The organism is Mesorhizobium sp. CNPSo 4671 (assembly GCF_057784245.1).
Genome location: NZ_JBWLUW010000001.1, coordinates 739,346 through 854,688 on the forward strand (window position 1 = coordinate 739,346; position 115,343 = coordinate 854,688).

General features: G+C 59.0%; 102 protein-coding genes and 4 pseudogenes (2 of these 106 running past the window's edge). 54 read left to right on the top strand and 52 right to left on the bottom strand.

Annotated features, from left to right (window positions below; translation table 11 throughout):
- On the top strand, nt 1-53 hold the 3' end of the coding sequence (locus AC04SF_RS03345; RefSeq protein ID WP_488476480.1) for a phytanoyl-CoA dioxygenase family protein. It extends 763 nt beyond the left edge of the window; only the last 53 of its 816 coding nucleotides appear in the window; its start codon lies beyond the left edge, outside the window; its stop codon occupies nt 51-53.
- A gap of 40 nt (nt 54-93) precedes the next feature.
- Here the strand turns inward: AC04SF_RS03345 and AC04SF_RS03350 are convergent, their stop codons facing one another.
- The gene (locus AC04SF_RS03350; RefSeq protein ID WP_488476481.1) at nt 94-2,178 is read right to left on the bottom strand and encodes a hypothetical protein; all 2,085 of its coding nucleotides are present in this window, start codon (nt 2,176-2,178) and stop codon (nt 94-96) included.
- A 323-nt stretch (nt 2,179-2,501) separates the two neighbouring features.
- Here AC04SF_RS03350 and AC04SF_RS03355 point away from each other — a divergent pair, with 323 nt between their 5' ends.
- On the top strand, nt 2,502-2,927 hold the full coding sequence (locus tag AC04SF_RS03355) for a DMT family transporter (protein WP_488476482.1): 426 nt from the start codon (nt 2,502-2,504) through the stop codon (nt 2,925-2,927).
- Nucleotides 2,928-2,970: 43 nt separating this feature from the next.
- On the opposite strand, the gene AC04SF_RS03360 is transcribed toward AC04SF_RS03355, so the two are convergent.
- From AC04SF_RS03360 to AC04SF_RS03380, 5 genes are all read right to left on the bottom strand, one after another.
- On the bottom strand, nt 2,971-3,837 hold the full coding sequence (locus AC04SF_RS03360) for a class I SAM-dependent methyltransferase (RefSeq protein ID WP_488476483.1): 867 nt from the start codon (nt 3,835-3,837) through the stop codon (nt 2,971-2,973).
- Between the two features lie 16 nt (nt 3,838-3,853).
- Nucleotides 3,854-4,684 (bottom strand): glycoside hydrolase family protein, encoded by an 831-nt coding sequence (locus AC04SF_RS03365; RefSeq protein WP_488476484.1) that lies wholly within the window; start codon nt 4,682-4,684, stop codon nt 3,854-3,856.
- 119 nt (nt 4,685-4,803) lie between these two features.
- Nucleotides 4,804-5,730: a glycoside hydrolase family protein gene (locus AC04SF_RS03370; protein ID WP_488476485.1), complete on the bottom strand. Its 927-nt coding sequence runs from the start codon at nt 5,728-5,730 to the stop codon at nt 4,804-4,806.
- The gene (locus tag AC04SF_RS03375) at nt 5,727-6,392 is read right to left on the bottom strand and encodes an acetyltransferase (protein ID WP_488476486.1); all 666 of its coding nucleotides are present in this window, start codon (nt 6,390-6,392) and stop codon (nt 5,727-5,729) included. The genes AC04SF_RS03370 and AC04SF_RS03375 overlap by 4 nt, the downstream gene beginning before the upstream one ends.
- Nucleotides 6,389-7,042, bottom strand: coding sequence for a class I SAM-dependent methyltransferase (locus tag AC04SF_RS03380; protein WP_488476487.1), 654 nt, complete (start codon nt 7,040-7,042; stop codon nt 6,389-6,391). Before AC04SF_RS03380 ends, AC04SF_RS03375 begins: the two co-directional genes overlap by 4 nt.
- 68 nt (nt 7,043-7,110) lie before the next feature.
- Between AC04SF_RS03380 and AC04SF_RS03385 the strand changes: the two genes are divergently transcribed.
- Nucleotides 7,111-8,136 (top strand): class I SAM-dependent methyltransferase, encoded by a 1,026-nt coding sequence (locus tag AC04SF_RS03385; protein WP_488476488.1) that lies wholly within the window; start codon nt 7,111-7,113, stop codon nt 8,134-8,136.
- On the opposite strand, the gene AC04SF_RS03390 is transcribed toward AC04SF_RS03385, so the two are convergent.
- Complete coding sequence (locus AC04SF_RS03390; protein WP_488476489.1) at nt 8,104-9,108, bottom strand: glycosyltransferase family 2 protein; 1,005 nt, start codon at nt 9,106-9,108, stop codon at nt 8,104-8,106. The genes AC04SF_RS03385 and AC04SF_RS03390 overlap by 33 nt on opposite strands.
- A gap of 249 nt (nt 9,109-9,357) precedes the next feature.
- Here AC04SF_RS03390 and rffA point away from each other — a divergent pair, with 249 nt between their 5' ends.
- The 8 genes and pseudogenes from rffA to AC04SF_RS03430 all read left to right on the top strand — a co-directional run bounded on the left by rffA (nt 9,358) and on the right by AC04SF_RS03430 (nt 16,343).
- Nucleotides 9,358-10,536 (top strand): dTDP-4-amino-4,6-dideoxygalactose transaminase, encoded by a 1,179-nt coding sequence (gene rffA / locus AC04SF_RS03395; protein WP_488476490.1) that lies wholly within the window; start codon nt 9,358-9,360, stop codon nt 10,534-10,536.
- A gap of 60 nt (nt 10,537-10,596) precedes the next feature.
- Entirely contained in the window at nt 10,597-11,298 is a 702-nt protein-coding gene (locus AC04SF_RS03400) for a WbqC family protein (protein WP_488476491.1), read from the top strand.
- A gap of 920 nt (nt 11,299-12,218) precedes the next feature.
- Nucleotides 12,219-12,749, top strand: coding sequence for a cupin domain-containing protein (locus AC04SF_RS03405; RefSeq protein ID WP_488476492.1), 531 nt, complete (start codon nt 12,219-12,221; stop codon nt 12,747-12,749).
- A gap of 32 nt (nt 12,750-12,781) precedes the next feature.
- The gene (locus AC04SF_RS03410) at nt 12,782-13,456 is read left to right on the top strand and encodes a DNA-3-methyladenine glycosylase I (RefSeq protein WP_488476493.1); all 675 of its coding nucleotides are present in this window, start codon (nt 12,782-12,784) and stop codon (nt 13,454-13,456) included.
- Between the two features lie 50 nt (nt 13,457-13,506).
- Nucleotides 13,507-13,893 (top strand): annotated as a pseudogene (locus AC04SF_RS03415) (RidA family protein); the annotation flags it as partial.
- A 66-nt stretch (nt 13,894-13,959) separates the two neighbouring features.
- Nucleotides 13,960-14,304, top strand: a pseudogene (locus tag AC04SF_RS03420) (RidA family protein); the annotation flags it as partial.
- A 209-nt stretch (nt 14,305-14,513) separates the two neighbouring features.
- Nucleotides 14,514-15,704 (top strand): MFS transporter, encoded by a 1,191-nt coding sequence (locus AC04SF_RS03425; protein ID WP_488476494.1) that lies wholly within the window; start codon nt 14,514-14,516, stop codon nt 15,702-15,704.
- 165 nt (nt 15,705-15,869) lie between these two features.
- On the top strand, nt 15,870-16,343 hold the full coding sequence (locus tag AC04SF_RS03430) for a MarR family winged helix-turn-helix transcriptional regulator (protein ID WP_488476495.1): 474 nt from the start codon (nt 15,870-15,872) through the stop codon (nt 16,341-16,343).
- Here the strand turns inward: AC04SF_RS03430 and AC04SF_RS03435 are convergent.
- From AC04SF_RS03435 to AC04SF_RS03445, 3 genes are all read right to left on the bottom strand, one after another.
- On the bottom strand, nt 16,276-17,460 hold the full coding sequence (locus AC04SF_RS03435; RefSeq protein ID WP_488476496.1) for a metallophosphoesterase: 1,185 nt from the start codon (nt 17,458-17,460) through the stop codon (nt 16,276-16,278). The two genes, AC04SF_RS03430 and AC04SF_RS03435, sit on opposite strands and share 68 nt — an antisense overlap.
- Before the next feature lie 251 nt (nt 17,461-17,711).
- A complete protein-coding gene (locus AC04SF_RS03440) occupies nt 17,712-18,065 on the bottom strand; it encodes a hypothetical protein (RefSeq protein ID WP_488476497.1) in 354 nt (117 codons plus the stop codon).
- A 38-nt stretch (nt 18,066-18,103) separates the two neighbouring features.
- Entirely contained in the window at nt 18,104-18,334 is a 231-nt protein-coding gene (locus AC04SF_RS03445) for a hypothetical protein (RefSeq protein ID WP_488476498.1), read from the bottom strand.
- A 479-nt stretch (nt 18,335-18,813) separates the two neighbouring features.
- Here AC04SF_RS03445 and AC04SF_RS03450 point away from each other — a divergent pair, with 479 nt between their 5' ends.
- A complete protein-coding gene (locus tag AC04SF_RS03450; protein ID WP_488476499.1) occupies nt 18,814-19,410 on the top strand; it encodes a TetR/AcrR family transcriptional regulator in 597 nt (198 codons plus the stop codon).
- A 70-nt stretch (nt 19,411-19,480) separates the two neighbouring features.
- Here the strand turns inward: AC04SF_RS03450 and AC04SF_RS03455 are convergent, their stop codons facing one another.
- From AC04SF_RS03455 to AC04SF_RS03480, 6 genes are all read right to left on the bottom strand, one after another.
- Complete coding sequence (locus AC04SF_RS03455) at nt 19,481-20,182, bottom strand: SDR family NAD(P)-dependent oxidoreductase (protein WP_488476676.1); 702 nt, start codon at nt 20,180-20,182, stop codon at nt 19,481-19,483.
- A gap of 173 nt (nt 20,183-20,355) precedes the next feature.
- Complete coding sequence (locus AC04SF_RS03460; protein ID WP_488476500.1) at nt 20,356-21,951, bottom strand: DHA2 family efflux MFS transporter permease subunit; 1,596 nt, start codon at nt 21,949-21,951, stop codon at nt 20,356-20,358.
- Nucleotides 21,952-21,955: 4 nt separating this feature from the next.
- Nucleotides 21,956-23,017 (bottom strand): HlyD family secretion protein, encoded by a 1,062-nt coding sequence (locus AC04SF_RS03465; protein ID WP_488476501.1) that lies wholly within the window; start codon nt 23,015-23,017, stop codon nt 21,956-21,958.
- A gap of 159 nt (nt 23,018-23,176) precedes the next feature.
- Complete coding sequence (locus tag AC04SF_RS03470; RefSeq protein ID WP_488476502.1) at nt 23,177-23,896, bottom strand: SDR family oxidoreductase; 720 nt, start codon at nt 23,894-23,896, stop codon at nt 23,177-23,179.
- A gap of 371 nt (nt 23,897-24,267) precedes the next feature.
- Nucleotides 24,268-25,014, bottom strand: coding sequence for an SDR family oxidoreductase (locus AC04SF_RS03475; RefSeq protein ID WP_488476503.1), 747 nt, complete (start codon nt 25,012-25,014; stop codon nt 24,268-24,270).
- Nucleotides 25,015-25,114: 100 nt separating this feature from the next.
- Nucleotides 25,115-26,101 carry an SDR family NAD(P)-dependent oxidoreductase gene (locus AC04SF_RS03480; RefSeq protein WP_488476504.1) on the bottom strand — a complete coding sequence of 329 codons (987 nt, stop codon included), beginning with the start codon at nt 26,099-26,101 and terminating at the stop codon, nt 25,115-25,117.
- A gap of 123 nt (nt 26,102-26,224) precedes the next feature.
- Here AC04SF_RS03480 and AC04SF_RS03485 point away from each other — a divergent pair, with 123 nt between their 5' ends.
- Nucleotides 26,225-26,836 carry a TetR/AcrR family transcriptional regulator gene (locus AC04SF_RS03485; RefSeq protein WP_488476505.1) on the top strand — a complete coding sequence of 204 codons (612 nt, stop codon included), beginning with the start codon at nt 26,225-26,227 and terminating at the stop codon, nt 26,834-26,836.
- A 14-nt stretch (nt 26,837-26,850) separates the two neighbouring features.
- Nucleotides 26,851-28,179, top strand: a complete 1,329-nt coding sequence (locus AC04SF_RS03490) for a glucoamylase family protein (RefSeq protein ID WP_488476506.1) — start codon at nt 26,851-26,853, stop codon at nt 28,177-28,179.
- A gap of 468 nt (nt 28,180-28,647) precedes the next feature.
- Here the strand turns inward: AC04SF_RS03490 and AC04SF_RS03495 are convergent, their stop codons facing one another.
- The 4 genes from AC04SF_RS03495 to AC04SF_RS03510 all read right to left on the bottom strand — a co-directional run bounded on the left by AC04SF_RS03495 (nt 28,648) and on the right by AC04SF_RS03510 (nt 35,940).
- The gene (locus AC04SF_RS03495; protein WP_488476507.1) at nt 28,648-29,877 is read right to left on the bottom strand and encodes an MFS transporter; all 1,230 of its coding nucleotides are present in this window, start codon (nt 29,875-29,877) and stop codon (nt 28,648-28,650) included.
- A gap of 288 nt (nt 29,878-30,165) precedes the next feature.
- Nucleotides 30,166-32,649 (bottom strand): CoA transferase, encoded by a 2,484-nt coding sequence (locus AC04SF_RS03500; protein WP_488476508.1) that lies wholly within the window; start codon nt 32,647-32,649, stop codon nt 30,166-30,168.
- Between the two features lie 260 nt (nt 32,650-32,909).
- The gene (locus AC04SF_RS03505; RefSeq protein WP_488476509.1) at nt 32,910-34,247 is read right to left on the bottom strand and encodes an aspartate aminotransferase family protein; all 1,338 of its coding nucleotides are present in this window, start codon (nt 34,245-34,247) and stop codon (nt 32,910-32,912) included.
- Nucleotides 34,248-34,284: 37 nt separating this feature from the next.
- Entirely contained in the window at nt 34,285-35,940 is a 1,656-nt protein-coding gene (locus AC04SF_RS03510) for a N,N-dimethylformamidase beta subunit family domain-containing protein (protein ID WP_488476510.1), read from the bottom strand.
- Nucleotides 35,941-36,194: 254 nt separating this feature from the next.
- On the opposite strand from AC04SF_RS03510, the gene AC04SF_RS03515 reads away from it, so the two are divergent.
- Nucleotides 36,195-37,847: a N,N-dimethylformamidase beta subunit family domain-containing protein gene (locus tag AC04SF_RS03515; RefSeq protein ID WP_488476511.1), complete on the top strand. Its 1,653-nt coding sequence runs from the start codon at nt 36,195-36,197 to the stop codon at nt 37,845-37,847.
- 546 nt (nt 37,848-38,393) lie between these two features.
- Here the strand turns inward: AC04SF_RS03515 and AC04SF_RS03520 are convergent.
- Together AC04SF_RS03520 and AC04SF_RS03525 are read right to left on the bottom strand one after the other, a co-directional pair.
- On the bottom strand, nt 38,394-39,338 hold the full coding sequence (locus AC04SF_RS03520) for a MaoC family dehydratase (protein ID WP_488476512.1): 945 nt from the start codon (nt 39,336-39,338) through the stop codon (nt 38,394-38,396).
- Entirely contained in the window at nt 39,335-41,437 is a 2,103-nt protein-coding gene (locus tag AC04SF_RS03525; protein WP_488476513.1) for an acetate--CoA ligase family protein, read from the bottom strand. The genes AC04SF_RS03520 and AC04SF_RS03525 overlap by 4 nt, the downstream gene beginning before the upstream one ends.
- A gap of 286 nt (nt 41,438-41,723) precedes the next feature.
- On the opposite strand from AC04SF_RS03525, the gene AC04SF_RS03530 reads away from it, so the two are divergent.
- Nucleotides 41,724-42,668 carry a LysR family transcriptional regulator gene (locus AC04SF_RS03530; protein ID WP_488476514.1) on the top strand — a complete coding sequence of 315 codons (945 nt, stop codon included), beginning with the start codon at nt 41,724-41,726 and terminating at the stop codon, nt 42,666-42,668.
- Between the two features lie 86 nt (nt 42,669-42,754).
- On the opposite strand, the gene AC04SF_RS03535 is transcribed toward AC04SF_RS03530, so the two are convergent.
- Entirely contained in the window at nt 42,755-43,486 is a 732-nt protein-coding gene (locus AC04SF_RS03535) for an ABC transporter ATP-binding protein (RefSeq protein ID WP_488476515.1), read from the bottom strand.
- Nucleotides 43,487-43,511: 25 nt separating this feature from the next.
- Entirely contained in the window at nt 43,512-44,144 is a 633-nt protein-coding gene (locus AC04SF_RS03540; protein WP_488476516.1) for an ATP-binding cassette domain-containing protein, read from the bottom strand.
- Nucleotides 44,145-44,574: 430 nt separating this feature from the next.
- On the opposite strand from AC04SF_RS03540, the gene AC04SF_RS03545 reads away from it, so the two are divergent.
- From AC04SF_RS03545 to AC04SF_RS03570, 6 genes are all read left to right on the top strand, one after another.
- Nucleotides 44,575-46,161, top strand: a complete 1,587-nt coding sequence (locus AC04SF_RS03545) for a gamma-glutamyltransferase family protein (protein ID WP_488476517.1) — start codon at nt 44,575-44,577, stop codon at nt 46,159-46,161.
- A 76-nt stretch (nt 46,162-46,237) separates the two neighbouring features.
- Nucleotides 46,238-47,185, top strand: coding sequence for an ABC transporter permease (locus AC04SF_RS03550; protein ID WP_488476518.1), 948 nt, complete (start codon nt 46,238-46,240; stop codon nt 47,183-47,185).
- 5 nt (nt 47,186-47,190) lie between these two features.
- Nucleotides 47,191-48,015 carry an ABC transporter permease gene (locus AC04SF_RS03555; protein ID WP_488476519.1) on the top strand — a complete coding sequence of 275 codons (825 nt, stop codon included), beginning with the start codon at nt 47,191-47,193 and terminating at the stop codon, nt 48,013-48,015.
- On the top strand, nt 48,015-49,667 hold the full coding sequence (locus tag AC04SF_RS03560; RefSeq protein ID WP_488476520.1) for an ABC transporter ATP-binding protein: 1,653 nt from the start codon (nt 48,015-48,017) through the stop codon (nt 49,665-49,667). The genes AC04SF_RS03555 and AC04SF_RS03560 overlap by 1 nt, the downstream gene beginning before the upstream one ends.
- A gap of 185 nt (nt 49,668-49,852) precedes the next feature.
- Nucleotides 49,853-51,343 carry a carnitine 3-dehydrogenase gene (locus tag AC04SF_RS03565; RefSeq protein ID WP_488476677.1) on the top strand — a complete coding sequence of 497 codons (1,491 nt, stop codon included), beginning with the start codon at nt 49,853-49,855 and terminating at the stop codon, nt 51,341-51,343.
- Between the two features lie 357 nt (nt 51,344-51,700).
- Nucleotides 51,701-51,835 carry an oxidoreductase C-terminal domain-containing protein gene (locus AC04SF_RS03570; protein ID WP_488476521.1) on the top strand — a complete coding sequence of 45 codons (135 nt, stop codon included), beginning with the start codon at nt 51,701-51,703 and terminating at the stop codon, nt 51,833-51,835.
- A gap of 323 nt (nt 51,836-52,158) precedes the next feature.
- Here AC04SF_RS03570 and AC04SF_RS03575 read toward each other — a convergent pair whose 3' ends face one another.
- On the bottom strand, nt 52,159-53,724 hold the full coding sequence (locus AC04SF_RS03575; protein ID WP_488476522.1) for an ABC transporter substrate-binding protein: 1,566 nt from the start codon (nt 53,722-53,724) through the stop codon (nt 52,159-52,161).
- Nucleotides 53,725-53,972: 248 nt separating this feature from the next.
- Here AC04SF_RS03575 and AC04SF_RS03580 point away from each other — a divergent pair, with 248 nt between their 5' ends.
- From AC04SF_RS03580 to AC04SF_RS03595, 4 genes are all read left to right on the top strand, one after another.
- Entirely contained in the window at nt 53,973-54,989 is a 1,017-nt protein-coding gene (locus AC04SF_RS03580; RefSeq protein ID WP_488476523.1) for a GlxA family transcriptional regulator, read from the top strand.
- A 164-nt stretch (nt 54,990-55,153) separates the two neighbouring features.
- Nucleotides 55,154-56,056 (top strand): 3-dehydrocarnitine:acetyl-CoA trimethylamine transferase BcoG, encoded by a 903-nt coding sequence (bcoG, locus tag AC04SF_RS03585; RefSeq protein WP_488476524.1) that lies wholly within the window; start codon nt 55,154-55,156, stop codon nt 56,054-56,056.
- Nucleotides 56,057-56,102: 46 nt separating this feature from the next.
- Nucleotides 56,103-58,088: an acetoacetate--CoA ligase gene (locus AC04SF_RS03590; RefSeq protein ID WP_488476525.1), complete on the top strand. Its 1,986-nt coding sequence runs from the start codon at nt 56,103-56,105 to the stop codon at nt 58,086-58,088.
- An 81-nt stretch (nt 58,089-58,169) separates the two neighbouring features.
- Entirely contained in the window at nt 58,170-58,304 is a 135-nt protein-coding gene (locus AC04SF_RS03595) for a hypothetical protein (protein WP_488476526.1), read from the top strand.
- 436 nt (nt 58,305-58,740) lie between these two features.
- Here the strand turns inward: AC04SF_RS03595 and AC04SF_RS03600 are convergent, their stop codons facing one another.
- Both AC04SF_RS03600 and AC04SF_RS03605 read right to left on the bottom strand, forming a co-directional pair.
- Complete coding sequence (locus AC04SF_RS03600; RefSeq protein WP_488476527.1) at nt 58,741-58,989, bottom strand: conjugal transfer protein TraD; 249 nt, start codon at nt 58,987-58,989, stop codon at nt 58,741-58,743.
- 1 nt (nt 58,990) lies between these two features.
- Nucleotides 58,991-59,317, bottom strand: a complete 327-nt coding sequence (locus AC04SF_RS03605) for a conjugal transfer protein TraD (protein WP_488476528.1) — start codon at nt 59,315-59,317, stop codon at nt 58,991-58,993.
- Nucleotides 59,318-59,489: 172 nt separating this feature from the next.
- Here AC04SF_RS03605 and traA point away from each other — a divergent pair, with 172 nt between their 5' ends.
- Nucleotides 59,490-62,537 (top strand): Ti-type conjugative transfer relaxase TraA, encoded by a 3,048-nt coding sequence (gene traA / locus AC04SF_RS03610; protein ID WP_488476529.1) that lies wholly within the window; start codon nt 59,490-59,492, stop codon nt 62,535-62,537.
- A gap of 131 nt (nt 62,538-62,668) precedes the next feature.
- Nucleotides 62,669-62,887 carry a helix-turn-helix transcriptional regulator gene (locus AC04SF_RS03615; protein WP_488476530.1) on the top strand — a complete coding sequence of 73 codons (219 nt, stop codon included), beginning with the start codon at nt 62,669-62,671 and terminating at the stop codon, nt 62,885-62,887.
- 473 nt (nt 62,888-63,360) lie between these two features.
- Here the strand turns inward: AC04SF_RS03615 and AC04SF_RS03620 are convergent, their stop codons facing one another.
- From AC04SF_RS03620 to AC04SF_RS03630, 3 genes are read right to left on the bottom strand one after another with little or no spacing between them, the layout of a single operon-like run.
- On the bottom strand, nt 63,361-63,960 hold the full coding sequence (locus AC04SF_RS03620) for an NADPH-dependent F420 reductase (protein ID WP_277704084.1): 600 nt from the start codon (nt 63,958-63,960) through the stop codon (nt 63,361-63,363).
- A gap of 2 nt (nt 63,961-63,962) precedes the next feature.
- Nucleotides 63,963-64,856: a pirin family protein gene (locus tag AC04SF_RS03625; protein ID WP_488476531.1), complete on the bottom strand. Its 894-nt coding sequence runs from the start codon at nt 64,854-64,856 to the stop codon at nt 63,963-63,965.
- 17 nt (nt 64,857-64,873) lie between these two features.
- Nucleotides 64,874-65,503 (bottom strand): FMN-dependent NADH-azoreductase, encoded by a 630-nt coding sequence (locus AC04SF_RS03630; RefSeq protein WP_488476532.1) that lies wholly within the window; start codon nt 65,501-65,503, stop codon nt 64,874-64,876.
- Between the two features lie 328 nt (nt 65,504-65,831).
- Between AC04SF_RS03630 and AC04SF_RS03635 the strand changes: the two genes are divergently transcribed.
- The 3 genes and pseudogenes from AC04SF_RS03635 to AC04SF_RS03645 form a co-directional block, all read left to right on the top strand.
- Nucleotides 65,832-66,755 carry a LysR family transcriptional regulator gene (locus AC04SF_RS03635; protein ID WP_322416016.1) on the top strand — a complete coding sequence of 308 codons (924 nt, stop codon included), beginning with the start codon at nt 65,832-65,834 and terminating at the stop codon, nt 66,753-66,755.
- Between the two features lie 694 nt (nt 66,756-67,449).
- The gene (locus tag AC04SF_RS03640; RefSeq protein ID WP_488476533.1) at nt 67,450-70,746 is read left to right on the top strand and encodes a DEAD/DEAH box helicase; all 3,297 of its coding nucleotides are present in this window, start codon (nt 67,450-67,452) and stop codon (nt 70,744-70,746) included.
- A gap of 305 nt (nt 70,747-71,051) precedes the next feature.
- Nucleotides 71,052-71,471 (top strand): annotated as a pseudogene (locus AC04SF_RS03645) (ATP-binding protein); the annotation flags it as partial.
- 178 nt (nt 71,472-71,649) lie between these two features.
- Here AC04SF_RS03645 and AC04SF_RS03650 read toward each other — a convergent pair.
- The 5 genes from AC04SF_RS03650 to AC04SF_RS03670 all read right to left on the bottom strand — a co-directional run bounded on the left by AC04SF_RS03650 (nt 71,650) and on the right by AC04SF_RS03670 (nt 76,717).
- Nucleotides 71,650-72,111 (bottom strand): FCD domain-containing protein, encoded by a 462-nt coding sequence (locus tag AC04SF_RS03650; protein ID WP_488476534.1) that lies wholly within the window; start codon nt 72,109-72,111, stop codon nt 71,650-71,652.
- Nucleotides 72,112-72,433: 322 nt separating this feature from the next.
- Nucleotides 72,434-73,864 (bottom strand): NAD-dependent succinate-semialdehyde dehydrogenase, encoded by a 1,431-nt coding sequence (locus AC04SF_RS03655; protein WP_488476535.1) that lies wholly within the window; start codon nt 73,862-73,864, stop codon nt 72,434-72,436.
- Nucleotides 73,865-73,903: 39 nt separating this feature from the next.
- On the bottom strand, nt 73,904-74,716 hold the full coding sequence (locus AC04SF_RS03660; RefSeq protein ID WP_488476536.1) for an NAD-dependent epimerase/dehydratase family protein: 813 nt from the start codon (nt 74,714-74,716) through the stop codon (nt 73,904-73,906).
- A 41-nt stretch (nt 74,717-74,757) separates the two neighbouring features.
- Entirely contained in the window at nt 74,758-75,648 is an 891-nt protein-coding gene (locus AC04SF_RS03665) for an SMP-30/gluconolactonase/LRE family protein (RefSeq protein WP_488476537.1), read from the bottom strand.
- A complete protein-coding gene (locus AC04SF_RS03670; RefSeq protein ID WP_488476538.1) occupies nt 75,632-76,717 on the bottom strand; it encodes a threonine aldolase family protein in 1,086 nt (361 codons plus the stop codon). The genes AC04SF_RS03665 and AC04SF_RS03670 overlap by 17 nt, the downstream gene beginning before the upstream one ends.
- A 148-nt stretch (nt 76,718-76,865) precedes the next feature.
- Here AC04SF_RS03670 and AC04SF_RS03675 point away from each other — a divergent pair, with 148 nt between their 5' ends.
- From AC04SF_RS03675 to AC04SF_RS03705, 7 genes are all read left to right on the top strand, one after another.
- Entirely contained in the window at nt 76,866-77,351 is a 486-nt protein-coding gene (locus AC04SF_RS03675; RefSeq protein ID WP_488476539.1) for an Lrp/AsnC family transcriptional regulator, read from the top strand.
- Nucleotides 77,352-77,835: 484 nt separating this feature from the next.
- Entirely contained in the window at nt 77,836-78,582 is a 747-nt protein-coding gene (locus AC04SF_RS03680; protein ID WP_488476540.1) for an amino acid ABC transporter ATP-binding protein, read from the top strand.
- Nucleotides 78,583-78,604: 22 nt separating this feature from the next.
- On the top strand, nt 78,605-79,411 hold the full coding sequence (locus AC04SF_RS03685) for an amino acid ABC transporter permease (RefSeq protein WP_488476541.1): 807 nt from the start codon (nt 78,605-78,607) through the stop codon (nt 79,409-79,411).
- A gap of 45 nt (nt 79,412-79,456) precedes the next feature.
- Nucleotides 79,457-80,302: a transporter substrate-binding domain-containing protein gene (locus tag AC04SF_RS03690; RefSeq protein WP_488476542.1), complete on the top strand. Its 846-nt coding sequence runs from the start codon at nt 79,457-79,459 to the stop codon at nt 80,300-80,302.
- A 97-nt stretch (nt 80,303-80,399) separates the two neighbouring features.
- Nucleotides 80,400-81,236, top strand: coding sequence for an amino acid ABC transporter permease (locus AC04SF_RS03695; RefSeq protein WP_488476543.1), 837 nt, complete (start codon nt 80,400-80,402; stop codon nt 81,234-81,236).
- A 59-nt stretch (nt 81,237-81,295) separates the two neighbouring features.
- Nucleotides 81,296-82,567, top strand: a complete 1,272-nt coding sequence (locus tag AC04SF_RS03700; protein WP_488476544.1) for a metal-dependent hydrolase family protein — start codon at nt 81,296-81,298, stop codon at nt 82,565-82,567.
- Between the two features lie 153 nt (nt 82,568-82,720).
- Nucleotides 82,721-84,118, top strand: coding sequence for an NAD(P)/FAD-dependent oxidoreductase (locus AC04SF_RS03705; protein ID WP_488476545.1), 1,398 nt, complete (start codon nt 82,721-82,723; stop codon nt 84,116-84,118).
- 58 nt (nt 84,119-84,176) lie between these two features.
- Here AC04SF_RS03705 and AC04SF_RS03710 read toward each other — a convergent pair.
- Nucleotides 84,177-85,123 (bottom strand): IS630 family transposase gene (locus AC04SF_RS03710; RefSeq protein WP_488476546.1). Its coding sequence is split into 2 segments (ribosomal slippage): nt 84,177-84,782 and nt 84,785-85,123, totalling 945 coding nucleotides; the frame shifts between segments, so codons are not numbered across the junction.
- Nucleotides 85,124-85,213: 90 nt separating this feature from the next.
- The gene (locus AC04SF_RS03715; protein ID WP_488476547.1) at nt 85,214-85,597 is read right to left on the bottom strand and encodes a nuclear transport factor 2 family protein; all 384 of its coding nucleotides are present in this window, start codon (nt 85,595-85,597) and stop codon (nt 85,214-85,216) included.
- 553 nt (nt 85,598-86,150) lie between these two features.
- Here AC04SF_RS03715 and AC04SF_RS03720 point away from each other — a divergent pair.
- The 5 genes from AC04SF_RS03720 (at nt 86,151) to AC04SF_RS03740 (ending at nt 92,630) form a co-directional block, all read left to right on the top strand.
- A complete protein-coding gene (locus AC04SF_RS03720; protein WP_488476548.1) occupies nt 86,151-87,734 on the top strand; it encodes an ABC transporter substrate-binding protein in 1,584 nt (527 codons plus the stop codon).
- On the top strand, nt 87,731-88,684 hold the full coding sequence (locus tag AC04SF_RS03725; RefSeq protein ID WP_488476549.1) for an ABC transporter permease: 954 nt from the start codon (nt 87,731-87,733) through the stop codon (nt 88,682-88,684). The genes AC04SF_RS03720 and AC04SF_RS03725 overlap by 4 nt, the downstream gene beginning before the upstream one ends.
- Nucleotides 88,685-88,695: 11 nt before the next feature.
- The gene (locus AC04SF_RS03730) at nt 88,696-89,493 is read left to right on the top strand and encodes an ABC transporter permease (RefSeq protein ID WP_488476550.1); all 798 of its coding nucleotides are present in this window, start codon (nt 88,696-88,698) and stop codon (nt 89,491-89,493) included.
- Nucleotides 89,490-91,316 carry an ABC transporter ATP-binding protein gene (locus tag AC04SF_RS03735; protein ID WP_488476551.1) on the top strand — a complete coding sequence of 609 codons (1,827 nt, stop codon included), beginning with the start codon at nt 89,490-89,492 and terminating at the stop codon, nt 91,314-91,316. Before AC04SF_RS03730 ends, AC04SF_RS03735 begins: the two co-directional genes overlap by 4 nt.
- Before the next feature lie 123 nt (nt 91,317-91,439).
- Nucleotides 91,440-92,630: a M20 metallopeptidase family protein gene (locus tag AC04SF_RS03740; RefSeq protein WP_488476552.1), complete on the top strand. Its 1,191-nt coding sequence runs from the start codon at nt 91,440-91,442 to the stop codon at nt 92,628-92,630.
- Between the two features lie 170 nt (nt 92,631-92,800).
- Here the strand turns inward: AC04SF_RS03740 and AC04SF_RS03745 are convergent, their stop codons facing one another.
- The 4 genes from AC04SF_RS03745 to AC04SF_RS03760 form a co-directional block, all read right to left on the bottom strand.
- Complete coding sequence (locus tag AC04SF_RS03745; RefSeq protein WP_488476678.1) at nt 92,801-93,286, bottom strand: Shedu immune nuclease family protein; 486 nt, start codon at nt 93,284-93,286, stop codon at nt 92,801-92,803.
- The gene (locus AC04SF_RS03750) at nt 93,204-93,935 is read right to left on the bottom strand and encodes a hypothetical protein (RefSeq protein WP_488476553.1); all 732 of its coding nucleotides are present in this window, start codon (nt 93,933-93,935) and stop codon (nt 93,204-93,206) included. Before AC04SF_RS03750 ends, AC04SF_RS03745 begins: the two co-directional genes overlap by 83 nt.
- Before the next feature lie 177 nt (nt 93,936-94,112).
- Nucleotides 94,113-94,277 carry a hypothetical protein gene (locus AC04SF_RS03755; protein WP_488476554.1) on the bottom strand — a complete coding sequence of 55 codons (165 nt, stop codon included), beginning with the start codon at nt 94,275-94,277 and terminating at the stop codon, nt 94,113-94,115.
- Between the two features lie 120 nt (nt 94,278-94,397).
- Nucleotides 94,398-94,643: a helix-turn-helix domain-containing protein gene (locus AC04SF_RS03760; RefSeq protein WP_488476555.1), complete on the bottom strand. Its 246-nt coding sequence runs from the start codon at nt 94,641-94,643 to the stop codon at nt 94,398-94,400.
- Between the two features lie 119 nt (nt 94,644-94,762).
- Here AC04SF_RS03760 and AC04SF_RS03765 point away from each other — a divergent pair, with 119 nt between their 5' ends.
- The 9 genes from AC04SF_RS03765 (at nt 94,763) to AC04SF_RS03805 (ending at nt 102,649) form a co-directional block, all read left to right on the top strand.
- Nucleotides 94,763-95,407, top strand: a complete 645-nt coding sequence (locus AC04SF_RS03765; RefSeq protein ID WP_488476556.1) for a hypothetical protein — start codon at nt 94,763-94,765, stop codon at nt 95,405-95,407.
- Between the two features lie 96 nt (nt 95,408-95,503).
- Nucleotides 95,504-96,031 carry a helix-turn-helix domain-containing protein gene (locus tag AC04SF_RS03770; RefSeq protein WP_488476557.1) on the top strand — a complete coding sequence of 176 codons (528 nt, stop codon included), beginning with the start codon at nt 95,504-95,506 and terminating at the stop codon, nt 96,029-96,031.
- A gap of 369 nt (nt 96,032-96,400) precedes the next feature.
- Complete coding sequence (locus tag AC04SF_RS03775) at nt 96,401-96,628, top strand: hypothetical protein (RefSeq protein WP_023683390.1); 228 nt, start codon at nt 96,401-96,403, stop codon at nt 96,626-96,628.
- Nucleotides 96,625-98,337, top strand: coding sequence for a recombinase family protein (locus AC04SF_RS03780; RefSeq protein ID WP_488476558.1), 1,713 nt, complete (start codon nt 96,625-96,627; stop codon nt 98,335-98,337). Before AC04SF_RS03775 ends, AC04SF_RS03780 begins: the two co-directional genes overlap by 4 nt.
- A gap of 529 nt (nt 98,338-98,866) precedes the next feature.
- The gene (locus AC04SF_RS03785) at nt 98,867-99,244 is read left to right on the top strand and encodes a hypothetical protein (RefSeq protein ID WP_488476559.1); all 378 of its coding nucleotides are present in this window, start codon (nt 98,867-98,869) and stop codon (nt 99,242-99,244) included.
- A gap of 20 nt (nt 99,245-99,264) precedes the next feature.
- Nucleotides 99,265-99,831, top strand: a complete 567-nt coding sequence (locus tag AC04SF_RS03790) for a MotA/TolQ/ExbB proton channel family protein (RefSeq protein WP_488476560.1) — start codon at nt 99,265-99,267, stop codon at nt 99,829-99,831.
- Nucleotides 99,824-100,414, top strand: coding sequence for a DUF2135 domain-containing protein (locus AC04SF_RS03795; protein WP_488476561.1), 591 nt, complete (start codon nt 99,824-99,826; stop codon nt 100,412-100,414). The genes AC04SF_RS03790 and AC04SF_RS03795 overlap by 8 nt, the downstream gene beginning before the upstream one ends.
- Nucleotides 100,411-100,908, top strand: a complete 498-nt coding sequence (locus AC04SF_RS03800; protein ID WP_488476562.1) for a hypothetical protein — start codon at nt 100,411-100,413, stop codon at nt 100,906-100,908. Before AC04SF_RS03795 ends, AC04SF_RS03800 begins: the two co-directional genes overlap by 4 nt.
- 688 nt (nt 100,909-101,596) lie before the next feature.
- Nucleotides 101,597-102,649: an alpha/beta fold hydrolase gene (locus AC04SF_RS03805; RefSeq protein WP_488476563.1), complete on the top strand. Its 1,053-nt coding sequence runs from the start codon at nt 101,597-101,599 to the stop codon at nt 102,647-102,649.
- A gap of 133 nt (nt 102,650-102,782) precedes the next feature.
- On the opposite strand, the gene AC04SF_RS03810 is transcribed toward AC04SF_RS03805, so the two are convergent.
- From AC04SF_RS03810 to AC04SF_RS03860, 11 genes and pseudogenes are all read right to left on the bottom strand, one after another.
- A complete protein-coding gene (locus tag AC04SF_RS03810; protein WP_488476564.1) occupies nt 102,783-103,214 on the bottom strand; it encodes a hypothetical protein in 432 nt (143 codons plus the stop codon).
- A gap of 59 nt (nt 103,215-103,273) precedes the next feature.
- Nucleotides 103,274-103,786: pseudogene (locus AC04SF_RS03815) on the bottom strand (nitrilase-related carbon-nitrogen hydrolase); the annotation flags it as partial.
- A 91-nt stretch (nt 103,787-103,877) separates the two neighbouring features.
- Nucleotides 103,878-104,993, bottom strand: coding sequence for a redoxin family protein (locus AC04SF_RS03820; RefSeq protein ID WP_488476565.1), 1,116 nt, complete (start codon nt 104,991-104,993; stop codon nt 103,878-103,880).
- A gap of 39 nt (nt 104,994-105,032) precedes the next feature.
- Nucleotides 105,033-105,251 carry a cupin domain-containing protein gene (locus tag AC04SF_RS03825; RefSeq protein WP_488476566.1) on the bottom strand — a complete coding sequence of 73 codons (219 nt, stop codon included), beginning with the start codon at nt 105,249-105,251 and terminating at the stop codon, nt 105,033-105,035.
- A gap of 262 nt (nt 105,252-105,513) precedes the next feature.
- A complete protein-coding gene (locus tag AC04SF_RS03830; RefSeq protein WP_488476567.1) occupies nt 105,514-106,839 on the bottom strand; it encodes an epoxide hydrolase family protein in 1,326 nt (441 codons plus the stop codon).
- A 553-nt stretch (nt 106,840-107,392) separates the two neighbouring features.
- Entirely contained in the window at nt 107,393-107,767 is a 375-nt protein-coding gene (locus AC04SF_RS03835) for a response regulator transcription factor (protein WP_488476568.1), read from the bottom strand.
- Nucleotides 107,764-110,145, bottom strand: coding sequence for a PAS domain-containing sensor histidine kinase (locus tag AC04SF_RS03840; RefSeq protein ID WP_488476569.1), 2,382 nt, complete (start codon nt 110,143-110,145; stop codon nt 107,764-107,766). The genes AC04SF_RS03835 and AC04SF_RS03840 overlap by 4 nt, the downstream gene beginning before the upstream one ends.
- A gap of 509 nt (nt 110,146-110,654) precedes the next feature.
- Nucleotides 110,655-111,332: a type 1 glutamine amidotransferase domain-containing protein gene (locus tag AC04SF_RS03845; RefSeq protein ID WP_488476570.1), complete on the bottom strand. Its 678-nt coding sequence runs from the start codon at nt 111,330-111,332 to the stop codon at nt 110,655-110,657.
- A gap of 308 nt (nt 111,333-111,640) precedes the next feature.
- On the bottom strand, nt 111,641-111,877 hold the full coding sequence (locus AC04SF_RS03850; RefSeq protein WP_488476571.1) for a tautomerase family protein: 237 nt from the start codon (nt 111,875-111,877) through the stop codon (nt 111,641-111,643).
- Between the two features lie 42 nt (nt 111,878-111,919).
- Nucleotides 111,920-112,630, bottom strand: a complete 711-nt coding sequence (locus AC04SF_RS03855) for an SDR family NAD(P)-dependent oxidoreductase (RefSeq protein ID WP_488476572.1) — start codon at nt 112,628-112,630, stop codon at nt 111,920-111,922.
- Between the two features lie 238 nt (nt 112,631-112,868).
- Nucleotides 112,869-113,765, bottom strand: a complete 897-nt coding sequence (locus AC04SF_RS03860; RefSeq protein WP_488476573.1) for a response regulator transcription factor — start codon at nt 113,763-113,765, stop codon at nt 112,869-112,871.
- Nucleotides 113,766-114,446: 681 nt separating this feature from the next.
- Between AC04SF_RS03860 and AC04SF_RS03865 the strand changes: the two genes are divergently transcribed.
- Together AC04SF_RS03865 and AC04SF_RS03870 are read left to right on the top strand one after the other, a co-directional pair.
- Complete coding sequence (locus tag AC04SF_RS03865) at nt 114,447-115,091, top strand: response regulator transcription factor (protein WP_488476574.1); 645 nt, start codon at nt 114,447-114,449, stop codon at nt 115,089-115,091.
- A gap of 88 nt (nt 115,092-115,179) precedes the next feature.
- Nucleotides 115,180-115,343: the 5' end (the start) of a response regulator transcription factor gene (locus AC04SF_RS03870; RefSeq protein ID WP_488476575.1), read on the top strand. It continues 205 nt past the right edge of the window; only the first 164 of its 369 coding nucleotides appear in the window; it begins with the start codon at nt 115,180-115,182; the stop codon falls past the right edge of the window.

A 115,343-nucleotide genomic window follows, 5' to 3' on the forward strand; every position in this document is an offset into this window, starting at 1 on the left:
TGGACGAGTATCGCTCGGTGGACGCGTGGTTAGGCGCGCGGGCGAAAAAGTAAATCCTGCAAAGGCGTCACCGTGCACGCGCTGCTTCCGCCGCTACGGGCTTGCGCGCTCGATGGTGACTGATTTGAACGCCACCGCGCCGTTTCCCAGAGCCCAGACTCGAAACTCCATAGCCGATGTGTGGTCGAGCGAGAAAAGCAGCTGTTGGGGTCCGTGACTTTCCGTCAGATCCTTCTGAACCAAAACGATCCCGCCCGGCGACGCAGCTGCGTCAAGGCGCAACGTGGCGGCAGGACTGCTGCTCGCTTCGACGTCAAAGGTAAGGCGATACCTTCCCGGGGCGACCGTCACATAGGGACCATAGTACAGCGCGCCGTTCGCTTCCGGCGGCGCCACCAGCGCCTTCCCGTCGCCGCGCTGTTGCAAGGAGCCCACTTGCGTAAGCGCTTGGGCGTCGGCATGAAATGTTACCGGCTGCATGAACCGAACATCCCAACCCGGCAGCTTCGCTGCAATGTTCTCTGCGAAGACAAAGATGCCAAGATCGCCGAATTGAAGTTTCCGCGAAACGGGCAGTCCGAGCGCTGCCAACCGCTTCCAGTCGATCTTGTTTGCGTCTTCCTGCGTCAGCAGAAGAAACGTCTCGCCCTTCCACGTATCGGCATTGTACCAGCGGTCCGCGGACAGGAAACGCATGGGCATCGGCAGGGCGTGGTCCAGGGTGATCTGCCGAACCAGGACATGCTCATCGGACAACACGCTGACCGAGCCGGCGTTCCAGTAGGTGGCGTAGCCATAGGTCAGCCCATTGGCCTGGAGGTAGCGAGCCAAGTCCGACAAATCGATGGCACGGGGTTTCCGTTGCACCAAGGCCAGATGCGACAGCGTATCCGACCTGACAAATGTCGGGTAGGCACTTGTCAGCAATCCGGCAAGGACCACCGCTACGCTGAGGAACTCGATGGGTCTCAGGCGCATGTCGAGAGGCGTGGCCAACGCCACTATGGCCATCGTGACCAGCGCCGGTACCAGGTAACGGGAACTTCCGATCGGATCGGCAAGGTTTGGAATGGTCGTTGCCACTTGCAGAAGGCAAACCGACAGAAGCCCCACCGATCCATAGATGGCGAGCGGCCTGACCGCGTCGCCCGGCCTTACCGATGTTGCCACCGACCGCACGATCAACGCCACCAATATGATTGCCACAATCAATCGCAGCGCGCCGTAGAGACCGATCACCGTCAGAAGTCCGCTGCCTCCCGGTGGAGATCCGCCGAAAACCGCCAGAACCTCCTTGCCCAGGACCAGAAGGTTGCCGACGATCGCGTCGTATGGCAGCCATTGGACGGAGGACGCGTCGCGCGCGGCATTGTTTACATGCGCGAAGGTCACTCCATAGAGGATGGTCCCGCCACCTATCGCTGCGCAGATCGAAGCGGTCGCGCCCACCAAGGATGCTCTTCCCACACCTGCGTTATGCACTCCCAGCCTGTGGATCGACCACAGAGCGGCGGCGACGAGCGGCATCCCTATGGTAACGATCGCGCGCTGAGGATTGCCCCAGAACTCGGCTGTAATCAGCAGGCAGAGCAAAACGCTCCATAGGACGACGTCCTTCGTCGACTTCTCTCTCATCAACCTGACGAGGCAGTAGATCGAGTACAGCGACATGTAGAGAATTGTGCCGTATGACGCCTGTCCGTAGAGATTTTCCGCCAGCACTCCGGACATTCCCGCCGCTACTGAAGCGGTTATCAGCGTCCGCCGCGTCTTGCCGATCGGCGCCAGGCCGGCAGCCAGCCAGACGCTGTGCAGCACGAGTATGGATGTGACGAGGCCCGAGATCGCATGAACTGTAAAGCCGGCAGGAAGAAAAGCCAGGGCCGGTATAATAAAGAGATGGCCGAATACAACGACAATGTCATTGTTTCCATAATACCAATCCGAGGGGAAGAAATTGTGGCTGCTCACAATTTCTCGCGCCAGCAAGACCTTCATTGCGCTGTCGGCGTGAAATAGTTTTTTGTATTCCACAAAAACGTAGAATACGAGGAAACAGAAATTGATCGCCAGAATTAATACTGCGGCAGGAAGCCAATAGGACCTGGCTTTGGGCAATCCCTCTGCCGGCAGATTCTGCTCAGCCGGGATTGTCCGGGACTGCTCCTGGATTGCCATGGTTCGGTTGGGCTCCCCCTAGAGCAGTTCACCGTTTCACGAAAACGGCGAGCCGCTCCAACTCTTTGTTTTGACGCAACTCCTATGGGAAAGCCGTTACACGCTTTTCCTGGAATTGCTCGAAGCCGTGCACGCCGCTCGAAACCAGGGCTAGGCACGACAACTGGCCTAGATGGACCGTTTGGCTTTGCCTTTGTCAACCTGCACGAGACAATCCAAGCCGGTATCAACGGTTCTTGCTGGACGGAGAGGCTGCCGGGCGGGTGCCCCGCGCCTGCAGCCGCAACACAGCCCAAAATGGACAGCTGGCATGCTACAGTTCAATGCCAAAGCGCCGGCCGATTCGAGCAAAATGGAGAAGCAAACTGGATAACCGTGCCACCGGCATTGCCCTCATTGTTGCGGCCGTATCTTTGCTCACCATGGCCCAAATCATCATCAAGTCCCGCCTGACCGAGCATGGGACGGTGCCGTTCAGCTTCGACGCGGGCTGGCCCTATCTGCTTGGTTTGCTCGCCGACTGGCAGGTTTGGATAGGAGGCCTTGGCCTCGTGGCTTCCAGTCTTTTCTGGTACGCAGGGATATCGAGAATTCCGCTATCGGTGGCCTTCCCGTTTGCAGCCCTGTCCTATCCCCTGATTTTCGCCGGCTCGATCGTGTTCCTGCACGAACGGTTCAGCTGGCAGTCCCTTGCGGGCAATGGCTTGATTGTCCTCGGTGTGGTGCTGGCGGCGACCCGCTTGCCTTAGGGCTGGGCGATCGCAAAGCTGCTTTCGCGACGAGCGCAACCTGTCATCGACGTTTCGCCACCACCAGCCGGGATCCGCCGACAGGAAGGGTGAGGCCCGTCGCCAGGATCAGGCTTTCGATCCCCATCACGGCCCGAAAAGAGGCGTTTGTGGCCCGTCCAAGGCGCAATTCGCTGCCGGCATCCAACTCCGGGCTCTCGCTCTTGCGCCGCCGTGACAGGAACATCAGCGGCAACAGAAGCGACACGAAGGACGTGCTGTAGACGATCTCGAGCCCCACGCCTTCGATCCTTTCATGCAGTTCCCGCTTTTCATAGCGCCGGAAGTGAAACGACTGCGTGTCGATGTCGCTCCAGAGCCATTTGTGCTGCGGCACGGAAATGATCACGCCGCCTCCAGGCTTCACCGCACGTTTCATATTCTCCAGCACGTCGACATCTTCCTCGATGTGCTCGATCACGTCGAACGCCCCCGCCACGTCGAATTCCGCGGCATAGGGCAATCGTCTTGCGTCCATCTGCGCAAAGCTTGCCGACGGCACGCGGGCGGCGGCAAAGGGCAGCCCTGCAATGAAGATTTCGGTCCCGACAAGCCGGACCTCGGGAAAGGCGCGGGCGATGCCGCGCAGCACAAAGCCCGTGCCACAGCCGATTTCGAGGAACGACCGCAATTTCGGAAAGAACCGCCGCAGCGTGCGAACGATGATGGCATTGCGGGCCTCGAACCAGAAATTTCCGGCCTCGAGCCTAGCAAGTTCGGCAAAGAAGCTCTCGTGGAATCCTCCGCCTTCGTTTGCCATTTCGGGTGCCCAGGCGGGGAAGCCGTCCTGGCTGGCTGGGACAAAGCCGCAGCCCGGGCAAATCGCGTCCTGGACCGCATGTTTTAGACTGCAGCGCGGGCAAACGATCATGTCGGCTCAAGCCTTGCTAGACGAGCACGGCCAGGCCGAAGCCGCTCTTCCCGTAGCCATTGCCGTTGTAAAGCATGTAGCGCTGTCCTCCATGATCGAACACGAACGGATACTCGATCATTTCCGAATCCCAGCCTGACTCCGAGCACACGATGCCCACAGCGTGGTCGAGCCGGGTCCAGTTCAGGCCGTCGGCGGACTCGGCATAGCCGACGCGATAGCTCTCGCCGCGATAAGCATACCACATACGCCACAGCTCGCCGTCTCGCTTAACCGCGGGGCGAGATATCGCATATTCCTGTTCGCTCGCGAAATCGATGGCGACCCGTCCGTCACGGCGCCAATGGATGCCATCGTCGGAACGCGCATATTTGATGTGGTAGCGGTGAATCGGGCCGTTCACCGATCGGCTCCAATAGACGCAGGATGTGTACCACATATGCCAGAGCCCGGCCTCATGCAGCACGCAGCAACTGCCGACAAAATGCGGCTCTGTCATCGAGCGATCAAGCAGCGGACCCGCGGCGAAACGTGAAAACGAACCGCCGGCCGGCGCCGTGGCGAGGCCGATGGCGTTGCGGAAGGGAACGGTCACGCCCAGATTCCAGCCGACATAGTAGAGATACCGCGTCGGACCCGCGACCGTGAGCCAACTCGCCAGGGCGCCGCTGTCATCGAATTCGCCGAGACTTCCCGGCACCAGAACGGGCGACCGGGCGACCTCGAGGATGCGCGCCGGCGACGACAGGTCAACGATGACATAGCCGGTATGTGAGCGTTGCGATGCATCCCGAGAGCCGAAATAGATTTTGAACAGATCGCCCGATACGTGCTCGGCGATCGGCATGGTGGCGTGCGAGCGCATCCACTCGATATCACCGGTCGGACAAAACAGCCGGCCGAGCTTCTCCCATCGCACCGGTCATATCCCTCTGAGCCGCGAACTCGGCGCTGCCGACCGCTCCGTCATGGTTCCAGGATGGCGGCGCCGACCCCATCCCTGCCATAACCATTGCCGTTGTAAAGCAGGAAGCTGGCCCCGGCAGTATGCAGCAGGCTGGCATAGCAGACCATCTCGCAATCCCATCCGCTGGCGCTGGTGTCGAGCAGTGGCACCCCGTCGCGCTCCCAGTGATTCCCGTCGACGGATGAGGCGCGGTACACGCGGTACGTTTCGCCCAGACGCCTTGCACAATAGAGCATTTCGTAGCCGGCATCTGTCCTCTGGACGACCGGTCGGGCGATCGCGTGCTCTCCCTCATGGAAAGGCAGGCAGACATGCTCGTTGGTCGTCCAATTCATGCCGTCGCGGCTCGTCGCGTGTTTGACGGTGTAATAGTGGATCGGAGCATTCTTCCCTTCCGGGTCGACCTCCCATCGCAGTCCCGACACATACCACATGCGGAAATTGCCATCTTCAACGAGCACCCAGGGCGCGCCGGCAAGCAGGGGATCGTAATGGTTTCTGCCGAGCACAGGCGCTTCGGAGAGGCGATCGAAATGCCGGCCTCCGTCACGTGATTCCGCGATCCCGATGGCGAAGGTGAAGGGCACCGTGCGGGTGAGTGACCAGCCGGTATAGTAGAGCAACAAGCGGCCTTCGTGATCGACGAGGCAGCCTGGCATGGCACCGGAATCATCGAATGTCCCCGGCTGGCCAATATCCAGCGATGGGCGCTCCGAGCGGGCGGTCTGGGTCAATCCGTCAGCGGTCGCGGTGACTTCGGCCCAGCCGCCTCGTGAGCGGTTGCTGTCATCTCGGCTTGCAAAATGAATGCGGTATTTTTCGTTGCCCAGCCTCTGGGCAAAGGGGTTCTGGCAATGCGACCGCTCCCAGGGCGAGCTGCCCGGCCGGCATACCAATCCGGCGCGCTTGAAACGTGATCGCGTCATATCTTTCTCAGCCGCGAACTCGGCACCTTCGACCGCTCCGTCGCGTTGCCGAGATAGACGCCGTCGGGCGCTGCATCCGCCAGAATTAGTGCTCCTGCGCCGATCACGCACCGCTCGCCCACACGGATATGGTCGCGCAGTGTCGCGTTGACGCCCAGGAAGCAGGCCTCGCCGATATCGACCCCGCCCGAGACCACGATATGCGAGGCGAGAAAGCAATGATCGGCAATGCGAGAGTGGTGCCCGATGTGATTGCCGCTCCACAGCGTCACATTGTTGCCGATCGATGCGAAAGGTTGAACGACATTGTGCTCGAGAATGAAGCAGTTTTCGCCGATCTTGCCGTCGTTGAGGATGGTGGCCTGGGAGCTGATATAGCTCACGAAATCGTAGCCCAGCGCTTTGAGCGCCAGATATTTTTCGCGGCGAAGCTCATTCAGCTTGCTGTAGCTGAGCGCCACGAACGCACTATGGCTGCCCGGCGGATAGTCCCGGGTCATCGCCTCGAAGGGCACGACAGGAAGGCCGGCCAGCCGATCCTGGGTCAGGAATGCACTGTCCACGGTGAAGGCGACGACATCGTAAGAGGAATCGCGCGTAAAATAATAGTGGGCGAGTTCAGCGATATCGCCTGCTCCGAATATGACGATGGGCCGCTTCATGACTTCCTGACCAGGACGGTGAATTCATAGAGACCGTAGTCGTGCAGCAGTGCCACGCGCTGCGAATATTTTTTCTTGCAGATGTCGAAAAGCTTCGTTGGATCGGCATAGAAAAGATCGGCTCTTCTCTTGTCCAGATCCGAATAGGAGGTGAGGCAATTGAAGGCGAAGCCGCGCCGGCTGGTGGCATGGAGGACATCCAGCGTTGCCTCCAGATAAGCCGCCCATTCATCGTCCGGACGTGTCAGCCTGACGTTGAAGATACCGCTCGCGAAGCCGAAATCGGCAATCTGCGCCGGCACTGATCCGACGGCAAACTGCGCTTGCGGACGATCACCAAAAAGTGTGGCCGCTGCTTCGATCATCTCTGCAGCCACATCGCAGCCATAGTATCGTACACCGGGAAAGCGATCTGCGAGGAACGGCAGCAAGGCACCGTAGCCGCACCCCAGATCGTTGACCGTGAAGTCACCCGGCAGGTCTATCAACGATGCCAATTGTCTGAAGCGAAGGATCTGGCCTTCTTCCGTATTCCAGTCGACACCTTTGGGGCTGGGGCCGTGCGCCTGCACCTTGTCGCCATAGTAGCGGGCGACTTCAAGCAGCATTGCCCCGCTTTTGTCCGTTGCCGGGGCGCCAATAGACGTCATGGGCATAACCATCGGTGGGTTTTCGCTCACAGAATCGTGTATCCAAGTCTAAATGGGCGGTTCCGCGAATGATACCGGAATTGAGTTTTGTTTCCCCGTGGACTCGTCAGCCCCTGACAAAGGCGGCGGACGGCTCCGCGTTGCTGGGCGGGCCAGATGAGCGCTATCCTCTGATCGACGGCATTCCGCAACTGCTCATCCGCTCCGGCCAGGTGCAGGCCTCCTCCGAGAGCCAGGCCTATTACCGCGACCGGGCAAGCGAATATGATCGCGGCATCGCGGCAATGTTCGCCACCCTGCTTGCGGACGAGGAGCAAACGCGCAGGGACATGTTTGCCCAACTCGAGCTTCGGCCGGACAGCAGATTGCTGGAGATCGGTTGCGGGACCTGCCGCGACACCATCCATCTGCTCGATATGCCCATCGACGTATTTGCCGGGGACCTGTCCCTTGAAATGCTGCTGACGGGGCAGCATCGCCTGCGCCGCACGGGGAAGGACACCTCACGCCTGCAGTTGTTCTGCGCCGATGTGATGCATTTGCCTTTCGCGGACGGGTTTTTCGATGCTGCCTTTCATTTCGGCGGCTTCAACCTGTTCCCCGACCACAGGCAAGCTTTGGCGGAAATCACCCGTGTCGTGAGGCCGAACGGGCGGGTCGTGGTCGGCGACGAAGGAATCGCGCCCTGGTTGGAAAACAGCGAATTCGCCAGAATCCTGGAAAACTCCAATCCCCTGTTTCGCCATCGCGCGCCGCTGGACTGTATTCCGGCCGCCGCGCGGCAGGTTGCCTGCCGATGGATCCTCGGCGGTTCCTTCTATTTGATCAGCTTCGTGAAGGGTCAGGGAGAGCCGCCGCTCGATCTCGACGTCACATTCCCCGGGCGACGGGGCGGATCGCACCGAACCCGCTATTTCGGTAAACTGGAGGGCGTTTCGCCTGAACTGCGCAATCAAGTGCTGGATGCGGCGGCGGTCGAGGGGATATCCGTGGTCGCCTGGCTGGAAAAAACGCTTGGCAGAGCCGTGCAGAATGCCCCGTGTGATGGCGCCGACGACCAGCTAGTCGCGAACTCTCTCCGACCCAAGGGATGACCGATCTCCCGCGGTGGCATCGCCATCGTTCTGTCCCTCGATGCCTGCCGCAGCACCACGATGAATAGCTCGAATTATCGTGTAGGGACGACGTTTGGTTTCGGACAGTATGTTGGCAATGTAGACACTGAGAAGACCAAGGACGAGCATCGTCATGCCGCCAAAGAACCATATGGAAATTATTATGGAGGTAAACCCGCTAACGCCAACACCGTAGACAACATATCTTGTGAGATAAAACGCCATCGTCAGTACCGACAACATCGAAATTGTGAGACCAAAATACAGTATCAGGTAAAGAATTTTGGTCGATGTCGTCATCAGATAGCGAACCGCCATTTGAATGCGGCGGTTGATCGAATAGGTCGTGGGCGACAAAGCGTGCTTGACGACGAGTTGTGAATCCTGCCGGAACCCGGTCAGCTGAAACAGATGAGCGATGATAAACTCATGATCCTGATGGCTGACGAGCGCGGCGACATAGGCGCGGGTCATGAGCCGCGCGATCACCAGATTGCGCGGCAGGTGGAAGTCGCTCAGCCAGTCATTGATCGAGAAGAATATCGCACCGGTCCATCGTTCAAAAGTGCCGCCACGGCGAGATTCCTGCACCCCATAGACCACATCGAGCTTGTGTTCCGACATCTGGTCGGCAAAGGACAGCAGCCACTCGGGCTCTTCCTCGAGATCGCTGTCGATGAGGAACACCCGATCGCCCTTGGCATGGGCCAGCCCGGTCATGATCGCCTTGTGGTGGCCGAAGTTACGTGACAGGTCGATAACGGTCACGTGCCGGTCAATCGCGCTGCGCGCGACGGCCAGATCCAGGCTGCCATCGGGAGAGCCGTCATTGACGAGGACGATCTCGAAGTCATCCCCGACCAGGCGGCGCGCGGCGGCAGAGACCCGGTCGCAAAACTCGGCGATATGGGGCTCTGACTTGTAGAGCGTGCTGACGACGGAAAGCTTCATGAGGGGAACAGGCCCGTTGCTGCGCCAGGCACTTCCGCCCAACGTCTCATTTCCGCTATCGTTGCCCCAGGAAAAGCAACACCGTCAACCTGGCTTCCTTCATTCTACCTCCTTGGTGCGAAAATCGGATGTTCTCGTGCCCAATTTCCCAAGTTGGCTTGCTCAAGCCGCCAATTAATGGAACTGTCCCGGTTGAAGTACAGGAGGTACTTTCTTTCGGCGATACCAGTACCGCCGTCTGACCGGGGGATGACAGTGTCCGATTCTTTGAACAAGCCTTTGCGGACGACCGGGTCGCTGCCTGTTGCATTCAATCGATTGCATTTGACCGGACGGGAGATGCTCTACATCGCGGAGGCGCGTGTAGCCCAGCACATGTCCGGTGACGGGGCTTTCACCAAACGCTGCCATGCCTGGCTCGAGGAGCATGTCGGCTGCGCAAAGGCGCTTCTGACCCATTCATGCACGGCGGCGCTGGAGATGTCAGCTCTCCTGCTGGATATTGTACCCGGCGACGAAATCATCATGCCGTCCTACACCTTCACATCGACGGCAAACGCGTTTGTGCTGCGGGGTGGCGTGCCCGTATTCGTCGACATAAGAGAGGATACACTCAATCTCGACGAGCGTCTGATAGAGGCCGCGATAACCCCAAGGACACGGGCGATCGTTGTGGTGCACTACGCAGGTGTGGGCTGCGAGATGGACGCCATACTTGATATCGCGCACCGGCACGGCTTAAAGGTCGTCGAAGATGCAGCCCAGGGCGCGATGGCGCGCTACAAGGGGCGGCCGCTCGGCAGCATTGGCGATTTGGGGACGCTAAGCTTCCATGAGACCAAGAACCTGATTTCCGGTGAGGGCGGGGCGCTGCTGATCAATGACCCCGCGCTCAGCCAACGGGCCGAGATCATCCGCGAAAAGGGAACAGACCGCGGCCGGTTCTTCCGCGGCGAGGTCGACAAATACACTTGGCAGGATATCGGCTCCTCCTATCTGCCCAGCGATTTGCTGGCGGCATTCCTCCTCGCCCAGCTCGAGGATGCGGAATCGATCACCGCGGAGCGCTTGCGGATTTGGAACCGCTATCACGAGCTGCTGGCGCCACTGGAGCAGGCCGGGCAGCTTCGTCGGCCAATTGTCCCGGCCGAGTGCGAACACAATGCGCATCTCTACTACGTGCTGCTGCCCGGAGGAGTCGACAGGCGTGGCGTGCTGGCCCGTCTTCGGGAAAATGGCATCGACGCCATTTTCCACTATGTTCCGCTGCACGAATCGCCGGCAGGCCGGCGCTATTGCCGGACCCACGGCGAACTGCGCGTCACCACCGATGCCGCCGCACGCCTGATCAGACTGCCGCTGTGGTTTGGCCTCAGTCTCGCTGCCCAGGAGGGCGTGGCCGCGGTGCTGAGCGCCGTTCACCGCTGAATAAACCGCAAGGACGTTGAGCTGCCCCCGGGGATTCTTGGTGCGTGAAGCTGTGACCAGATGACGAAGCGGGTGGCCATTCTCCAGTCCAACTATATCCCCTGGAAGGGATATTTCGACCTCATCGCTTCGGTCGACGAGTTCATCCTCTACGACGACATGCAATACACCCGGCGCGACTGGCGCAATCGCAACAAGATCAAGACGCCTGCCGGCGCCCAATGGCTGACCGTACCTGTCGTGACCAAGGGACGATACCTTCAGAAGATCCGCGAGACCGAGATAGACGGCGCCGATTGGGCTCAGTCGCACTGGCGGCAGCTACAGCTGAACTACCGTCGGGCAAGCTGCTTTTCGGAAATAGCCGAATGGCTGGAGCCGCTCTATTGCCGCCACTACACACACATATCGGAGCTGAACCGCTGCTTTATCGCGGCAATATGCGGGTATTTGGGGATCACCACGGCCATCACTTCGTCCAGCGCCTACCAGCTCAACGGTGCCAAAACCGAGCGGTTGGCCGACATTTGCGCCCAGGCGGGAGGTACGGTCTACGTTTCGGGGCCGTCCGCGAAGGACTACATCGTGCCCGAGGTCTTCGATCTCAAGGGCATCGATCTCGAATGGTTCGACTATGAGGGCTATCCTGTCTATCCCCAGCTCTGGACCGGATTCATACATCAGGTGTCGATCCTCGATCTGCTGTTCAATTGCGGAAAGCAGTCGCCTCAGTTCATGAGGTTCGTTGCCAAGCGGGCCTGATTCCAGCGCTCCGATCGAATGGTTTAGTAAGGTTTTAGTACACAATCATTGATTGGCTGGGGTTCCTGGAAGCTTTTCGAACTTTCTGTCTTGCGGCTCCCGTTGAGATTCGCGCGTTTCTGAAGGAGGTGAGGGTGCCTGAATTCGCTGTGTTGCAACCTTGATCCAAGCATCTATGGGGGTTCGAGTCGGGAGACCGCTACATCGCAACACCCACTATTGAGGAGGCGCTCTTTTGCTATCGTTGGCGTGCGGCCTGACGGCAAGTCGAAGCCTTTCGAATTTTTGCGTCGCGGCCCAGGCCGAACTACATGCGCTTACGGTAGAAATTCGAATATCGGATTCGGCCTTTGGAACAATTTGACGAGACATAGCGGCTTGGAATTGTCGGCATCGCCCCGTAAGGCCCACGCACGAATTCCGTCAGTGTGGAATTAACGGTCATGTGAGGTTTGGTTTGCGGAGCGTTATCCGCACAATAGAAGTTGGCACATGGTTTCCGTACACGGAACCATCCTCCGGACCGCGATTCGGGCTCCACCTAGGCGATGTGCGGAAATCGGTCGATTGCCGGACGTATCATGTCGCTTGGTGGCTAGCCATTCATGCACGGGATGAAATGCGTTTGAACGCCGGCGTTGCGCCTGATTGGCGGGGCAAACCCCTAGAGCTGTCGCCGCGGCTGAGGCATTGCGACTGACGAGTACGTGTAAGCGACAGCACCATATCCGGTCTTCGAGAGAGCCACGTTGGCATAGCGATCGCCACATTATTGATTGACGGGACCTGCCTCATTCTATAGCGTTCGCTATACTAACGCGAGGCGGTTGCGCCTCTCTTGATTTGTTTTTTTGCAAAAGTGGCGATCGGACCCACCGACACTTGAAACCAAGCCAATCATTTTCAGAGGAGAAGACGAGATGAACATGCGGCGAATCGTGAGCGCCGAAGGCAAGGCTGGTGTCGTCATGCAAGTGGACGATCTTCTCGACACCGAAACCGCCGATCGGGTCACGAATATCTGGGGTTTCGACAAGATTCCCGAGCTGCCCCTTACGCCTGAGCAAGTTCTCGGGGAATACAAGCGGCTTGGGATCTTCGGGCCAAAGGATTCGGTTCGCGTCGATCTCCAGGTCGTGCCCCCTGAGAAGGCGGGCGAGACGGATCTTGGGGCCTTGATGGCCAAGATCGATTTCGGCACCGGCGGGGGTATGACCCCTAGCGAGCTCGGCAGTGCGATGCACCGGACCGACACCATCGACCTCGCGGTGGTGCTGAAGGGCGAAGTCGATATCGCCTATCCGGGGGAAGATGGCCATGTGCAATCGGTCACGGCCAAGGAGGGCGACTTCTTCGTTCAGAACGGAGCCTTTCACGAATTCCGCAACCGGTCGGACGACCCATGCGTGATCCTCATGGTCGTCTTCGGGACCGAAAGGAAGGCGGCCTGAGAGCACCGAAGTTGATGAGAGAAGCGCTAAAAATGCGACGTTTCGACGAAATCATCAAACTGGCGGCCGAGCGGCACGGCGGCCGAGACGCGCTCGAGCGGATGCTCTCTGAAACCCGACCCTTGGCGCCGCAGGACATCGCCAAGATTCCTGACGATCGCATCCTCGCAGCAATGACGCGGCGCGTATTCAGCGCCGGCTTTTCCTCGAAGGTCATTGATGCGAAGTGGGAGGCCTTCGAATCCGCTTTCGAGCAGTTCAATCCAGCCCGCTGCGCATGGATGACCGAGGAGCGCTTCGACGAACTGCTCAAGGACAAGGATATCGTCAGGAACGGCGCGAAGATCAAATCGGTGCAGGAAAACGGGCGCTTCCTCACGGAGCTGACCGAGAAGCACGGCAGCGCCGCCCGGTTTCTGGCGGCATGGCCCGACGCTGACTATGTCGGACTCCTCGATTTCCTGAAGAAGAACGGGAGCCGGCTCGGCGGCGAAACAGGAATGCATTTCCTGCGCTCGATCGGCAAGCCGGCCTTCATCACGATGCCCGATGTCGTGAAAGCGCTCATTCGCGAACAGGTGCTCAGCAAAAGCCCGGCCGGGAAAGGCGATTTTGCGAAGATCCAGGCAGCCCTGAATCAATGGTCGGAACAATCCGGTTTTGATCTCACATTGATGAGCCGAACGCTCGCTATGGGCGTCGGATAACTAGCGAAGCTGGATCGGCAGGTTCGCCCCCACGTGAAAAGGACGACGATATGACCCAGCGCGAAGCCGTGTTTCCTGCCAGCCGACATGCGCTATACGAGCAACACGGTTATTCTGCTGCGGTGCGCTCAGACAATCTTTTGTTCGTGTCGGGTCAGGTCGGTAGCCGCGCCGACGGTTCGCCCGAACCCGATTTCGAAGCTCAGGTTCGCCTGGCCTTCGCCAATTTGGAAGCCACGCTCGCGGCAGGAGGATGCACATTCGACGACGTCATCGATGTGACATCGTTCCATACGGATCCGGAAAAGCAAATGGGCGCAGTCATGGCGGTGAAAAGCGAGAAGTTTCCGCAAGCTCCGTTTCCGACCTGGACCGCTGTAGGCGTCAACTGGCTCGCGGGCTTCGACTTCGAGATCAAGGTCACCGCGCGCGTTCCGTCGCGTACGTCGACGTCGGTGAGCCGCCGCAACCCTCCGACAATGTGGAATATGGCGTCAGGCAAGTTCTCGCAAATCAGCGTCGCGGAACAAGGTCGCCTCGCCTTCCTGTCCGGCCAGATCGCAGCGGCGCCTGGCAGTCAGGACACGCCCAAAGACATCGCTGGCCAGGCAAAGCTTGCGACCGCCAGCCTCGCCGCAGCACTTGAGGATCTGGAGGCGTCTGCGCAAGGCATTGTCATGATGCGCGTCTATGTCGTGAATGCGACCACGGAAGCGTTCCAGAAGGTCCTAACCGCCCTACGTGAATTGCTCGGGGACGCAACGCCCTGCATGACGACGATTGGCGTTCAGGCACTCTATACCCCCGAGATTCTGGTCGAGATTGAAATGGCGGTGCTTCTCCCCTGACGGGGCGAGTAGCGGTCACGGCATTTGCAACCGGCGCATGGTTTGTCGTGTCTCAAGGCACGCGGATCGGTAACTATCCGGGCCAACATGTCTTAAGGGTACCGGCCCGTTTGCCGCCACTGTTTCGCTTGCCCGGGTGCACATCCGCTTCGGCATCACCGATCTTGTGGGCCTAATGTGAATACAAATACCTAGTCTTTGGAGCTTCGATGTCCACGGCAACCGATCTCACGTTGACGAACAAGGTGGCAATGCGCTTTACCGCCGGATACGCTGTTTTGACGGCAATTACATTCTCGATGGTCGCCAGTGCCCCTACGCCGATCTATCGTCTCTACCAAGAGACACTCGGCCTGACGCCCCTGGCGATCACGCTGATCTTCGCAATCTATTCGCTGACCATGGTCGCGGCATTCCTGACGGTCGCGCGATTATCGGACTTTGTTGGCCGCAAGCCCATGATCCTCGCCGCGCTTCTGCTCAATGCGCTGGCGCTCGTCCTCTTCATCGAAGGGAACTCGAGCACGGTGCTGATGGCTGCGCGAGCCGTCCAAGGCATAGCGACCGGCATTGCGCTAGCGACACTCGGTGCATTGATCACTGATGCTGCGCCGAAGGCGGCGGCGACGCTCAATAGCGTCACGGCGTTCATCGGTCTGATGGTGGGATCACTCGCTGCGGGAAGTTTCGTCACTTACTTGCCTTGGCCCAGTCAACTTATCTTCGTACTTCTGCTCTGCGTGACGCTTGCTGAAATAATAGCCTTACACTTCGTCCGCGAGACGGCGCCACGAAAAAAAGGAGCGCTGGCCGTTCTACGGCCAAACCTGACGATACCGACAGCCGCCGTGCGCCCGATGCTGCAGTTGTTTCCGCTCACGCTATCCGGCTGGGCATTTGGGGGATTTTATCTGTCGTTGATGCCATCGCTCGTCGTGACAGCGACCAGGGTCCATTCGCCGCTGGTCGGCGCTGCCGTCGTGTCGGCGCTCATGCTGAGTGGCGGCATTTCGGTTTTGGCATTGCGCGGTCTCAGTGCGCGGATCGCAGTGCAGACAGCCTCTCTTTTACTCGCCATCGGCATCGGACTGACAATGATGGCAATTTATGCCGCGTCGCCAGCCGGTATGGTCTTCGGCACGATTGTCGCCGGGGTCGGCTTCGGCTGTTCCTACGGTGCGGCTCTGCGAACCTTGCTGCCATTTGCGGCGAGCCACGAGCGTGCGGGACTGTTGTCGGCGTATTTTGTCGCCAGTTACCTTTCTTTCGCCTTGCCAGCGGTCGGCGCGGGCCTCGCGGCGCCGTACTATGGCCTCGTCAAGACCGCGCTTGCTTACGGTGCTGTCCTTGCCGTATGCGCCGTTATCACACTCATATTCCAGACGACAAGCAACCGGTAAACCCACACTTTGTGGGTTCGTGTGGGGCATGCTTTCGCTGGCGCCGTGCGAACGACTGGCGGTGTCTCCGAAACAATCACTTTTCGGACATCCGCATCTGAGCGAATTCGGCGTTCATGACGTCAACCCCTTGCGATATTATAGTGCGCAATATAGAAAGCCGGCATGGACAAACATGCTGAAACTGCGCTGCCTGCGCCTGATCTCGACGACCTTCTGTGTTTTTCGATCTACTCGGCGGGGCATGCCTTCAATCGGGTCTATCGCCGCCAACTGGAACGTGTCGGTCTTACTTATCCGCAGTATCTTGTGATGGTAGCGCTCTGGTCGCAGGATAATGTCACCATCGGGTATCTGGGAGATCGGTTGTCGCTCGACACCAGTACGATCACGCCAATGATCAAGCGCATGGAGGCGATGGGACTGCTGAAGCGAACCCGTGACACGGCCGACGATAGGCGTGTGCTGGTTGCCCTGACAGACAGGGGACGTGCTGTCCAGCGGCAGGCTGGGGACGTCATGCGTTGCGTCGCGGAGGCCACCGGACTGGGCGCCGATGGCGAGGCTGCGCTCACGCGAGAAATGCGGGCATTGCGGCGGCGGCTCGACCAGTATGAGGCGGGTCAGACCGATTTGTAGCTGGCTCGGACCGAAGTGTGATGCGCGTGAGTTCCGCGGGCTTGCCCAGACGCAAAGCAAAACCTGGCCATAGACCTGTCCCGTTGTTCACATACAGGTTCATGCTTCCAATCTTGTAAAGCCCTGAAACGAAACCGTTATTTGCCCGCGCCACGATGCTGGCAAGCCCGACAACCATGCCGCCATGAGTGTGCCCGGACAACTGAAGCGCGACCCCTGCCGCCGCGGCCCGTTCTGCCCGCATGGGCTGGTGATCGAGGAGAATGATCGGAGCTTCCCGAGGCGCATCGAGGATGGCGGCTGTAAGATCCGGCGCTGAGTTGCCCGAGTGTCTGGCTGAACCATCGGTGACACCGGCGATTACAAGTTGGGTCCGATCGCGCTCGACTATGACATGCTGGTTCAAAAGTGTCCGCAGTCCCAAACGCTCGTATTCCAGCATCCACCCCCGGTAATCGAAGAAGTATTCGTGGTTGCCGGGAATGGCCCAAACCCCGTCCCGAGCCTGCAATTGGGCAATCGACTGCACATCTACTCGGCGATGGGCGACGTCGCCGTCGATCAAATCACCCGTCATCACGATCAGGTCCACATCGAGTGCGTTTGCCCGTGACACGACAGCTTCCGCCCATCGAGCAGGAAACAGTCGGCTGATGTGCAGGTCCGTGAGTTGCAGGAGTTTGTAACCATCGAATGCAGGAGAAAGCCCTGGAATAGGGATTTCGATTTCCTTGAGTGCCGGAACGCGGATCGCCTGACTGACACCAAATGCGGCGAGACCAAGCGCTGCTACCCCCAACCCGTATCTGACCTGCGGTGGAACCGACGGAAAGTCGCCGTTTATCGCCGTGAGAAGGATGGAGAAGGCATCAAGGGCAATCTGGAACACCGCGAGCAGAACGGTCGCCCCAAATATCAAATTGAAGGCGATGATGATCGGCCTGGGGAACTCGGGCGAGAAGATCGAGCCCGAGGACAGGCGGCAGAACAAGAGGTATTGCGAAGCGATCAGCAGAATGATTGCAAGAGCGATCTTGATGGGCCACGGCCACGGCATCGGCTCGATGAAGCGGACCACGACCGCGAGCCATGGCAATCCCAAGATGATATTGAACATAGTTGTGGGGGATCTTTCGGGAGGCCGGCCGGGATATCAGTTCACTCTAGATATGTGGGCGGAGACCATTGGAGTAGCAGATTGATGGCGAACCGAACCGAGTGACTACTCTGGCTGCATAGCCATTCGCCTCTTGTACCGGCGGCAAACGTGGCGTCAGCCATGTAACCGCCTCGGCCAGTGGTAGCTGCCATGCCCGGTGAAGGTGAAAGCGGTTCCGACTCGAGTTCGCGGTTTTTGGGGATCGATCGTCAAACTTGGTCCTGGGGACTATATTCGGACAACAACCAAACCACGAAAATCATGGCGCCGGCGACCACAAAGAACCACCGGCCGCCGATAACCAGACTAGGAAGAGCCAAGGCCCCTATGACGAGAACGGGTCCGACGATCATTTCCACAATCGAGTGTAATTTCATCGGAATTATCTTGATGACGCTTAGAGGCATATCGGTCAGAAGCGTCATGGTCAGGTGAATGGCGGCAAGCGCGTAAGAAATTAGCGCCGCCGTCCCGCCAAAGCCGAGGAGACTCGGCGCTAACGCGAACAACGCGACGGTTACATAGTCCAAAATTCCATGAGTGATATCGGTGATGACTTTCATGGTTTCCCCGTGAGCCGAGCGCCTAGATCGAGCCACCATCAATCTTTGAGCGCAGCGGCGCTGCCGTTGCGAGCATCGATGGGTCCCAAATCGCGGATTTGTTGAAGTTCCTCCGCTAGTCGAGCCACCTGCCGCTTCAGGCGTTCAATTCTGTCCATAGTGTAGTCGAAGCTGGTGTAGTCCAGCGATTGCACGAAGACGCTGACGGCCTTGAAGGCGCGGCGAAGTTTCCCCTGCTCTGGGGCCACATGGTTGGCTGTTTCTCTCATCGGGAACACCTCATTGGCGAAACTGTGCCAGGAAGCCGCCGTCGACCGCGCCATTGCGGCCTGACAGATGCATGCGGCCAGGGACGCCACACCGGGTCCTAGGGGACAGCGAAATTCCATAGTGGGCGATATATTATTCGCAATTATTAATCTGTAGCGCTTTACCTAAACCGTTGGCAACGCGCTTTGCGTATTATATCGATCGATATAGAATGACGCAAGGGCGATTACTGCAAGATGCCTGGAAGCGCTGTGCCGGGATCGGTTCACCCCCGCTCGGCCGGACCGTGGATAGGCGCGCCTTGACGGGTCCCTGAGCCTACCCATGGCCTTTAGCGCCTTCGCTCTCTACATGGTGCTCGCCAGCAAGGGGTGACCCTTGCGAACTGGGGTTGTACCCTAGGTGAACCTAACCAAATTGTGTCAGAAGATACGAAGGCTTATATAGCACGTGGTACAGAATAAGGGCGTTAGAGACTATGGGCCGTCCTCGCGAATTTGAAATTGACGCTGCCATTGAAAAGGCGACGGGCCTCTTTTGGCAGAATGGTTATGAGGGGACGTCGCTCAGCGATCTGACGAACGCGATTGGGATCACGCCGCCGAGCTTCTATTTCGCTTTCGGCAGCAAGGAAGGTTTGTTCAAAAAGGTCATCGAGCGGTACTTCGTCGAACAGAGTAAGATCGCGGAAGCGGCCTTTCGGCAGCCTACGGCGCGAGCCATCGCGAAGCACTTTCTCCTCGGGTATGCCGACGTGCTGACCGACCCACATCATGCACCGGGCTGCCTGATCATAAACAGCGCGCTTCCGCGTGCCCTCGGGGATCCGGTGCGGGAATTTCTGGCTGAACTCCGCGAGAAGATGCGGACACAGCTACGGGACCGATTTGCAAAAGCACGCAGGAGCGAGGATTTTCCCGCCGGGATGGATGCAGATTCTCTCGCGCGCCTGGTCCTGGTGATCGCCAGTGGCATGGCCGTCGAGGCCCAGTCCGGCGCCAACCGCAAAGATTTGCGTCGGACGATCGCCCTGGCACTGCCGGCTTGGCCTGACGCCAAACATTCGAACGGCTAGCCCTCAGCCGCGGTGCAGCGCGCCCGGGGCTCCACCAATCGAGCTCGGGCGGCGGCCGTCACGGCGACGCCTAGAATCGTTCTGTCCACGGCCGAAGGTCGATTTCGTGCGACCAGGCGTTTCTAGGCTGAGCGAGAACGTCGATATAAGCTTGGGCGATGGCGTCGGGGTCCAATGTGCTGTCCGGCTGATCGCTCGGGTCCGGTCGGCGTGACGAGCGCACGCCTCCGTCGATGTTGAAGTGCGCAACGTGTATCCCTTTCGGGCCGAGTTCTCTTGCCGCGCTCTGAGCGAGCCCGCGCAGTCCGAACTTGCCCATCGCGAAAGCCGCAGATTGGGCGAAACCCTTAATGCCAGCACTCGCGCCGGTAAAGATGATCGCGCCACGCCCGTTTGGCTCCATGCGCTTGGCTGCCTGCTGGGCGGCCAAAAACGCGCCGAACGTGGTAATGGCGATTGCTTTTTCGACCGTCGCCGGATCGACGCTTGAGAGCGGACCTGCGACGCGCGAGCTGGCGTTGTAAATCACGACATCGGGCTCGGCGATCTGGCTTTCCATATCGAGGAACAGCTGAGCCACTGCGTCCGTCTGAGAGGCGTCGACGGCGAAAACGGCGGCGGCAGTTTCCTGCGCAAGCGGCTTGAGCTTTTCGACATCGCGCGCGGCGAGACCTACTTGCAAGCCGATCTTTGACAAGCGCCGCGCGAGAGACGCGCTGATGCCTGGTCCGGCGCCGATGATTAAGGCGCAGCTATAGGGGAAGTCAGCCATTTGGTCCTCCTGGGAGAATTGAGTTTCTGGAGTATTGGTCGGGTCGCGCGCCGCTCGCGCTGGCGCGGAGCTGCTCCACCAGGTTTCGAAGGCAGCGGTATCGCCATCAAATGCGACTTCGGTGAGGTACTGGGCCAAGGCGGTGACACGGGGAACGCGCGCCTGTTTCATGGTCACTCCAGCGCGGCCTGAACGCCGGCGGCGGGCTTCACCTTGTTAAGGAGCAGAAGAAGCGGGAGCGTCGGCAACGTAAGCAGCATCATGAGCCGAAAGTCGTCGATATACGCGATCATGGCGGCTTGTTTCGTGATCATGGCGTTGAGCGCTGCCAAGCCCTGCAACGTATCCGTGGTCACGTGAGCGGCGACCATAGCGGGGCCGGACACGACATTGTAGGGCGTGATGTGCTCGGCAAGCGACGCGTGGAGCCGCTGAATGTTCTGGGTGAGAAGAAACGTCATCGAGGCGATGCCAACGGAGCTCCCGGTGGCTCGCAGCAGATTGAAAAAGGCGGTGCCTTCATTGCGAAGATTCGAAGGCAGCGTCGTGAACGCGACCGCGGACAGGGGCACGTACGCGAACCCGAAGCCGGCGCCCTGGATGAAGCCAGAGGAAATGATCGGCCAATTGTCCATGAGCACTGAAAAATGCGTCATTTGCACCAGCGAATAGGCGTACAGCGTAAGCCCCAGGGCCATCAGGGCCCGGCCGTCGATCCGCGCGATCACGCGCCCGACGATGAGCGTGGCGACGAACATGCCGACTCCACGGGGCACCATTACCAACCCCGTAAGGATCACCGGATATTGCAGTTCCTCCTGCAATAACGTCGGCGTGAGGGCCAATGTGACGTTCAGATCCGCGGCGATAATAAAGACGAATATGGTGGAGATGACGAAGTTTCTGTCTTTGAATAGAGCCAGATTTAGAAACGGCTGTGGTGATGTGATGGTGTGGACGACAAATATGTAGAACGTGATCGCGGCAATGCTGGCCTCGGTGATTATCTCGGTCGACGAGAACCAGTCGAGCAGCTGGCCCCGGTCGAGCATCATCTGAAATGCGGTGATGCTGATCGCCAGCATCGAGAAGCCGAGGAAATCGAAGCGGGAGGACTGTGCGTTGCGATTTTCGGGCAAGATGAAGAGAAGAATCGTAAACGCAACAATGCCAATGGGGACATTGATAAAAAATATCCAACGCCAGCTGTAGTCCTCAGTAAGCCAGCCTCCCAGCGCCGGGCCGAGGATCGGCCCCATGAACACACTCATACCCCAGAGCGACATCGCCCGGCCGTAATCTTTCGGCGGATTGATGTCCAACAGCACCGCCTGCGAGAGCGGCACCAGACCTGCGCCTCCGACGCCTTGCAAAAACCGGAACAGGACGATCTCAGGTAGCGACGTCGCCAGACCGCACAGCGCAGACGACAAGGTGAACAGGAAAATTGACACCAGGAAGACTCGGCGGCGACCGAGTTGTCCGGCCAGCCAGCCGGTAAGCGGGATGGCGATGGCTGATGCGACGATGTAGGAGGTGAGAATCCATCCCATCTGGTCTTGGGTAGCGGACAACGTTCCTTGCATTTGCGGCAGGGCCACGTTGGCGATCGTCGAGTCGATCGACTGCATGACAGTTGCCAGCAGCACCGAAGCCGTGATCAGGCCGTGGTATGGTATTCGCTTAAACTGTTGTTCGGGCGGAGCCGTCGCGCGGCCGAGGGCGACGTGCGATGGTGGTGGCGGCGCTTCAGCGACATCCGCAGTCATTGTTTCAGTTCCAGAATTCCAGCGAACGACGATGTTCGGTGTCGACCTCCGCCTCGACGCTCATGCCCGCAGCCAAAGGCGATTTGTGGTCGGCGTCGTTGATGGAAATGCGTACTGGCAACCGCTGGACCACCTTGACCCAGTTGCCGGACGAATTTTCTGGCGGAAGCAAGGAGAAGCTTGACCCCGTACCGGGACTCGCGCTCGTTACGGTCCCGTGGAATAGACGCTGGGGGTACGCATCTACGGCCAGAGTGACGCTCTGGCCTGGGTGCATATAGGTGAGCTGTGTTTCTTTAAAGTTTGCCTCCACCCAGATGTCGGTGCTCGACATCAACGCGAACAAAGGCGTGGCCGCATTGACATGCGTGCCGACCTCGATTTGCTCGACTTTGGTGACGACCCCGTCGATTGGTGCGTGTACGACAGTGTAGGACAGGTCGAGCTTTGCGCGATCGAGCGCAGCTTGAGCTTGGCGGACCAGGGGGAAATTGTCGGCCGGCGTACTGAGATCGCCACCAAGGTCCGCGAGTGCGCTGGCGACGGCCTGCGCAGCGGCAGCAGCCTTCTGCTGCGCGGAGTCGAAATTGCTCTTGGCCAGGTCGAGTTGAGCGCTCGATGAGATGCCCTGCGGCTGCAGCTGGGTTTGACGCGTGTAGGCGCGAGTTTGGTACGCGAGATTGGCACGAGCGTCCGCTTCCTCCGCCACGCGTTGGTGATACGTCGCAAGCAACGCCGGCACTTTGAGGTGCGCCTCGTCGAGTTTGGCCTCCGCATCAGCAACGGCAATGAGGAAGGGCTGCTGGTCGAGCCGGAACAGAACCTGGCCTTTGGCCACCTGCTGGTTGTCTTCGACCTCGATTTCAGCAATTCGGCCGCCCACCTCCGTGCTTATCTGTACACGCGCTGCCTGGACGTAGGCGTCGTCGGTGGCTTCGTAGCGTCCGCCGGTAATGTAAAATCCGAACGCCACGGCCAGCGCGATAATCGGTCCACCGATCAACAATAGCCGCCGGCGACGCGCTATCCAGCTCTTTGGCTTCGCTTCGACGTCAACGTTAGCCATGGTTCGAGCACGCATTCGGCTGTGGGAGCCATGACCCGGTTATTTCAGCGGCGACCCAAGCGAGGGATTGCAAACAGAAGACCGCGAACTGCGAAAGCGTAGCGCCGCCTGTCGTAGCGGCACGCTGCCCACTCCTAAGGGGTTCAAGGCCGTCCGACCTCATGCCGCGGCTTTTCCAATGGATCCGCCGCCATCGACGAACAGGGTCTGACCGGTGATATAGCTGGCATCTTCCGAGAGCAGGAAGGCCACCGCCGCCGCGATCTCCTCTGGCTGCCCCAGACGCCGCATCGGGATGTTGGCGAGAAAGAGGCGCTCGGCCTCGCTGCCACGGGGCGTGTTGCGGTGGAACAATTCCGTCTCGATGGGTCCCGGTGAGACGGAATTGACGGTGATGCCTGTCTCCGCCAATTCGAGCGCCCAGGTCCGTGTGAAGCTTCCGAGCGCTGCCTTGCTGGCTGCATAGGCGGTGCGCTTGACCATTCCAAGGGTCGTCAAACTGGTGATGTTGACGATGCGTCCCCAGCCTTTCTGCCGCAGAGTCGGTAGGATCGCTTGGACGGCATTGATCGGCGCATGCAGATTGAAGCTCATGAGCTCGTCGACGACGGCCAGATCGACCTCGCCCAGGGGATGCAGCTTTCCCACGCCGGCATTGTTGACCACGCCGTCGAATGAATGGCGCTGGGCAAGCTCGGCAAAGGCCGAAGCGGAAGCCTTGTCATCGCCGAGATCGACCGAGACGAGTGTTCCGGGAAAGGACGGAAGCGGATCCCTCGCAATACCGACGACTTCATGTCCTTCGGCGGAGAGACGTTTTGAGATAGCAAGTCCAATGCCTTTCGAGGCGCCTGTCACAAGAAAAGTGCGCTGAACCATGAACGATTAATCCTTATTCTGGATGGACATACGACGTTCGGCCTCGAGCTCCGCGCCGAATAGTATATCACGTGCTATAGAACAGTTGTGGAGCGGCCGCTATAGAATGTCAACGTGGATCACGCCGCGGCTCGCAGAGCTTATAGGGCCCGAGTGATGTAGGCGGTTGGGAAACAAGGGTATGGTGGGGGAGCAGCTTGCTCAGCCAGGGCGCGCTTTTTCCGCGGGGAATAAGCGCGCCCTGCAAGTCATTTTTTGCTGCATTCCGGTTTGGAAAGATGTGACCACTATCGGCCTTCGCTGGCGCGGTGATATACATCAGCTGCGCCATGGAGACATTCCCCCGACCCAGCTTGCAGTCGAGGATGCCCTCAGAGCTGCGACCAACCCCCGTCGATTGGAATCTCAAGGCCGGTCGTGAAGGTCGCGTCGAACGCAAGGAAGAGGACGGCCTTCGTGATCTCCTCCGAAGTCCCGAAGCGCTTCATTGGGACGATGCCGACTGTGTGCCCCTTAACGTGGTTCCGCATCTGCTCCTCGGGGAAAACCTTTTCCAGGATGCCCGTGTCGATGGGACCGGGCGACACCGCGTTGACGCGGATGTCCTGGGGAAGGAGCTCAGTTGCGAGCACCCGCGCGAAGGATCGCAGCGCTGCCTTGGCGGCGCCGTAGGTGGCTTGTCCGGGCAGTCCCTTGACATTGGCGACCGAGGTCGTGAGAACGACGGAGCCTCCCCGGTTGATCAGCGGCGCAAACTTCTGGACCGCGAAGAACGGCCCCTTTGCGTTGAGGTTGAACATCTCGTCGTAGATGGCCTCTGTCACGCCCGCGAAAGGCGTTGGCGTGCTGAACCCGGCGTTGACGAAGAGCAGGTCGATGGTGTCGAACTCGGCCTTCACCTGAGCGGCGAGAGCGTCGATGTCGCTCAACGACCGCGCGTCGCTCGAAACCACGATGGCGGCGCCTCCAAGCTCTTTTCGCGCCGATTCAAGACCCGCCTCCGAGCGACCCGTCACCAGCACCCGCGCGCCGCCGCCAAGGAGCATCTTGGCTGTCACAAGCCCCATGCCGCTCGTGCCGCCGATAATCACCACCCTTTTATCTTGATATCGATCCATGCGTACTCTCCTTGCGACGCCGAAGGCGCCTGGTTTTGAACTACGTTGTATGTTAATGAGGTGCAGAGACGGCGGTCAAGATAATTTCGAACTATTTATTTCAAAATGCGTTTGAGCTCTTTGTGTGTAACGGTACCGGGAACGATAAGTCGACGCCGGAGACCTTGGCGACGGCCAGCCATGCGGCTTCCTGGTTGGCGCGATCGTGGAGGTGTGGTTGGCGCTGCACCTCCATTGGGCCTGAGAACTTTCCTTGAGCCGAAGCGAAGAATTGCCCTGAGACGTCGGTTCCAAACTCCGACGCCTGGAGGTACCGACGGGATGCGGTCTCCGGTGTCTGATTCATGCCGGGAATGAGGTTCACGATTGGAATCATTAGATACTTCACCAAGAAGCCAGCGTTGCGTGCCACCTTGGTGTCGTTCGACGCACCCGGTGAGACGGCGTAAACGGCCATGCCGGCGGGGAGCCTGCGCGCCAGCGCCGCGACCCACCAAGCGACAATGAGCTTCGCGTCGGCATACGCATTGTTGGGCGAATACTTCACGTTCGGCCCGTTGCGAATCAGGGCTTCGATAGCGTCGGCTCGGTAGCCCTGAAAGCTCTTCGCCGCGAGGGCCGGCACGTCGGCGTACTTGAACATGGGTACGCCCCCGCGGGCCGGCTCCGCACTGGTGATAACAATCCGCGCGTCGGGGCTAAGTAGGTCGGCGCGAAGCAGCCCGACAGTCAGTTGGTGATGGCCGATCAGCGGGGCCTGAGAAGCCTCAACGCCCATCGGAGTGATCACGCGCTCCTTGGTGGGGACCATTCCGGCATTGAGGAGCAGGAAATCGATCGCCCGACCTTGTTTGACCAGCTCGTCAAGCGCGGACTGGACACTGGCAGGCGTGTCCAACTCCAGCTCCAGAGGCGTGAAGATCTGCCTTTTGGTCTCGGCCGAGAGCTGAGCGGCCGCTTCCTGCGCTCGAGCCAGGCTGCGCCCGGTAACGATGATCTGGTTCCAGCCCTCTTGGGCGAGAGAGCGGGCTGCGGCAAAACCCAGCCCGGAGGTTGCGCCAGTGACGAGTGCGATGGAATGTTTCATGGGCGGCTCCTTGATGAAGGTTAAGGTCTAAGGAGTCCCGCGCGGTAGGGGGCCGCCTTGTCATTTTTGAACTGTTTGATTATATATTGGCGTAAAGACAGGGGTCAAGGAGTTTAGAACTAAATGTTTCAAAATGCTGAGAGGCCTCGTGGACGCCCACGTAGCTTTGATGAGAAGGACGCGCTGGAAAAGGCAACCCGGGTGTTCCGGTCGAAAGGCTACGACGGAGTGACCATTGACGATCTCGTCGCAGGCATGGGTGTCGGACGGCCAAGCCTATATTCCGTCTTCGGCGACAAGCGGGCGATATTCCTGCGCGCCCTTCGGGCCTATGCCGAAGCGAAGGGCGCCCGCGCCGCGCAGGCGCTCTTCTCGCCGACGACCCTTCGCGATTCGCTGGCCGGCTTCCTGCGACACGCCGTCGAAAGTGCGACCGAGGAAGGACAAGCCCAGGGGTGTCTTCTGCTGTGCGTTGCGCCGCTCGTGGACGATGCCGAGGTCCGGCAGTTCCTGAAGGACGCGGCCGCCGGCGGCATGGCGCTGGTAGAACGCCGGTTCTACGACGCCATCAGCGCGGGAGAGCTACCGTCTGACTTTCCGGTATCCGCGCGCGCGGGCCAGGTGCTCGACCTGTCGCGCGGTCTGACCATGCGTGCGCAGATGGGCATGCCGCGCAAGACGCTTCTGAAAGACGCCGAGGAAGCGGCCGAGTTGGTGCTATTGCCGCGACGCTGAGATGGCGCCAGAATATGGCCAGTGATAGCCCCAAGCCGGATGCGCAGACGGAGTGGTCCATCGAATCCTTGTTGGCCGATCTGCAGGACGCCTCGTTTCAGTACTTTACCGAGGTCGTTAATCAACAAAACGGTCTTGTTCGCGACCGCAACCGCGTGGGTGCACCGGCTTCGATCGCCGCTACCGGCATGGGTTTTAGTACCCTGCCAATCGGCGTTGCTCGCTCAGTTGTCAGCCGGGAAGAGGCGGCCGAATATACCCTGAGAACCCTCGGGTTTCTCTATGAACTGCCCCAAGGGCCAGAGCCTGACGCGTCGGGTTACAAGGGCTTCTTCTACCACTTTCTTGACATTGATACTGGCCGTCGGGTCTGGAACAGCGAACTCTCGACCATCGATACCGCGATCCTCATGGCGGGAATCGTCATCGTGGGCGCCTATTTCCGCGAGGATAGCGAAACCGAAACGCTCATCCGCGACTATTCCCAGCGGCTTTATCATCGTGTCGACTGGGCCTGGGCGCTGAACGGCGAGGCCACCCTCACGCATGGCTGGAAACCGAAACGCGGCTTTCTGAAGGACCGCTGGACGGGGTTTGACGAAAGCCTGATTCTCTACGTTCTTGCCCTCGGTTCGCCGACGCACCCAATCCCCCAGGATATTTGCCCCGCCGCGCGCGCCAGCGGTTATCTTTGGGCTGAGGTCGGAGGCGAGGAGCATTTTCACGCCGGGCCGCTCTTCATCCACCAGATGTCACAAATATGGATCGATTTCCGCGGAATCCAGGATCCGCCAACGCGGGAAGTCGGCATCGACTATTTTGAGAACAGCCGGCGGGCGACGTATGCCCAGCGCAGCTATGCCAGCCAGAATCCGCGTGGCTTCAGAGGCTATCATGAAAATAGCTGGGGCATAACGGCAAGCGACGGTCCGGGGCCGTTGCGCCGAACAATCGACGGCAAGAGACGCACCTTTCACGGCTACATAGCGCGCGGCGCGCCCGGCGGACCGGCTGACGGCATGCTGTCGCCATGGGCCACGGCGACCTCTTTGCCCTTCGCACCCGAGATTGTGATACCGGCGCTATGCCACTTTCACGAGATCGGTCTGCGCGACGATTACCCTTACGGCTTCACCGCCAGCTTCAACCCGACTCTTTGCAAGGACGGCTCGGAGCGTGGCTGGGTTGCGCCGGAACAAATCGGAGTTAATCAAGGACCAATCGCGCTCATGATCGAGAACTACCGTTCCGGCCTTCTGTGGGAGATAGCGAAGAGTGCGCCATACATAGTCGATGGCCTCCGGCGAGCCGGCTTCACCGGCGGCTGGTTGGATGGCGCGTGAAAGACACTGCGTCGCATTCAACGACGCGCGAAGGCTTTCGCCGCTCTGTTGCCAGGAACTATCCGCAACGGCCTGGCGCCGGCTCGACGCGCGCGCAACGCAACCTGTCATCATTGCATGGGCTTAAGGTAGGGCCGCCAAGGGCTGTGCAATTCCGCCGGCATAGCAGTCAATTTAACATAATGGATATTATGAGAAGCTAAGCATTTTGTTTTAATATATAAAATGTAGTTCCATAACTAAACTTCTGCCGTTTGTGGTCGAAGAGCGAATCCGCAAACGATTGGACGGTTCTACAATAAGGGATCGACTGGGGTTCTTGGAAGCTTTTCGAACATTCTGGGTCGCGCCTCCTAGATCTGCTGGTGAGGCTCGGCGAGGAGCATTGGTCTAGCGACCATTTTTCGGTGGATTTTACGCATCCAACGGTTTGTTACGCCTTTAGACGGGTGGGGCCGCGAACCGTGTTCAATGCTCGTCACCTTCGCATGGCAGACAAGGTGGTTTACGGAGCCTGCGGGAAGCCTGTTCGGCTTTGCGCCTTTCGATGTAGACGGCGAATGCCACGAGACTCGCGCTGCACGAAGCGATGGTCAGTGGCAACGCAACTGGACCACCAACGTCCATAGCGGATCCGGCGCCCATGGGGCCTAGCATCCCACCGATACCCCAACAAAGCGCGCAAGAAGCGTTTCCGACTACGAGCGTTTGCCCGCTAAACTCGTTGCCGATGTGGATGACTGACATTGTGTACACCCCATAACCCAAGCCACCCATCACGACCAGCAGGGGCCAGATTGCCGGGGAATGAATAAGAGGGGTGAGTGCGATTGCGCAGGAGCCTGTCGTCGCAGCACAGGCCAAGATCACGCCGCGAGCTCCTATTCGCTCAACTGCCAAGCCGAGCGGGATCTGCAAGAGAATGTTGCCCAAGGACATGGCAGCTAACATTGCCGCAATCGTTCCCGTGGCCACGTCATGCGCCCTGGCAAATACAGGCATCAATGTGAAAACACTCTGCTGACTTGCCGCCGCCATTGTAACGGCCAAAAGCGGAAAGGGAGCCTTCCCGGCAAATTCAAAAAATCCAACCGTCGATATGTCTGTGTGCGGATTGTCGAGACCAGACATGTTGCGAGATACAATGCCCAGTATTCCGGCACAGGCAGCCAGAGCAACGATGATCACAAAGAATGGTGCCCAACTTTCGGCACTCACGACGGTCAGTGTGAGAGGCCCAAGCGCGAAGCCTGCACTGAGCAAGGTGTTGTAAAACCCCATTACCCGACTGCGGCGCCCTGCCGGCGAAAGCGCCAGAGCCCAGAATTCGCCAAGGATAAACAAGGGATTGATGAAAATTCCAATGAGGAAGCGAAGCGGGTACCAAGCAAAACCGTTTCGGCAAATACCAACCATGAGGAAGCAGGTGGCCGCCATGAGCGCGCATGTCACAGCAAGACGTCTTGCCCCGAAAAGCCTGACTGCCAAAGGAACGATGGGTGCGGATAACAGAAGTCCAGTGGGTGTCATCGCAGCCGAAAGCCCGATTAGTCCCGGAGGCATCCCTCTGTTTTGCATCAGTAGCGCAAACAAAGGGTAGCTTAACCCCTGCGCTGCTCCGAAAACTCCCAGCGCTGATATTATTCCAATCAGCGCACCCCACGTGCCAGCTGGCGCTGTCTCCGGTTCACCTGCCACCAAAAAGACCCAATAAATTCCCCCACTTTACGCCGTTGGTCACCACTGGCCCGAAGCCACTTGACTGGTCATCGTAGCTGCAACGGCCAGGCGTGGTGATCAATGGTCCAAGCGGGTGCGAGTTGGGACACTCCGTCATCAGTCGTCCTGAGGCACTCGAGTTGTTTCGCAGCTCGCCTGAGTTTGCCCATTGGGTAGTCTCCCAAGCCCCGCCGAGGTGCATCCGCGCCATTCAGTGGGCAGTCCGAACGAGACTGCCCATTGAATGAAACTTGTTGGGAACATTATTCATTCAGGAAGATAGTATTCGCACCACTCGTCAACTGCCACCCGCCGGCGAACCATCGAGTCTATCTCGGCGGTGTCGAAACCCAACTTTTCGAGAATGCTCCTTGTAGACACGCCATATTTCTCGGCCGGAGGATGCGCCTTGATTGTTCCGTTTCTTATGCGGATCGCGCAGGGAGCAAACAGATCGACCCAGCGGTCCGCACCTTCGATCTGATGGCGAACGAATTGATACGTCCCGTCGCCTTGGTCGACCTCGTCTCCATCCTTGAGATAACGATCACGCAACTCGGCAATTGATGAGGGCACAACGACCCCGAGATCAAGCCTCGTCAATACCGTGACCCAATCAGCTGCGGTCCTCGCGCGAATGTACTGCTCGATCTGCCGCTCCTTGTCGGCATCAGTGCCGGCTTCGTCCAGTCCAAGTTCCCGCAGCAGCGTGTCGAACTCATCCCAATTCGCGCATGCGAGGAAAATCCATTTATCGCTCGCTCGATAGAAACGATAGCCGGCCCAGTTCCCTAGGACGTCTCTGCCGCTTGGTTCGTCGAAAGGAGGTCGGCCGGGATAATCATACATAAAGGGTGCCTGAATGAGCTGCCCCGCCGCGGCAAGCGACGATCTTGCGCGCGACACTTTCTTCTGATCCATCCGCATGACCAGCGCAGCACCAGCAGCGCAAGCTGCCAGATATCCGCCGAGCACGTCGATAGTGCCAAAATGGGCATGTTCCTCAGGCGTATCGCGCCCGCCACCGAAACGGATCATGACGCCCGTCATCGCCTGGACGGTGTCGTCATAGCCCGGGTGATCGCTCATCGGGCCGCGGCCAGGGCCGCCGAAGGCATCCACCTGACACAGGATCACCTTCGGATTGATCTTCCTGAGCGACTCTTCATCCAGTCCCAGCCGGTCAACCTGGCGATCGGTGCCGTTGAACGTGATCACATCCGCCCATTGGATCAGCCTGTCCAGCACCACGCGCCCCTCATCGGTGGTTATGTCCGCCAGGATGCTTCGTTTGCCGCGTCCTGCCTGCATGCCGAACACGATCGTGTTCCACGGATCAAAAGTGGATTTGACCGGGTCTAGTTTGATGATCTCTGGACCAAATCGGGAGAGAAACGAGGAAATCGTCGGCCCGGCGATTACGTTTGTCATATCCAGGATCTTCAGGTCGTCGAGCCAAGGGCCATTGTTGCCGTTCGCGGATACACTGTTCCTAGGGGCGTCCCATGAACTGATGAAATCGGCAACGGGCGCTGATTTCCGCGTAACATTGGCCGCATCGCTTTGATCGGCTTCCCGCAACCAAGCCAGTGGGCCGAAAGACCGCAGAACGCCGAAGCTGGGATCGTTTGTCTCGACGATCAACCCTGCCTTGATTGCATGCGCGGTGTGGATCCATTCCTGTGTCGTTCTGTGCGCTCGAGCCGGCACTCGGCCATCGCCTAGCTTCTGCTCCCAGGAGAAAGCCGTGTCGGTCGCAAAAGCCTTGGCCATTCGTTCCGAGACTATGGCTGCCCATTTAGCGGAAAGCGGATAGTGACCGAGCGCACAATCTTCAGCCCATTCCGTCATCGGCCTATACCAGTCATCCTGTTCTGGAATGCCGAGCGCCTTCACTTCATCCCAAATGCCCAGCACCTGCAAAGCTCGCTTCGCATGGGCGGTGTGTGATGCGCAAACGACGTAGATCATTCGCCCGTCAGCGCACTTGTAGCTTCGGTAAAAGGGGTCCAGAAACTCCTGGAGCTCTCCATATTCCATGTTCAGCGCCATTCCGTTGGCGTGCCGCCGTTCAATCTCTTTTTCCCGGGGTGATTTGTAACGTTCCGGGTAGTTCTCGACACGTTGCGAATTGTAGGCCAATCCCTCCATCAAGGCAGAGGCCAGCGGCACCTCGACGTGCACTCCACGGCCTGTTCGGCCACGATTGTAAAGGGCATAGAGTACCGCGTTCGTGCCCAGGGCCGCACCGTAGGCCGAGGCCAGTGTCAGTGGAGAAAAGCTTGGGTTGATACCCATCAGGACGCGGTTCAGCCCCATGTCAGTGAACTGGCCGGAAGCTGCGGAAATGACGGCTTCGAAAGCTCGCAAGTGCGCGCGCTCTTTATCTGTGGAAGCAAAGCCAGGCAGTGAAAGGTAGACAAGGCCTGTATTTGCGGCAAAACTCTCGAAGGAAAGGCCAAGCCGTTCCATCACCCCCGGTCGAAAATTTTCGATCAGAATGTCTGCCCTCGCAACGAGCTCGCGCGCCTCTTTGAGGTCATGAGGATCCTTCAGATCCAATTCGACTGTTGTTTTGTTGCGTGCGAGGATCTTGCTGGTTGGATGCTTCCACCGGTGGCCGCCTTTCGGCGTAATGCTGATCACCTCCGCCCCAAAATCGGCGAGGATCATGCCCGCAGCGGGGCCGGCCACGTAATGCCCAAAATCAACAACTCGGTAGCCCTTGAGTGGCTTCAACGCGCTCTGCACAATGTGCCTCCAAAAAATGAATTTCTTAAAATTCTATCGCTAGAAACAACAGCTAGGTTGACTTAAGCGGAATGGCTATTCACCTTTCCGGACACGACCGAAAGTTGACGCCTAGACTGCCTTGCCCTGGGCAAAGGCGCTAGCGGTAAGCCTCGTGGCCGAGCACTTTCCTCGACCGTCGCAAATCCGGAATTGTCCGCAGCTCTGAAATGCTTCGTGCGTGTCGGAGGGAAACTATCCGTACCGCAGTCGCTTTCAGCTCAGCCGCTAAGGCCCGCCACCGCCGCGTCCACGGCCTCACCGAGGCGCTCGACTATGTCGGTTAGTTCCGATGATGAGACGATGTACGGCGGCGCGACGATTATGTGATCGCCATTGACGCCATCTGCCGTTCCAGTTGACGGATAAATGCAAAGACCACGTGAGAATGCCTCTTGCTTCACCCGCTCGTTTACCTTCAGATTTGGCTTGAATGGCGTTTTGGATGAACGGTCCTGAACAAACTCGATGGCCCGGAATAAACCCCGGCCCCTGATATTGCCAACGTGTCTGTGGTTTCCTAAACGGTCTGTCAGCAATGCCTCGAGTTTGGCTCCTGCCTCGACCACGTTTGCAAGAAGATTTTGTTCCTGGATAATCCGCTGGACCTCCAGGGCGCCAGCGCACGCAACCGCGTGTGCTTGATAGGTTTGACCGTGGATAAAGCTGCCTGATCCGGCTCGGAGTGCATCGATTATCTTGCCGGCGACGAGGATGCCGCCTATCGGCTGATAGCCACCGCCGAGGCCTTTCGCGACAGCCTGTATGTCGGGTGAAACGCCTTCCTGCTCCCAGGCATGCGTTGTTCCCGTGCGGCCCATCCCGCACATGACCTCGTCGAGAATGAGCAAGGCGCCATATTTGTCGCAAATTTCGCGCATTGCTTTGAAATAGCCCGGCACTGCGGTAACGCAGCCTGTAGCGGCTCCGACAACGGTCTCTGCGCAGAAGGCCGTAACGGTGTCGGCCCCTAGGCGCTGAAATTCGGCGTCCAGTTCAGCCGCAAGCCGATCAACATACTGCTCGTCGCTCTCCTCAGGCATCTGGTAGCGATATGCAAAACAGGGGGAGACGCGACTGAAGGCTTCGCTGAGAATAGGTTCGTAAGGCGCTCGCCGCGCCAAGTGTCCCCCTGTGGAAAGCGCACCAATCGTCACGCCATGGTAACTCTGCCGTCGCGCGATCACCCGGAAGCGCTTCGGTTGACCGATTTCCAGGAAATACTGTCGCGCGAGTTTGACCGCGGCTTCCATCGCCTCCGAGCCGGAACTTACAAAGAAAGCGTGGGTCAAACCGCCCGGCTCGTCACCGAGAAGCAGATCAGCCAACGCCTCGGCCGGTTCGGATGTAAAGAAGCCCGTATGAGCATAGGCCATCTTTGCCGACTGGGCAGCGATCGCGTCGGCAACCCGGCGGTTCCCATGCCCGATACAGGCGACAGCGGCTCCTCCGGATCCGTCTATGACCGATCTGCCATCTGAAAGGTGCAGCCAAATGCCGTCTCCCGAAATTGCTGTTTCTGGAACGTCATGGACTGTGCGTTGGATAATTCTGCTCATTTAGTCCTCCGGCAGGGGGTACGTGCGCTCTCCACGATCAACGCGCGGTCCCGTGTCCGATGAAACGATCAAGAACATTGCTCGTAAGCTTTTCGACAAAAGGATCCTTGCCAAGGAGGCCTGAAACCCACTCGCACGTAGCCGCGTTGAAGATAGTGCCCTTGCCGCGGTCGAAGCACACAATCATGCCCGAGCCGCGCTTTACAGAATCGACCGCTGAATCGTCTGTGCGCCGAAGCTTCTGATAGGCGACGCCCTCGCTGTCCATGTGCCCTATGAACAGCGTAGAGCCAGGATTGCCGTGGTCCGCTTCGAAAGTCGTCGCAACATTCATGGCCAGTATCTCCATATCTGGAGACGCTCCATCGCTGCCCGTCGCATATGGCAAGCCATTGCGGAACGTGTAGTCACAGCCATCGACCTCGTAGCCGAAGACTTTCGAACCGGCGCCGAGCTGGTCGCCATAGTAGAGGTCGGTGCCAGCGAAAGCCCAATGTTCGGGACGATAGACGGTAAACCCGCCTGAAGCGCGGGGCGCGCAGCCGCCCCAGCCGGAATAGATACCGCTGGACCCATTCAGGCCAAATGTCAGCGTTCCCGGCCTGCCGACCTCGACGTCTTCCCAAGACGTGCTGAGCAGGTGTTTGCGCTCGGTGTCGCGGACCGGATCATGCTGATAGGCTTCGGTCTTGTAGCAAACCTGGCGCCCGCCATCGTCTTCGATCCGGATCTGCCAGGTAAAGTTGCCGGCGAACCGGGCAACATTGCCGCCCTTCTCGACATAGCTTTCCAAGTTGTCGCGCATCTCCTTGCTCCAGTATTCGTCATGGCCGACCAGCACCACGCATTTATAGCCCTCCAGGAGACCGGGTATCAGTTGAAGGTCATATTGGGTCGCGACGTCGACCGTGTAGCCGTGCTTCTCCGCCCATCGGAAGAAGTGCCTCTCGTAGTACGCCCATCCGGCGGACGCATATTTCTTGCTGAAACCATTCGCATAAGCCCATTCCATGTGCGGATAGCGGATCGCAGCTCCCATCGATGGCGGATCGGAAAACAGGATCCGAGGGGCGCCTTCCGGCAGCCATGCAAATCCGCGGCTGAACGGACGCAGCGTGCTCACGACGGGAGACGCGCGATCGCCATTTTCTCCCGTGATGCCTTCATAGTGATTGGAGCCGCCCCAATCATTGTAGGCAACTGCAGTGCCAGTGCAGGTGATGAAGAGGATCGCATCGGGCGCCGAAGGCGAGGGCGCTCGAACCACAACAGGAAAATGGTGGTCGAAATGCTGTCCCTTATCGTCGTAGGCGCGAATGTGAACAATATAACCGCCGCTAGTCCAGGCCGGGGTTTCGAATTCGAGAGCAACTGGCCAGCCGCAGCCATTGACCGAGCAGTCCCTGGGAGTCCTGTAAAAGACGCCCGGGATATCGAGCTTTGAGAACACTTCGGTTTGTTTGACCCCGTCTCGGTAGATGCGGATGTCGTATTTCGTCCCGGTGGTGCAAGTGTGGATCCTGAATGTGTCGCCCGGCTTGTAAGACAGCCGGTCTGCGTAGCACCACGCCCCAAGATGCGTCTTGTCTGCCAACGGCAATTCATGAAAGTTCTCGAACGTGGCGTTCGGCCATTCGACGTGGACGGTTACGCCCCGTGTTGGCGCATGGGGGCCTGGCTTTAGGGCATTCATCGGGACCTCGAAAAAGCGAGAAATATGCCGACAATCTGCTCCGTCGAGATTCGTCTGCTTGACGTTTTCGGAGCAATGTTATTCCAAATCGGAACCGATTTTCCCGCCGTCCGGGCCAGGCATCGATGCTGTGATCCATCCAGCCGGGCCAGGATTGCGATGGCATGCCGAATCCGTGATCCGTTAGGCCGGAATTGTTAAACTCGAAGTTTTTTCCGGTCGTACCTTCAGGCTCAAACCTGCGAGGCTACCAAATGACGTCTGCAACTTCATATCGAAAGTCTCAAAACCGTGGATCGACCACCACCCACGGCGGCTGGGCAAATTCGATTATGGAGAACTTTCACGAATTGCCGGCCAGCGATAAGTCTGGCTTTGGCGTGTGGTGCTACGCAGACCGGCTGTCTTATAAGCCGGGCGACACGATCAACATCCACACCTGCGCTACGATGCGCGAGTTTGATCTCAGGATATATCGTGACGGACTGGATGAAACGGTGGTTCATCGCTCCGATGGGCTTGCCGGCGTCTTCCATGAGACACCCGAGGACTGTTCGGTCAATGGCTGTGGCTGGCCGGTGGCGCTCCAGATCCAGGTGACGCCGGAGTGGCGTAGCGGCGGTTATATCATCCACGTCAAGGGCCGAGACGATGTCAGGGGCGAGATAGAGCATCATTTCCCGGTCATCATCAGGGCTGCCGCACCCTCGGCACCTGACGCCATTCTGCTGATAGCTGCCACAGGCACTTGGGTCGCCTACAACGATTGGGGCGGATCAAACTTCTACGAAGGTATCGTTGGACCTGAAAAGAATGAGTTCTCTCCAGTTGTCAGTACTTTGCGCCCCTTTAGCAGAGGCTTCGCCTGGCTGCCGGTAGGTGCGCCAAGGGCGGTACTGTCGGAGCCTCCGCCCATGGGCGCTGCGGTCCGCTATCCACATATGGAATGGGCATACGCCAACGGGTTCAGCAAGAAATACGCCTCAGCGGGTTGGGCCACTTATGACAGGCATATGCTGCGGTGGGCCGAAGCCAACGGATTTACGGTCGACATGGCAACGCAGCACGATCTCCATGCAGATCCGGACCTTTTGACCAATTATCGTTGCGTGGTGTTCGTCGGCCACGATGAGTATTGGAGCTGGAACATGAGAGACGCCGTCGACCGTTACGTCGACGCGGGCGGGCACGTGGCACGCTTCGGCGCCAATTTCATCTGGCAGATCCGCATCGAGAAAAACGGGACGCAGCAGGTTTGCTACAAATCGAAGGGCCAGGACGATCCGATTCGCAGTACCGAAGACAGCCATTTGCTGACGGTTGGCTGGGAAGACATCGAGGTCAATCGTCCTGGCGCGCTTACCTTTGGACTGAATGGCGGGGGCGGCGTTCTGGCAGGTTGGGGAGGCTGCGCGCCACGCGGTTCGGGCGGCTTCACTGTTTATCGCCCGGACCATTGGGCGTTTGAAGGCACCGACCTCTATTATGGCGACCAGCTCGGCGCCGCTTCGAAGATTTTCGGCTACGAGGTCGACGGCTGCGACTACGTTGTCCAGAACGGTTTGCCTTTTGCGACTGGGAAAGATGGCGCGCCGAAAGACATGGAGATCGTAGCCATGGGCCTTGCGACCTCGGAGGAGCCAGATCACGGCAACCCTGGTTCCACCTTGTTCAACAGCGACGGGAGCATGCGCGGGATAGCACATCGGCGCTTACGGCGCTCCGATCCCGAGGCGCTAGACTCGGTCCGGCGCGGATCGGGGATGATTGTCTTTTTCAACCGAGGGAAGGGCAAGGTGTTCAATGCCGCGACATGCGAATGGGTTGTGGGGCTGATCAAGCGAGACCCCTTTGTCGAGCGCTTCACCCTGAACGTCCTCACGAGGTTCACATCGGCTGAAAACTAGCTTAAACTTTCGCCCGCCGCCTCCAACCTTGCTCTCTTGCGTCAAGAGACGCTCGATCGGCTTTCGGAGATGACCACCGTTGACAGGGAAACGACATGCTGATCGCCGGCGACCGTGGTCCTCTGGCCTCTGCCGATAGGCCTTCAACATCGATACGCATCCACACGCGACCGTGCTGAAAGGCCGGTCGTCAGCGCGATGCCGCGGCCCTAAAACCTCGGCATAGGCGCTGAGACGCTCACCGTCGCGGGACTCCTGATCCCCTTGAAGCGCCTGGCGGGCTTGGCACGGTTACGCCTCAACGGGGCGCCGGCGGCGACGACAGCGTGTCCGGCTTCCACGTCGTTCAAGGGTCAACGATCGCGGCAGCTTAGGCCAAGTCGTCGATTAACCGTCCATATGCGGGAAATTAACAAGGCATTTCCTGCTGTCGCGTTCGTAAAAGCTGCAAGCGCCGCCGAAGTTCGTTTGCCAACGAGACCTCGCCTGACCGTGATCTGCGCCCCTACCTCTGCTAAGGGGCCGCGGCGATTGGGTGAAACTCCTTTATTGGGGCGCCAGGAAGGTTGCCCATCCTGAAACCACTGGTGCGCCGTCCCGGGTGCATTGAAGCTCGATATTCAGCGTCCGACCCTCACTGCTGTCGCCAAATTGCAACGGCTTGCCAGAGTATGTGAGCACGTCGCCTGGCCAGATCATGTCATGGAATCGTGCCTTGAACCGGCGAACGTTTTCAGGTCCAAGCCAGTGCGCCGCGTAGGCGCCAAGAACTCCGGCATGGTGCATCCCGACTGAGAAGAATTCGGGGAACCCGTTGGCTCGTGCTGCCAGGCCGTCGTGGTGCGAGGTGCTGTCTTCACCTGAGGCGCCCTGGTATCTGATCATGTCGGTAAGGGTCAGACCGGGCATGGTTACAGGGCCTGGCCCGGCCTCGGGGAGGGGCCCGGCGACGGCCCGCGTCACCCTGTCCAGTTGGGACCTGGCGTCTCCACGGACGAAGAAAGGCCTGTCTATTGACCGTTCGGCAAACGATTGAGCTGCAGCATGTTCGGTGCGGATTGTAGTCGGTCTCCACTCGGCGACAAGGCATCCCTTCTTGTCGTGGAACGTTGTCTGCATCACGAAAAATTCGAGTTTGCCGCCCGCGCGCCCGGTTTTGAAGAAGTGTTCGGCGACTTTCGTAGATGCGGTCAACACATCGCCGGCACGCGGTGGCGGGCCGTGAAAGATGAACGTTTGTTCTCCATCCATCATGTGCCCCTTGTCGCCCCCCACGGCGGCGAGTTCGGAGCCTGCTGGCGGACGCTCGAGGATGTAGCCCCAATGGTAACCAGCGGTGACCAGGAAGGTCGGCGGGACTACTGCTTGTGGGTCGTCAATCCAAGAAGGTAGACTGCTGTAGAGGGTCCTTGCAAACCTGCGGATCGCACCCCACTCAATTGGTACGATGTAGTCTGGCCCGGATACGCCGACAAATGGATCGACAGTCATGAAAACTTCTCCAATTCAATCAGCGCGTCGACCGCGATGACATCCGAACCGTCGGTCATGAGGACCGGGTTGACGTCAAGCGAGACGAGGCGCATGCGGTTCGAGACCGCAAAATCTCCTATTGCCGCCGCGAAGTCGGTCAATGCCGAAATCGCTGACGAAGCAAGTTGATGGCTTGACTTCAGGCTCGAGATCGCCGTCCTGATTTGGGTTTTGGAGGCAGGAAGCAACACTGCAGTCGAATCCCACAGCCGCTCCACCTCGACGCCTCCGGCCCCCACTATGAGAGCGTGGCCATAAATTTCGCTCGACTTTATCCCAACGATAAATTCGGCGGTCGAGCCGGAAATCATTTTTTCAATGATGTATCCGCTAGGCTCGATTGCGATGCTCGCCAGTGCTGTCTTCATTCGTGACAACGCGTCCAGCAGTGCTTCCTCATTCTGGAGATCGACGGCTACGCCTCCGACCTTGTTCTTGTGGGGGATCTCAGTTGAGACCGCCTTCAAGACGACTGGGTACCCAATGTCGCGGGCGGCGTCGCAGACAGACTTCGCGTCGACGAGCCTGCGGTCGGGGAAGGCAATACCAAAGGCTGCCAGCTCTTCCTTTGAAGCCGCTTCATCCAGCAACTGCCTGCCGGCGCCTCTGGATATTGGACGGGGCAGTTCGATCCCTGCATCATCAGTGCCGGACAAAGCTCTTGTTCCATGCTTGACCGCTGTAGAGATGGCTGCGAAGGCGTCCTCGAGACCCTGCAGTGCTAACAACCCATTTTGCGCACAGAACGCGCTAGCGTCGTCCGACATGTTTTCTGGCAAGAGCGAGATCAGCGCCGCGCGCGTGCCCGTGTCTTGGGCGGCTCTTGCCCAGGCTCGCACTGTCGGTGTTCCATCAATCGGATGGAACTTGGTATGTTCTGTATGCATCAACGAAAAGTCGAACCCGTCAGAAAGGACGGTGCGAAAGCACTCATAAAGAGCCGGTTCGTTCTCGAGTGTCAGGCCAACCGTGCCTGTATAAGCCGCGTTGAAATCCAACGGGTTGGATACGCTGGCAAATTCGGGTAGTTGCGGGGCAAGCTTCTCACGCACTTCGCTTGAGAGGGCCGGGAATTCGATCTTATGGTCCAGCGCTGCATCGGCGAACATGGCTTTGGCCGAGCCGCTCGCAGTAAGGGCGGTAATCCGGTTTCCGGGCAACGAGCCAAATTTGTCAAAGACCTTCAGGGTTTCCGCAAACTGGGCGAGAGTTTTTGTTCGGATAAATCCCAACCGTTCGCAAAGTGCGTCGAACAGTTCGTCGTCTCCCGCTAGCGAGCCCGTATGGGTGGACGCCATCTCAATTCCCAGGATGCTTCTGCCTGTCTTCAACGCTATGACCGGGATGCCCCGTCGCCGCGGGGCAGCAGACGCCTCGGCCAAAGCCGAAACGTCTCCCGGACCTTCAAGGAAAAGCCCGATCGCCGTTATGCGAGGGTCAGATCCCAAGACATGGATCCAATCGGCGGGCTGCAGCATGGATTGGTTTCCCGTGGATACAGCCACGGCTGGTGTCACACCCCTGCAATTTCGGACAAACATCCCGGCGATGCCTCCGGACTGGGCGATGATTGCCACGCCTTTTTCCATGACCGGGGGAGCGTGGTCATTCATCGGCCAAAGCGCCAGGCGGTCCAGCCGATTGACGAGTCCGTTCGAATTGGGACCTACAATCGCCAGATTGCCGGCAGCTTGAGAGAGTTTCCTTTCGAGGCTAGCTCCCTCGCGGCCCATCTCACGGAAGCCGGCGGCGAAACAGACGGCCCCTCCCGCACCTTTTTGACGGAGGGCCTCAACGACCTCTATCGAGAGGTTCTTGTTGACGGAGATAAAGGCGGCGTCGGGCGCTCCAGGCAACTCGGATATGCTGGGCACGCAGGGAATTCCTCCGACCTCCGCCCGGACCGGATTCACGACGTGGATTTCGCCCTGGTATCCGGCGCGTTTCAGGATCTCGATAGCCGAGACGAGCGTCTGGCCGCCGATCAATGCCACTGAGCGTGGCGCGAGGAGGCGCTGAAGGTTGGCCCGTCTTGTATCGGTGAAAGTCAAAGTCATGCTTGTCCTGGGTATCTCGCTTGAAACTGCGGGAGTCCTTGAACTGCCGAGCCGATTTCAGGTTAAGTTTTAGGGGGAAGAGTCGGAGGCCGATCGAGTGAGCTCCCGTCTTCAACAGGGCAGGCCGTCCCTTTGACCAAACGATCCGATCAGGTAATTCGGCAGGCGGATGAGAATGTCCATAACGTGCCCTAAGTGCTCCAACAGGACCAATTTCACCATAGTCTTCCCATAATGACAAATACGTATATCGTCTCATGATATGCGAGATTGATATGGGGCATTAATGCTTGGATTTCGTGAAATTGAGGCTTTTCGTGCAGTGGTCACAAGCGGCTCATTCTCGGCCGCTGCCAGGATGCTCAACACGTCGCAGCCCAACGTGACGAGGCTGATCGCAAGATTAGAAAAGGCGTTGAAATATCCGATTTTCGTGCGGAAAAGCCGGGGCGTCATACCTACAGCGGAGGGCGAAATGCTGTTTGCTGAGGTGGACATTTCCTTTCGGGGCCTTGCTGAGATCACCCAGGCGGCCCGAGAGATCGGGGAGTACAATCGCACACAACTATCAATTGGAATCGCATCAGCGACGATGATGGAGGTTCTGCCTCACGCCGTAAGACAGTGGCGGTCAAGCCACAGCACACTTTCCATATCGTTCCAGTTCCATGACTCGCAGCGAATTGTCCAATGGATCAGGGCCAAGCGGTTTCACCTGGGATTTGTGAATCCGCTCTCTGATATCAGCGATGTAGCTGTTCTGGCTCGCAGAAAAGTGAGGTATTTTTTGCTCGCCGCTCCCGAAAACAAAGCCTTGTCGGGGGATTCGCGACCAGTATCGATACGACGGCTCGGCGAAATGGACTTGATCGTGCCTGGACTGAATTACATATCGATGCACTGTAAAGACGCGAAGATGGCCGAGATCATCGGCCGTCGATCAAAGCTTGAAGGCTACTACTCGCTCACGTCGGCATATTTGGCGATGGGCGGCCTAGGCGTTGCAATTGTGGACTCTTTGACCGCGGGTTATTTTGCGAGGGCGTTTGGGGCGACCATCAGGCCGTTTGCTTCGCCGATCGAAAGCGAGATCGCCCTTATTGCACCCAATCAGTCTACACCGGACAGGGCCGCAGCGAACTTTTCAAAGCTGCTGATTGCAGCAATCGACAGCTTCTCGTACACGCTGTCGACGAACCAAGCTGTAGGCCATACCGGATCCAAGTCCTAGGGACCGTGCGTAATCCTGCCCGTCACGCCGCTCATCGACCAGTGGGTGACAGGGCTCGGCTCCTGCTTCTCAGGCTGCGAGGATCCTTACTTTCTGGACAAAAGCCCGCTTAGCCAATCAGGATCCATTTGAGGGACCGATGCCAAAAGCTTGGCTGTGTAAGGATGATGGGGCGGGGTCAATACCTCGGACCGCGAGCCACTTTGAACCACACACCCATCAGATAGGACAACTATCTGGTCGGCAATCGCCTTTACCGTATTCAGGTCGTGAGTGATGTAGATATAGGAAACGTCAAGTTCCTTTTGCAGTCGCATCAAGAGCTTAAGGATCTCCCCGGCAACGATCTGATCCAACGACGAGGTAATCTCGTCACAAATTAGAAGTTCGGGATTGACCGCAAGCGCGCGAGCTATGCAGATTCGCTGTTTTTGCCCTCCTGAGAGCTCGCCCGGCAGCCGATCGAGAAAGCGCCCGTCAAGCTCGACCATCTCCAGAAGCTCCAGTATGCGTTTGCGGCGCGCCGGACCTCGTAAGCCCATTTGGTGAGACAGCGGCCTGCCTATGATGTCACGTACACGCCGCCGCGGGTTAAGCGCGGTGTCCGGCATCTGGTATATCATCTGGATACGCCGCATCAGCTCTGTCGAGCGTTGTCGAACCGTAGGCGGCAGGGCAGAGCCGCTGAACGTTATCGTACCACGGGTAGGCGGCAGGAGCCCGGTGATGACCCTGGCGAGGGTGGACTTGCCGGAGCCGGACTCGCCGACGATGGCGACAGTGCGACCGCGGGACACTGTCAGGTCGACGTTATGCAATATCTTCGCGGCGCCATAGCCGGCGTCAACGCCATCTAGTCGCAGGTACGGCCTCAATCTGTGTCGTCACGTCAAGCCCTGTTGTTGGCTCATCGAAAATCAAAAGATCTGGATTGCATGCCATCGCCATAGCGGTCATTGCGCGCTGCAACTGACCGCCTGAGACTTGGTGCGGATAGCGGTTTCCGAAGACCTCCGGCTCGGGCAGATGCATACTCCGGATAAGCTGCACCGCCTTGCGTTGCGCGTCGTCCCGGCTGAGCAGATGATGCCAGATATGCGCTTCGGTGAATTGATCCAGCAGCGTATGGGCGGGATTGAATGAGTGTGCCGCCGATTGGGCCACATGCGCTACGCGACGACCCCATATCTTGCGAAGCTCCGCCGGCAGTTGTCGCGCAAGGTCTATGCCGTCGAACATCACGGTTCCAGAGGAGATCCGGCAGCCCGGTCTGGCATATCCCATCGCTGCAAGTCCGAGAGTTGACTTCCCTGCGCCGGACTCGCCGATCAAGCCCAAGACCTCGCCACGTTCGAGGGTCAGATCGACACCCTTGACCATCTCTTGCCAAAGGTCGCGACTTCGTCCTTGAACCCGCAACCCCCGAATTTCAGGCGCTTTGGGGTACACGTCTTGTTCCGACATATCGAAGTCCATCATACCGCCCCTATCATTACCAATACCAATCACTGTGGCTGATATGCGTGAATGATATGCCTCACTTGAGCATGGGAAGCGTATTCTAGGAACTCCCGAACAGGGGAGGTCAGTCGAGCGCTTGCGCATAAATGCCGCTATGTGGATCCAAGCTAACATGTGGCTGATGCGATCTTGCGCATCGGCATTGCCCGGCCGCCAACATCGCTGGCCAAACTCAGGACGAGGCTGATGTGGCTCGATTTGAGGCAAGGCAGGACCAGAGCTTTCCTGCGGGCCTCGACAGCCATGGAAACCTCTGCTGCAGGAAGCAGACTGCCGTTTTAGGCGCGAATGCATCCGAATTTGTCAAGTGTGCTCACGGTCTTCGAGATATCCGGGTCCAGCCCTTTTCGGATGCGGCTTCAACTCGCTCAAAGGCCAACTCGACATGCGTGATTTTCAGCTTCCGGGACGATCGACCGTCTTTGCAGAAAACGGAATGGCGGCGACGTCGCACCCTTTGGCGACTGCGACCGCTCTGAACATCCTGCGGCGAGGGGGCAATGCTGTGGATGCTGCTATTGCAGCGTCCGCGACGCTCAGTGTGGTGGAACCCCACATGACCGGCGTTGGGGGCGATTGCTTTGCAATTGTTGTCGAACCCGACGGCTCTATCCATGGACTGAACGGATCTGGCCGTGCACCGGCCGGCGCCATGCCTGAGCGATACCGCGCCATGGGCTACGAGAGGATGCCGGAGTTCGGTGCCTTGACCGTGACTGTGCCCGGGGCGGTTAAGGCTTGGGAAGCACTGTTGTTGCGGTTCGGGACAAGGTCGTTCGACGAACTGTTTTCGCCCGCGATTGGATATGCGGAACAGGGATTCCCCGTCTTCCCTAGGGTTGCACGGGACTGGGCCAATTACGTCGACGACCTCAGGCGAGACCGAGGCGCCACTCAGCACTGGCTGAGCCAGGGTGCCGCCCCAGCGGTTGGTAAACGCTTCGTCGCTCCTGCCCTGGGGAGGACGCTTGGCGCGATTTCGCGCGGCGGGGCCGATGCCTTTTACAAAGGCGAAATCGCCGAGGAAATCGCGACGACAGTGCAAGCCGGGGGCGGTTTTCTGACACAAGAGGACCTCTCGGAAGTTACGGCCGATTGGGTTACGCCGATATCCGCCGAATTCGCGGGCTATGATGTTTTCGAGATACCGCCGAACGGACAGGGAATTGCGGCGCTGATCATGATGCGCCTCATTCAATCGCTCGGCGCAGCCGATTGCTCACCTGACAGCGCCGAGCGCTTCCATATCGAAATAGAAGCCGCTCGATTGGCGTATGGCGTGCGCGACCGTTTCGTGAGCGATCCCGCGACGATGCTGGTGTCTCCCGAGACGCTGTTGTCGCAACCCTACATAGCCGCGCTCGCTAAAATGTTCGACCCAGTCCGCCGAAATGCGGCCATCTCACTGCCGCGCCTGCCAAAATCCGATACCGTCTACCTGTCGGTCGTGGATCGCGACCGACGCGCGGTATCTTTCATCAACTCTGTATATGACGGCTTTGGCTCCAGAGTGGTAACCCCGAAGGGCGGATTTGCGCTGCAGAACCGGGGGGCGTGCTTCACCCTCGAAAAGGGTCACCCAAACGAGATCGGTCCCCGCAAACGACCGATGCATACCATCATTCCAGCCATGGCAATGCGCCACGGATCTCCGGCGATCTCGTTCGGCGTCGTGGGGGGAGCGTTCCAGCCGATTGGCCAGGCCCACATCCTTTCCAACATGGCAATCTACGGCATGGATACCCAGGCAGCCTTGGATCACGGGCGCATATTTTGGGATGACACGGGCACGCTGCTGGCTGAGCGCGGCATTTCCAACAGCATCCGCCGGGGCTTGAGCGATTATGGACACGAGGTAAGCGACGCGACCGACCCCCACGGGTCGGGTCAAGCTATTGTCATTGATCGCGACAGCGGTTTTCTCATCGGCGGATCAGATCCTAGGAAGGACGGCGTGGTGCTGGGATGGTGACTATGAGTGAATTGGGGAGTGTTTGCGGCTTGCACCTCAATTGCTGCAATGATCTTACCGAGGTGGAGCACCCCCGATGATCAGACTCATAGCTCAGCGCATCGGTTTGGGCCTGCTTCTGCTTTTGGCCGTTTCGATCCTGATTTTCGCTGGCACGCAGATCCTGCCCGGCGACGTCGCACAAGCCATCCTTGGACAATCCGCGACCCCAGTTGCGCTAGCAAATTTGCGACAGCAACTTGGGCTCAACGATCCTGCCTACATCAGGTATTTCCACTGGCTTGGCGGTGTGCTGACCGGTAATCTCGGCACTTCCATGTCAAGCGGCCAGGATATCGCCACCTCGATCAAGGGGCGCTTGTGGAACACCCTGTTCCTTGCCTTCTGGGCGGCGGTCGTGGCAGTGCCGTTGGCGATTGGTCTCGGCCTGATCGCGGTGCGCTACCGCAATGGCTGGGTCGATAAGCTTATTTCGGGTTTGGCGCTCGCCTCGACGTCGTTCCCGGAATTCTTTGTCGGCTACGTTCTGGTCTATTTCTTCGCCGTCAGATGGCCGATCTTCCCTAGTATTTCAACGGTCTATGACGGCATGCCGTTCCTTGACCGATTGCAGGCGATCACGCTGCCTGCAGGGGCTCTGACAATTGTTGTCCTCGCCCACATGATGCGCATGACCCGCGCGGCGATCCTCAACGTCATGCAGTCGGCCTATGTCGAGACGGCGGAACTCAAGGGCCTTTCGGCCTTTGCGGTCATCCGCAAGCACGCCTTCCCGAACGCCATCGCGCCGATCATCAACGTCGTCATGCTCAACCTCGCCTACCTCATCGTCGGCGTCGTCGTGGTCGAAGTGATCTTCGTCTACCCCGGCATGGGCCAGTATCTGGTCGATCATGTCACCAAACGCGACGTGCCCGTGGTGCAGGCGGTCGGCCTGATCTTCGCTACCGTCTATATCAGCCTCAACATCATTGCGGACGTCACGGCAATCATCGCCAACCCGCGCCTTCGCCATCCGAAATGAGCAAGATGTACATATTGAAACGCATTCCAGTTGCAGCATGGGTCGGCTTGAGTCTGACAAGCCTTTTCCTTGTCTGTGCAGTTTTTGCACCATGGATCGCCCCGCATTCTTTGGGAGAGGTTGTAGGTGATGTGTGGGAACCGGCGTCAGGTTCGCATTGGCTGGGCACCGACAATCTGGGCCGCGATCTGTTGTCGCGCCTGATCTTCGGGGCGCGCACGACAATCTTCATTGCCTTCGTCGCGACCGGCTTGTCGTTCTCCCTGGGTTCTGTTCTGGGTTTCTCGGCGGCGGTGTTCGGCGGCTGGTTCGATACCATCCTGTCGCGCCTTGTCGATCTCCTGATGTCGATCCCCACTCTGATCATGGGGCTGGTCGTACTTTCAGTACTGCCATCCAACTTGGTGACGCTCATCCTGGTCATGGGCATTCTCGATTCGACCCGAGTCTACCGCCTTTCGCGCGCGGTTGCGGTCGACATCAACGTCATGGACTATGTCGAGGCGGCCAAACTGCGAGGCGAAGGCACACGCTGGATCATGTTCCGTGAGATCCTGCCCAACGCGCTGTCGCCGCTGGTTTCGGAACTCGGCCTGCGCTTTATCTTTGCCGTGCTGTTCCTGTCCACGCTGTCGTTTCTTGGGCTTGGCGTACAACCCCCAGCCGCAGACTGGGGTGGCATGGTCAAGGAAAACAAGGATGGCATTGTCTTTGGCATCGGCGCGGCGCTCATTCCCGCGGCCGCGATCGCCGCGCTGGCAATTTCGGTCAACCTTGTCGCCGACTGGGTGCTCAACCGCACGACGAGCCTGAAGGGAGGACGCGGCTGATGGCTGATCAGAAAAAGTCGGGCAAGCTCCTCGACATCCGCAATCTGCGCATCGAGGCGACCGTCTATCCGACGGGCGAGGCGCCGACGACGATTACGCTCGTGCACGACGTCTCGCTGACGCTGGAAAAGGGCAAGGTGCTTGGGTTGATCGGCGAATCCGGCGCCGGCAAGTCGACCATCGGCCTGTCGTCCATGGGCTATGGCCGAGGCGGCGTGCGCATCACCGGCGGCGAGGTGATCCTCAACGGCCGCGACATCCTGAAGGGCGGCAAGGAAGGTTTCCGCAAGCTGCGCGGCCGCGAGGTCTGCTATGTCGCGCAATCGGCGGCGGCGGCCTTCAACCCGGCGCACCGGCTGATGGACCAGGTGGTGGAAGCCACGCTGCTGCACGGCACGGCGACACGCGCCGAGGCCGAAAAGCGGGCCGTTGCGCTGTTCAAGAAGCTCAGCCTGCCCAATCCCGAAACCATCGGCGAACGCTTTCCGCACCAGGTCTCGGGCGGCCAGCTGCAGCGGGTGATGACGGCGATGGCGCTGTGTTCGGAACCGGACCTGATCGTCTTCGATGAGCCGACAACCGCGCTCGACGTGACGACGCAGATCGACGTGCTGGCGGCGATCAAGGACGCCATCCGCGACACCCATGTGGCGGCGCTCTACATCACCCACGACCTTGCCGTCGTCGCCCAGGTCTCCGACGAGATCATGGTGCTGCGCCACGGCCGTCTGGTCGAATGGGGCGGCACGAGGCAGATCATCAAGGAGCCGCGCCAGGAATACACTCGGGCCCTTGTTGCAGTTCATGAGATCGAGCATCAGGAAAAGCATCCAGGTACCGCACCGTTCCTCTCAGTGAAGAATGTCACCGCCGCCTATGGCGGCGGCCATGTCAAGGTGCTGAAGAACGTCTCGGTCGACATCTATCCCGGCCAGACGCTGGCCGTGGTGGGCGAATCCGGCTCCGGCAAGTCGACGCTGGCGCGCGCCATCACCGGGCTGCTGCCACCGCAGGAAGGCACCGTCACTTTCGACGGCAGGCCGCTCGCCAACAGGCTGGCCGACCGGCCGAAAGAGGATCTACGCCAGTTGCAGATGATCTACCAGATGGCCGACGTGGCGATGAACCCGCGTCAGACGGTGGGCACCATCATCGGCCGGCCGCTGGAATTCTATTTCGGCATGCGCGGCAGGGAACGCGACAAGCGCGTCGCCGAACTGCTCGACGAGATCGAAATGGGCAAGGGCTTCGTCGACCGTTATCCGGCCGAGCTTTCGGGCGGCCAGAAGCAGCGCGTCTGCATCGCCCGCTCGCTCGCCGCAAAGCCGAAGCTGATCATCTGCGACGAGGTGACCTCGGCGCTCGATCCGCTGGTGGCCAACGGCATCCTCAAGCTGCTGTTGAACCTGCAGCAGCATGAAAAGGTCGCCTATCTCTTCATCACCCACGACCTGGCGACGGTGAAGTCGATCGCCGACTCGATCGCGGTGATGTATCGCGGCGAGGTTGTGCGCTATGGCTCCAAGAGCAAGGTGCTGACGCCGCCCTTTGACGCTTATACGGACCTTCTCTTGTCGTCGGTGCCGGAGATGGAGATCGGCTGGCTGGAAAAAGCGATCAAGTGCCGGCGCATGGAGAGCGCCGGAAATTAAGGCGCTTTACTGTGACGGCTGCAACCGTCGGGAGCCGATACAGCAAAGGGTCCCTTCCTGCGATCGCCGCCAAGTCGGGCCCGCCATCGTTCGCTGAAATGTGCGCGATCTCTCGGCCGGCGCCCCAGAATCATCGGCCCGACCGAGGTGCCCGAGAATCTGAAACTCCAGAAGAGGTAATCGAAATGAGCAAGATCGCTAAAGCAGCCTGCATCGGAGGCGGCGTCATCGGCGGCGCGTGGATCGCCCGCTTCTCACTTGCCGGCATCAACGTCCATGTCTTCGACCCGCATCCCGAAGCGGCACGCATCATCGGCGAGGTGATGGCCAATGCCGAGCGCGCCTATGCCATGCTGACAACGGCGCCACTGCCGCCGAAGGGCAAGGTCGTCTTCGTCAAAAACATCAAGGAAGCTGTGGAAGGCGCTGACTGGATTCAGGAGAGCGTGCCCGAGCGACTGGAACTGAAACGCGGCGTGCTGACGGAGATCGACAAGTTCGCCGACCCGAAGGCTCTCATCGGTTCATCCACATCCGGCCTCATGCCGACTGATCTCCAGCGCGATATGAAGCACCCTGAACGCCTGTTCGTGGCGCATCCATATAACCCTGTGTACTTGCTACCGCTCGCTGAGCTCGTCGGCGGCGAGAAGACCTCGCGCGCCGTGCTCGAGGATGCCAAGGCAAAGCTCGCGCCGATCGGCATGAAGGGCGTAATCCTGAAGAAGGAGATCGAAGCCTTCGTCGGCGATCGCCTGCTGGAAGCTATCTGGCGCGAGGGTCTCTGGCTCATCAAGGACGACATCTGCGACACCGAGACGCTCGACGACATCATCCGCTATTCCTTCGGCCTGCGCTGGGCTCAGATGGGCCTCTTCGAAACCTATCGCATCGCCGGGGGCGAGGGGGGCATGCGCCACTTTCTCGCCGAGTTTGGCCCTTGCCTTGCTTGGCCCTGGACAAAGCTGACCGACGTTCCCGATCTCGACGATGGGCTGGTCGAGAAGATCGCGGCGCAATCCGATGCGCAGTCCGGCGCGCGCGGCATCCGCGATCTTGAACGCATCCGCGACGAAAACCTCGTCGGCATCATGCATGCGCTTAAGGCTAGTGACGACGGTCGAGGCTGGGGCGCCGGCAAGTTGCTCGCCGAATTCGAGGATCATCTCTGGGCAAATGCCAGCAAGGTGGAGGTGGCGATCGGCCCCGAGCCGCTTCGCCTCGTCGAGGCCAAGGTGAGCGCCGCCTGGGTCGATTACAACGGCCACATGACGGAGCACCGCTATCTCCAGCTCTTCGGCGACACGTCGGATGCACTGCTGCGGCTCATCGGCGTCGATTTCGCCTATGTGGAAGCCGGCCACAGCTATTACACGGTCGAAACCCACATCCGCAATCTCAGCGAGGCCAAGCTCGGGCAGGCGCTCTACGCTACGCTTCAGCTCCTAACTTCAGACGCCAAGCGCCTGCACTTCTTTACCCGGATCCACGATGCTGCGACGGGCGACGTGATCGCCACTGGCGAGCAGATGATGCTGCACGTTGATAGCAAAGCCGGAAGGACGGTGTCCGCGCCGGAGACTGTGCTGGCTCGACTGAAGATCATCGCGGAGGCCCATGCCGGAATTCCAGTGCCAGAGGGCGCCGGCCGCAGCGTAGGGCAGCGGAAAAGCTAGAGCGCGGGTACAGCGCCCGATATGTGGGTCAGCATAATGGAGCAAGTCGCCGGCAACTTGAAGCCGTCGGCGTAGAAGCCGGGAACCCGCGGTGGCCGCCAACAAAGGATGCAAACGCTATGAACAAAGCCGAGGGCCGAGCGCAGCTGTGATCCCGGCCACCGCGGATGCGGCAATAACACTCTCCCCGCCGCTCAATGGCCAGGCTTTGATGTTACAGAAGCTATTGTCGGTTAATCCTCTCGAATATCGGTCGGATCATAAACGTCGATGGCGTCGCGCTGGGCGAGGCACTGGAACGGGTCCCCAACGGGCACGCGCTGCCTACCGCCAGGATGCGGCAACAATCGGGGAGCCTTGGCGTCCGTCGACGCGATCAACGATGCCACCGCCTATCTGGTCGGCAGGAAGATGTTGGAATCAGGTATTCGCCCTGACATGGCGGTGCTTGCTGACTCATCCGCCGAGATGAAGCAACTGCGTCAGCCATGAGGAATACAACGAGGTGCGTGAAGATGTTGGTGCCTTAGCCGATGGCGCTTAAAGGGGTCGTCACCAAGCACACTGTTAACGGGCCTTTTGGACCGTTTAGGACCGCGAGGATGTTCGGGCAATCCGCCTCAATTTCGCAACCGACCGGAGGCCAGAAAGGGTGACTTTCCGGCGGTCAACGCCCCGGCGCCTTGCGCGGCGCAGTGTTATTTTCGGCCTGCCTCATTGTTCCGCTCTTTCGAGACGAGAGGAGGGGAATGAGCTTAGGCAGGTAAGGGGAAGAGCGGCGGCGAAGTTAGTCAGTGCCGCCGCTCCACCGCCGCTTATCCTTCGAGCCAGACTTTCTCGAAGTAGCGTCCATTCATCAGTTCATTGTTGACGTCGGGTGTATAGCCCTTGACCTTCTTGCTGACGCCATCGAGGTATTGATTGAACATCGGTATGATGGCACCGCCATCGTTTCGGATCATTTCGCTTGCCTGCTTGTACTTGGCAATGCGCGTGGGTTCGTCTTCGGTCTTGCGGGCTTCTGCGAGAAGCTGGTCGAAGGCCGGGCGCTTCCAGGCGGTGTCGTTCCATGGCGCGTCGGATTTGTATGCCAACGCCATGGCCAGATCCTGGGTGGGGCGACCGTCCCAGTAGGTGGCGCAGAAGGGTTTTTTGTTCCAGACGTCACTCCAATAACCGTCACCCGGCGAACGTACCACGTTGATTGTTATGCCGGCTTTAGCCGCGTGTTGTTGATACAGCGTTGCGGCATCCACAGCGCCCGGGAAGGCTACATCCGAGACGAACAGTTCGATCGGCCCTGAATGTCCCGATTTCTTGTAGAGGCGGCCAGCCTCTTCGGGATCGTATTTCCTTTGCTCAAGGACTGTGGCGAGCGGATAGGTGTCGTTGATCGGCGTATCATTGCCGATCGTTCCGTAGCCATGCATGATCCGCTTCACCAAATCTTCCCGATCGATCGCCAATTTCAGCGCCATGCGCAGATCGGCATTGTCAAAGGGAGCGGCGTCGCAACGCATTGCCAGGCTGTAGTGCCCGCGCCCCGGCGTCGGAACAATTGAAGCCGACGCGGAGCCTTTCAACAATCCAACCACCTTCGGGTCGATTGTGTTGATCAGATGGACCTTGCCGTTGAGCAATGCCGAGACCCGCGCAGTACCATCGTTGATCACCAGGGTCTCGATCGAGTCCACGAAGCCGACATCGGGGCGCCAGTAGTCCTTGAATTTCTTGGTCAAATATCTTGTACCGAAAACCGATTCCGAAAGAGCATAAGCGCCGGTTCCGATGCCCGAGTCGCCAGGGAGTCCTTCGGGCTGCACGACGATATGATAGTCGGTCAGCACATATGGGAAATCGATATTGGGCTCGCTGAGCGTAATGGTGATCTCATGGTCGTTCGCCGACTTGATGTCGGAAACGATCCTCATGCCAGCTGCACCACCCGACTTGGTATCCGGGCCTCGGTGACGGTTCAAACTGTAGACCACGTCTTTGGCGGTCATCGACTTGCCGTTATGGAACGTCACGCCCTTCCTGAGTTTAAGAGTCCAGGTCTGGAGATCCTTGGAGTGGTCCCAACTTTCCGCGAGCATCGGCTCGAGGCCCTTGCCGTTAGATGCCGCGTAAATCAAATGGTCCTGCAGCTGCTTGAGGACTGTTCCGGCGACCTGCGCTGCGGCAAAAGTAGGGTCGAGGCTGTCGCTGCTGGCTCCCCCCGTTAGGCCGACAACTAGGTGGCCTCCGGCGACTGGTTTTTCAGCAGCAACGGCCAGCCTTCCGGTGGCGGCTAAGGCGCCGGCGGCGCCCGCGGTAATCAGGAACGCGCGGCGGTTGAAGGATGGGCCTGCTCCAAATCTGGTTGCAGTTTCGTCGCTCATGAGATTTCCCCTGTTTTGTTCGTTGACTGTGCGCAATGTTGAAATCCACGACTGCGCGCAGTTTGCGGATAGCGCTTCCAAATCTATGAGCGAGGGCGCATGAAGGTTTTGCGATTCCGGTCGCTTATCTTACAAAAAGTGACGCCTATTTTTTGCAAAGAGGGCGCGCCACAGGCAGCGACTTGTCGCCGCTACCAGGAGCGCACCTAGCCACATGGCTTGACAATTTCGGAATGTGGTTTCGTCAAATGAGCAAACAATCGAGACCCGGGACAGTGACCTCTACCTTTCCACAGATTGACGGTGCCGAATCGCACCAAGTGACGATCCTGCTCCTGGAGCAGTTCGCCATGATTGCGTTCTCCTCGACGGTGGAACCCCTGCGAGAGGCCAACTGGGTAGCTGGTCGCCAGTATTATGCGTGGAAAGCAGTCTCTCATGACGGCAAGCCTGTTCGAGCAAGCAACGGACTGATGCTGCAGGTGGATGGATCGATAGACGATTTTCCGTTCAGCCCCGTCGTCATCGTCTGCAGCAGCTTTAACCCGCATCTCTATACGACCCCTCGGATCCTTGCCTGGCTCAGGCGGCAGGCTCGGCGAGGTTCGATGATTGGGGCTGTCGAGACCGGAGCCTATGTTCTGGCGCGCGCAGGTCTTTTGAACGGGTATCGCGCGACTATTCACTGGGAGAACGCGAACAGCTTCGCCGGCGAGTTTCCGCAGGTTCAACTTACTGACAGATTGTTCGAGGTTGATCGGCGGCGCTTTTCAGCGTCGGGAGCGTCGGCCGCAATGGACATGATGCTGACGATGATCTCGGAGCAGGTTGGCCGCAAAGTTGCTTCGGGCGTTGCGGACGAGTTCATCTACAATCGGATGCGCCGTGCAGAAGTCCCCCAGAGGATGCCCGTCTCCGATCGGCTCAACGCACGAAATCCGAGATTGCGGCGTCTGCTTCATTTTCTTGAACAGCGGATCGAGGTTAACGTCGAAGTGGGCGAGATGGCCGACTTTGAGGGTGTGTCCGAACGAGAGATTCAACGCCTGTTCAAGGCACATGTAGGCGAATCGCCGAAGGCGTATCACCGCAAACTACGGTTGCAACGCGCCCAGGACCTGCTCCGGCAAACAGACATGCCGATTTCAGAGGTTGCATCCAGCTGTGGCTTTTCGTCTTCGGCGGACTTCTCGCGCGCATATAGACGAGAGTTCGCTCGTCGTCCAACGGACGACAGCGGCGTGGCCTACCTGCTGGACGAGTGAAGCTCCCGCTCGACGTATTTTCGAGCGTCTCGCACCCTCCTCAGGGCCGAAGATCAGCAGTGAAGCAGCGCCAACATCGCGCCGAAAATGTGCAGCAATAGTCCTTTTCGGACAAGCCCATCATGCGCTTTCGGTAATATCTGGCTCCAGCAAAGGAGAAGCAGATGCCGCTGGCCATGAACCGAGAAGTCTTTATCACCTGTGCTGTCACCGGCTCCGGCGACACTGCTGGCAAGTCCCCGCATGTGCCGCGCTCGCCGAAGGAGATAGCCGCATCCGCCATTGATGCCGCGCGTGCAGGTGCAGCCATTGTTCATTGCCACGTGCGCGATCCTGAGACCGGCGCACCATCCCGTCGCAATGATCTCTACAAGGAGCTGACTGACCTCATTCGGGCGTCGGATGTCGATGTTGTGCTCAATCTGACCGCCGGTATGGGCGGCGACATGGTTTTCGGAGGAGTTGAAAACCCGCTCCCGCTGAATCCCAAAGGTACGGATATGGTCGGGGCCACGGAGAGGGTCTCACATATTGCCGAGTGTCTTCCTGAAATCTGCACGCTCGATTGCGGGACGATGAACTTCAACCTCGGCGACTATGTCATGACCAACACGCCTGGGATGCTGCGCGCGATGGCGACGAAGATGACAGCTCTTGGGGTTCTTCCTGAAATTGAGGCCTTCGACACAGGCCATCTGTGGTTTGCCAAGCAGCTTGTAGACCAAGGAATAATCAAGGATCCTGTTCTCATCCAGTTCTGCATGGGTATTCCCTGGGGGGCTCCGGACGACCTCAATACTTTGTTGGCAATGGTCAACAACGTTCCGGCCGGATGGACCTTTTCCGCCTTTTCAATCGGCCGCAATGCGCTTGCCTATCCTGCAGCCGCGGTCCTGGCGGGCGGAAACGTTCGCGTCGGTCTCGAAGATAATCTCTATGCCGGCAAGGACATGCTCGCGACAAACGCACAGCTCGTCGAGAAAGCTGCTACCGTCATTCAGGGGATGGGAGCGCGGATCATTGGACCGGATGAAGTCCGCCGGAAGCTGAAACTTACGAAACGCTAGTTGCCGTTGCGATCGCCGGTGCTCGGGCACCGGGTTCGCTCCCGTTATGCTAGGTCTTCCTGTTTCTGGCACGACGGCCATCAACGCGCCTCTGTGGACCCCGACGCAAGACCAGATCGACGCTTCGCCATTGGCGGCTTTCCTGAAGGCGGCGGAGGCGAAAGCCGGCGCTACATTCGCCTCATATGCCGAGTTGCACCGCTGGTCTGTCGAGGATCGCGAAGGGTTCTGGAGCCTGGTCTGGGACTTTTCCGGCATTGTCGGCGACAAGGGCAAGCGTGAGCTCGTCGATGGCGACAAGATGCCGGGTGCCTCCTTCTTTCCCGATGCGTCGCTGAATTTCGCCGAGAACCTGTTGAAGAAGACCGGCGCCGGCGAGGCAATCGTCTTTCGCGGCGAGGACAAGGTCGAGCGGCGGCTGTCCTGGAACCAGCTGCATGGCCTGGTCTCGCGCCTGCAGCAGCTTTTCCTGTCGCTCAAGGTCAAGAAGGGCGACCGCATTGCAGCGATGATGCCCAACATGCCCGAAGCCGTCGCCGCCATGCTGGCCGCGGCCTCGATCGGCGCTGTGTGGTCATCCTGTTCACCCGATTTCGGCGAGCAGGGCGTGCTCGACCGGTTCGGCCAGATCGAACCGATCATCTTCATCGCACCGGATGGCTACTGGTACAATGGCAAGGCGATCGAGGTCGCCGACAAGGTCGCCGCTGTCGCGGCCAAGCTCGGCAGCGTACGCAAGGTCCTGCTTGTCGATTATCTCGGCACCTCGGCCGACGTAGCCGCAACCATCGACAAGGCGGTGGCGATGGAAGAGGCGCTGGCGCCCTTCGCTGTCAAGCCGGTCAGCTTCGAACAGCTGCCGTTTTCGCACCCGCTCTACATCCTGTTTTCATCAGGAACCACCGGCATCCCCAAATGCATCGTCCATTCGGCCGGCGGGACGCTGATCCAGCATGTCAAGGAACACCGGCTGCATGCCGGCCTCGTCGACGGCGACCGCTTCTTCTACTTCACCACATGCGGCTGGATGATGTGGAACTGGCTGGTGTCGGGACTGGCTTCCGGAGTGACGCTGCTGCTCTATGACGGTTCGCCCTTCTTCCCCGACGGCACTGTGCTGTTCGACTTCGCCGATGCCGAGAAGATCACCTTCTTCGGGACCTCGGCCAAGTTCATCGATTCCGTGCGCAAGGCCGGCCTCAAGCCGATCCGCAGCCATGACCTGTCGACCGTGCGGGCGATCTCTTCCACCGGCTCTCCGCTGTCGCCCGAGGATTTCCGCTTCGTCTATGACGGCATCAAGAAGGACGTGCATCTGGCCTCGGTCTCCGGCGGCACTGACATCGTCTCCTGCTTCGTGCTTGGCGTGCCGACGCAGGCTGTCTGGACCGGCGAGATCCAGGGCCCCGGCCTCGGCCTGGCCGTCGATGTCTGGGACGACGACGGCAAGCCGATCCGGCAGGAGAAGGGCGAGCTGGTCTGCACCAGGGCGTTTCCGTCCATGCCGATCGGCTTCTGGAACGATCCCGACGGCAAGAAGTACCAGGCTGCCTATTTCGAGCGTTTCGACAATGTCTGGTGCCATGGCGACTTCGCCGAATGGACCGCGCATGGCGGCATGATCATCCATGGCCGCTCGGACGCCACGCTCAATCCGGGCGGTGTGCGCATCGGCACGGCGGAAATCTATAACCAGGTCGAACAGATGCCGGAAATCCTGGAAGCGTTGTGCATCGGCCAGGATTTCGACAATGACGTGCGCGTCGTGCTGTTCGTGCGGCTGGCCGCGGGCGTCCAGCTCGACGAGGACCTGGAAAAGCGCATCCGCGCCAAGATCCGCAGCGGCGCCAGCCCCCGCCATGTCCCGGCCAGGATCGTCGCCGTGTCGGATATTCCGCGCACCAAGTCGGGCAAGATCACCGAGCTCGCCGTGCGCGACGTCGTGCACGGCCGCGCCATCAAGAACAAGGAAGCGCTCGCCAACCCGGAAGCGCTGGAGCTGTTCCGGAACCTGCCGCAGCTTGCAGGTTAGGGTTCCTGCGATCTGTCTAACTGGCACCTCGGGCAATCGCGGTTCTAATGCTGTCTGCCTGTTTTGCACGAGGCTCGTGTATTGTGGCTTGATGCCTCCGGATACGACATTGCGCAGAGTGATGATCCCGATGGCTTCGTCGAGGCCAATCCGCACCGCAACGACTACGAACTCACCACCGACCGTGTGACCTCACGGGTGCGCAGAGCGTTCTGACCAAACTGTAGTTTGGGACTGGGCCCACCGCTATGTACGCGTCGTGCAACGATCGAACTGGCCCCGCGCTTGGGTCGTTGGATTAAGATAAGTTGTCGTCCCAGCCGGAATGCATCAGAGCGCAGCACCAAACGTACTCGGCACGGCCCGATCAATACCTTCCATCCTTCCATCAATCGCAAGCTGAGTCGGCGTCGACGTGATTGAACCTTTGAACTTGACCATCACCGGCATAAGGAAGATTCGCTAGTCGACCCGTTTGCTGGCGCGCACTCATCGACCCGTCCTCCGTTTTTATTGCTTGCGGGCGGGCTCCAGGTACTGCTGACTGTCACAAAGTCCCTACCATCCTGACGATTGGAACGCAGTCCTTCTGCTGGCACAGCGCGGCGGATGCCGTTGTTCGTTGCTGTACCGCTTCGCTCGCCGACCACTGCTATGTTCGCTGGCTCTTCTGGTCTTCACGCCACTTCGCGTCGAACGCTTGCTGACCCTTCGCAGTCCATAATTGTTGCGCGTGCCGGCCTTCATCGCTCTGGAGCTTGTCAGCGATCCAGAGGAGGACGCCGTAAATGGCAGCGCGATCGTCGTTGGTCAGTTCAACGATGCCCGCCTTGACGACGAGACCGCCGAGTTCGATCAGGTGTCGGGTGCGCTTGCGGCGCTCGACCTGCCAGGTGCGCATGTCATGCCGAGCCTGTGCCGCCTGCCGGCGATTGTGTGCTGCTCGGTTGTGCTGAAGTGCTGCGAGGGTTGCGCTGAGATGCCGGACCAGCTCGCCGGGACCGGCTCTCGAAAAACATCACCCCACGCTTAGCCCATGCCTCACGCTTTGCCGTGTCTTTCGTCTCGGCAATTGCGACCAGTGCGCCGGCCAGTTCGTCGGTGCTGAGCTGATCGGCGCCGGTCGCGATCACCAGCTCGCCAAGTTGATGCACCTTTCGCGTCTTGAGCTCGCGCGCTTTTTCTTCCAGCGCCTTCAGTTCGCTGTCGAAGTCTCGTGGTTTGCGCATGGCTGTCTCCATTGATTGTCGATGTGGCGATGATAGGCGAGCGTCCACCGCAAGGCTTCAGGGTTGCCGAGACAGCCCGGGACGGGCTGGTCCATCCCGAGATTTTTTCGAGGGAGGGCGCGCTTATACGTCGTGCCGACGTGCGCTCTGCCGTGCAAATGATCTGGTCGCGATGGCGATCTATCATCTTCACGTCAAGGTCATTCGCCGCAAGGCAGGCTCAAGCGCTGTCGCGTCGGCTGCCTACCGCTCGGCTTCGCGGCTGCGAGATGAGCGCATCGAACGCAGCCACGACTTCTCCGCCAAGCGCGGTGTCGTCCATTCCGAGGTGATGCTACCGGAGAACGCACCGGCGGCCTGGAGCGACCGCGAACGACTGTGGAACGATGTCGAGGCGTTCGAGGTCCGCAAGGATGCCCAGCTCGCCCGCGAGGTGGAATTTGCCCTGCCACGTGAACTGAGCCAGGCGCAAGGCATCGAACTGGCGCGCGACTTCGTTCAAGCCGAATTTGTCAGCAAAGGCATGGTCGCCGATCTCAATGTGCATTGGGACAGGGCAGAGGATGGCAGTCCAAAACCACATGCTCATGTCATGCTCACCATGCGGTCCGTGGATGAGAATGGCTTTGGCGCAAAGGTGCGCGACTGGAATGCTACCCAGCTGGTCGAGCGCTGGCGCGAGCGATGGGCGGATCTGGCCAATGAACGCCTGGCCGAACTCGACATCGACGCCCGCATCGATCATCGCAGTCTGGAAGCGCAGGGCATTGCGCTGGAGCCGCAAACGCAGATCGGTGCTCCAGCCCAGCGCATTGAAGGCAGCGGCCTTGACGCTGGTGACCTTGAAGCAGATCGCGCCGAGCTGCACCGCGAGATCGCGCGCAACAATGGTGCACGCATCATTGCCGATCCATCCGTGGCGCTCGATGCCATCACCCATCAGCAGTCGACCTTCACCCGAAAAGACATCGCGAAGTTCGCGCATCGGCACAGCGATGGAATTGACCAGTTCAACGATGTCATGGGAGCCATCAGCAACGCACCCGATCTGGTCGAACTCGGCAAGGACGGACGCGGCGAAGACCGTTTCACCACCCGGCAGATGATCGACACCGAACAGCGCCTTCACCGCGCGGCGGAGCGTATCGATTTGGACGAGCGACACGCGGTGAGTGAGGCACATCGCGAGGCAGCACTGGCGCGGGCTGCGCAACGCGGGCTTGTCCTTTCAGGCGAGCAGACCGATGCGCTTGCGCATATCACCGAAGGCCGCGGTCTTGGTGTCATTGTCGGCTTTGCCGGGACGGGCAAGAGCGCCATGCTGGGTGTTGCGCGCCAGGCATGGGCAGCGGCGGGCTATGAGGTTAAGGGCGCCGCACTCTCCGGCATTGCGGCCGAGAATCTGGAAAGCGGATCCGGCATCTCGTCGCGCACCATCGCCAGCATGGAACACGGCTGGGGACAGGGCCGCGATCTTCTCACCGCGCGTGATGTCCTGGTGATCGACGAAGCCGGCATGGTCGGCACGCGCCAGTTGGAGCGCGTGCTCTCCCATGCGGCGGACGTCGGCGCAAAGGTCGTGCTGGTCGGCGATCCGCAGCAGTTGCAGGCGATCGAAGCCGGCGCTGCATTCCGTTCGATCCACGAGCGCCATGGCGGCGTCGAGATCGGCCAGGTGCGCCGGCAGCGCGAGGACTGGCAGCGCGACGCCACGCGCGACCTGGCAACCGGCAGGATCGGCGCTGCGACCAGGGCCTACGACGACAGAGGCATGGTGCACCCGGCTGCGACGCGCGATGAGGCGCGCAGCGATCTGGTCGAGCGCTGGGATCGCGACAGGCAGGCACAACCAGAGGCACGCCGGATCATTCTCACACACACAAACGACGAGGTGCGCGCCCTGAACAAGGCGGCGCGCGAGCGCATGCGAGGTGCCGGCGATCTCGGCGACGAGGTTCAAGTGAATGTCGAACGAGGTGCAAGGAGCTTCGCAAGCGGCGACCGTGTCATGTTCCTGCGCAACGAGCGGGGGCTTGGCGTCAAGAACGGAAAGCTTGGCGTGATCGAAGAGGTTAATACACGTAGCATGACGGTTCTAACCGACGACGGCAGGTCGGTACACTTTGACCTGAAAGACTATTCCCACATCGACCACGGCTATGCCGCGACCGTTCACAAGGCGCAGGGCATGACTGTCGACCGGACCCATGTGCTCGCAACGCCCGGCATGGATGCACATGGCAGCTACGTCGCACTGTCGCGGCATCGCGAAACGATGGACCTGCATTACGGCAGCGATGACTTCGCGACCCAAGAACGCCTCGTCCGGACGCTGTCACGGGACCGCGCCAAGGACATGGCGTTGGATTACGAGCAGGTCGACCCGGCGCAGAGCTATGCCGAGCGGCGCGGCATCACGTTCCGCGAGCGCGTGGTCGAGATTGTGCGCCGGATCGTTCCGGAGAAGCTGCGCGACAGGATCGGCGGATTGCTGGACGGGTTGCGCTCGCCCGCAGACGGCGAGCCCTCGCAGGACCGTGGACCTGGGCCGGGAAGGGAAAATGTTGGGGCGCACATCGGAGATGCAGACCCGACGCCCGACAGAAAAACTCCCGCAACCGGCGTGCCACGCGACACGATTCTGCCGGTGGACGCGGAAGCGGCGTTGCGCAGCGCTCGTACGAAGGCGCTAGTGCGTCACGCGCGCGCTCTCGACGCGATGTCGCACAAGGCAAATGCGGATGGGCAGGGGACGCCTGAGCAGATGCGCGAGTTGAGGGATGCCCGTAGCGCTTTCGAGAAGGTGCGACCGCATGGCTGGCGCGATGCCGAAGCGGCTTATGTGAAAAATCCCGAGCTGGTTCGTGAAGCGGGTGCCGGCCGCGTCAATCGAATCGTGCTTGCTCTCCAGCTTGAAACGGAAATCCGCACCGGGATGGACATCGATCCCGGCCGCCGCGCCGACCGGTTCGTGGAACGCTGGCAAAAGCTCGATCGGACGGGACGGGAGCAATATCAGACCGGCGACATGTCCGGCTACAAGTCAACGCGTTCGGCCATGTCCGATATGGCCAAGAGCCTCGAACGAGATCCGCAGCTTGAATCCTTGCTTGCCAATCGTAAAAAGGCGCTTGGCATCCAGGTCGAATCCGGCCGGCGCCTTGGTGCGGAACTGGCATTCAGCCATGGCATCGGTAAGGGGCGGGGCCTTGGGCTCTGACACCCCTCCGATTTGCCGCCGTTCCCACGCCCCAGATCGACGCGATGACAAATCTGATTGCGCGGCGACCTTGGGTTGTCCTGTCTGGTTCCAGCAGGTGCCAAATGCTCTCAGCGAAAGGCAACGCAGCCATGCCTGAACTGGATCGTATCATTCGCCTTAAGACCGTCCTCGCGCGGACCGGCTTGTCCCGCTCGACGATGTACCGAAAAATCGGCGAAGGCACGTTCCCGGCCCAGGTCAAGATCAGCTTAAACGGTGCGGGATGGAGGGAGTCGGACATCAATCGGTGGGTCGCTGATCCTGTCTCATGGCACACCGGTGGAGTGGCACGTTGCGCCCATCGTTGAACAGTCCTCTCTGATGTAAGTTCAACGACTGGGAAGGGGCCGTTTGCAGAATGGAAGGTCTCGGATTCCGACCGGCCAAAGCGGACATCCCCCATGCCGCGCCCACCGACGGTTCCGGCCCATTGCCGACCGTCGGCGGCCGTGGCAAGCCGCATTGTGGCTTTTCCGTACCAGCCATTCTCGCCGGCCGCAGCATTTTCAGTTGGACAATGCCGCCGATGCTGACGTGTCGCTCAACCGTGCAAGCCGTCAGGCTCCAAGCGGGCGCGATCACACCTACCGGAGCATCAAACAGGACCGAAGGTCCTTTGCCGACTACTGGCCCGAAACATCGAAAAAAGACCGGTGCCAAGACCTCGGCCGTTGCCAGCTTTGGCTTCGTCCAAATATCACATGCTATGGTTCATTGTCGGATCGCCAGATGGACTGGCGGTCCGACGGATTTCTTCTATCTCAAACAACTTCACACGCTTTCAGCCGACCTTGATCAGGTTCTGGAAAATCAGGGCATTTCTGGCTTGGATCAGGCGCCCGCCTTCCGCGATCTTGCCCAATTCGATCGGTGCATAGCCAAGGTCGGAGACCAGTTTGGCGACCAAAGCGCTGGAGGCCTCGTCGTCGCTCGACACGAACACGACGCGGCGGCCATCCGGAATGGCGACCGGGGCTACAAGTCCCTTCATCGGCAACTGGTTGAACGCCTTGACGAGATTCGCGCCGGGGACCCGATCTGCATTGACCTCGGACGACAAGCGGCCCTGAAGTTCGCGCTCCTGCACGTCGAGCGGCAGAAAGGCAGCGTTGGTGACGTCGATAACGATCTTGCCGGTCCAGTCCGACCGCGTGGCGGCAACATCCTTGAAGTTGAGGAAAGGGACGGCAAAGAAGATCACGTGGGCCTCGAGAGCCGCGTCCAGCGTGGCTGCTGTCACACTCTGGCCAAGCGATGCGATCAGGGGCTCGATCGTGGCCGGGCCGCGGGTGTTGGCAATAGCGACGTCGATGCCGGCGCGCGAGAATATCCCGGCGAGGGTCAGACCGACGTTGCCGGTGCCGATGATGCTGTAGGTCATGGTCATTTTCCTTTTGTTTGCGCCACTGCTGTGGCTTTGCTGTTGGAGGCGAAGGTCCCGCGCGCAAAGTCCCGGCGGGCCTGACGTATTTCTTCGGCGGTGTTCATCACGAAAGGGCCGCCGAAGACGACAGGCTCGTGCATGGGTTTTCCCGCAAAGACGAGAAGGCTCACCGACGTATCGTCCGTGCGCAGTGTCAATTCTGTCGGCTCCGGCTGGTTCGGGCGCGTAAGCCAAGCGATTTGCCCGGCACTGAGGCGGCTTTCACCCGGTCCGACAAGGACGCTGCCTTCCAGGAGGAAAAGGAAGGCGTTGTCTTCTCCGGCAAGGTCGATCGACGTAGCGTCGCGCGGACCCAGATCGACCTTGAGCATGGTCACCGGGACATGGTTCAGCGTAGGGGCCGAAATCCCATGACTTTGCCCCGAGAAGACGGAGATACGGGTGCCGCCCCGCTCCCACAGAGGCCGGTCCACCGCACGCAGATGCTGATACCGTGGTTCGGTCATCTTGGCGGCGGCGGGCAGGTTGATCCAGAGTTGCAGCGTGTGGGCAATCGTGCCCGGAGGCGCGCTTTCCTCGTGCAGAACGCCGCGCCCCGCTGTCATCCACTGTGCATCACCGGACCCTAACCAGCCGAGATGACCGGCCGAGTCGTGATGATCGACCACCCCCTCGATGACGTAGGTCAGGGTTTCGATGCCGCGGTGCGGATGAACGGAATAGGCACCATGCGGCATCCAGTCCTCGCCCATCAGCAGAAAGGGATCGCTGAAGGCGGGATTGTCGCTGCCGATCAACCGCCGAACCCGATGGCCGGAAACGAAGCCCGCTGTGGTCACTGGATCGTCAATCCGGGCAACGCCGCGTTGGGCGACTTGCGGTTGAAAGATCATGGCGGCGATCCCCGGTGTCACATCGCTGCGGCACTGGCCGTCGCTCGGACGGCGGCGGCTTCGACCGTGGCGCCAAGGGCCTCGATCGCGGTTTCGCCGACGCCGCCCGCGACGCTCCGGCCGGCCAGCGTGATGTTGACGTCCGTGATCCCGATCCACCCCAGCACCTGGGTCAGATACCCGCTGGCAAGGTTGTAGCCCGCGACCGGCGAGCCTGGCGTGAAATCACCGCCGGTGGCCAGGATGATGTCGGCGCGCTTGCCGGTCAGAAGGCCCTTGTTGTCGGAGCCCACCGTCACCCCGACCCGCACGATCTGGTCGATCCAGGCCTTGAGCGCTGCCGGGATCGAGAAGTTGAACATCGGCGTCGCGATCAGCAGGTGGTCGGCGGACTTCAGTTCCGCGACCAGATCATCGGACACCCTGATGGCCGCCGTCATTTCGGCTGTGTGCGTGTCGGCCGGCATGAAGGCCCCGCCGATCCAGGCGAAATCCACCAGCGGAACCGGCGCCTTGGCCAGGTCACGGGTGATGACCCTGCCTTGCGGATTGGCAGCCATCCAGGCCGCAACGAAGCGTTCGGTCAGCTTGCGCGAGGCTGAATAATCAAAACGCGGGCTGACTTCGATGACGAGAAGGGTGGGCATGAGGGTAGTCCTTTTTGAAAGGGGGAGGGGAGTCTGGGAAACGGGGCCGCCTGCGGTCGGGCGGAGCCGGTTGGCAATCCGCGCAATCCAGCTTCCCGACCCGGTTTTCGGTCTGTGAGGCATGGTCAATTCTTTCCTGATGACCGGCACCGACACGAGGGCACGGCCTGACGAGAGGCTTGATCGAAGGTTTGTTCTGTCCGGCTCAGGGCGGCTGCAATCTTGGGAAGGTCGCCATCGCCAACTGATGACCGATATTTAGTGCTCTTGATTGCATCAGTAAATTGACGTAATTTCGCTTCTATACATCTAATGATTGGATGGGAATTTGCTGGACAGCGTCACCATCAACCAGTTGCGCACCTTCGTGGCCGTTTGCGAAGAAGGCAGCTTTTCGGGTGCCGCCAAGAAACTTATGCGGGCGCAGTCCGCCGTCAGTCATGCCATCTCTGCGCTGGAGCAGGCGCTTGATGTCGCGCTTTTCGAGCGGGATGCGCGCCGCGCCGAACTCAGCGCTGCTGGGCGCAACCTTCTGCCCGACGCGCGATCGGTCATCGCCCGCACTGAAGAGATGAAGACCCGCGCCAGTGCCATCGCGCGGTTCGGCGCACCGCAGCTGTCGATTGCGGCGGACGTCTATTTTCCCCGGCCGCATCTGATTGCCTGCCTTCAGTCTTTGCAGACCCTCTCGCCCATGGTGGCAGTCAGCCTGCGGATGACGACGATGCAGGGCGGCGAGGCGCTGGTCCTCGACGGCGTCTGCTCCATGGCCATTTCCATCGCCGACGTGCCAGAGTTGAACCCTGACGCCATCGAACGGCACTGGCTGGGAGAGACGTCGATGGTCACAGTCTGCGCCCCGACCCACCCCCTGGCCGCAGCACGCTCACCAGTTCCAACCGACGAATTCAGCCGGCATGTGCAGCTTGTCGTCACCGACAACCGCCCGAACGCCGACAAGACCGAAGTGGCCGTGGTCGGAGAGCGCAAGTGGCATGTCAACGACCTGAGCGCCAAGCATGACTTTTTGACCGCGGGCCTCGGCTGGGGCCACATGCCGCGCGATCTGGTCACGGGCGATCTGGCGGCCGGCACCCTTGTCGCCATTCAGCGCCATGCCTGGCACATCCGTCCGTTGACCTTCATGCTCTCACAACGCCGGGGGCAACGGCTGCAGGACGCGGAGGCGACCTTGCGCGATCTACTTGCAGATTGGGAAATGGAGCAAGACCCGGAAAACCCGATCACTTAGGCCCCGACGCCAGAAACTCCAGCACCTGATTCGCCCTTCTGCCGATGATTGCGTCATTCCTGACGGAATCCGTCGGCATGCTTTAACGCGGTGCAGCAAACCTAGCTCAAGCTTCAGGACCGTCCGGAACGGAGCTCACGTGAATGGATGAAAGTCCCGTGGCAGGTCACGCTCTATGTGTGAACGTCCGCTTTTTCAACCATGCTGCATCCGCTATACTGCACTATCGTGAGGCGGCTTTCCGCCCTCTTGACCGATTCTGCTCGCCGTGTTGAACGGCAGCTTCTGGGTGACTCAGCAAGCCGCCTGAACGACCGACTTGAGGGCGCATCGCTGACCGACAGCTTTGGGCCGTAACCTGCCTGTCAGCTATTAGAGCGCATTCAGCCAATAACAGCCATTGGGCGCGGGGTGGGCGAATAGAGACGTGCAAATGCTGCAGGCGACAAGATAGACCGGAAAAGGCGTTGGGGGTGTTGCCTCATTGGAACGTAATAATTTAAATTAGCGGAGTCTAGGATCTGTCAGAGTGGACAACTACGGATGCAATATCCGAAACAAAATTCCAATATTCTGTTCACCACTCTGAAAAGGAGATAATGGTATCCTCGATGATTCGCTTTTTCGTCATCACTATCGTTAGATGCGAGAGCGCACGTAGCAAGTACTGCTCAACTCTGGTCGACATTGTGATATGAGCCTGTTCGTTGCCTGGCGCGGCACTCTTGATTTCCCCGCTCTTCCAGAGCGCGGCCTGAAGGTCGGCGGCAACCGCATCGTTCAGCGCGTCTTCGGCGGTGCTACCACTAAAGCTCGAATCTCGCCCTCTCAGATCAAGGGGCACGATCTCATCACCACGGAACTCAGTCATCCGTACCGCGAGATTCTCCTTCGCCGAAAGGGGGCGCGCCGAGTATCCACGCCGCTGCCTGTGGTCGTGGCACCAAGCGTCGACGACCTCGATAACCTTCCTGAGACCTTTGAAATCCAATGGGATTCCCTAGGCGAATTGGCGACCTATGCCGACACGCCGGAAAAGGTTCTGCAGTCATGGATCAATAGGTTCGATTTTCGAACCGAGGACGAGGAGAACGACCTTCCGGGCCTGCGCACCCCGCAGATAGGCGCGCTGCACGCGATCTCCGCTCACTTTGCAGTTGGCTCCGCCTTTGAACCAGCCACGGTCGTCCTTCCGACTGGAACCGGCAAAACAGAAACGATGTTGGCAACGCTCGTCTACCGACGGCTTGGACGCACACTCGTCCTCGTTCCCAGCGATACACTACGAAGCCAGATCGCCGGCAAATTAATCAGCCTTGGCGTCCTGCCCGAGGCCCAGGTCATCACTGTCGACCTCGCCAGGCCCCGTGTTGCGATCATCACCACTGGCATAAGGTCGATGGACGAACTGGACTCGATCATCCAGAACGCAAATGTCATCGTTGCTCTTCCGAATGTTCTCGATTCCTCGGGGGCCGCGGTAGTCCGCCGTCTTGCGAACGCATGCTCCGATCTTATCGTCGACGAGGCCCACCACATCACTGCCAGAACGTGGCAGGGTGTTCGGGGGCACTTCGCTGCAAAACGCATTCTCCAATTCACCGCAACGCCGTTCCGGCGCGACGGCAAGCGCGTCGATGGCAAGATTATCTTCAACTACAAGCTCGGTGATGCCCAGGCCGCCGGCTACTACCGCCCTATAAACCTCAAAACGATCGAAGAATACGGGGACGAGGAAGCCCGCGATGTCGCAATTGCCAACGAAGCCATTGCGACGCTCCGCCATGACCGGGACGACCTGAAGCTCGATCACCTGCTGATGGCGCGGACGTCGTCAAAGGACCGGGCCGAAGCTGTGGGCCGCATCTACCAGCGCCTCGCACCGGACCTCAAACCGGTGGTCGTATACTCTGGTCCCGGGCGCACCTTGATCAATCGCGAAGCTATGACTCAGCTCTTCGATCGAGGAGCCGATGGAGCCCGGATCGTCATCTGCGTTGACATGCTCGGCGAAGGATTCGACCTGCCGTACCTCAAGGTCGCGGCCCTTCACGACACGCATAAGTCGCTGGCCGTAACACTTCAGTTCATCGGCCGCTTCACACGCAAAGGCCCCGCCGACAAAATCGGCGAGGCCACAGTCGTCACCAATATTGCCGACCCTGATGCCGAGGCGAAACTCGCCGACCTCTACGCAGAAGGAGCCGACTGGGATCTGCTCATCAAGCGCTTGAGCGAGGAAAGAATTGCACAGGAACTGCGGCTGCAGGACGTGGTGCTTGCGCTTAAAGAATCTGGCGATCTCCATGCGAATCTTTCGCTTTGGAACCTCCGGCCGGCACTTTCAGCACAGCTCTTCCGGACGAAATGCGAGGACTGGAACCCCTTAGCTTTCGAGTCGGTCCTTCAGAAAGACTCAGACAGCTGGTACGCGCTCAGTGAACAGGACAGCGTTCTGGTCGCCGTAGTGTGCCGTTCTAGTGATGTGGCCTGGGGCAACTACCAGAATGTGTACGACACGATCTACGACCTCCTGATCCTCAAATGGGACAAGGCTGCTGGGGCACTGTGCCTCTTTGCGAGCGACTATGATGCGTTGCGGTCCGAGAAACTCGCCAAGGCGGTCACGAACGAAGACACCACGCTGGTATCGGGCACGCCTATCTTCAACATTCTCAACAATGTCGAACTGCCACTGGTGAAGAGTCTCGGTTCGTCGCGTATCGGCGCGATTAGTTTCACCTCTTATTTCGGACCGAATGTCACCGAAGGGCTCGCAAGTATCGAGAAAGCCGAGTCCTCGCTCAACAACCTTGCGTGCCTTGGATACGAGGACGGCGAGCGCGTCCTTTGGGGAGGAACCCAGCGACGCGGCAAGGTCTGGCAGCAAAAGTCCGGCACAATATCCGACTGGATCGAGTGGACCGCCGCGACATGGGCGAAAGTCTCGTCCGAAGTTGAGAGCGAGAGCAACATCGTTCGCGACTTCCTTCGCCCGGAGAAACTGGCTAAGCCGCACCCTGCGTGGCCGATATCGGCCCAATGGGGTGAGCAGGCGCAAATGCGCTTCAACGACCGGCAGTTCGTCATCTTTGGTTCGTCAGAAGTTCCCGTCTTCGCCGTCGATCTGAATCTCGGTGATGTCGGATCGGACGGCGAAATCGTCTTCCGTATCGAAACCGAGGGGGCGACGTCCGAATACGCCTTGGTCATCAGTGAGGAGATTCCGGGCGGATACCGCCACGACCACGTCTCCGGACCTGCCATTGCGTTCCGGCATGGCACATTGCCCGCGGTGCCCCTGGAGGAGTACCTCCAGAAGGATCCCTTTATCATTCGCTATGCAGACGGGACTTACTCGTACAACTGCTACCACATTCCAGTGAAGCTGGACGCCGGGCTCTATCAGCGTGACAAACTGGAGGCGTGGGAATGGAATGGCATCGAGTTGAACAAGGAGTCGATGCACAAGGCCGGTGACCGGAAGACGATCCAGTTCCGAACGTTTGAGCAGCTCAACAGCGAGTTCGACGTCATCTTCAACGATGACGGCCACGGCGAGGCCGCTGACCTTGTGTGCCTAAAAGACGTGGACGATAACACAATTCGGTTATGCCTCGTCCATTGCAAGGGAGCTCATGAGGCGCGGGTGTCGCAGGATATCCGGAACTTTTACATTGTCTGCGGCCAGGCGCAGAAGAGCATCGTAGCAAAGCACGCCGGCCTTCCGACACTCTATCACGATCTGAAAAGGCGGCAGGAAACCTGGGTCCGCGAAGGCCACAACCGCTTCCTGAAGGGCGACATCAAAGACCTCTCCTACTTCAAGGAAAAGTCGCGCCGCGCGAGACTCGAGTTCGAGATGATTCTTGTCCAACCAGGAGGCTCGGTTGCCTCCATCACTGATGACGCTTTGCGGCTGCTGGCAACGACCGAACTTTATCTGCTCAAGACCACCCAGGCAAAGTTCCGGGTCGTGCTCTCGCCCTAAGTGCGAGCTCACTCCACCTGTCGATGAATGATGAAGGCGATGGACACGAAGCCTAACTTCGAACAGCTGAACAAGCGTTGCGAACGCAGCATTGCGAAAATGGGCGACGCCCAGGCTATCGCCCACGTTGGGGAGTTAATCGACGACGCCTTCGACGCGTCCTTCGAGCGTGGTGCCAAGCGCGCTCTCTATCTGCTCGACGAATTGTCCTGTCGTGAATTGGTCGACACTGACGCAACGCTGGTCGAGTATTTCCGAGCCAATGCTTGGGCGGCACTGTCGCGTATAGCGAACGTCCGACGATCCTGGTCCGGGACCTTGCCAACGGCACCTTCGTCGCCGACCAGCGCAACGCCGTGCTCATCGGCGGCACCGGAACCGGCAAGTCGCATCTGGCAATCGCCCTTGCCCGCGCCCTGATCCGCAACGGCTCACGTGGCCGCTTCTTCAACGTCGTCGATCTCGTCAACCGGCTCGAGACCGAGCACCGCGGCGGCAAGCAGGGCCGGATCGCCGATTACCTCACCCGGCTCGACTTCGTCGTGCTCGATGAACTCGGCTATCTGCCCTTCGCGCAGGCCGGCGGGCAATTGCTCTTCCACCTGATCAGCAGGCTCTACGAACGGACCTCGATCATCGTCACCACCAACCTGGCGTTCGGAGAATGGCCCGCCGTCTTCGGCGACGCCAAGATGACGACAGCGCTCCTCGACCGTCTCACCCATCTATCCGATGGCCTATGAAACCTTCACCGACGTCGCTGAGGACCTTCCCCGCTTCATTGATGAGGTCTACAACACCCGCCGATTGCATTCAGCGCTCGGCTATCTCAGCCCGCAACAGTTCGAAGACCAACACGCCCGGAAGATGAACCCATCGCAGAGATATCGCGGCAGCAAGGCCTCAGCGCACGTCCGGTACGCAAATGGCTGGATGGCTACAGGTCATAACATCCCCGGCGATTTCGGAAACGCTGAGGCAAGCGTCCCCTATCACTTGGCGCAGTGCGTCGAGCGCGCGATCGGTTTGCCTTCGACGACAACATTCCAACAAACACCAGAGCTGATGCTGAGCGCGTTCCCCCGCCAACACGACTGATGCTTGATCAGAAATGACGTGAAGAACAGCTACATGAACCTTCGAGATTTTGGCGAGCAAACTCTTATCGTCGCAGCACAGCATGAGACGCATGTGGAAATCCAACGCCAGCTTCACCCGTGTCTGGGCTATCGTTGACAGCTCACATTGGATCAGAATGCGCTCGGCATCGATAATGTCATCGCCACTCAGCCGCGGAGTTGCGAGCTTGAGCGCCACCGGCTCGTACAATAGTCGCCGTTGCAGGGACGCTATTAGTTGACGCATGTGACTAACGTCCGGCGGTCGTTGGTTCAGCGAAACTGGCACCGAAGGCTATTGGCCTCCGGATATACTGCGCGGATCGTCAGCACGGCCGCGACTCAGCAGCAGGGCATCGAACGATGACGTGGCGACGCCATTCCCGTGGCAGGCGGCAACGCCGACATGACGCTTGAGGTGAACTCCGCAACTGAGAGCCGCGTATACTGCGCGAACGTGCCTGCCCAAACGGCAAATTCGACGCGCCAAAACGCACATCAGGGGGTTATGGGATTGATGCCTACTTCCCGCGATCTGAGAACTGGGAAGCAAGATATCGGCGCGACCTCTACCAGCTCGCCGAAATATACTGGGTCTCCATGAATTCAAGCATTCCTTCATGGCCACCTTCACGACCGAGGCCGGACTGCTTAACACCTCCAAAAGGGGCAGCAGGATCAGACACCAGGCCTCGGTTGAGCCCAACCATTCCGTATTCCAACCGCTCGCAAATCTGGAGAGCGTGCCTCATATCTTCCGAGAACACATAGGCGACTAAGCCGTACTCCGTGTTGTTCGCCCTGCGGATAACGTCTTCGTCTTCCTTGAAGGTTTGGATCGCCGCTACAGGCCCGAATATCTCGTCGTGAACACAGGCAGCATCCTCCGGGACGTCTGACAACACGGTAGGAGGATAGAAGAAGCCTTTACCCTCCGGTACCACTCCACCTGTTTGGATCTTGGCGCCGCGTGACACGGCGTCTTCGACGAATCGGGCCACCTTGTCCCGGGTGCTGGCATTGACCAGCGGGCCAACATCGATCCCGTCCAGTGTGCCGTCGCCAACCGTGAGCCGCGCCATCTCACGCGTCAGCCTCTTTGTGAACTCAGCAGCGATATCGTCGTGGACGTAGATGCGGTTCGCTGCCGTACAGGCCTCACCGAGATTGCGCATCTTGGCCCGCATGGTGCCCTCGATGGCAATGTCAAGATTTGCGTCACCGAAAACGATCAATGGCGCATTTCCGCCGAGTTCCATGGCCGGCTTCAGGATCTGATCGGCCGCCGAATGCAGGAGCTTTCGCCCCACACCGGTCGAGCCCGTAAAGCTCACGACCCGAACCCGCTTGTCATGAAGAAGATGGTCGACCAGTTCGGCCGGGCGCAAGGTCGGAAGTACGTTTACCAGGCCCCTAGGAACGCCTGCTTCTTCCAGCAACGGCATGAGCGCAAGCATTGTAAGCGGCGTCTCGGACGCGGGCTTTATCACCACGGCGCAGCCTGCAGCCAGTGCCGGGGCAATTTTGCGGGTACCCATAGCAGCGGGATAGTTCCAGGGCGTGATGAGAACGGCGATGCCAGCCGGCCTTTGCTGGACAAGGATTCTCGCACCGGAATCCGGAGCATGCTTCACGAGGCCGTCGACTCGAACCGCTTCCTCGGAGAACCATCGAAAGAACTCCGCCGCGTACTTTGCCTCGGCCGTTGCGTCGGCTTTAGCCTTGCCGTTTTCCAGCGTGATCAGGTGGGCGAACTCATTCAGTCGCGCGGACATCAACTCCCAGGCCTTCCGCAAGACCTCGGACCGATGCCGCGGCGTTTGTTTCGACCAAAAGTCCATTGCCGCTTCCGCAGCGTCCAGGGCCGCGTCCGCGTCAGGGATGTCAGCCGAAGCGACTGATGCCAAAACGGATTCGTTCGCCGGATTGATGACATCGAAGCGGGCCTTCGTGGAACCGGCCCGCCAGGTTCCGTCGATATACAGGTCAGTGTATTTCATCGTGGGTTCCGGTTTGGAAACTCTGCCTCGGCATGCAGCTCACAGCGCGTTCAGGGTCTTCTCGATATCACCCGAAAAGCCGATATCGCAGGCGCCGCCTCCTTGCGTCTTTCCTGCCAGTGGACCCAAGGGCTCGCCGCTCTTGAGGATATCCGCGAGGTAGTCTTCCGCATTCGAGCGGGGCTTGAATCCGAGCCACGCGACATGGGAGTTGTCGACCCGCGCGCGGGTGTTCCTGGAAACGCCATAGACAACGTAGTAGTGATGCTCGGGCGCTTTGATGCATTGTTCGAAAAGATGGATCCCGTCCTCATGGCTCAGCCATGTCGATAGCATCCGCATATCGGTTGGCTTGGGTTCAAACGACGCCACGCGCACGCAAGCCACCGATAGGCCGTACTTGTCCGCGTACAGGCTGGCGAGGGCCTCACCACACGCCTTGGACACGCCGTAATAGCCACTGGGACGTATGCGCACGGTCTCATCGATCGTGTTTTCGAGTGGGTGGAAGCCTACGGCCTGCACCGAACTCGCGAAAACCACGCGCTTCACGCCTGCGCGCCGGGCAGCTTCGAAGACGGCATAAGTGAGGGAATAGTTGAGGGGAAAGATAGTTTCCCAGGGTGCTTCCTCGGGAAAGGCCGCCAGATGGACGACGACATCGACGCCGTCCATCGCTTCGATCATTTCCGGCAGATTTGTAGCGTCAGCGTTCCATATCTCCTCGTGATCACCGGGTGTTCCGAGATTGGCGATGTCGAGCAGACGCAAGGTGCGATCGGCATTGGCCAGACCATTCCTCAGTACGCGCCCGAGGCGCCCTGCCGCGCCGGTGATAAGAATTCTCTGCAAAGCACAGCCCCTTCAATTTCCGTTGAATGCGAGCTTGAAAACTAACCCGCGTAGCGATTCATTGGCACGCCCGCCACGCCGGCGTCGTAGGCGAAGACATTTCCGGCGAGCGGCTGCCGCAGGAGATCCTCCTCGGTAAGATCCTCGCGCGCGGTGGTAATGAACAACGTGGACATGTCCGGGCCACCGAACGTGCAAGATGTGACATTCTGAGCGGGGAGTTCAACTGTCAGCAAGACGTCGCCGGACGGCGAGTAGCGCGTCACTTTCCAGCCCGCGAAATGCGCGCTCCACAGACATCCCTCGACGTCCACCGTCGCGCCATCTGGACGGCCTTGGCCATGAGGCACCGTGGCAAACACCCGCTCGTTGCTCATTCTTCCCGACTGAACGTCGTAGTCGAAAGCGAGAATGTTCAGCGTCGGCGTGTCAGTGAAATACATCGTCCGGCCGTCCTGGCTCCAGGCAAACCCGTTGCTGGTCTTGATGCCGTCGCGCACCTTCGTGACGCTGCGGTCAGCGTCCACCCTGTACATGGAAGCGATGGGGCGTCTTTGGGACGGATCGGAGACCTCGTGAATGCTCCCGCACCAGAAGCGACCCGCGGGATCGCACTTACCGTCGTTCATGCGGTTCCCTGGGAAAGGCTCCTCGGGCGTTGAAAAATGCTCGCAACCCCCGGAGGTGAGATCATAGATGGCAAACCCGTCGCGTGTGCCGGCAATGATGCTCTGTCCATCTTTCCGAAGGGCGATGGACCCGAACTCGAAAGGCGTTTTCCAAGTCTTGACCGCTGCTGTCGCAGAATCATAGCGGTGCAAAATTTTCTCGGTGATATCCACCCAATAGAGGCACTGCTGATCAACATCCCAGACCGGGCACTCGCCGAGGGTGTTGTGTACGACAGCTATGCACTTAAGTCCGGTCTGCATGATATGTCCCAGTTTTGTAGGCGCGGGTAATTCTGTGGAGTTGCTCGACGGCCGCCTCGATATCCGCGCCCGTTAGATCGCGATGCGTGACAAAGCGCAGCCTTTTGCCTTTGGGCTGGAGGACCAACACACCGGCTTCCGCCATGAGGATGTGGAAAGCCCGCGGGTCGCCAAACGCGTCTGGCACGTAGGCCATGACGATATTGGTTTCGACGTCGGACGGACTAACCTCTAGCCCGACCTCCTTCAGTCCTGCCGCCAGACGCTTCGCATTGCGATGGTCGATACCGAGATCGTCAATATTTTCCCGCAACGCCATCAAGCCCGCCGCAGCCAAAATGCCGGCCTGGCGCATCCCCCCGCCGACCATCTGACGCCACCGGCGTGCTTCCTCGATGAGTTCCCGGCTGCCCGCGACAATCGCTCCGCCTGGAGCGCCGAGGCCTTTCGAAAGGCAAAAAGTAACACTGTGAGCCGGGTCCGCGAGATCGGATGGTTTGCAGGACAGCGCGACTGCCGCGTTGAAGAGCCTGGCCCCGTCGATGTGTAACACCATGCCACGGGCGGAAGCGAAATCCCTGACCTGCGTGAGATAATCCGCATCGAGGCAGCGGCCACCCTCGCCATTATGGGTGTTCTCGACGCAGATCAGCTTGAGGACCGGATTGAGGACAGACGGCCTCTGGTTGCTTGCCAGCAAAGGCGCGAAGTTAGTCAACAGCTCCAGCGGGTACCGGCCATCTGGCGTCGGTAGCGGGTGGGAGGTTAGTCCGCACACGGCCGCCAGATGACCGGTTTCATTGATATGGATATGCGAGGAATTGCTGACGATCGCGGCCGATCCGTGCGGCACCTGCGCCCTGATCGATACCAGGTTGCCCATCGTGCCGCTGAGCACAAACAGCGCCGCTTCCTTGCCAACCAGTTCCGCCGCATATTCTTCCAAAGCGCGGATTGTCGGATCTTCACGATAGTAATCGTCGCCGACTTCCGCGTCGGCCATGCAGGCCCGCATCGCCTTATTCGGCATGGTCAGCGTGTCGCTTCTGAAATCCAATTGTCTCGACATTCCGCTCTTCCAGCATGTGCTCGCGGTGTGACAATATCGAGCCAGAATGAGGAATTTCGGCATAAATTGATCTTAGATTGAAATCGCATACGATATCTGCGCATCGAATTGGCAGAAAATTTCACCGCCCAAAGTTAGGATGCTTGGAATGTCTACCAGACGCGCGGACCTCGACCAGATTGATCGCAAGATCTTGAACCGGCTGCAACGCGACAGCACGGTCACCAATGCCAAGCTCGCCGCGGACGTCGGGACGTCGCCAGCGTCCTGTCTTCGCAGGGTCCGTCGTCTGCGTGAAACCGGCTACATCGAGCGGGAGATCGCGCTGGTCAATCCTGACAAGGTCGGCCCCAGGCTGGTGACAATTACGGAAGTTCGGCTCAACAGCATCGATCGGCGCTCTCGAGACGAAGCAATCCGCCTGATCAAAAACATCCCGGAAGTGATCATCTGCTACAATGTCACAGGCAGCCGGGACTTGCTTCTTGTTTCCGTTTTCACGGACATGGCGGACTTCGAGCGAACGATCACGGAGCCGCTGTCAACCGTTCCCCAGATACAATCCATCAACAGCTACTTCGCGATCAAGACAGTCAAGTTCGAACCCATCATTCAGTTCGATGAAACGCGGTAGGGTAGGATCCGGGCCCTCCGCTCTTCCAGACATATTTGCCCGTCGGTCGTAGAGCGCAATAGCGCGCAGTTTAATCATGCCTGCAGGCCTGCGCGCGATTGAGCGACGGCGAACTTTGCGTGCTTATGACGCCCCCTTCTCAGCGAGAACATCTGCCGGCCGTCTGCCGCGCTTTCGACCATGCGCGTAGGCCGACATCCGCTTCCCGACACAAATGAAATCCGCGGACAAATTCGGAAGCAGATTTGTTGATTTGCTCCATTTCGAACGCGCTTTTGAAAGAAACTGGATCGGGTAGTTTGCAAACATCGACAGACGCTTGGAGCCGCAACATGGCAAAGGTCTGGCGAATGCCAATCGGGATCGATCTCACTGCGGCCAGGCATGTCTCTGGCCGAAAAGGCGACGCGCTCGTTTCGCCAAGGACGCGTCCAGCCGAAGGTTGTCTGGGCCATGCACTGACCTGGTTCGACAGGGGGCTGCGTTGAGCACGGTTGCTCCAATCATCCAGATCGTCGACGTCGACAAGTTCTACGGTGACTTCAAAGCGCTGTCAGATGTGACGCTCAACGTGCGCAGCGCTGAGCGTGTCGTGATCTGTGGGCCTTCTGGCTCGGGAAAGTCCACGCTTATCCGGTGTATCAACCACCTGGAGAAGCATGACGGCGGCAAGATCATCGTCGACGGCGTGGAACTGACCGAGGATACAAAAGACATCCGGGCCGTGCGCCAGGAGGTTGGAATGGTATTCCAGCAATTCAATTTGTTCCCCCACCTGACGGTGCTTGAAAACCTCACGATCGGGCCGATTCGTGTCAAAAAGACAAGTCGCGCCCAGGCAGAAGCGACCGCGAGGAAGTACCTCGAACGGGTCCACATTCCTGAACAGGCCAACAAGAAACCCAGCCAACTCTCGGGCGGTCAACAGCAGCGCGTGGCAATCGCGCGATCACTCTGTATGGAGCCGAAAATCATGCTTTTCGACGAGCCTACATCGGCTCTCGACCCCGAGATGATCAACGAAGTTCTGGAAGTCATGGTCGAACTGGCCGAGTCCGGCATGACGATGATTTGCGTCACGCATGAGATGGGCTTTGCCCGCCGTGTGGCCGACAAGATGGTCTTCATGGAGAACGGGAAGGTGGTCGAAGTTGCACCGCCAGAGCAATTCTTCTCCGCCCCCTCCAGCGAGCGCTGCAGAATTTTCCTGGATCAGATTCTTCGGCATTGAAGGAATTGGGGATCATATTTCAATGAAATATGAACGGCGAAAATACACGCTTTCGAGGATCGGCAACTCGCTGCCTTTCTCCCTGTTCATCTATGTCTTGATTGTATTTCTCATCTGCAGGGCCGCGCTGACCGGGTCCGAGGCGATGGGATACAATTGGCAGTGGTACCGAGTTCCACAATTTCTCTACCGCCACACCGAGGACGGCTTCCAGCTGGGAGAATTGGTTTGGGGCCTGTGGGGAACGATAAAGCTGTCGGTGCTGGCTTTCGGGTTAGCAACGGTCCTGGGACTCGGAATAGTCCTTCTAAGATTGTCAAAATTGGTTGTGGGCTCCGCAGTGGCGACTATCTATTTGGAGATAGTGCGCAATACTCCGATTCTGATCCTCTTATATCTTTTCTATTACATACTTGGACAGATATTCAATTTTGATCGCTTCGCCGCAGCGGTTTTGTGCCTGGCGGCCTATCATGCGGCACTAGTCTCGGAGGTCTTCAGGGCCGGCATAAAGTCCGTATCCCAAGGCCAATGGGAGGCCGCGCGATCCATCGGGATGTCGGATTCGCTGGCCTTTCGCGAAATCATCCTGCCCCAAACCATCAAGATCGTGCTTCCGCCACTGACGGGTGAGGCAATAAATCTTGTCAAAAGCTCTGCAATCGTAAGCGTGATTGCGGTGTCAGAATTAACAACTGTCGGAAGAAACCTAATTTCAGATACGTATATGAGTTTTGAGATCTGGTTTACCATTGCGATTATTTACATGATCCTGACACTGTTTCTATCGATATTTTCGAGCGCAATAGAAAGAAGACTCGAAAATTAACAATCGGGCGAAAATCAGAAAACTACGAACCACAGAGAGGACGATATGAAAACCGGACTGAAACTCATAGCGGCACTTACAGCCTCGCTTGTCATGGCGCTGCCGGCGCTATCACAAACGAAGCAGCCAACCCAGCAGGCGCTTTCCAAGGAAAGCGTCATTGAAACGATCAAAGAGCGTGGCGTGATGAAAGTGGGGCTCTCACTTTTCACGCCTTGGGCCATCCGGGCGAAGAACGGTGAACTCATCGGATTTGAAATAGACGTCGCAAAGAAGCTCGCGGCGGACATGGGCGTGGATGTCGAGTTCTACCCCACCGCATGGGACGGGATCATTCCCGCGCTCATTGCCGGCAATTTCGATGTGATCATTTCGGGCATGTCAGTCACAGCCCAGCGCAACATGACCGTCAACTTCACCGACAACTATTCGACCACCGGCGTTCAGCTGGTGGTCAACAAGAAGCTAACCGAAGGCAAGAAAAGTCTGGAAGACTTCAATGATCCCTCGGTTACGTTCGCGGGGCGCCGGGGCGCGACCACGTCGGTTGCAGTCACGGATAATTTCCCGAAGGCCAAGCTGGTCCTGTTCGACGATGAGCGTGCCGCCATCCAGGAATTGATCGACGGAAGGGCAGCCGCGATTCTCGATACACCGCCGAACCCGGCGCGCTATGCCCGCGAATATCCAGACACCATCTCTCTGCCATTCCCCGATATCGATTTCGACAAGCGGGGAGAGGGCTTCGCCGTCCGCAAGGGTGACATCGATGCTCTCAACTTCTTCAACAACTGGATCGCGCAGGAGTGGCGGACTGACTGGCTGAAGAAACGCCACGACTACTGGTTCACGACCGACGGCTGGTACGACCAGGTCGATAGCCCGAACTAGTCGCCACATGACCCCACGGGCGCTTTGGTCCGTGGGGGTCAGCTACCTGTATGGGGTCAGGATGCTTCGCCTTCGAGATCTTCGTTTTTGGGACTACATGATTCTCGTCATCATCAGCATCTTCGTGGTGCTGGTGTGGGCAAAGATCGAAGGGGGCCTCCGGTACCACTGGCGTTGGCACGTCATCCCGAACTACATCTTTCGGTATGACGAAAGTCAGGGGCGCTGGGTGGCGGGCACCCTGTTCAATGGCTTGCTTACGACCATTCGTATCTGCATCTACGCCACCGTGCTTGCGGTCATTCTGGGCACGATTCTAGGCGTGGCGCGCTGCTCCCAGACCCTGGTTACGCGGATGCTGGCAAGAACCTATGTCGAGGTGCTACGCAACATCCCCCCTGTCGTTGTCATCTTCATCTTCTTCTTCTTCCTGTCAGAGCAGATCATATCTGCGCTCAACGTCGAGGGGTGGGCACGGGGTATCGCACGCCAGGAGAACAATGGAATTTGGATGTTCTTCTTTGGCGACATGAGACAGTTTCCCTCGCTTGTGTCGGGGGTCATGGTTCTGGCCTTGTTCGAAAGCGCTTTCATCGGCGAGATAATCAGGGCCGGCATCCAGTCAATATCCAAGGGACAGACCGAAGCCGCCCAATCCCTTGGCATGGGGACGCTTGACTTGCTGCGGTTCATCATCCTGCCTCAAGCTATCCACAAAGTGCTGCCTCCACTGGCCAGTCAGTTCATCACCCTGATCAAGGACAGCACCATCATCTCCCTGATTTCGGTGCACGATCTCACCTACAGCACCGTCGAGTTGGTCGTATCCACGCACGCCATTTTCGAAGCCTGGCTATCCACCGCAGCCATGTACTTCCTTCTGTGTCTTGGAATGTCGCTGCTTTTCCGACGACTGGAGAAGCGTGGCCCCTGATGCTCTCCATCAATCCTTTCCGCCTCGCGCCGCAAAAGCTCAAGACAAAGGTATGAACGATGCTCACAGTACTTAGAAACATCGACGTCATTGATGGGACTGGATCGGCGCCGCTTCGAAACAGGACAGTCGTCGTCGAGGACAGCCGCATCAGATCGCTCGAGGGGGGCGCCTGGAGCGGGGCTGCTAACGTAGAGATTGACGGCAGCGGAAAGACCTTGCTCCCCGGGCTCATGGACATGCACATCCATTTGAACATTCCGGCCAGTCCATATGAAGCCGACAAATATGACATGAAGCTGAGTAACAAATCGAGCGCCCTGGGCGCTCTCTATTCGATCGACAATGCGCGAGACCTGATCGCAAGGGGTGTGACCACCGTGCGAGACGTTGGGGCGCACGGCCATGGCATTTTCGCTCTCAAGCAACTGATTGACCAAGGGCGCACGGTAGGCCCGCGCATCTATTCATGCGGCAGGGGGATCAATATGACCGGCGGGCACGGCCCCCGCCTGTGCGTGGCGGCCGACGGCCCAGACGAGGTTCGGCACCAGACACGCAAGCAAATGATGGCCGGTGCCGAGATCATCAAGTTCATGGCCTCGGGGGCGGCTGCCGAAGCTTGGGAGAGCCCTTACGACGTTCATCTGACCGAGGCGGAAATGGTGGCCGGAGTTCAGGAAGCGCATGCGAGAGGGGCCACGACCGCAGCGCACGCCGTCAATCCCCAGTCGATCATTAATTCAGTGAACGCTGGCATAGATTCTATCGAACACGGTGTGCTGGCGGATGAGGCCGCGTTGAAGCTGATGCTCGAACGGGAAGTGCACCTAGTCCCGACCATCTGGACCTTCCAGATGCTTGCCGGCCAGGGCTCAGTCATCGGCATGGAGGCGTGGTTCATGAAGGAAATCGCCTCGCGGATGAGAACTCACCTCGAGGTCGTATCGCTCGCGCACAAGATGGGCATCCAGCTGGCCGTGGGCACCGATAGCGCGCTTCCGGTCAACCCTGCGGCATCCGTGATCTGGGAGATGCAGTGGCTCATCCATTGCGGCCTCACAAATTTGGAAGCCATCAGGGCGGCCACATTGAATGGGGCTCAGCTTCTGGAGATCGAGAACAAGGTCGGTACCATCGCTCCGGATATGCTGGCCGACATCCTCGTCGTTGACGGTGACCCCAGCCTCGATATCAAACATTTGCACAATGTTGACATCGTGATGAAAGCCGGGTCGATCCTCGTCAAGAAAGGCGAGATCGTAGGCAACAATGGACGCATGATTTCGGACCCGAACAATCCTCCCGACGGACCTTATCCGCAGAACTAGGAGCGCGCGTCCCGGGCCATTTGCGGCCCAGGGCGCAAATCTGAGAAGTGTTCAACCAGCTGATAGCGATCCTCGAGACGCGTTGGAAGAACAGGCACCGAGAATTGCGAACGGCATTGCCTTGGTAATGTGACCCTTGAAGCGAGATACCTCATGAGTGCACAGGAAAACCTGCGGAACGCTAGCAGCGGAGGCAGCGCGAACATCGCTCCAGATTTTGTGGAGAGGGCCTATTGGTGGGACGCCATGGGCCAGGAGGGCGGCGAGTCTTCGCCGGGTTTCAGGGCATCCGCGGATGCCGTAATCGTGGGTGCCGGCGTGACCGGGCTCAACGCCGCCATTGAACTTGCCAGGGCGGGCAGGAGCGTTGCGGTGTTCGATGCGGGGGTTGCCGGTTTTGGAGCCAGCTCGAGAAACACCGGCTTCCTGGGACGTTTCCTCAAGAAGTCCTTCGGGGAACTGGCCAAGGCCTACGGCGTCGAAAAGGCGACCGCATATTATGCTGAACTCTTCCAAGCGCTTAACGTGAGTATGGTGGAGGTGATCCAGCGTGAAGGGATCGATTGCGATTTCAATCTGTCCGGACGGGTCGTCCTTGCACGATCGCCCCACCAGTTGCGCGGCGTTGTCGACGAATTCAAACTACGCCAGAAGCGTCTGGGCGAAGACGTGCATATCCTGGACCGGTCGGAGCTTCAGCGCGAGATCCGATGCTCCAACGTGTTTTGCGGTGGGGTCCTTATTCCGGACATGGCCACGATCCATCCTGGAAAGTACCACGCGGGTCTGCTGGCGGCGGCCACCAAACTCGGCGTGCTAGTGTACAGCAACGCCCGTGTCTCAGGTATCACAAAATCGGCCGACAAGTTTGACGTCGAAACGCCGTTGGGCACGCTTCGGGCGACGGACGTCATCGTCGCCACCAATGGGTATACCGGCAAAGAGATGAACTGGTTCGCCAGGCGCCTGGTTCCGTTCCAGGGGTTCGCGATTGCCACCGAAGAAGTGGACCGTCAGAGGCTTGCCCGACTTTTGCCCACCAACCGGAGCTACACCGACGCCGATTTCGATACCATGGCCATCCGTCTGACCCCTGACGGGAAGCGCATCATCACGTCTGGCCGCACGGGCAAAGCGATGCCCATTCGTGCGAAGGCGAGCCTGCTGCGAAAAGACCTGCTTTCGGTTTTGCCCGATCTGGCAGACGTGCGGGTGAGCTATGCCTGGAGCGGCTTTTGCGCCGCGCCGCTCGACACAATGCCGAAGATCGGCCAGCGCTCGGACGGCGTCTGGTATGCGACCGGCTTCACATTCATGGGAATGCCCCAAGGATCCTATTTCGGCAGAAAGGTCGCTTTCCAGGTGCTCGGAAAACCCGAGGGCGAAACCAATTATTCCAAAGTGCCCTTCGAGTCGTCACCTTTCTACAACGGCAATCCCTGGTTCCTCCGCCCGCTGATGGCCGCGATGAGAGTCAAGGATCGTTTCGAAAATCGCCGGCGCGATGTCGAGCCCCCGAACGCTACGTTCCCCTATGGAGCGTTTCTGTAGCATCGGCGGCTGCACTCGCAATCAGCCGCCGATGACGCTGTCCTAGAGTCGGATGATTTTAGCTTAAACGGTATCCGGCGTTTTCGAAGTAGTTGAGGCATTCGGTTGCTGTGATGGCATCGAGGATTTTGCCGATGGCGTCGCAGACGGTATCGACAGTTCGCCGCGCCCCCTTTCTGAGCCAATGTTTGAGCTTGGCAAAGACTTGCTCGATCGGGTTCAGATCGGGCGAGTATTTCGGCAACAGCAGGAGCCTGGCACCGGCGCCGCGAATGGCGCGGCGTACTGCCTTACCCTTGTGCGAGCCGAGATTGTCCATGATCACGATGTCGCCGGGTTTGAGGGTCGGAACCAGAACCTGCTCGACATAGAGCCGGAACCGCTCGCCGTTGATCGGTCCGTCGATCAGCCACGGCGCGTCCAGGCGATCATGGCGCAGCGCCGCCAGGAAAGTCATGGTCTGCCAGTGGCCGTGCGGGACCTCGGCGAGGAGCCGTTCTCCCACCGGCGCCCAGCCTCGCAGCGGCGCCATGTTGGTCTTGGTCCAGGTCTCGTCGATGAACACCAGGCGGGAAGGATCGATCCCGATGCGATACTTCAACCATTCCTGACGCCGGCGCGCGATGTCGGGGCGCCTCTGTTCGGCCGCGACCAGCGTCTTTTTTTATAACTGAGCTTCTCGTCGTGAACGAACGCCCAAACCGAGCGATAGTCCACCTTCAGACCGCGCTCGGCCAGTTCCGCGACCAGCCCACGCAAGGTAAAGGCCTCATTGCGGCAGCGCTCGATTAACCAGTCGCGGTGGGCGCCGCGGATCTTCTTGGGCTTGTGTCCACCGATCTGGCCGGGGCGGACGCTGCCTGTTTCTCGAAAGCGCCCAACCCACCTGATCACAGAGCTGATACCGACATCATAACGCGCCGCTGCTTGCCTGCGCGAAAGCCCCTCCTGCTCAACCGAAGCGACAACCCGGTCCCGAAGATCGTTCGAATATGGCTTGCCCATCCATGCCGGCCTCCTTTTCCAGCCAGCACTTTGAATCTGATTTGCAGACCCTTGGGGATCCCCTTCGATTCAAGCCAAATTCATCCCGCTCTAGTCAGTCAGCTCGAACTGATAGACCTTTGCAATGATCCTCCAATCGTCGGCAATCCGTACGAGAGAAATGAAATCGGTGAACAGTTTGGGACCAATGGCGCATTGCACCCTTGCAAGCGCGGTGTTCAGGCTGCCAAATTCGATCGAAACGATTTGATCAAGCCGGGCCTCCCCACGGCTGGCCGGAGACTCACGTTTCGCAACAAGATCGAGCCAGCTTGGGACATCCAGCGTAGCCAGATCTCCCTCACTGACCGTTGCGAGTTGAGCCTTCGGGTGAAACACCTCACCAAGCAGGGATGCGTCGCAATTGTAGAGGCCATCGAAATATCGGCTCAGCACCATCGCCACATCCATATAGTCCTGACCCATATCAGTCATTATTTCTCTCCTTCATCTTGGGAACGGCGGACGCCGGGTCACTGGAGCGCTCCAACCGTCCGGCTTGGACCCCTTTGCGAGCTGGTCCCAGCCTCAAGCTAGGTTTGCAGCCTTGGAGGCGGTCAATTCTTGATTGCAGGAGAATGGGGATCGATTGGCATCAATTTTGACCCCCCAATGAAATTGGGCATCACATTGAGTCGAGTTCTTGAAATCTTTAGCCCAAGCCGACGGTTGGGCGCGCAGCTTGTGCCGCAGCGGATCTCAGAAGTTGCGTTGCCCGCGCTCGCTGACGACGACGGTCTTCATGGCATGGCATGGCATGGCATGGCAATGGCCGACCGTGCCACTCGGCAGCCTTGATACCAATTCATAATACCTGCGCGTCCGTCGGCTGAATGCGCTGACACCGCATGAAGTGACGATTTCCGCATAAAATCCGCCCCATCATACGCGTTCAATTTCAATTAGTGGGCAATTTTGAAATTTTCCGATACCACGTTTCGGCGAAACTAATCCGTCTTCGGCCGCTTGCAGATGGAGGGTTAGTGCAGTGCAAAACCAATTAGAACTTGGAAAATTGGCGCTTCTCGCAGGTGTTTCGCGCCGGGCGTTCCTTGCCACGAGTGGTGCCGCAGTCGCCGCGCTTGCGTTCTCGCGCAATTCCATCGCGGCCACGCAGAAGGGCGGTATTTTGAAGGGTGCGGTCACTACACCGGCGACCGCCCTCGATCCATTTGCGGTTTCGGAAGTCGGCGGCCGGCTGATCATCAGTCAACCAGGAGAATACCTCGCAATCTCACAGGCAGGCGGAACTTTGAAGCCGGCGCTTGCTGAGAGTTGGGAGGCGCGCGAAGGCGGGAAAGTATGGGTCTACAAGATCAGATCAGGCGTCTCGTTCCATGACGGCACCCCGATGACGGCGAAAGACGTTGCCGCCACGTTTAACCGTCACGCCGATCCTGACGTAGGCTCCAATGCATTGTCTGCACTGAGCGGCATCCTCAGCAAAGGCGGAGCAGTCGCTAAGGACGACACAACCGTCGAATTCACGCTCGACGCACCCTATGGAAATTTTCCGTATACGGCCTCTTCAGACAACTACAACTGCGTCATACTGAAGAATGGCGACAACAGTGACTATGCGAACAATCACAACGGTACCGGCCCCTGGAAGCTGAAAGAGTTGCGCCCGGGGCGCGGTGTCACCTACGTGAAAAACGAAAACTACTGGGGGCCCATCCCAAGCTTCGACGAGGTCGACTGGACCTTTTACGACGACATCGGCGCGGCGATCCTGGCGATCCAGAGTGGCGCAGCCGATGTTCTGAGCGGATTTCCCGCACGCGCTGGTGCTGCCTTGTTCAACAATCCAAAGGTCGCTGTGATCAGCATCCCGAGCTCGAGCCATGAAGTCATTCACATGCGTGTCGACATGCCGCCGTTCAACGATGCTCGCATCAGAAGGGCTGTCGCGCTGGCTATCGACCGAGCTGCACTGGTCAAGGTACTCTTCGACAACAAGGCAGAAGTAGGTAACGACACACCGTTCGCGCATTTCTTCGCCTCCAGCGACAAGTCGGTCCCTCAGCGCGTGCAAGACATTCCGGCCGCCAAGGTGCTTCTTGCTGAAGCCGGGGTTGCCGATGGCTTCAACGTGGATCTTCTTACCCAGAAATCCGGTGCCATCCCTGAGTTGGCGGTGCTGCTCCAAGACCAGCTGCGAACAATCGGAATCACGGTCAACATCGTTCAGATGGGTACGGACCAGTATTACGGCGACCTCAAGTTCGGAACTTCGCCGTTCCTGGATTCGCCCTTCGGAATCGACGACTATGGGCATCGGGGCGTTCCCAATGTCTTCCTGTCTGCCCAGTTGTCATCGAAGGGCGTTTGGAATGCCGCGCACTTCAAGAATGCGACCTATGACGCTCTAATGGCTAAGTACTTCGCCGCCACGGACCTCGAGACCCAGCAGAAAACAGCTGGCGAGATCGAAAGGCTGCTGCTGGAAGAAACGCCGCAGCTCGGACTCTATTTCTACAACTTCAACGTGGTGCATTCGATCCGCGTAACCGGCGTTCAGCCTACTGCCATGGGACATTTGTTCCTTGGAGAAGCGGCCTTCCTCGTATGAATGGAGGTGCGGCGACCTTGCTGAGGAGAGGAGGCTTGAGCCTCCTCTCCCTTTTCCTGCTCAGCATAATAATTTTCGTGGTCGTCCAAGTCCTGCCGGGCGATGTTGGTCGCCGCATTTTAGGCCCCCTGGCGGACCAGCGGTCCGTAGACAAATTGAACGAACTGCTTGGGGTGAATCGACCGTTGCTCGTCAGGTACCTCGAATGGGCCGGCGATTTCGTTCGCGGGAATTTCGGGACGTCCTATGTCTATCGGGCACCAGTCGCGCCCTTTGTCGGCCGCGCCCTCGGTAACTCCTCCCTTCTCGCGCTATTCGCCATCGTGATTGCATTGCCATCAAGCGTGGTCCTTTCACTTCTGGCAGCCCGCAATGAAAAAACATGGCTCGGTGGAATGATTGGTAACGCAAGCGTCATCGCCACGGCCATTCCGGAGTTTGTTGTTGGCGTGGTTCTGCTCATCGTTTTCGGCGTGATGCTGGGCGTGTTTCCGACGTCCGCGCAGGTCTCAGACGGCAGCAGCCTGCTGGAACGGCTCCGCGCTCTGGTTTTGCCCGCAATAACGGTCTCGACGGTGCTGACAGGTTACCTCACCAGGATGATCAGGGCACGGGCTAGCGAAGTCTATCTGTCAGACCATGTCCGTTACGCCAGGACCCTCGGCTTTTCCGAAAGAAGCATCGTTTTGAGGAATGTCCTCAGAAACAGCATCGTGCCGACCATCCCGGTTATCGCCACTCAGGTAGGCTATCTTGTAGGAAGCCTTACGGTCGTCGAGCTTCTTTTCAACTACGACGGGATCGGGCTTCTGATCCTGAAGGCTAGCCAGAAGCTCGACCTTCCGATGCTCATGGCCGGCGTCCTCGTGTCAGGTATCGTCTTCATGGCATCCATCCTGATCGGCGACGCACTCGTCTACCTTCTCGATCCCCGCCGCCGGTTCAAGTAGGCCGAAGCACGATGCATCGCTCGCCAAGCTTTTTGTTAGCCGCTTCGATAGTCGCTGCACTTGTTGTTGTGGGGCTCACCTATCAGTGGCTGCCGATCCAAGACCCTCTGATCACGCGGCCTTTCGACAGTTATCTCCCGCCTTCACTGGAGCATTGGTTTGGAACCGACAAATTCGGCCGGGACGTCTTCGCTCGAGTTCTGGCGGGATCGCGTACGGTGATCATCATTGCGCCCGTCGCGGCAGCGGTCGCCGTTATCGTCGGGGGCCTGATTGGGTTCTGCGCCGGATATTTTCAGGGCATCGTCGATGATGTTCTGAGCCGCATTATTGATGCGGTCCTGGCGGTACCCACCATTCTAATAGCGCTCGCTGTGGTGGTGGCGGTGAAACCGACTCCGATCGGAGTGGGAGCGATCATCGGCCTGATCTTCGCAGCTCCGGTTTCGCGAACATTCCGCAGTGCCGTCCTGGCCGAGACCGCTCTTGAGTACGTGGCGCAGGCGAAGCTGCGTGGAGAGAGCGCCTGGTACGTCATGCTCGTGGAAATTCTACCCAATACGCTACCCGTCGTTGTGGTCGAGTTCTCTGTCCGGGCCTGCTTTGCAATCTTCGTAGCTGCGAGCCTCTCTTTCCTTGGATTTGGCGTTCAGCCACCCACACCCGATTGGGGGCTGATGATCAACGAGGAGTACCAGCAGCTTGTTGCTGGAATTTGGTGGCCGACACTTTTCCCGGCACTGGCAATCGCCCTGCTGGTCACATCGATGACGCTGCTGACCGAACGTTTCGCAGAGGTCTTCGAATGACGGTCGCCCCTGACAGCATAGCCGCACTCGCCTGCGAGGATGTGTCGATTGGCTATCGTGTCGGCTCCGGAATTCTAAGCGTGGTCCGCAATGTTTCGCTGAGCGTCGCTCCCGGAGCAGCGCTGGGCATTGTCGGCGAGTCCGGTTCGGGCAAGTCGACGTTGGCATTGGCACTCGCAAACTGCATGTCTTCCAACGGCGTCTTGACCGGCGGCAACATACAAATCAACGGGAACGACCTCACAGCGCAGCTGGCATCGCGAAACCGGCGGGAACTTGCCGGACGCCTATCGGTCGTGTTCCAGAACCCGGGCGGCGCACTTGACCCTAGCCGACGCATTGGTTCGGTCTTCGACGAACGCTTGCGACTGCTTGGCCTTGCTTCACGCAAGCGTGGAGAACGCGCTGCCGCGCTGCTGGAAAGCGTCAAGATCCGCAACGTGACTCAGGTTCTGGCGTCCTACCCGCACCAGCTGTCGGGAGGTATGCAGCAGCGCGTCATCATCGCGCTCGCCCTTGCAAATGATCCGGCCGTCCTTGTGCTAGACGAGCCCACGACTGGCCTCGACGCCACTGTTGCAAGCGAGATCATAGAGCTTCTGAAGGCTCTTCGCAGGGAGCGGCGCGCTGGATTGGTCTTCATCTCACACGACATTGGCCAAGTGCATAACCTTTGCGACGATATCGCGGTGATGTATGGCGGTGAACTTGTCGAGCAGGGGCCGGCTGACGAAGTCATTGCGCATGCCCGACACCCATACACGAGGGCCCTGCTGGCCTGTCTGCCATCTGTTACGGAGCGGCGTACACTTCAGGGGATCAAAGGCGCGCCGCCTTCACCGAGCCAACTCGACCGTCTGGAGGGATGCCTGTTCGCGCCGCGGTGCGGCATGGCGACGGAGATCTGCGAAAGGCAGCGTCCGGACATCAGTGAGGAAACCACACGCTTTAGGTGCCATCATCCAATCTCGGAAACTCTGACAAGCATCCCCGCCCGCGGCCAGCACGCGACACGGCCTCAAGCGCCTGAAATCCGGCTTAAAGTCGAAGGTCTCGCCATGTCCTATGGTCGCGGGGCCAGCCGTCGACAAATACTCGAGGACGTCAGTTTCGAACTCCGGCCCGGCGAGATATTGGCCGTCGTGGGCGAATCGGGCAGCGGCAAATCGACTTTGCTGAAGGGGCTTGTCGGACTGATCGCACCCGATGCGGGTTCGATTTCAATGAATGGCACGCGCCTTCCGCCCTACTTTGGCGAACGCACAAGCGAGTGCCTTTCCGACATTCGGATTGTTTTTCAGAACCCCGCGAGCGCATTGAACAGGCGGCGCAGGGTCGGGGATCAGATCGGACGATGCCTGGCGCTCGCGGCCGGCCGCCGCTCCACCACGGCTGATCAGAAGGCCCAGGCGGACAAAGTCCGACTGCCTCACTACAATCTTGGCAATTTCGCGCGAAGCCTGTCAGGCGGTCTTCTGCAGCGGGTTGCCATCGCATGTGCGCTTGCTGGCAAGCCTCAGGTCATCGTCTTTGATGAACCGACAAGCGCACTCGACGTTTCCGTTCAGGCTGACATCCTGAACCTGATAGCAGAGCAAGTTCGGCAGACGAACGCAGCTGCAATTTTTGTGACCCATGACCTGGCTGTGGTTCGCCAACTGGCCAATCGAACTTTGGTTCTACTCAATGGCCGGGTCGTCGAGAGCGGGGACGTGGACGAGGTTTTTGAGCATCCGCGCCATCCGTACACCAAGCGCCTACTCGCGGCGTTTTCGGAAAAGCGACAATCAGTCACCAGTGAACGGCGGGGGCCCGTCCGATAGTGGGGCCTCCGAGCTGACAGGGGCTTGGCCGCACATTTCATCAGACTGTCGAGGGCATCAGAGAACTTTGGCTAACTTCCTTCGGCGGGACCGCTAGTTTCGGTCAACAAGAAAGGAACTCCTATGAGCGACCGTATTAACGACATCTCTTCGCTGATCGAGCGCGAGGCAGCGGCCTTGGAACCGTCCTTGATCGCGATCCGTCGAGACATCCACGCCCATCCCGAACTCGGCCACGATACGCCGCGCACCTCGGCGCTTGTCACGGAAGAATTGCAATCCTTCGGGCTTATCCCACGGACGGGAGTCGGCGGACTTGGCGTGACAGTAGACATTCCTGGCGGCGCGGGTTCCGGTCCGCTGGTCTTGATACGTGCGGACATGGATGCGCTGCCGATGGACGAAGCGACAGGGCTTCCGTTCGCGAGCACCATTCCCGGTCGAATGCATGCCTGTGGCCATGACCTTCACACCGCAACCTTGTTGGGCGTCGGACGCATTCTCGCCGGTATGGCGCCTCGCCTGCGCGGAAGCGTTCGCCTCGTGTTTCAGCCCGCCGAAGAAACCATCGACAGCGGCGCAAAGCGAATGGTCGCGGAAGGCGCTGCGGAAGGCGCGTCCATAGCACTTGGTTTCCACAATATGCCTGAACTAGCGGTTGGAAAGTTCGGATTTGTGCGGGGCGCTGTCTTTGCGTCAGGGGATGAATTCGGTGTCGTTGTGAAAGGCCGATCCGGCCACGCAGCCCGCCCCTATACTGCTCTCGACCCAATAGTCACCGCTTCGGCAATCATAATGCAATTGCAAACCGCCGTGTCCCGCTCCGTGAATCCTGCCGCCGCGCCCGTGTTGACGATCGGCCAGATCCATGGCGGCACTGCCTTCAATATCATTCCCGAAACCTGCTTCTTCGAGGGAACCATCAGATGTCGTTCGGCCGAGTCTCGCGAAATCATGAAAAACCGATTCCACGAGATCTGCGACGGTGTCGCGGCAGCAATGGGTTTGACGTGCGAGATCAATTTCATCCGCGGTTGCCCGCCCGAGGTCAATGATGATGCCATACTGAATTCAACCGTAGGATCGCTAGTGCAGCAGTTTGGCGAAAGCTCGTTAATCGAATGTCCAGGAGATTACGGGACCGAGGATTTTGCCTACTTCACTGAACTAATGCCGTCCGCGCATATTTTTGTAGGCTCTTCACAACCCGGCCGAAATGACCGTGTGCACAATACGGACTATCAACCGGATGAACGTTGCATCGGTTTCGGTGTCGCTGCTCTTACCCGCACAGCGATCGACCTGTTGTCCTGATCAGCTGTGAGCCGCACTGCATCTTCGCATTCTGACCACGGAGGCATCCATGAGCGCGATAACGTTCAAGCCATGTTTCCGATCCGAGCGTCGATGTCTACATGGCCCGCGGATCGTTCGAGGAGTTCAAGGTCGTGCGGCAGAACCAGGAGAGCATGTGGCCCTGAGACTCACGGCTTCCTCGTAATCACGGTCTCACCGCCCAGCGCGACTATGGTGTTGTCCAGGCGGCGAAGGAGATCGTCGTATGTAATGATATCCATCATGTTTGCATACTTGCGCTTGATCACTTCGAAATCGAGGCGCTGGCCGTCGTCCATGTCTAGCCCCTCCATTTGATCCCGCCCCAAGATGATGATCGCCTTTGGATTTGAGATGCGGATCGCCATGCCCTCAGGTATGTCTGCCGCGTATCGCTTGGTCAGTTCCCGCTCGCCCTGGATACCCCATTTCGAAAGGTGGAACAGGTACTTCTCGGCTTGCATGATGGCGCCGCTGAGCTCGGACGTCGGTATGCTGTTGTCTCGATACTGGCTTTTGCGAAGGATCTTGTTCTCGAATGACCTCTTGAGTTCAATTACGTCGAGATTGCCATTGGCGTCGAGCAGCGCCAGATCGATGTACCGCGACGTCTTCCCCCCCCGGCTTACTGTAATAGTCGTTGATCGTCACATTCTCGAGGACCCTGATGTACTTGGGGAACAGCAGCAGCAGAAAGGAAAGCATCAGCGTCTGCCACTGCTTCTCGTCGAGATTGGTCTTGGTCTCTAAGGCATCCTTTATGAGGTCGCGGATCAGAAGATACTTCTCGATCTCAAGCTTTTTCAGCTCGTCGAGATCGAGCTTCATGCCGGCGGCACCGGACATTTTTTTGTTGAGGTATTTCTCATAACGACCACGGGCGTCCTTCAATCCGTCGAGATGCTGCGACAGGATCGTGGTCACCCGAGCACCAGCGTACCGGTCCACTTCATGGGTGTTCGGGAACTTATCGAGCAGTTCTTCGTAAACGCTCATCGGAATGGCGCCCGACCGCTTGCCGCCGATAACGATGGGATCGTCGTGCTCAAGCAGGTCTGCTAGGCGTCCGAAGATAGAGATGTTGCGCTCGGCGGCGAAGAGCGTCCGCTTGAACTTTGTGTCTTTCGGCATGAGAACATCATTTGCGATACCCAGATACTCTCCAGAAATACGAACGTACTCGTCCTCAAATTTGCCGAAGGGGAAATTATACCAGTAGTAGTCGTCGATTTTGGTCTTCTTGGTAGGAGGATTGGTCAGGTCGTCCTTGTCGAAGTGGAACACCGACGAGATGGTAACGGACCTCTTCTCCTCAAGCTCACTCCATACCCATCTTTGGTCAGCATTGTCGGCCTTGTACTCGAAATCTAGTCCAGTATCCGTAAGTCGGAATTTTATCATTTGCCCCCCAAAAATCTAGAGCCGGCAACCTAGTCCGACGATCTATCCTTTGCCAAGCGGTCACGGGTTCTCTAGCGCGATACGGGCGAATCTGTCGCCGAGCACCGACCACGACGCGTCGCCATAGGCGGTGCGGCCGAGGTCGCACCAGGCTATGAAGGAGACGGTCACCAGATCCACAGTGGACTGAGCACCGATTGCGAAGGCGCGATCAGTGACACGCAATCGGATTGATGTCCGCTTTTATGACGACCATCAGGTTTGTCGAATGGCTGCAAGAGGCGCATTGCTGACATTGATTGAGAAACAGATAGTCCTAAAGGCGCCTGTAGATGCCGCCTTCGTCTAAGTGTTCGCGGTACCGCGTGACAAGCGCACACCAGGGCCACCGCCATTCTCTGGAATGAATTCTATTCCGGCTGCTTCGAGCGATAGCTTCAGCGCTTGCAGGATTGATTCAGATGCTGGTTTCGAACCACGTTCGAACTGCACGATCGTCCTCAAACTTACCTTGGATAGATCCGCCAGTTCCTGTTGAGAAATGTCGAGAAGCCCACGGGCCGCGCGAACTTGGGCCGCACTTATCTTCATTGTTCAAATGCCCTGTTGCACAAAAAGTGCAAATATGCTTGTTTTAGGTAACGGCCGTTGGAAGTGGTTCCCCCGCTTCCAACAGTCTAACCACGCCCACGCTTTGCGGAGCTCGGATCATGGCTGATTCCGACAATAACACGACTTGGCCTTTCGTCACCCGCAGGAAGGTGCTTGAGGGAACAGCAACCGCAACGGCGGCGACACAGGCTACATCGTTTGCTCGCATCGACTTGGAGGGTGATGACGCCATTGATCCTGCGGTGGCGGTGTGGAAACGATGGCAGGCGGCTTGGGAAGAGGCTGAACGGCTTTGCAATCAGCAGCAGCGGCTGGAGAGGGTACTTATCGAAACCGTTGGCTTCCCTTGCACGACAGTTACCTTGTCCGACGGCGAGAGCGTGACAGTTCACTCCGTTGAAGCCCTCCAGGAATTGCTCGGTGTTCGTCCGGCTAACACAGTGGCCCGCACCCAAGCTGAAGCTGAAATCGTAGCCAATCAGGCGCGCTGGGATGCCGCCGCTAGGGAGATTGGTTATTCGACAGCCTTACTTGCTGAGCGCGAAGCTGGCGAGCGGGCGAAGGAATTCCTCGAAGCCTTATCCCAAGTTCCTGCAACGTCGCTCGCCGGTATAGCTGCCAAGCTAAATGCAGCGCTTAGGGAAGGGGAGTATTCGCTACATGACAGTGAGCCCCCGTGGCCACAGATCCGCTCGGCCTTAGACGATATAACTCGGATTAGAGAGCAGAAAGTCTCGAGCTGAACTTCGGCAACAAGGTACAGAAGTCGCGATCATTCGTCGGTTTGGTGATTTTCGCGGGGGCTTACCGAGACAAACTCTCTACACATGGAGCGACTGATGCAGTTCCGAAAAGCATTTGCGGAGCGAGGGCGCCGCAGCGTCTTCAACGCACCGGCAAACGATGGAATCGAGAGTGGCCCGCACCCTGCTGATCAATATGTGGGCAGGCAGATCGCCGCGGTTCGCGTGCAGTCGGACGTATCGCAGGCCCAGCTTGCCCGATCTATAGGCATCAGTTTTCAGCAGCTTCAAAAATATGAGAACGCTAGAAACCGCGTGAGCGCTTCCATGCTCTACGAGATCGCTAATTCACTAGGTGTTCCGGTCGGCCGCTTCTTCGAAGGCCTGCCGGGCAATGAGACCGATCGTGATCCTCCTCCGCTGCCGGTCGACGAACGCATCAATTTTATTGCCAGCGCGGAAGGTCGACGCTTGATTGAAAGGCTTGTGGATCTCCATCCGCGAGTACGAGGTCGGGTGTCGTCTTTAATCGCAGCATTAGGAGAGGAACTGGCAGCCATCGACCCAAAGCAGGAGAGCGCAAGGTCCAGCGAACCCATGCTGGTCGAATGCAGGCCGGCTTGACCGGCAGTTATGGCAAAGCTCAACGAGTTCCCTTCGACGGCTGGAATGGCGAAGTTCGCGCTGTCGCTTCGATCCGCACCGCCAAGGAGGGGATGGTCGAGCGAGTGTTTCCCGAAGAGACCTCGACAACGGCTACATCGCCGCAGGCACGGAGAAAGTGGCCCTGTCGTTGCCTATGGCGATGATGGGAGCGTTGCATGAAAAGGCTTCCGGACGCATCCCAAGTTCCTGCCATAGGCTTCCCAGCAGCATGGGTGCAGCCCGTGCGATCTAGATTCGCCAGTTCGGCGACCATCCGATTTCCGCGCCGAAGGGTCCTAATTGCACGATCGAAGGGGTGTGCCCCTTTTATCGCCGGTCGTGTTAGTGATGCTCGGCTTCGTGAAGTCGGCACGACACAGACGCGATGGTGGATTGCTGCGCGAAACCGCCCCAGCGGTAACGCCGGAGGAGCTTCGCACAGCCATGCTTAAGTTTGTCGAAGCACTCGCCATCGCCGATGCCAGAGGCGATCATCTCAAATCCGTCGGTGCTTCGGCTGGCCGAAATGCTGCCATGGATGCAGATCGCTGCGAGAAGAAGGCTTCCGACACATGAGGCGGGCCGCTGTCTACGCACGCTTTTCGACCGAGCTGCAGAACGAAAAATCCACTGAAGACCAGATTGCGCTGTGCCGTGCTTACGCAGCGCGCAACGGTCTGGCTATCGTTGCGGTCTACGAGGACAAGGCGCGCTCCGGCTCATCTATATTGGGTCGCGACGCGCTGATGAGCCTGATGGAAGCTGCGGACCAGAACGCGTTCGACATCGTCGTCGTCGAGGCGCTCGATCGCCTATCGCGCGACATGGCGGATCTCGCAGGTCTTCACAAACGTTTCTCTTTTCTCGACATTGAAATCCAGGCTGTTCATGACGGTATCGCCGATGCGGTGCTCATTGGTATTCGTGGACTTGTCGGTCAGATGCAGAGGGAGGATGGCGCAAAGAAAGTCCGTAGGGGTATGGCTGGAGTCGTCCGTGATGGACGTCATGCCGGAGGCCGGGCCTATGGCTATCGACCGGTCTTGGGCCATCCTGGCGAACTCGAGATCGTCCAAGAGGAGGCAGACGTTATCCGGCGTATTTTTGCCGCTTATTCGGCCGGTCGCGCACCACGTGACCTAGCCGGTGACCTCAACCGGGATGGGATAGCGCCACCGCGGGGGATACGGTGGAACGGTTCCACGATCAACGGAAATGCACAGCGCGGCGTAGGTCTGCTCGTCAACGAGCTTTATGTCGGTCGGATCGTCTGGAACAAGGTCCGGATGGTGAAGAATCCCGATACAGGCAAGCGCGTCTCCAGGCCGAATCCAAAGGACCAATGGCACACGAAAGAAGTTGCGCATTTGCGCATCATCGAAGACGAAATCTGGGAGAAGGCGCAAGCTCGCAAAGCAGCGCGGGTTAACGCAATCTCTCATATCAAGCGTCGGCCGGCTCACCTGTTGTCCGGTCTGCTCCGCTGCGGCGTTTGCGGTTCGGGTCTGTCGGTTCACGACCGTGATAAGACAGGTAAGACTCGCATCCGGTGCTCGGCAGTTCGTGAAAGCGGGAGCTGCTCCAACCGGCGCATCATCTATCTACCCGAGATCGAGAAGGCGGTCCTCGATGGCATGCGCGACCAACTGAAAGCGCCGGACCTCATCGAGGCATACATCCGCAAATACAACCAAGAGCGCCGAGAATTGTCCGCGCAGGCCAATGCGATGCGCACAGCGCTGCAAGGCAAGCGCGATCGGATAGAAGGCGAGCGGCAGCGCACGATCGATCTTGTGATCAGGAGCGTCATTGCTGAAGAGGATGCCAAGCAGCGTATTGCAGAACTCAAGACGCAGCTTTCCGAGGTAGAGGCACAGCTCTCCGGTCTCGATGAGCCGCCGTCACCCGTAGCTCTCCACCCTGCGACCTTGCAGCGTTACATCGAAACCGTCGACGGCCTTTCAAAGGCGTTGGCCGACCACGCAACTGCTGCTGACGACCGTGGCCCGCTGATCCAAAACCTTCGAGGACTTGTTCATAGTGTCACCGTGCACCCCAAGCGGGCACGTGAGGGCTTCGAAATCGAGGTCAAGGGCAAGCTTGCCGCCCTTATAGGCGGGGCCGCATTTCCCAATGCACGGTATACTGAAAAGCCCACCGGACTAGGCAGCCGCTTCAACGCCGCCGTTACGTACGATAGTGGGTTGGAAGTGGTAGCGGGAGAGCGCTACCGCCGTTCCCCCCACTCATCGAACTGCCAGTTCAGGCTTCGCTGCTTGGGCTGAGCGAAACTACCCGTCTGCAAATCCGGGATGGTGAAGGGTGCCAAGGCCTTCGGCAACCCAAGATCCGCGGACGGTGCATGTTGGACAGCCCGCTGATAACCTGCGACAAACGCGGCCAAGTTTCTTCTCGACAGATTCCAGGTTCGCACCGGCCGGACGCGCCGCAGCAGCGCGCCGCTCAACCCGCGCACGCTGCCCTTCGTGCGCCAGATCGAGATCGCCATCCGCAAGCAAGGTGGCAATCCCTATCGCTCCGTTGTCACGCCCACCTGCAAGAGGCAGCGAAGGACGGCCTGTGGATCGGCACGTTTCAGGCGCCTTGGGATTGGCGCGCGGCGCTCATACTAAGGTTTGAGCTTCCCAGACTAATCAGACACCCGAGTAAACCCTTGTAGAATGGAAGGCACCCCGACTCCTGCAATAATCTGCAACGCTAATAGCAGGTGCGAACAAGTACACCCTTGGCACGAAGGTTGAATCGACCGCAGGGCTGGCGGAGGCCTGCCTTCGTACAAACTCGGAGGTCCCGATGTCCAACCAAGCTCTTAAACAGGTCAAGCCACGTTTTGCGTTGACGCGTATCAAAGCGATGGGCGCGGCAGTCTCGCTGGTCGCCACCTCCGCCATGCCGGTGGCGGCGGCATCGCCAGCGGCCACGGCGGGCGGGTCGCCCCTGTGCGCCTCGCGGCCGGAAATCCTGAAGCAACTTTCCGACCGATTCAAGGAAGCACCCGTTGCCCTCGGCTTGTCCAAGAACGGCTCGGTCATTGAAGTGCTGACCAGCGACGACGGCGAGACCTGGACGATCCTGATCAGCCAGCCGAACGGCCCAAGCTGCCTCGTCGCGTCCGGTGAAGGCTGGGAAGAATTGAAGCGGGTCGGCGCCAAGGGCGAGCGCGGCGCCTGATCGCATAGAAGGAGGCCAAGATGGTTGACACCTATTCCCTGGTAAGTGCGCCGCGACAAAAGTTGCGGTCCATCGTTAGCCCGGTCGTTCCAAAGCTGGTGCAGGAGCAGCCGCAAGCCGTTGCCCGTGAGCTGTGGGACACGCGTTCTGACGACACGAACGGCACTCCGCTTGCGTTTCTGTCGCGGTTCATCGTGCTTCAGGCGGTCGGCGCGGCTGGTATCGTGGGGCTATGGGCCGTCGGCATTGCAGGCAAACCCTTCGCCGGCAATAACGCGTTCCTGTGCTGGTTGATCGCGGCAATTGGCGCTCTGGGCATTCTGTGCGTCTTCTTTCGGCGCTGGCGGGATGTCGATTGGCTGGCGACCCATGTGGTGCGGATCGGGCTGCTCGGAACCGTGGTTGGGCTCATCGTCGCCTTCTCTGCGGCGCGCGCCGGCGGCTCGGCCGACCCCAATGCGATCCGTTCGATGATCGGGTCGGTGATCGACGGCATGTATGTCGCGCTCTATGCGACGCTGCTCGGCATAGCCACGAACCTGTGGCTCAAGATCAATCTTCGCCTGCTCGGTAACTTCGATGGATGAGGAAACTCTCACCGTCTGGCTCGACACCGCTCTCTTGATGCTCGGCGGCTTTGTCCTCATGACCACGCTCATGATGACAGTGATGAATCCGCCGGCCAAGGCGAGCGAGACCGATGGCGTCACGGCGCCCGGGAACGTCACCGTCGAGACGCAATGGCCGGACAAGCTCGACGCCGATGTCGACCTGTGGGTCCAGGCGCCCGGCGATGTGCCGGTCGGCTACTCCAACAAGAGCGGCAAGGTGTTCGATCTGCTGCGCGATGATCTGGGGATGGCACAGGACATGACCGACTCCAACCATGAGGTCGCCTATTCGAGGGGCGCTCCCGCGGGTGAATACATCGTCAATGTTCACATGTATCGCGGCGTCAACGTCACATATCCCATCCCGGTGAAGGTCACCGTAAGCGTAAAGCCCGATTCCACCAAGTCGTCTGCGCCGCTCGCCACAACGACGGTCCAATTGCGCAAGCCCAACCAGGAGCTTACCGCCTTGAGATTCCGGCTCGATTCGACTGGCCTACTGGTGCCAGGCAGCATCAACAGTCTGTTCAAACCTCTACGCGTGGCGGCCACCCAATGATGATCGCTCCTGTCATCTTCGCCCTGCTGCTGGGCGCGTTCATCTTCATTATCCTGCCGCAGGCAGGCATTGCTCGCCGCACCCTCTCGGTCGGCATCTTCCTGGTGCTGATCGCCATCGTCTATGTTGGTGCCAGTGAGCTTCTCGGCCGTCCCAAGCCGCTTACTTTCGAATGGCGGGACATGGCAAAAGCCCAGGTGGTGGGCGCCGTGCCGGTTGAGAACGAAGCCATCTACGTGTGGCTCACCACGCCCGGCTCGACTGAGCCGCGCTTCTATGTGCTGCCATGGAGTCAGCAAGCCGCGCAACAGCTGCAAGATGCGATGGGCAAGGCGGAAGCCGACGGCACTGGGGTAGAGATGAAGATGCAGGCCGCCGACGCCGGTCTCGATACCCGCGAGCCAATGTTCTACGCACGGCCGCAACCGGCTCTGCCGACAAAGGACTATCAGAGCGGCGTAAGGCCCCTTGTCTATACGCAGCCGGGGTCGTGAAGCGGTGATGGGTGAACGCGGACAGAATGGAGCACGCCTTCGAGTTCGCGCTTGCACCGCTCATTTGGTTTGACCGCGCCCTCCGATGTTGAGCGTCTATCCGCAAAGCAAAACGCCCGAATCAAAGACGCAAGCAATCTGGTTTGATCTGCGCGACGGAAGCATTGCGATGTTCGCCATTAACGCCTGACTGGCAGTCTCCAATGTGTGAGGCTTTGCGAGGCGGCCCCGCCGCTTTCGCTTTCTATTGTTATGCATCGCCCTTCTCCCACTTTCTATTATTCCTAAGTGTCGGTTTATCTATTAATGCAAACCAGAGATTTTCCAGCCGCACCTCCAATGTGTGCGGGCAAAAGAGTGTCTCGCCTCCGCAAACGCTGACGTCTCTTATGCGGGTAGTCCAAAGGTATCGGCGACACCTTCGTGCAATGGATTAGCCCATCAGGTCAGTCAATCTGTCCTTCACACGAACGAGCGGGACGAGTTTGAAGGATGCCATGATCGAGCTCTTTCTTGCCGCTTCGTCTGCTGCCGGCGCCGCTAGGATGCTCGACGAAGCGTCGCGCGGATATTCGGCGCCGCAGCTTCTCGTGGACCTCGCGCTGACCCTTTGGAGAAGATCATCCGCCTCGACGTTACGGCACTGAACTGGGCGGCCCCTCCCTCCATAATCATAGGATGAGCTATCATGACCAGCACCGACCCGGCCGAGACAATTAATCGCCATCGCCGGCGTCTCATCGGCGTCGCCGCAATGACACTCGCGGCCGTCGAGCTTGGCGTAGACACGCAAGCGAGTGCGGCGTCCAGCGAGACAGCGAAGGCCACGCCGCCGCCGCCGAAATCGTTCGGCCCGCTCAGGCAGATCGACGCTGGGCAGTTGAACGTCGGCTATGCCGAACTCGGGTCGGCCGAGGGCGCGCCCGTCGTTCTGCTCCATGGCTGGCCCTATGATATCCACACCTATGTCGATGTCGCGCCTTTGCTTGCGGCGCAGGGGTACCGCGTGATCGTTCCGTATCAGCGTGGCTATGGCACGACGCGCTTCTTGTCGGATCAAGCGCAGCGCAATGGCCAACAGGCAGCTTTCGCGGCCGACCTCATCTCCTTGATGGATGCGCTGAAGATCGAGCAGGCCACGATCGGCGGCTGCGACTGGGGCGCCCGCACGGCCAATATCGTCGCTGCATTGTGGCCGAACCGATGCAAGGCCATGGTCTCGGTGAGCGGCTATCTTATCGGCAACCAGCAACTCGGCAAGCTGCCGCTGCCGCCAAAGATCGAGCTACAGTGGTGGTATCAATATTACTTCGCCACCGACCGCGGCCGCGCTGGCTACGAGAAGAATAGGCGCGAATTCGCCAGGCTGATCTGGCAAACAGCGTCGCCGCGATGGAGCTTCGACGATGCCACCTTCGAACGCAGTGCCACTGCGTTCGACAATCCCGATCACGTAGACATCGTGATCCACAATTACCGTTGGCGGCTCGGCCTCGCCAAGGGCGAGGTGCGGTTTGACGAATTCGAGCAGCGACTTGCCCAGGCGCCTCTTATCGATGTGCCGACGATCACCCTTGAAGGTGACGCCAACGGGGCTCCGCATCCGGAGGCTAGTGCCTACGCCAAGATGTTCTGGAACAAATATTCACACCGCGTCATTAAGGGCGGGATTGGGCACAACCTGCCGCAAGAGGCACCAGAGGCCTTTGCGCAGGCCATTGCTGATGTCGCCGGCAGCTGACGCATCGTCTGGTGAAGTGGATCTGCAAGTCTTGGAGTAGGCGGATGAACGCCGCGCACCTGCGGAATTGCTTATTCGGCAGCCTTATGCAAGACCGCTTCCAAAGTGTCGTCGAGATAGGGGCCGACCTTGCTCACACGCTCGTCGCAATACTGGCCAAAGAAAGACGATGGCCTGTCATATTCAAAAGCACCCCTGCATTGTTCGTCCTCAAGCGGAACCACCCGCAACGGCGCGTAAGGGCACCGGAAAGCTGATGACGGGTCATTTTCGAGGCGGCAACGGGATTGCATTTTTGGCCTTCGATTTGCAGCAACGCGCCATGATCACGACAGCCAAAGATCGACAGCTTTGGCCCGTTCACTTCATAATCCGTGACATAGTTCTGATCGCTGTTACGCGACGCGGCTACGATGCCTGGCTCGAGAATTGGCAGCGTACTCGCAAGTGTTATCCGGACCTCTGCGAACGGTCTGTTTGAGCAGATCTTGATATGTTCAACCTGAAGAATCTGTGAGACGAGAGTTTTGTGCCATGCCTGTCGTTCTCCGGAAGTGATATTCACCGTTACCGCATCTCGCTGTCGTTCGTGACCGTCTCGCGGTTACTCCGCAGCCGGCTCGATCAGCCTCCCTTGATCTTCACCATCAGATACCTCAAGCTTGGCTCGGCGTCCAAGACAGGGATGGAGGCGCGCTCGTGAACGTGGGCGGTCGAGGTTCGGTCGATCAGCAGGCTGAGCAATTCCGGCCGGCTGTAATGGCCGCGTGAATCCGTCAGCCACTTTCGCTTGTCGATCTGCGCGAAGTTGAGGTCGGCGATGACTACTCCTTCGCCAGATCGAATCGGTTCCGCGAGCAAACTTCCATCGGGCGCCACCGTCGCTGTGAGGCAACCGCCGGAGATCGCGCCGATGCTGCCACCCCCAGTGTCCTTCACGATCCGCGCTTGCTGATCGGCATCGAGCCATGCTGTCGCGCAAACGACGAAGCAAGCGGACTCCAGCGCATGCTGCCGGATGTTGACCTGCGTGTGCTCGGAAAACAGCTCGCCGAAAATGGAGCCCGGGTACATCGCAGAGTGAATCTGCTCGCCGTCTGCCATCATCGCATACCGCGCCAGAGGATTGTAGTGTTCACAGCAGGCAACCGCGCGATAGCTTCAAGCGGTGCCGGTCTGCTCGGCCTCCCTCAATGTCGCGATCGAGACCGGGCCGGCCGGTCTCGGATCAGCCGAACGTGAAGCAGAAAACCTCGGCGCCCGCGGTGAGAAAGATGATTTCAAATTGGCGATCTGTGATCGGCCCCTGTTGCCGGATCAGCTGGAACAGACGCTGCTCGCTCACTGTGCCGTTGCCCTGTTCGTCAACGTCAAGCCCGTGAGATCTGCCTGGTGGCTGACCATCGATCAGGACGCGGAATTTCACGGTGGTTCCAGGCGATGCCGGCCCCATAACAAGATGAAGATCACGGGCGTGAAATCGGTACGTGATGTTGCCGTTCGGCTCTTTTGGAGAGGCGCCGTCGCTGCCCACTATCCAGCCGCCGGCGAGCGCCCATTCATTCAGGTGCAACTGGGCCGGGGCTTCATAGAGGTGAAGCTTGTTGCGCACCACACCGCCCGGCGATGCGAAGCCCTGGGTGCGATTGTAACCGACGTAGTTTTCCTGAGACTTGAGATTGACCTCGTCCGCGGCCGCCTCAAGGCCGCCGGCGTCGACCGACACCAGATCAGCGCCTATGCCTTGGGCGCCAGCCTCTGCGAGCAACCGCTTAATAATCATTTCCGACTGTTCGTACGAGCCCTCGCCGAAATGTTGATCACGAACGTTTCCTTGCGCATCGATAAAATAGAACGCCGGCCAATAATTATTGTTGAAGCCGCGCCAAATTGCGCCCTCGCTGTCTACAGCAACAGGATAGTCGACGCCCAATGCTTTCACCTCGCGACGGACGTTGTCGATGTTCCTTTCAAATCGGAATTCCGGCGAATGCACACCGATCACGACCAGCCCCTGGCCCTTGTACTTTTCTGCCCATGCGCGGAGGTAGGGCTGCACGCGCATCCAATTGATGCAGGTGTAAGTCCAGAAACTGACAAGGATGACCTTTCCGCGGAGGGCCGCCGGCGTCAGTGGCGGGGAATTGAGCCACTCGTTGGCTCGCCCAATAGACGCCAGCTCCGATTGGCCGGCTATCCAGCCGAAAATGGATCCATGGACGGATGAACTTTGCGGTGCTTTGACAACCATCGGTTGCTCCTTCGCTTCCGATCCGAAACGGGCGGCGGGCAGCCCAATTGCGTTGATAAACAAGAATGAGGCCAACAAGCGGTTCGTCATCATGGGGAAATCCTTCCGTGGTCTGACTGTGGTCTCCGAATCTCACTTCACTAACTCTACGAGCGGCTTGTCTTTCTCGACGACATACGTGCCAACCTCGGTCGCGGTGACACTGCCGACGTTTTTCGCGGCGTGGGGGACCATGGCGGGAATAAGCAGCACGCTACCGGCATTGATAATCTGCGACGGTTGGCCCTCGACCTCGTATTCTATCGAACCTTCGAGGACGTAGACGATCTCTTCACCGTGATGCCGATGCATCGGAAACACCGCTCCGGGCGCGAAGTCTACCGCGTCTGAACGGCTTCCTGTCCCGGGACGCTGAGATCATGCCTCTGCAGGTCCGTCCGTGTTATCCCGAGCATTTGTTCCATCTATTGCGCCCGACCTGTGTTGAGCGTGATATCGCATCCAGCGATCAAGAAGACGCACCAACCTGCCTTACCTTCATGCCAACCTCTTACAAATCGTGACGCCCATCCTCCTGACCATGTTCGGTCGGGTGAGATGTGGTGAAAGATAGTCAGGCCTGCCGGAGGCCCCGGAACGCGGCGCGAAGCTCCGCGCTGAACAATTCTGGTTGCTCCCACGCAGCGAAGTGTCCGCCCCTGTCGACCTCGTGGAAGTAGGTCAGGTTGGGGTAAGCACGGCGCGCCCATGTCTCTGGCGGCTTGTACACGTCCTCAGGAAACACGGTGATGGCGACCGGGAGCGATATTTCGGAGGTCCTTTGCGCGGCCGCGAAGATGATGCTGCCGTGGGGGCCATTCTCCCAGTAGAGTCGCGCCGACGAGGCCCCGGTGTTCGTGAGCCAGTAGAGCGTGATGTTGTCCAGCACGTCGTCTTTCGTTGGCGAGTTTTCAGGATCGGCACCGTACGACCAGTGCGAGAAGCCGGGGTGCACGAGAACCCACGCCGCAAGGCCGGCTGGAGAATCCGTCGTGCCATAGCCCACCGTCTGGGGCCGCGCCGACATCATCGTGAAATACGCCAGGTTCCCATTCTTTCCGGACATCATGAGTGCTTCGATGACTGCGCGCTCCTGATCGGAGATGCCTACCGGTAGCGGCCCGCCGCCGAGCGCCACGGCCGCTTCCGGCGGCACCGCTGCCGGCAGATTGATATGAATGCCGCGCAATCCGGGAGCAGACTGACGCGCCATGGAGTTGCAGATCGCACTGCCCCAATCGCCGCCTTGGGCGACGTAGTTCGTGTAGCCAAGGCGTTTCATCAGATCGGCCCAAGCTCGCGCGATATGGTCGGGGTCCCACCCGGTGCCGGTCGGTTTGCCCGAGAAGCCGAAGCCGGGCAATGAGGGGATAACGACGTCGAATGCTTCCTCGGCGCTACCTCCGTGCGCTGTCGGATCCGTGAGGGGGCCGATGATCTTGAGTTGCTCGATTATGGATCCGGGCCAGCCGTGCGAGATGATCAAGGGAAGAGCATTCTCTTGACGGGAACGAACATGAATGAAGTGAATGTCGGTCCCATCGATATTGGTGATGAACTGCGGCAGTGCATTCAGCTTCGCTTCTATCTTTCGCCAGTCGTAATCGGTGCCCCAGTACTGAACTAGGCCCCGCAGCTTGGCCAACTGAGCACCCTGCGACTGATCGGCGACGGTCTCCTTGTCGGGCCACCGCGTAGCAGCAAGTCGCTTGCGAAGATCGACGAGTTCCTTTTTCGGAACATGAATGTGGAAAGGCTGGATGGCGTCGCTAGAGGCTGCCGCACTCGGTAATGACGGAAGCAGCATTGTCGCACCAGCAACCACGATGCCGGTCGTGACTGCGGCCAGAAGTCGGCGTCGATCCTGATTGATACCTTCCGAAGCTTCGATCTTATCCATTTTCCAATTCCTCTGGTGTTGTTTTGTTTCCTGGCAAGCTGTCGAGAAAGTGGTGTGAGCGAAAGAGGACCGATGCCGGTCGAGACCATCGCGCGTGGCGGGGGAGGGGACCGGCAAGGCCGCCGGCCGGCATCGGTGAAGCTGGCCTTGTGCGATGGCCAGCGGACTCTAGGAGGCCGAGTTGACGGCGGGCCGTGCCCGCAACCATTTCTACTATGGCCGTTCCCGCCCAGGCGCGATCGATATCCGCAACCGGGATGGCAGCGACCTCAAGCTTCATGTCGACTGGGCGCGCGTTCGGGATTTGGTCGCGGCTTCGCCGCTCGCCAGAAATGGCGTTCACCTTGATCTCCTTTGCGCGTCAGATGCTCGTGCCAGATTTGTCCGGCACCGGGCCGAAAACAATAGCACGAAGGTCTTGGCGATACCTTTGGATTGCTAAGGCGCGGACGCAATGATTCCGTGATCCCGGGCACGCATTACGGTGAGCCGGGTGCGTAGAATTCTACTAATTCGAAATACCTCTGCCGGAGGCCGCGAAACCCCGCTGCGCTCAGTCGGTCTCGAGGGCTAGGTCGAGCGCCTTCTGCAGCGCTGTGTCGCTAAACGGCTTGATCAGGCATCCGGCCGAACCCTTTTTGAGAAGAATCGGTGGAACCGTTTCGTCCCTTGGCGCTGTAATGAACACGATTGGGATAGACTGACCTCGGCGCGCCAACTCTCGTTCAAGATCTGGCCCTGTCATACCGGGCATGTAGACGTCAAGAAGCAGACAGTCTGTCTGATCGATAGCGCTGGACACCAGAAACTCCTCGGCCGAAGAAAACGCTTCGGCACGGAAACCGAACTCTCTAAGCAAATCGGGTAGCGACTCGCGCACAGACTCGTTGTCATCCACAATCGACACAAGGGGGCGGAGGTCTCTCATGCAAAATCTCGGTTTATTGAGGCGCTGACCGGCGTCGGCATGACCGATGAGAAGTGGACAGGTGTCTCCGGCCGTACATACTCGTGAATAGAAAAAGAGAAAGTTGCACCGTGACCCTCATTTGCCTCTGCCCAAAGACGGCCGCCATGGCTTTCGATGATCGAACGACTGACGGAAAGCCCTATGCCCATACCTTCAGCCTTGGTCGTGTAGAAAGCTTCGAAAAGCCGCTCTGACCCGTGTGGATCAAGTCCGACGCCAGCGTCTCGAACGAAGAGGCGGATATTCCCGTCCTCGCCAAGTTCGGTTCCCAGCACGACAAGTCTTGGCCGATCGTCGACCGGGATCGTTGCGTCGGCGGCATTGCGAAGCAGGTTCATGATGACCTGCTGCAATTGAACACGGTCGCCGCCGACGAAGGGTAGCCCGCCTGCGAGTTGGGTATGAAGCAGCACCCTGTTTCGTTGAAGTTCACCGGAAAACAGTGCGATCACCTCAACTGCGGCCTCGTTTAGATCGACTGGCTCGATAGTTGCAGACTTTTTCTGGAACAGAGAGCGAAGCCGCGCGACCACCTCGGCCGCGCGATTGCCGTCCCGGATGGTGCGCCGCGCGGTTTCCCGCGCTCCATCGACGTTCGGCGGATCGGCCGCCAGCATCCGCAGGCAGGTGCCAGCATTGGTGACAATACCTGAAAGCGGCTGGCTTACTTCATGCGCGATCGATGCCGTCAGGGCGCCCAAACTCATGATCCGAGTGGTGCGTGCAAGTTCGGATCGGATTTTCTCCAGCGCTTCTTCAGAACGGTGGCGTTGCGTGATGTCGAGGACCGCACCGATGTATTCGATCTGACCGGAATCGTTCTTAGCCAGATGGGCAATCAGGTGAAGGTGCTTGACCGTCTGATCTGGCAAGACGATCCGATGCTGAAACTCAAAGTCGCTCTCGCCCCGTTGTGCCTTGTCGAGCATGACACCCATCAGGTGCATATCTTCTGGATGCACACGACTGACGATCCGTTCAAGCGTTATGACCGTCCCAGGCTTAAAGTCGAAGATTCGATAAAGAGGCTCCGACCATAAAATCTCGCCCGTTTTTACCTTCCAGGAAATATTGCCCATGCCGGCAAGGTACTGACCTTCCGCCAAGAACGCCTCGCTGCGCTTCAGAGCTTCTTCGGCTCGCTTGCGATCATGGATGTCGGTGTTTGTGCCGTACCACTTCACGATGTTTCCTGCTTCATCACGTAGCGGATTTGCACGGAATAGACACCATCGGTACTCGCCGTCATAGCGGCGGAGACGTGCTTCAGCTTCGCCGGGTTGCCCGGACGCAAATATGCCCTGAAAAGCCCCGTCTAGACCGGCTGCATCGTCCGGATGGACCGAGGCAGTCAGATCCCAATACTCGGACAACTCGGTGGTCGGTTCCCAGTCATTGGAACCCATGGAGAGGCCGACATAATAGAGATAGTGCTGGTTGAAGAATTCAGCAGTACCGTCCGGACGCGCCGACCACACCATTACGGGTATCGTGTTGACGATGAGGCCAAGATTGCGCTCATTTTCCCTGAGGCTCTCGTTTGCTTGCTTGCGATCGTCGATATCGATAATGGTGCCGTACCACCTCACGACATTGTCGGTGTCGCCGTGATGCGGATGGGCTTGGATTAGGAACCATCGATATTGTCCGTCGCGGCGGCGCAATCTCGCTTCAGCCTCTCCGGGCCTTCCCGAAGCCAGGATAGCCTGCAAGGTCGAAGTCAAGCCAGCTACGTCGTCCGGATGGGCTGATGCGGTCCAACCCAAGCCCTGGGCTTCCTCGGCGGTAATGCCGAGATAGTCGAGAAAATTCTGATTCAAGAACTCGACTTCGCCGTCAGGTTTGGTAGCCCATGCCAAGTCGGGGATTGAACCGAGAATGCGGTGAAGATTTCGTTCGGCTTCTTCGAGCGCCTTCGTCTGAAAATCCTGCTCGGCCGCAGCCAACATCGCCTCTCGCTGTCGCAGCGATTCTTCAGCACGTTTTCTGTGCCCGATTTCAGCGTTGACCACGTACCACTCGACGATACGGCCGAGATCGTCGAATACCGGGCTACAGTTGATTGCGAAATATCGATATTCCCCTGCAGCGCTCCGCAGACGCGCTCCCATTTCACCCGGTTCACATGACGCAAGTATCGAACGCCAGCGTTCCAGCAAATATGGCAGATCCTCCGGATTGATCACTGCCTGCCATCCCGAGTCACGGGATCGCTCCAGGTCGAACCCGGTATAGGCAGACCAGCATTGATTGACAAAATGAACCCGCCCATCCGGCAAAGCGATCCAAATCATGGCCGGTAGTGCATCCAAAACACGGCGCCGATCGATCTCCATCCGTTCCTTTCCAAATCTCGCGAGCGCGAAAATATACGTCGACTTCATCACGGCGTCTATCGCGCCATGTGCCGGTCGGCAGTGCAGGAGCCTCATTGACCGTGCGGCAGCCCCATCTCAAGTTATTGACGACACCAATCGTCCAATAGTCTGGATGCCATTCGGCGGCAGCGTTGGGGATCGCCCTTCGTCAAAGGAGAAGCCGTCATGGCTTTCACCAACAGTCAGCCGCGCAGCGTACGCGTGAATCGTGGTCGCGTAGCGCATAATAGCGGCGCCGGGATGCGGCCTACCTTTCCCTCAAAGTCATTCGTCCGCGCCGCCGTTCGCTCCACCCGTGAGATACGCCGCCGCACCTCGCCTCATCCGCGCCGCACCTCGTCGTCACCATCCTCGGCCGCGCGCGCAGAAAGGCCCATCCTCCGAGGGACGAGAACCTCGACGATCTGAAAACAACTTTAAGAAGGGATTTGCTCTCATAAACCCTATGGCGCCCGCCGGAACCAAAACTAAGCCTCCAGCAGCTTGAGTAACTCCCTGGCAGCCGAGCTAGACGAGGAAGGATTCTGGCCGGTGATCAGCCGACCGTCCACGACTGTGAAATCGGCCCAATCGCCAGCTTTTTCAAAGTGGCCGCCCAGACGCTTCAGCTCATCCTCGACGAGGAAGGGCACCACCTTAGTCAGGTGGACGGCGTCTTCCTCGGAATTGGTGAAGCCGGTGACGCGCTTACCCTTGACGATGGGCTGCCCCTTGTAGGTCACCTTTTGGAGGGCAGCGGGGGCATGACAGACGGCGGCGACCGGCCTGCCGGAGTTGTAAAAATCCTCGATCAACCGGATCGAATTCTCGTCATTGACGAGGTCCCACATGGGACCGTGGCCGCCAGGATAGAAGACGGCGTCGAAGCCTTCCGCTTTGATGTCGCCGAGCTTTACGGTATTCGCCAATACCTGCTGAGTCCCGGGGTCTTTCTTGAAGCGCGTCATCGCTTCTGTCTGGGTGTTCGGATCGTCGCTTTTGGGGTCGATGGGCGGCTGCCCTCCCTTAGGCGAGGCCAAGGTGATCTCGGCTCCGGCGTCCTTGAACACGTAGTAGGGTGCCGCAAACTCCTCTAACCAGAAACCGGTCGGCTTGCCGGTGTTCCCGAGTTGGTCATGCGACGTCAATACCATCAAGATTTTCATGGTTAGCCTCCATTAGTTGCGGCATGCTCAAGACCGGCATTGCTCTTAAATTGGCCTGGCTCAGTTCGGCCTCTCGAGCTTAGCTCTTCGCGGCCTATTCCTCGTACTTGGTGGCTTCGAGGTTTGTGCGAATGTCTGGGTGGAGAAGTGAGCTACTGCCGTGGCGGCGAATAGAATTTCTAGCTTATTTGGTTGAGCGCGCGGATCTGGACCATTGCAACGTCGGATCACCAGCAAAGATCGACCCGCCGGCGATCTTGGTGTCCCATTCCAGCATTCTTTGTCCTCGTCGGTTGGATAGGCATGGGTCAGCTTCCCGTCGCCGCGCGCGCGCGCTGGTAGTCGAGCGTAGGCAAGCCGCCCCAGCCCCAGTTGTCTGTGTCGACCTCCTCGATGATGACAAAAGTCGAGTCGAAAGGCTTGTTCAGGACATCGCGCAGGAGCTGGCTCGCGCCCCTGATTAGCGCCGCCTTCTCCTCCGTTGTGACGGACGTTGTTCCTGACTTGGTGCCCTCGCGGGTTACTTGAATAGTAACAATAGGCATGTGGTGTCTCCTTCCCGAGTTGGATGCGCGAAACGAATTTCTTTAGTGGCCAGCACTTTGCCCGCCATCTACGTGCAGGATATCTCCGGTCACGAAGGCTGCCGATTCAAGGTAGAGAATTGCCTCGACGACATCGGCGATTTCGCCCATGCGTCCGACGGGGTGAAGGGCTCCAAGCGCTTCGTGCGTCTCGACCGGATTCATCGGCGTCTTGATGACACCGGGCGAGACCGCATTCACCCGGATGCCGCGGCTTGCATACTCGATGGCAAGCGATCTGGTCGCGGCGTTCAATCCGCCCTTTGTCAGCGCGGCGAGCGCCGCTGGCACGGCCGTGTTTGGGTGAGCGACCAGGCTCGTCGTAACCTGTACGATATGGCCGCTGCCCTTCTTCTCCATTTCGGCGGCGGCGCGTTGCGTGACGTGAAAGAACCCAGCGATGTTGACACCCAGGACCGCCATGAAGTCCTCCTCGGTGTAGCGGGTGAACGGCTTAGAGATGAAGATGCCCGCGTTGTTGATGAGTGTGTCGATCCGCCCGAACCGATCCACTCCTGCGGCGATGACGCGCTCGGCCGTCTTGGGATCAGCGATGTCGCCGGACACGACCAGGATGTCGTCGTCGCCCGACCGCTCGATTGACCGCGCTGTTGCGACCACACGGTAGCTCCGACCCCGATACGCGTTGACCAGAGCCGCGCCGATGCCGCGCGACGCTCCGGTGATGACGGCTACCTTTTGATCGCTGCCCAAAGTAATTCTCCTTCCGACCGCTCTTTGTTCAATAGGTGAGATGTAATACGAAAGCTGAAGGAAAGGCGGCGCGAAATCGATTATACGATGGTGTCGTCGATACCTTTGGATTGGTGAGCCGAAAATTGTTCATGGGGGCGTTACATACGACCGCCAACGAGTTGCGTTATCGCGTCAGCCGTTGGTAGTAGAAAGGTAGGGCTAGTGAATGAGCCAAGCGAACTGCGGCGTTTGCCGTCTAGTACGTAAGGCCGAGCTTTGCGGCCATATTCACAAGATGTGGGAGTGAGCGGGCCTTCATCTTTCGCATGACTTGGCCCCGGTGTGCCTTCACTGTGATTTCGCTGATGCCGAGCTCGAAACCCACTTGCTTGTTCAGCAGGCCGGAGACGACCAGCGCCATGACCTCCTGCTCGCGGCAGCTGAGCGATGCGTGGCGATCATGCAGCGCACTCACCTCCAATTCAAGCTCGCGGACGGTTCTGCTGCGCTCCAGCGCCCCCTTGATGGCAGTCAGCAGCGCGTCGGCGTGGACGGGTTTCATCAGGAACTCAACAGCACCTGCTTTCATCGCCCTAACAGCCATATCCACATCGCCGAATCCCGTGACGAAGATGATCGGCGTATCGGTCCGCTCGACAGTGACGAGTTTTTGCAGATCAAGCCCGCTGATATCCGGAAGATTGACGTCCAGGATCAAGCAGTTCGGAACATTAGGTCGCGGATGAGAGAAGAAGGCCTGAGCGGACTCGAAAATTTCCGGGTACAAGCCCGCAGAGCTGATGAGCGAATCCAGCGATTCTCGGACGGATGGGTCGTCGTCGACCACGAACACGACAGGTTTATCTTGCGACATAGATGACCTCGCGTCAGCAGTTTTCGCCAACTGCGCGCCTTGCGAAAAGTCGTTGACAACCTCCCGCTCTGGCCAGCGTGTCGCCGACACGCACCGTCGCAAATTGTCAAGCGCCTCTTCTGGAACGTTGACGCGTGAGGGAGGTGTCGCGTCGGCCCCCTGAGTCTCGCCTGACTGGACGTGTGCGGCGGCGGGTTTGGCTGCCTTCGCAGAAAGGCCAACGGCGCTGGCGGCTGCCCTAATCGCGAGGACGTTGCGCCGGTTGGGTTCGTTATCCATGGCGAAGCTCCTGAGTTCGGCATACGGTAACCTAGTGAGGGAGCGGAGGGTGACGACGGTGCAGCGATGCCGACGGCAGAACTGCGAGCAACGCTCAGTTGCAGTCGGCCCTAGTGACCCATCTAAACCTCTTCAAGTGTTTGCTGGTACCCTAAGATTCTGTGCTGGGTTCGCTATCCAACGATCGGAAGGCGTGCTCATATCAAGGGGTGAGTTGTATAACGCAGATTGCCGTATTCTGTCCCGCCACGGCGGAACTGTCGCTGCGATCGCATCGACGGACCGCGAGTGCTATTGAGGTTTACGCAACCTTTGGCCTGGGGAAACTCAGATCCCCCGTAAGGTAGCGCAGATCGTTGTTGGCGCCATCACTGCGGTCGGAAGCCCGACGCGGGATGCGGGCGTGCAGCCTTCGCGAATGAATCCAGTCCGTCCCCAGGGCTCCGAATCCAGGTAACAAAAGGTCCACCGCGCCTTGCGACGACATCCTGCGTGGAGACCGGCTGGTTTGAGGGCTCGCGTCGCAGGCATTTTTAATACGTTCATTTCCTCTTGACCGTGTTCAGGCTTCCGGGGCATGCGTCAGGGTATCTTTCCAAACTCTCGTCCGAGTTCGAGACCCTGACTCCGTCACACTTTCGTTTGATGCACGCCCAGAGTTCTGGCATACTCCCCATAGAGATGCCGCTGCCCTCGGATCAGAAATCGATTGTTCACGTGGTCGACGACGACGCGTCGTTGCGAGAAGCGTTGCCAGACCTGTTCCTTTCGATAGGGCTCGAAACGCGGACATATTCAGCCGCACAGGATTTCCTCGCTACGGCCATTCCGGATTGTCCGGGCTGCCTTATCGTCGATATCCGCTTGCCTGACATGAACGGGCTGGATTTTCAGGCGAAACTGTCAAAGCAGGGTGTTCAATTGCCGGTCGTGATGATAACCGGATATGGCGACATTCCCATGTCAGTTCGCGCCATGAAGCACGGCGCAGTGGACTTTCTTCCAAAGCCTTTCAAAGATCAGGACATGCTCGATGCCGTGTTGGCAGCCATTGAACGCGACCGGCAGCGGCGCGCCGTCGACCGCGATGTTTCGAAAATGCGGGAGCGGTTTGGAACACTGACGGCACGGGAGCAGCAGGTAATGCTGCTGGTCACCGAGGGAAAGATGAATAAGCAGGTGGCCGGCGACCTCGGAATCAGCGAGATCACCGCCAAAATTCATCGCGGCGCAGCCATGCGCAAGATGGGCGCGAGGACCTTGGCGGACCTGGTCAGGATGGCGGACTTGATCAGCCCCAGGCCGCGGCCGCAAGTGCCGGAGTAACACTCCCGTATAGGTTCCTAATAGCGGCATCACATGCCAGAATAGCGATCCTACTATTCGCCTTGTTGAAATCCGAGGAAAGGACGATGTGTCGAGAGAGTTCCTAATCGCGGTAGTCGATGATGACGAATCATTCCGCATGGCTCTCGTCGATAGCCTTGGTTCGCTGGGATATAGTGCACGCGGATTTGTGTCTGCGGAGGACTTCATCGCCTGGGAAGCGCACGCGTCTTGGAAATGCGTCATAACGGA

What these genes read in the sequence shown, in the direction of transcription:
- AC04SF_RS03350 (WP_488476481.1), bottom strand. Translation starts at nt 2,178, where the DNA reads ATGGCAATCCAGGAGCAGTCCCGGACAATCCCGGCTGAGCAGAATCTG.
- AC04SF_RS03355 (WP_488476482.1), top strand. Translation starts at nt 2,502, where the DNA reads ATGCCAAAGCGCCGGCCGATTCGAGCAAAATGGAGAAGCAAACTGGAT.
- AC04SF_RS03360 (WP_488476483.1), bottom strand. Translation starts at nt 3,837, where the DNA reads ATGATCGTTTGCCCGCGCTGCAGTCTAAAACATGCGGTCCAGGACGCG.
- AC04SF_RS03365 (WP_488476484.1), bottom strand. Translation starts at nt 4,684, where the DNA reads ATGCCGATCGCCGAGCACGTATCGGGCGATCTGTTCAAAATCTATTTC.
- AC04SF_RS03370 (WP_488476485.1), bottom strand. Translation starts at nt 5,730, where the DNA reads ATGACGCGATCACGTTTCAAGCGCGCCGGATTGGTATGCCGGCCGGGC.
- AC04SF_RS03375 (WP_488476486.1), bottom strand. Translation starts at nt 6,392, where the DNA reads ATGAAGCGGCCCATCGTCATATTCGGAGCAGGCGATATCGCTGAACTC.
- AC04SF_RS03380 (WP_488476487.1), bottom strand. Translation starts at nt 7,042, where the DNA reads ATGACGTCTATTGGCGCCCCGGCAACGGACAAAAGCGGGGCAATGCTG.
- AC04SF_RS03385 (WP_488476488.1), top strand. Translation starts at nt 7,111, where the DNA reads ATGATACCGGAATTGAGTTTTGTTTCCCCGTGGACTCGTCAGCCCCTG.
- AC04SF_RS03390 (WP_488476489.1), bottom strand. Translation starts at nt 9,108, where the DNA reads ATGAAGCTTTCCGTCGTCAGCACGCTCTACAAGTCAGAGCCCCATATC.
- rffA (WP_488476490.1), top strand. Translation starts at nt 9,358, where the DNA reads ATGACAGTGTCCGATTCTTTGAACAAGCCTTTGCGGACGACCGGGTCG.
- AC04SF_RS03400 (WP_488476491.1), top strand. Translation starts at nt 10,597, where the DNA reads ATGACGAAGCGGGTGGCCATTCTCCAGTCCAACTATATCCCCTGGAAG.
- AC04SF_RS03405 (WP_488476492.1), top strand. Translation starts at nt 12,219, where the DNA reads ATGAACATGCGGCGAATCGTGAGCGCCGAAGGCAAGGCTGGTGTCGTC.
- AC04SF_RS03410 (WP_488476493.1), top strand. Translation starts at nt 12,782, where the DNA reads ATGCGACGTTTCGACGAAATCATCAAACTGGCGGCCGAGCGGCACGGC.
- AC04SF_RS03425 (WP_488476494.1), top strand. Translation starts at nt 14,514, where the DNA reads ATGTCCACGGCAACCGATCTCACGTTGACGAACAAGGTGGCAATGCGC.
- AC04SF_RS03430 (WP_488476495.1), top strand. Translation starts at nt 15,870, where the DNA reads ATGGACAAACATGCTGAAACTGCGCTGCCTGCGCCTGATCTCGACGAC.
- AC04SF_RS03435 (WP_488476496.1), bottom strand. Translation starts at nt 17,460, where the DNA reads ATGTTCAATATCATCTTGGGATTGCCATGGCTCGCGGTCGTGGTCCGC.
- AC04SF_RS03440 (WP_488476497.1), bottom strand. Translation starts at nt 18,065, where the DNA reads ATGAAAGTCATCACCGATATCACTCATGGAATTTTGGACTATGTAACC.
- AC04SF_RS03445 (WP_488476498.1), bottom strand. Translation starts at nt 18,334, where the DNA reads ATGAGAGAAACAGCCAACCATGTGGCCCCAGAGCAGGGGAAACTTCGC.
- AC04SF_RS03450 (WP_488476499.1), top strand. Translation starts at nt 18,814, where the DNA reads ATGGGCCGTCCTCGCGAATTTGAAATTGACGCTGCCATTGAAAAGGCG.
- AC04SF_RS03455 (WP_488476676.1), bottom strand. Translation starts at nt 20,182, where the DNA reads ATGGCTGACTTCCCCTATAGCTGCGCCTTAATCATCGGCGCCGGACCA.
- AC04SF_RS03460 (WP_488476500.1), bottom strand. Translation starts at nt 21,951, where the DNA reads ATGACTGCGGATGTCGCTGAAGCGCCGCCACCACCATCGCACGTCGCC.
- AC04SF_RS03465 (WP_488476501.1), bottom strand. Translation starts at nt 23,017, where the DNA reads ATGGCTAACGTTGACGTCGAAGCGAAGCCAAAGAGCTGGATAGCGCGT.
- AC04SF_RS03470 (WP_488476502.1), bottom strand. Translation starts at nt 23,896, where the DNA reads ATGGTTCAGCGCACTTTTCTTGTGACAGGCGCCTCGAAAGGCATTGGA.
- AC04SF_RS03475 (WP_488476503.1), bottom strand. Translation starts at nt 25,014, where the DNA reads ATGGATCGATATCAAGATAAAAGGGTGGTGATTATCGGCGGCACGAGC.
- AC04SF_RS03480 (WP_488476504.1), bottom strand. Translation starts at nt 26,101, where the DNA reads ATGAAACATTCCATCGCACTCGTCACTGGCGCAACCTCCGGGCTGGGT.
- AC04SF_RS03485 (WP_488476505.1), top strand. Translation starts at nt 26,225, where the DNA reads ATGTTTCAAAATGCTGAGAGGCCTCGTGGACGCCCACGTAGCTTTGAT.
- AC04SF_RS03490 (WP_488476506.1), top strand. Translation starts at nt 26,851, where the DNA reads ATGGCCAGTGATAGCCCCAAGCCGGATGCGCAGACGGAGTGGTCCATC.
- AC04SF_RS03505 (WP_488476509.1), bottom strand. Translation starts at nt 34,247, where the DNA reads ATGAGCAGAATTATCCAACGCACAGTCCATGACGTTCCAGAAACAGCA.
- AC04SF_RS03510 (WP_488476510.1), bottom strand. Translation starts at nt 35,940, where the DNA reads ATGAATGCCCTAAAGCCAGGCCCCCATGCGCCAACACGGGGCGTAACC.
- AC04SF_RS03515 (WP_488476511.1), top strand. Translation starts at nt 36,195, where the DNA reads ATGACGTCTGCAACTTCATATCGAAAGTCTCAAAACCGTGGATCGACC.
- AC04SF_RS03520 (WP_488476512.1), bottom strand. Translation starts at nt 39,338, where the DNA reads ATGACTGTCGATCCATTTGTCGGCGTATCCGGGCCAGACTACATCGTA.
- AC04SF_RS03525 (WP_488476513.1), bottom strand. Translation starts at nt 41,437, where the DNA reads ATGACTTTGACTTTCACCGATACAAGACGGGCCAACCTTCAGCGCCTC.
- AC04SF_RS03530 (WP_488476514.1), top strand. Translation starts at nt 41,724, where the DNA reads ATGCTTGGATTTCGTGAAATTGAGGCTTTTCGTGCAGTGGTCACAAGC.
- AC04SF_RS03540 (WP_488476516.1), bottom strand. Translation starts at nt 44,144, where the DNA reads ATGGACTTCGATATGTCGGAACAAGACGTGTACCCCAAAGCGCCTGAA.
- AC04SF_RS03545 (WP_488476517.1), top strand. Translation starts at nt 44,575, where the DNA reads ATGCGTGATTTTCAGCTTCCGGGACGATCGACCGTCTTTGCAGAAAAC.
- AC04SF_RS03550 (WP_488476518.1), top strand. Translation starts at nt 46,238, where the DNA reads ATGATCAGACTCATAGCTCAGCGCATCGGTTTGGGCCTGCTTCTGCTT.
- AC04SF_RS03555 (WP_488476519.1), top strand. Translation starts at nt 47,191, where the DNA reads ATGTACATATTGAAACGCATTCCAGTTGCAGCATGGGTCGGCTTGAGT.
- AC04SF_RS03560 (WP_488476520.1), top strand. Translation starts at nt 48,015, where the DNA reads ATGGCTGATCAGAAAAAGTCGGGCAAGCTCCTCGACATCCGCAATCTG.
- AC04SF_RS03565 (WP_488476677.1), top strand. Translation starts at nt 49,853, where the DNA reads ATGAGCAAGATCGCTAAAGCAGCCTGCATCGGAGGCGGCGTCATCGGC.
- AC04SF_RS03575 (WP_488476522.1), bottom strand. Translation starts at nt 53,724, where the DNA reads ATGAGCGACGAAACTGCAACCAGATTTGGAGCAGGCCCATCCTTCAAC.
- AC04SF_RS03580 (WP_488476523.1), top strand. Translation starts at nt 53,973, where the DNA reads ATGAGCAAACAATCGAGACCCGGGACAGTGACCTCTACCTTTCCACAG.
- bcoG (WP_488476524.1), top strand. Translation starts at nt 55,154, where the DNA reads ATGCCGCTGGCCATGAACCGAGAAGTCTTTATCACCTGTGCTGTCACC.
- AC04SF_RS03590 (WP_488476525.1), top strand. Translation starts at nt 56,103, where the DNA reads ATGCTAGGTCTTCCTGTTTCTGGCACGACGGCCATCAACGCGCCTCTG.
- AC04SF_RS03600 (WP_488476527.1), bottom strand. Translation starts at nt 58,989, where the DNA reads ATGCGCACCTGGCAGGTCGAGCGCCGCAAGCGCACCCGACACCTGATC.
- AC04SF_RS03605 (WP_488476528.1), bottom strand. Translation starts at nt 59,317, where the DNA reads ATGCGCAAACCACGAGACTTCGACAGCGAACTGAAGGCGCTGGAAGAA.
- traA (WP_488476529.1), top strand. Translation starts at nt 59,490, where the DNA reads ATGGCGATCTATCATCTTCACGTCAAGGTCATTCGCCGCAAGGCAGGC.
- AC04SF_RS03615 (WP_488476530.1), top strand. Translation starts at nt 62,669, where the DNA reads ATGCCTGAACTGGATCGTATCATTCGCCTTAAGACCGTCCTCGCGCGG.
- AC04SF_RS03620 (WP_277704084.1), bottom strand. Translation starts at nt 63,960, where the DNA reads ATGACCTACAGCATCATCGGCACCGGCAACGTCGGTCTGACCCTCGCC.
- AC04SF_RS03625 (WP_488476531.1), bottom strand. Translation starts at nt 64,856, where the DNA reads ATGATCTTTCAACCGCAAGTCGCCCAACGCGGCGTTGCCCGGATTGAC.
- AC04SF_RS03630 (WP_488476532.1), bottom strand. Translation starts at nt 65,503, where the DNA reads ATGCCCACCCTTCTCGTCATCGAAGTCAGCCCGCGTTTTGATTATTCA.
- AC04SF_RS03640 (WP_488476533.1), top strand. Translation starts at nt 67,450, where the DNA reads ATGAGCCTGTTCGTTGCCTGGCGCGGCACTCTTGATTTCCCCGCTCTT.
- AC04SF_RS03650 (WP_488476534.1), bottom strand. Translation starts at nt 72,111, where the DNA reads ATGCGTCAACTAATAGCGTCCCTGCAACGGCGACTATTGTACGAGCCG.
- AC04SF_RS03655 (WP_488476535.1), bottom strand. Translation starts at nt 73,864, where the DNA reads ATGAAATACACTGACCTGTATATCGACGGAACCTGGCGGGCCGGTTCC.
- AC04SF_RS03665 (WP_488476537.1), bottom strand. Translation starts at nt 75,648, where the DNA reads ATGCAGACCGGACTTAAGTGCATAGCTGTCGTACACAACACCCTCGGC.
- AC04SF_RS03670 (WP_488476538.1), bottom strand. Translation starts at nt 76,717, where the DNA reads ATGTCGAGACAATTGGATTTCAGAAGCGACACGCTGACCATGCCGAAT.
- AC04SF_RS03675 (WP_488476539.1), top strand. Translation starts at nt 76,866, where the DNA reads ATGTCTACCAGACGCGCGGACCTCGACCAGATTGATCGCAAGATCTTG.
- AC04SF_RS03685 (WP_488476541.1), top strand. Translation starts at nt 78,605, where the DNA reads ATGAAATATGAACGGCGAAAATACACGCTTTCGAGGATCGGCAACTCG.
- AC04SF_RS03690 (WP_488476542.1), top strand. Translation starts at nt 79,457, where the DNA reads ATGAAAACCGGACTGAAACTCATAGCGGCACTTACAGCCTCGCTTGTC.
- AC04SF_RS03695 (WP_488476543.1), top strand. Translation starts at nt 80,400, where the DNA reads ATGATTCTCGTCATCATCAGCATCTTCGTGGTGCTGGTGTGGGCAAAG.
- AC04SF_RS03700 (WP_488476544.1), top strand. Translation starts at nt 81,296, where the DNA reads ATGCTCACAGTACTTAGAAACATCGACGTCATTGATGGGACTGGATCG.
- AC04SF_RS03705 (WP_488476545.1), top strand. Translation starts at nt 82,721, where the DNA reads ATGAGTGCACAGGAAAACCTGCGGAACGCTAGCAGCGGAGGCAGCGCG.
- AC04SF_RS03715 (WP_488476547.1), bottom strand. Translation starts at nt 85,597, where the DNA reads ATGACTGATATGGGTCAGGACTATATGGATGTGGCGATGGTGCTGAGC.
- AC04SF_RS03725 (WP_488476549.1), top strand. Translation starts at nt 87,731, where the DNA reads ATGAATGGAGGTGCGGCGACCTTGCTGAGGAGAGGAGGCTTGAGCCTC.
- AC04SF_RS03730 (WP_488476550.1), top strand. Translation starts at nt 88,696, where the DNA reads ATGCATCGCTCGCCAAGCTTTTTGTTAGCCGCTTCGATAGTCGCTGCA.
- AC04SF_RS03735 (WP_488476551.1), top strand. Translation starts at nt 89,490, where the DNA reads ATGACGGTCGCCCCTGACAGCATAGCCGCACTCGCCTGCGAGGATGTG.
- AC04SF_RS03740 (WP_488476552.1), top strand. Translation starts at nt 91,440, where the DNA reads ATGAGCGACCGTATTAACGACATCTCTTCGCTGATCGAGCGCGAGGCA.
- AC04SF_RS03760 (WP_488476555.1), bottom strand. Translation starts at nt 94,643, where the DNA reads ATGAAGATAAGTGCGGCCCAAGTTCGCGCGGCCCGTGGGCTTCTCGAC.
- AC04SF_RS03765 (WP_488476556.1), top strand. Translation starts at nt 94,763, where the DNA reads ATGGCTGATTCCGACAATAACACGACTTGGCCTTTCGTCACCCGCAGG.
- AC04SF_RS03770 (WP_488476557.1), top strand. Translation starts at nt 95,504, where the DNA reads ATGCAGTTCCGAAAAGCATTTGCGGAGCGAGGGCGCCGCAGCGTCTTC.
- AC04SF_RS03775 (WP_023683390.1), top strand. Translation starts at nt 96,401, where the DNA reads ATGCTCGGCTTCGTGAAGTCGGCACGACACAGACGCGATGGTGGATTG.
- AC04SF_RS03780 (WP_488476558.1), top strand. Translation starts at nt 96,625, where the DNA reads ATGAGGCGGGCCGCTGTCTACGCACGCTTTTCGACCGAGCTGCAGAAC.
- AC04SF_RS03785 (WP_488476559.1), top strand. Translation starts at nt 98,867, where the DNA reads ATGTCCAACCAAGCTCTTAAACAGGTCAAGCCACGTTTTGCGTTGACG.
- AC04SF_RS03790 (WP_488476560.1), top strand. Translation starts at nt 99,265, where the DNA reads ATGGTTGACACCTATTCCCTGGTAAGTGCGCCGCGACAAAAGTTGCGG.
- AC04SF_RS03795 (WP_488476561.1), top strand. Translation starts at nt 99,824, where the DNA reads ATGGATGAGGAAACTCTCACCGTCTGGCTCGACACCGCTCTCTTGATG.
- AC04SF_RS03800 (WP_488476562.1), top strand. Translation starts at nt 100,411, where the DNA reads ATGATGATCGCTCCTGTCATCTTCGCCCTGCTGCTGGGCGCGTTCATC.
- AC04SF_RS03805 (WP_488476563.1), top strand. Translation starts at nt 101,597, where the DNA reads ATGACCAGCACCGACCCGGCCGAGACAATTAATCGCCATCGCCGGCGT.
- AC04SF_RS03820 (WP_488476565.1), bottom strand. Translation starts at nt 104,993, where the DNA reads ATGATGACGAACCGCTTGTTGGCCTCATTCTTGTTTATCAACGCAATT.
- AC04SF_RS03825 (WP_488476566.1), bottom strand. Translation starts at nt 105,251, where the DNA reads ATGCATCGGCATCACGGTGAAGAGATCGTCTACGTCCTCGAAGGTTCG.
- AC04SF_RS03830 (WP_488476567.1), bottom strand. Translation starts at nt 106,839, where the DNA reads ATGGATAAGATCGAAGCTTCGGAAGGTATCAATCAGGATCGACGCCGA.
- AC04SF_RS03835 (WP_488476568.1), bottom strand. Translation starts at nt 107,767, where the DNA reads ATGAGAGACCTCCGCCCCCTTGTGTCGATTGTGGATGACAACGAGTCT.
- AC04SF_RS03840 (WP_488476569.1), bottom strand. Translation starts at nt 110,145, where the DNA reads ATGGAGATCGATCGGCGCCGTGTTTTGGATGCACTACCGGCCATGATT.
- AC04SF_RS03845 (WP_488476570.1), bottom strand. Translation starts at nt 111,332, where the DNA reads ATGAAAATCTTGATGGTATTGACGTCGCATGACCAACTCGGGAACACC.
- AC04SF_RS03850 (WP_488476571.1), bottom strand. Translation starts at nt 111,877, where the DNA reads ATGCCTATTGTTACTATTCAAGTAACCCGCGAGGGCACCAAGTCAGGA.
- AC04SF_RS03860 (WP_488476573.1), bottom strand. Translation starts at nt 113,765, where the DNA reads ATGGATAACGAACCCAACCGGCGCAACGTCCTCGCGATTAGGGCAGCC.
- AC04SF_RS03865 (WP_488476574.1), top strand. Translation starts at nt 114,447, where the DNA reads ATGCCGCTGCCCTCGGATCAGAAATCGATTGTTCACGTGGTCGACGAC.